The organism is Nocardia sp. NPDC050406 (assembly GCF_044459025.1).
In the GTDB taxonomy this organism is placed as follows: Bacteria; Actinomycetota; Actinomycetes; order Mycobacteriales; family Mycobacteriaceae; genus Nocardia.
In genome coordinates this window covers 2,240,395-2,354,143 of sequence record NZ_JBITIM010000001.1, presented here as the reverse complement: position 1 = coordinate 2,354,143, position 113,749 = coordinate 2,240,395, and the positions used below count along the sequence as shown (strand labels likewise).

The 113,749-nt window shown below is 68.0% G+C and carries 111 protein-coding genes and 1 tRNA gene (2 of these 112 running past the window's edge); 74 read left to right on the top strand and 38 right to left on the bottom strand.

Translation table 11 applies throughout. The annotated features are described in order from the left end of the window. Positions 1–716, bottom strand: the start of a protein-coding gene (locus ACIBH2_RS11230; protein WP_397115878.1) for a LuxR C-terminal-related transcriptional regulator. It extends 1,591 nt beyond the left edge of the window; the window shows 716 of its 2,307 coding nt (coding positions 1–716); the start codon lies at positions 714–716; the stop codon falls past the left edge of the window. A gap of 209 nt (positions 717–925) precedes the next feature. On the opposite strand from ACIBH2_RS11230, the gene ACIBH2_RS11225 reads away from it, so the two are divergent. Continuing rightward, positions 926–1,201 (top strand): TetR family transcriptional regulator, encoded by a 276-nt coding sequence (locus ACIBH2_RS11225; protein WP_397115876.1) that lies wholly within the window; start codon positions 926–928, stop codon positions 1,199–1,201. Between the two features lie 67 nt (positions 1,202–1,268). Next, positions 1,269–1,634, top strand: a complete 366-nt coding sequence (locus ACIBH2_RS11220; protein WP_397116975.1) for a hypothetical protein — start codon at positions 1,269–1,271, stop codon at positions 1,632–1,634. Here the strand turns inward: ACIBH2_RS11220 and ACIBH2_RS11215 are convergent. Beyond that, complete coding sequence (locus tag ACIBH2_RS11215; RefSeq protein WP_397115874.1) at positions 1,612–2,454, bottom strand: alpha/beta fold hydrolase; 843 nt, start codon at positions 2,452–2,454, stop codon at positions 1,612–1,614. The two genes, ACIBH2_RS11220 and ACIBH2_RS11215, sit on opposite strands and share 23 nt — an antisense overlap. Positions 2,455–2,507: 53 nt before the next feature. On the opposite strand from ACIBH2_RS11215, the gene ACIBH2_RS11210 reads away from it, so the two are divergent. Further along, complete coding sequence (locus ACIBH2_RS11210) at positions 2,508–3,104, top strand: TetR/AcrR family transcriptional regulator (protein ID WP_397115872.1); 597 nt, start codon at positions 2,508–2,510, stop codon at positions 3,102–3,104. Here ACIBH2_RS11210 and ACIBH2_RS11205 read toward each other — a convergent pair. The 4 genes from ACIBH2_RS11205 to ACIBH2_RS11190 form a co-directional block, all read right to left on the bottom strand. Further along, positions 3,095–4,324 carry a bifunctional 3,4-dihydroxy-2-butanone-4-phosphate synthase/GTP cyclohydrolase II gene (locus tag ACIBH2_RS11205; protein WP_397115870.1) on the bottom strand — a complete coding sequence of 410 codons (1,230 nt, stop codon included), beginning with the start codon at positions 4,322–4,324 and terminating at the stop codon, positions 3,095–3,097. The genes ACIBH2_RS11210 and ACIBH2_RS11205 overlap by 10 nt on opposite strands. A gap of 159 nt (positions 4,325–4,483) precedes the next feature. Beyond that, positions 4,484–6,202, bottom strand: a complete 1,719-nt coding sequence (locus ACIBH2_RS11200; RefSeq protein WP_397115868.1) for an MFS transporter — start codon at positions 6,200–6,202, stop codon at positions 4,484–4,486. Between the two features lie 80 nt (positions 6,203–6,282). Next, positions 6,283–6,945 (bottom strand): PadR family transcriptional regulator, encoded by a 663-nt coding sequence (locus tag ACIBH2_RS11195; protein ID WP_397115866.1) that lies wholly within the window; start codon positions 6,943–6,945, stop codon positions 6,283–6,285. A 24-nt stretch (positions 6,946–6,969) separates the two neighbouring features. Further along, the gene (locus ACIBH2_RS11190; protein ID WP_397115864.1) at positions 6,970–7,797 is read right to left on the bottom strand and encodes an IclR family transcriptional regulator; all 828 of its coding nucleotides are present in this window, start codon (positions 7,795–7,797) and stop codon (positions 6,970–6,972) included. 232 nt (positions 7,798–8,029) lie between these two features. On the opposite strand from ACIBH2_RS11190, the gene ACIBH2_RS11185 reads away from it, so the two are divergent. From ACIBH2_RS11185 to ACIBH2_RS11155, 7 genes are all read left to right on the top strand, one after another. Beyond that, on the top strand, positions 8,030–8,533 hold the full coding sequence (locus ACIBH2_RS11185) for a flavin reductase family protein (RefSeq protein ID WP_397115862.1): 504 nt from the start codon (positions 8,030–8,032) through the stop codon (positions 8,531–8,533). Between the two features lie 111 nt (positions 8,534–8,644). Beyond that, positions 8,645–9,784, top strand: coding sequence for a Rieske 2Fe-2S domain-containing protein (locus ACIBH2_RS11180; RefSeq protein ID WP_397115860.1), 1,140 nt, complete (start codon positions 8,645–8,647; stop codon positions 9,782–9,784). Between the two features lie 11 nt (positions 9,785–9,795). Beyond that, entirely contained in the window at positions 9,796–10,041 is a 246-nt protein-coding gene (locus ACIBH2_RS11175; RefSeq protein ID WP_397115858.1) for a hypothetical protein, read from the top strand. Between the two features lie 94 nt (positions 10,042–10,135). Continuing rightward, positions 10,136–11,218 (top strand): 2Fe-2S iron-sulfur cluster-binding protein, encoded by a 1,083-nt coding sequence (locus tag ACIBH2_RS11170; RefSeq protein WP_397115856.1) that lies wholly within the window; start codon positions 10,136–10,138, stop codon positions 11,216–11,218. An 18-nt stretch (positions 11,219–11,236) separates the two neighbouring features. Next, positions 11,237–12,115, top strand: coding sequence for a VOC family protein (locus ACIBH2_RS11165; RefSeq protein ID WP_397115854.1), 879 nt, complete (start codon positions 11,237–11,239; stop codon positions 12,113–12,115). Positions 12,116–12,164: 49 nt separating this feature from the next. After that, the gene (locus ACIBH2_RS11160; RefSeq protein WP_397115852.1) at positions 12,165–13,376 is read left to right on the top strand and encodes an LLM class flavin-dependent oxidoreductase; all 1,212 of its coding nucleotides are present in this window, start codon (positions 12,165–12,167) and stop codon (positions 13,374–13,376) included. 2 nt (positions 13,377–13,378) lie between these two features. Next, a complete protein-coding gene (locus ACIBH2_RS11155) occupies positions 13,379–14,410 on the top strand; it encodes a zinc-binding dehydrogenase (protein ID WP_397115850.1) in 1,032 nt (343 codons plus the stop codon). 54 nt (positions 14,411–14,464) lie between these two features. On the opposite strand, the gene ACIBH2_RS11150 is transcribed toward ACIBH2_RS11155, so the two are convergent. Further along, positions 14,465–16,192, bottom strand: coding sequence for a nitroreductase family deazaflavin-dependent oxidoreductase (locus ACIBH2_RS11150; protein ID WP_397115848.1), 1,728 nt, complete (start codon positions 16,190–16,192; stop codon positions 14,465–14,467). Between the two features lie 138 nt (positions 16,193–16,330). On the opposite strand from ACIBH2_RS11150, the gene ACIBH2_RS11145 reads away from it, so the two are divergent. From ACIBH2_RS11145 to ACIBH2_RS11125, 5 genes are all read left to right on the top strand, one after another. Further along, on the top strand, positions 16,331–16,909 hold the full coding sequence (locus tag ACIBH2_RS11145; protein WP_397115846.1) for a TetR/AcrR family transcriptional regulator: 579 nt from the start codon (positions 16,331–16,333) through the stop codon (positions 16,907–16,909). Between the two features lie 172 nt (positions 16,910–17,081). Beyond that, positions 17,082–18,305, top strand: coding sequence for a sensor histidine kinase (locus tag ACIBH2_RS11140; RefSeq protein WP_397115844.1), 1,224 nt, complete (start codon positions 17,082–17,084; stop codon positions 18,303–18,305). Positions 18,306–18,360: 55 nt separating this feature from the next. Continuing rightward, a complete protein-coding gene (locus ACIBH2_RS11135; protein WP_397115842.1) occupies positions 18,361–18,786 on the top strand; it encodes a roadblock/LC7 domain-containing protein in 426 nt (141 codons plus the stop codon). Then, complete coding sequence (locus ACIBH2_RS11130; protein ID WP_397115840.1) at positions 18,783–19,130, top strand: DUF742 domain-containing protein; 348 nt, start codon at positions 18,783–18,785, stop codon at positions 19,128–19,130. The genes ACIBH2_RS11135 and ACIBH2_RS11130 overlap by 4 nt, the downstream gene beginning before the upstream one ends. Then, a complete protein-coding gene (locus ACIBH2_RS11125) occupies positions 19,105–19,707 on the top strand; it encodes a GTP-binding protein (protein WP_397115838.1) in 603 nt (200 codons plus the stop codon). The genes ACIBH2_RS11130 and ACIBH2_RS11125 overlap by 26 nt, the downstream gene beginning before the upstream one ends. 3 nt (positions 19,708–19,710) lie before the next feature. On the opposite strand, the gene ACIBH2_RS11120 is transcribed toward ACIBH2_RS11125, so the two are convergent. The 4 genes from ACIBH2_RS11120 to ACIBH2_RS11105 all read right to left on the bottom strand — a co-directional run bounded on the left by ACIBH2_RS11120 (position 19,711) and on the right by ACIBH2_RS11105 (position 23,945). Further along, positions 19,711–20,568 carry a ribokinase gene (locus ACIBH2_RS11120; RefSeq protein WP_397115835.1) on the bottom strand — a complete coding sequence of 286 codons (858 nt, stop codon included), beginning with the start codon at positions 20,566–20,568 and terminating at the stop codon, positions 19,711–19,713. Between the two features lie 73 nt (positions 20,569–20,641). After that, positions 20,642–21,187: a YceI family protein gene (locus tag ACIBH2_RS11115; protein ID WP_397115833.1), complete on the bottom strand. Its 546-nt coding sequence runs from the start codon at positions 21,185–21,187 to the stop codon at positions 20,642–20,644. A 42-nt stretch (positions 21,188–21,229) separates the two neighbouring features. Continuing rightward, complete coding sequence (locus ACIBH2_RS11110; protein ID WP_397115831.1) at positions 21,230–22,303, bottom strand: LLM class flavin-dependent oxidoreductase; 1,074 nt, start codon at positions 22,301–22,303, stop codon at positions 21,230–21,232. Between the two features lie 118 nt (positions 22,304–22,421). Further along, a complete protein-coding gene (locus tag ACIBH2_RS11105) occupies positions 22,422–23,945 on the bottom strand; it encodes an MFS transporter (protein WP_397115828.1) in 1,524 nt (507 codons plus the stop codon). A 269-nt stretch (positions 23,946–24,214) separates the two neighbouring features. Between ACIBH2_RS11105 and ACIBH2_RS11100 the strand changes: the two genes are divergently transcribed. From ACIBH2_RS11100 to ACIBH2_RS11075, 6 genes are all read left to right on the top strand, one after another. Then, a complete protein-coding gene (locus ACIBH2_RS11100; protein WP_397115826.1) occupies positions 24,215–25,483 on the top strand; it encodes a glutamate-5-semialdehyde dehydrogenase in 1,269 nt (422 codons plus the stop codon). 62 nt (positions 25,484–25,545) lie between these two features. After that, a complete protein-coding gene (locus ACIBH2_RS11095) occupies positions 25,546–26,430 on the top strand; it encodes an AAA family ATPase (RefSeq protein ID WP_397115823.1) in 885 nt (294 codons plus the stop codon). Positions 26,431–26,485: 55 nt separating this feature from the next. Further along, the gene (locus tag ACIBH2_RS11090; RefSeq protein ID WP_397116973.1) at positions 26,486–27,928 is read left to right on the top strand and encodes a VWA domain-containing protein; all 1,443 of its coding nucleotides are present in this window, start codon (positions 26,486–26,488) and stop codon (positions 27,926–27,928) included. 10 nt (positions 27,929–27,938) lie between these two features. Beyond that, positions 27,939–28,274, top strand: coding sequence for an MmcQ/YjbR family DNA-binding protein (locus ACIBH2_RS11085; protein ID WP_397115821.1), 336 nt, complete (start codon positions 27,939–27,941; stop codon positions 28,272–28,274). 64 nt (positions 28,275–28,338) lie between these two features. Beyond that, on the top strand, positions 28,339–29,022 hold the full coding sequence (locus ACIBH2_RS11080; protein WP_397115819.1) for an RsiV family protein: 684 nt from the start codon (positions 28,339–28,341) through the stop codon (positions 29,020–29,022). Positions 29,023–29,042: 20 nt separating this feature from the next. Further along, positions 29,043–29,687 (top strand): hypothetical protein, encoded by a 645-nt coding sequence (locus ACIBH2_RS11075; protein WP_397115817.1) that lies wholly within the window; start codon positions 29,043–29,045, stop codon positions 29,685–29,687. Positions 29,688–29,894: 207 nt separating this feature from the next. Here the strand turns inward: ACIBH2_RS11075 and ACIBH2_RS11070 are convergent, their stop codons facing one another. The 4 genes from ACIBH2_RS11070 to ACIBH2_RS11055 all read right to left on the bottom strand — a co-directional run bounded on the left by ACIBH2_RS11070 (position 29,895) and on the right by ACIBH2_RS11055 (position 35,674). After that, the gene (locus ACIBH2_RS11070; protein ID WP_397115814.1) at positions 29,895–30,242 is read right to left on the bottom strand and encodes a hypothetical protein; all 348 of its coding nucleotides are present in this window, start codon (positions 30,240–30,242) and stop codon (positions 29,895–29,897) included. A gap of 71 nt (positions 30,243–30,313) precedes the next feature. Continuing rightward, positions 30,314–31,276 (bottom strand): alpha/beta hydrolase, encoded by a 963-nt coding sequence (locus tag ACIBH2_RS11065; protein ID WP_397115811.1) that lies wholly within the window; start codon positions 31,274–31,276, stop codon positions 30,314–30,316. 76 nt (positions 31,277–31,352) lie between these two features. Beyond that, the gene (locus ACIBH2_RS11060; protein ID WP_397115808.1) at positions 31,353–32,174 is read right to left on the bottom strand and encodes a helix-turn-helix domain-containing protein; all 822 of its coding nucleotides are present in this window, start codon (positions 32,172–32,174) and stop codon (positions 31,353–31,355) included. A 38-nt stretch (positions 32,175–32,212) separates the two neighbouring features. After that, positions 32,213–35,674, bottom strand: a complete 3,462-nt coding sequence (locus ACIBH2_RS11055; protein ID WP_397115806.1) for a DNA-directed RNA polymerase subunit beta — start codon at positions 35,672–35,674, stop codon at positions 32,213–32,215. 360 nt (positions 35,675–36,034) lie between these two features. Between ACIBH2_RS11055 and nadD the strand changes: the two genes are divergently transcribed. The 8 genes from nadD to holA all read left to right on the top strand — a co-directional run bounded on the left by nadD (position 36,035) and on the right by holA (position 43,502). Continuing rightward, the gene (gene nadD, locus ACIBH2_RS11050; protein ID WP_397116971.1) at positions 36,035–36,646 is read left to right on the top strand and encodes a nicotinate-nucleotide adenylyltransferase; all 612 of its coding nucleotides are present in this window, start codon (positions 36,035–36,037) and stop codon (positions 36,644–36,646) included. Continuing rightward, positions 36,643–37,065 (top strand): ribosome silencing factor, encoded by a 423-nt coding sequence (gene rsfS / locus ACIBH2_RS11045; RefSeq protein WP_397115804.1) that lies wholly within the window; start codon positions 36,643–36,645, stop codon positions 37,063–37,065. The genes nadD and rsfS overlap by 4 nt, the downstream gene beginning before the upstream one ends. After that, positions 37,062–37,721, top strand: coding sequence for a histidine phosphatase family protein (locus tag ACIBH2_RS11040; RefSeq protein ID WP_397115801.1), 660 nt, complete (start codon positions 37,062–37,064; stop codon positions 37,719–37,721). The genes rsfS and ACIBH2_RS11040 overlap by 4 nt, the downstream gene beginning before the upstream one ends. After that, the gene (gene octT, locus ACIBH2_RS11035; protein WP_397115799.1) at positions 37,711–38,586 is read left to right on the top strand and encodes a diglucosylglycerate octanoyltransferase; all 876 of its coding nucleotides are present in this window, start codon (positions 37,711–37,713) and stop codon (positions 38,584–38,586) included. Before ACIBH2_RS11040 ends, octT begins: the two co-directional genes overlap by 11 nt. Continuing rightward, on the top strand, positions 38,583–39,434 hold the full coding sequence (locus tag ACIBH2_RS11030; protein ID WP_397115797.1) for a DegV family protein: 852 nt from the start codon (positions 38,583–38,585) through the stop codon (positions 39,432–39,434). Before octT ends, ACIBH2_RS11030 begins: the two co-directional genes overlap by 4 nt. 97 nt (positions 39,435–39,531) lie before the next feature. Beyond that, the gene (locus ACIBH2_RS11025) at positions 39,532–40,734 is read left to right on the top strand and encodes a helix-hairpin-helix domain-containing protein (RefSeq protein WP_397115795.1); all 1,203 of its coding nucleotides are present in this window, start codon (positions 39,532–39,534) and stop codon (positions 40,732–40,734) included. Positions 40,735–41,360: 626 nt separating this feature from the next. Continuing rightward, entirely contained in the window at positions 41,361–42,467 is a 1,107-nt protein-coding gene (locus tag ACIBH2_RS11020; RefSeq protein ID WP_397115793.1) for a ComEC/Rec2 family competence protein, read from the top strand. 69 nt (positions 42,468–42,536) lie between these two features. Continuing rightward, positions 42,537–43,502, top strand: a complete 966-nt coding sequence (gene holA, locus ACIBH2_RS11015) for a DNA polymerase III subunit delta (RefSeq protein ID WP_397115791.1) — start codon at positions 42,537–42,539, stop codon at positions 43,500–43,502. Between the two features lie 38 nt (positions 43,503–43,540). Here the strand turns inward: holA and ACIBH2_RS11010 are convergent. The 3 genes from ACIBH2_RS11010 to rpsT all read right to left on the bottom strand — a co-directional run bounded on the left by ACIBH2_RS11010 (position 43,541) and on the right by rpsT (position 44,547). After that, a tRNA-Ala gene (locus ACIBH2_RS11010) sits at positions 43,541–43,613 on the bottom strand. A 16-nt stretch (positions 43,614–43,629) separates the two neighbouring features. Beyond that, the gene (locus ACIBH2_RS11005; protein WP_397115789.1) at positions 43,630–44,082 is read right to left on the bottom strand and encodes an acyl-CoA thioesterase; all 453 of its coding nucleotides are present in this window, start codon (positions 44,080–44,082) and stop codon (positions 43,630–43,632) included. Positions 44,083–44,283: 201 nt separating this feature from the next. After that, positions 44,284–44,547: a 30S ribosomal protein S20 gene (rpsT, locus tag ACIBH2_RS11000; protein WP_397115787.1), complete on the bottom strand. Its 264-nt coding sequence runs from the start codon at positions 44,545–44,547 to the stop codon at positions 44,284–44,286. A 380-nt stretch (positions 44,548–44,927) separates the two neighbouring features. On the opposite strand from rpsT, the gene ACIBH2_RS10995 reads away from it, so the two are divergent. Next, positions 44,928–45,707: an aquaporin gene (locus ACIBH2_RS10995; RefSeq protein WP_397115785.1), complete on the top strand. Its 780-nt coding sequence runs from the start codon at positions 44,928–44,930 to the stop codon at positions 45,705–45,707. Positions 45,708–45,804: 97 nt separating this feature from the next. On the opposite strand, the gene ACIBH2_RS10990 is transcribed toward ACIBH2_RS10995, so the two are convergent. Beyond that, the gene (locus ACIBH2_RS10990) at positions 45,805–46,386 is read right to left on the bottom strand and encodes a type II toxin-antitoxin system PemK/MazF family toxin (RefSeq protein WP_397115783.1); all 582 of its coding nucleotides are present in this window, start codon (positions 46,384–46,386) and stop codon (positions 45,805–45,807) included. Between the two features lie 262 nt (positions 46,387–46,648). On the opposite strand from ACIBH2_RS10990, the gene lepA reads away from it, so the two are divergent. From lepA to ACIBH2_RS10975, 3 genes are all read left to right on the top strand, one after another. Continuing rightward, positions 46,649–48,508 carry a translation elongation factor 4 gene (gene lepA / locus ACIBH2_RS10985; protein WP_397115781.1) on the top strand — a complete coding sequence of 620 codons (1,860 nt, stop codon included), beginning with the start codon at positions 46,649–46,651 and terminating at the stop codon, positions 48,506–48,508. Positions 48,509–49,170: 662 nt separating this feature from the next. Next, the gene (locus ACIBH2_RS10980; protein WP_397115779.1) at positions 49,171–51,519 is read left to right on the top strand and encodes a hypothetical protein; all 2,349 of its coding nucleotides are present in this window, start codon (positions 49,171–49,173) and stop codon (positions 51,517–51,519) included. Between the two features lie 23 nt (positions 51,520–51,542). After that, positions 51,543–53,315, top strand: a complete 1,773-nt coding sequence (locus ACIBH2_RS10975; RefSeq protein WP_397115777.1) for a hypothetical protein — start codon at positions 51,543–51,545, stop codon at positions 53,313–53,315. Positions 53,316–53,410: 95 nt separating this feature from the next. Here ACIBH2_RS10975 and ACIBH2_RS10970 read toward each other — a convergent pair whose 3' ends face one another. After that, on the bottom strand, positions 53,411–55,498 hold the full coding sequence (locus ACIBH2_RS10970; protein ID WP_397115775.1) for a glycoside hydrolase family 15 protein: 2,088 nt from the start codon (positions 55,496–55,498) through the stop codon (positions 53,411–53,413). Positions 55,499–55,563: 65 nt separating this feature from the next. Between ACIBH2_RS10970 and ACIBH2_RS10965 the strand changes: the two genes are divergently transcribed. Both ACIBH2_RS10965 and ACIBH2_RS10960 read left to right on the top strand, forming a co-directional pair. After that, positions 55,564–55,800: a hypothetical protein gene (locus ACIBH2_RS10965; RefSeq protein WP_397115773.1), complete on the top strand. Its 237-nt coding sequence runs from the start codon at positions 55,564–55,566 to the stop codon at positions 55,798–55,800. A 146-nt stretch (positions 55,801–55,946) separates the two neighbouring features. Then, positions 55,947–56,198 (top strand): hypothetical protein, encoded by a 252-nt coding sequence (locus ACIBH2_RS10960; RefSeq protein ID WP_397115771.1) that lies wholly within the window; start codon positions 55,947–55,949, stop codon positions 56,196–56,198. Positions 56,199–56,304: 106 nt separating this feature from the next. On the opposite strand, the gene ACIBH2_RS10955 is transcribed toward ACIBH2_RS10960, so the two are convergent. Together ACIBH2_RS10955 and ACIBH2_RS10950 are read right to left on the bottom strand one after the other, a co-directional pair. Continuing rightward, complete coding sequence (locus ACIBH2_RS10955) at positions 56,305–57,828, bottom strand: protein kinase (protein ID WP_397115769.1); 1,524 nt, start codon at positions 57,826–57,828, stop codon at positions 56,305–56,307. Positions 57,829–57,897: 69 nt separating this feature from the next. Further along, on the bottom strand, positions 57,898–58,950 hold the full coding sequence (locus tag ACIBH2_RS10950; protein WP_397115767.1) for a M48 family metallopeptidase: 1,053 nt from the start codon (positions 58,948–58,950) through the stop codon (positions 57,898–57,900). A 67-nt stretch (positions 58,951–59,017) separates the two neighbouring features. On the opposite strand from ACIBH2_RS10950, the gene ACIBH2_RS10945 reads away from it, so the two are divergent. The 5 genes from ACIBH2_RS10945 (at position 59,018) to ACIBH2_RS10925 (ending at position 63,064) form a co-directional block, all read left to right on the top strand. After that, a complete protein-coding gene (locus ACIBH2_RS10945; RefSeq protein ID WP_379356934.1) occupies positions 59,018–59,107 on the top strand; it encodes an Ms4533A family Cys-rich leader peptide in 90 nt (29 codons plus the stop codon). A 171-nt stretch (positions 59,108–59,278) separates the two neighbouring features. Beyond that, on the top strand, positions 59,279–60,319 hold the full coding sequence (locus ACIBH2_RS10940) for a sulfate ABC transporter substrate-binding protein (protein WP_397115764.1): 1,041 nt from the start codon (positions 59,279–59,281) through the stop codon (positions 60,317–60,319). 116 nt (positions 60,320–60,435) lie between these two features. Further along, positions 60,436–61,248: a sulfate ABC transporter permease subunit CysT gene (gene cysT, locus ACIBH2_RS10935; RefSeq protein ID WP_397116969.1), complete on the top strand. Its 813-nt coding sequence runs from the start codon at positions 60,436–60,438 to the stop codon at positions 61,246–61,248. Then, the gene (cysW, locus tag ACIBH2_RS10930) at positions 61,245–62,051 is read left to right on the top strand and encodes a sulfate ABC transporter permease subunit CysW (protein WP_397115762.1); all 807 of its coding nucleotides are present in this window, start codon (positions 61,245–61,247) and stop codon (positions 62,049–62,051) included. Before cysT ends, cysW begins: the two co-directional genes overlap by 4 nt. Beyond that, the gene (locus ACIBH2_RS10925; protein ID WP_397115760.1) at positions 62,048–63,064 is read left to right on the top strand and encodes a sulfate/molybdate ABC transporter ATP-binding protein; all 1,017 of its coding nucleotides are present in this window, start codon (positions 62,048–62,050) and stop codon (positions 63,062–63,064) included. The genes cysW and ACIBH2_RS10925 overlap by 4 nt, the downstream gene beginning before the upstream one ends. Here ACIBH2_RS10925 and ACIBH2_RS10920 read toward each other — a convergent pair. Beyond that, positions 63,061–64,143, bottom strand: a complete 1,083-nt coding sequence (locus ACIBH2_RS10920; protein WP_397115758.1) for a CobW family GTP-binding protein — start codon at positions 64,141–64,143, stop codon at positions 63,061–63,063. The two genes, ACIBH2_RS10925 and ACIBH2_RS10920, sit on opposite strands and share 4 nt — an antisense overlap. 220 nt (positions 64,144–64,363) lie before the next feature. Here ACIBH2_RS10920 and ACIBH2_RS10915 point away from each other — a divergent pair, with 220 nt between their 5' ends. After that, positions 64,364–65,842, top strand: coding sequence for a PucR family transcriptional regulator (locus tag ACIBH2_RS10915; RefSeq protein ID WP_397115756.1), 1,479 nt, complete (start codon positions 64,364–64,366; stop codon positions 65,840–65,842). On the opposite strand, the gene pucL is transcribed toward ACIBH2_RS10915, so the two are convergent. Then, on the bottom strand, positions 65,824–66,744 hold the full coding sequence (gene pucL / locus ACIBH2_RS10910) for a factor-independent urate hydroxylase (protein WP_397115754.1): 921 nt from the start codon (positions 66,742–66,744) through the stop codon (positions 65,824–65,826). The two genes, ACIBH2_RS10915 and pucL, sit on opposite strands and share 19 nt — an antisense overlap. 179 nt (positions 66,745–66,923) lie before the next feature. Here pucL and ACIBH2_RS10905 point away from each other — a divergent pair, with 179 nt between their 5' ends. Next, complete coding sequence (locus tag ACIBH2_RS10905) at positions 66,924–68,288, top strand: uracil-xanthine permease family protein (protein WP_397115752.1); 1,365 nt, start codon at positions 66,924–66,926, stop codon at positions 68,286–68,288. 36 nt (positions 68,289–68,324) lie between these two features. Here the strand turns inward: ACIBH2_RS10905 and ACIBH2_RS10900 are convergent, their stop codons facing one another. Both ACIBH2_RS10900 and moaA read right to left on the bottom strand, forming a co-directional pair. After that, complete coding sequence (locus ACIBH2_RS10900; protein ID WP_397115750.1) at positions 68,325–68,567, bottom strand: MoaD/ThiS family protein; 243 nt, start codon at positions 68,565–68,567, stop codon at positions 68,325–68,327. Next, on the bottom strand, positions 68,560–69,618 hold the full coding sequence (gene moaA, locus ACIBH2_RS10895; protein WP_397115748.1) for a GTP 3',8-cyclase MoaA: 1,059 nt from the start codon (positions 69,616–69,618) through the stop codon (positions 68,560–68,562). Before moaA ends, ACIBH2_RS10900 begins: the two co-directional genes overlap by 8 nt. An 86-nt stretch (positions 69,619–69,704) precedes the next feature. On the opposite strand from moaA, the gene glp reads away from it, so the two are divergent. Genes glp through ACIBH2_RS10875 form a run of 4 tightly spaced genes read left to right on the top strand, consistent with a single transcriptional unit; the run spans position 69,705 to position 72,848 of the window. After that, a complete protein-coding gene (glp, locus tag ACIBH2_RS10890) occupies positions 69,705–70,910 on the top strand; it encodes a gephyrin-like molybdotransferase Glp (RefSeq protein WP_397115746.1) in 1,206 nt (401 codons plus the stop codon). A 13-nt stretch (positions 70,911–70,923) separates the two neighbouring features. Next, the gene (locus ACIBH2_RS10885) at positions 70,924–71,295 is read left to right on the top strand and encodes a hypothetical protein (RefSeq protein ID WP_397115744.1); all 372 of its coding nucleotides are present in this window, start codon (positions 70,924–70,926) and stop codon (positions 71,293–71,295) included. A 34-nt stretch (positions 71,296–71,329) separates the two neighbouring features. Further along, positions 71,330–72,436 carry a bifunctional molybdenum cofactor biosynthesis protein MoaC/MoaB gene (gene moaCB, locus ACIBH2_RS10880; RefSeq protein ID WP_397115742.1) on the top strand — a complete coding sequence of 369 codons (1,107 nt, stop codon included), beginning with the start codon at positions 71,330–71,332 and terminating at the stop codon, positions 72,434–72,436. Then, complete coding sequence (locus tag ACIBH2_RS10875; protein WP_397115740.1) at positions 72,429–72,848, top strand: molybdenum cofactor biosynthesis protein MoaE; 420 nt, start codon at positions 72,429–72,431, stop codon at positions 72,846–72,848. The genes moaCB and ACIBH2_RS10875 overlap by 8 nt, the downstream gene beginning before the upstream one ends. A gap of 15 nt (positions 72,849–72,863) precedes the next feature. On the opposite strand, the gene nadE is transcribed toward ACIBH2_RS10875, so the two are convergent. Continuing rightward, the gene (nadE, locus tag ACIBH2_RS10870; RefSeq protein WP_397115738.1) at positions 72,864–73,706 is read right to left on the bottom strand and encodes an ammonia-dependent NAD(+) synthetase; all 843 of its coding nucleotides are present in this window, start codon (positions 73,704–73,706) and stop codon (positions 72,864–72,866) included. 9 nt (positions 73,707–73,715) lie between these two features. Then, entirely contained in the window at positions 73,716–74,336 is a 621-nt protein-coding gene (locus ACIBH2_RS10865) for a TetR/AcrR family transcriptional regulator (protein WP_397116966.1), read from the bottom strand. A 177-nt stretch (positions 74,337–74,513) separates the two neighbouring features. Between ACIBH2_RS10865 and ACIBH2_RS10860 the strand changes: the two genes are divergently transcribed. The 7 genes from ACIBH2_RS10860 (at position 74,514) to ACIBH2_RS10830 (ending at position 80,785) form a co-directional block, all read left to right on the top strand. After that, the gene (locus ACIBH2_RS10860; protein WP_397115736.1) at positions 74,514–75,083 is read left to right on the top strand and encodes an NAD(P)H-dependent oxidoreductase; all 570 of its coding nucleotides are present in this window, start codon (positions 74,514–74,516) and stop codon (positions 75,081–75,083) included. A gap of 135 nt (positions 75,084–75,218) precedes the next feature. Next, positions 75,219–76,100 (top strand): G1 family glutamic endopeptidase, encoded by an 882-nt coding sequence (locus ACIBH2_RS10855; RefSeq protein WP_397115734.1) that lies wholly within the window; start codon positions 75,219–75,221, stop codon positions 76,098–76,100. A gap of 501 nt (positions 76,101–76,601) precedes the next feature. Further along, positions 76,602–76,835 carry a redoxin NrdH gene (locus ACIBH2_RS10850; protein ID WP_397115732.1) on the top strand — a complete coding sequence of 78 codons (234 nt, stop codon included), beginning with the start codon at positions 76,602–76,604 and terminating at the stop codon, positions 76,833–76,835. Between the two features lie 75 nt (positions 76,836–76,910). Continuing rightward, entirely contained in the window at positions 76,911–77,372 is a 462-nt protein-coding gene (nrdI, locus tag ACIBH2_RS10845; RefSeq protein ID WP_397115730.1) for a class Ib ribonucleoside-diphosphate reductase assembly flavoprotein NrdI, read from the top strand. A gap of 38 nt (positions 77,373–77,410) precedes the next feature. Beyond that, positions 77,411–79,516: a class 1b ribonucleoside-diphosphate reductase subunit alpha gene (nrdE, locus tag ACIBH2_RS10840; RefSeq protein WP_397115728.1), complete on the top strand. Its 2,106-nt coding sequence runs from the start codon at positions 77,411–77,413 to the stop codon at positions 79,514–79,516. Between the two features lie 141 nt (positions 79,517–79,657). Continuing rightward, a complete protein-coding gene (locus ACIBH2_RS10835; protein ID WP_397115726.1) occupies positions 79,658–80,314 on the top strand; it encodes a DJ-1/PfpI family protein in 657 nt (218 codons plus the stop codon). 18 nt (positions 80,315–80,332) lie between these two features. Further along, a complete protein-coding gene (locus ACIBH2_RS10830; RefSeq protein WP_397115724.1) occupies positions 80,333–80,785 on the top strand; it encodes a MarR family winged helix-turn-helix transcriptional regulator in 453 nt (150 codons plus the stop codon). Position 80,786: 1 nt separating this feature from the next. Here ACIBH2_RS10830 and ACIBH2_RS10825 read toward each other — a convergent pair whose 3' ends face one another. Genes ACIBH2_RS10825 through ACIBH2_RS10815 form a run of 3 tightly spaced genes read right to left on the bottom strand, consistent with a single transcriptional unit; the run spans position 80,787 to position 83,409 of the window. After that, complete coding sequence (locus tag ACIBH2_RS10825; protein ID WP_397115722.1) at positions 80,787–81,434, bottom strand: histidine phosphatase family protein; 648 nt, start codon at positions 81,432–81,434, stop codon at positions 80,787–80,789. Between the two features lie 35 nt (positions 81,435–81,469). Beyond that, the gene (locus ACIBH2_RS10820) at positions 81,470–82,756 is read right to left on the bottom strand and encodes a sensor histidine kinase (protein WP_397115720.1); all 1,287 of its coding nucleotides are present in this window, start codon (positions 82,754–82,756) and stop codon (positions 81,470–81,472) included. After that, positions 82,753–83,409: a response regulator transcription factor gene (locus ACIBH2_RS10815; RefSeq protein WP_397115718.1), complete on the bottom strand. Its 657-nt coding sequence runs from the start codon at positions 83,407–83,409 to the stop codon at positions 82,753–82,755. Before ACIBH2_RS10815 ends, ACIBH2_RS10820 begins: the two co-directional genes overlap by 4 nt. A gap of 571 nt (positions 83,410–83,980) precedes the next feature. Between ACIBH2_RS10815 and mgtE the strand changes: the two genes are divergently transcribed. From mgtE to ACIBH2_RS10800, 3 genes are all read left to right on the top strand, one after another. Next, complete coding sequence (gene mgtE, locus ACIBH2_RS10810; protein ID WP_397115716.1) at positions 83,981–85,459, top strand: magnesium transporter; 1,479 nt, start codon at positions 83,981–83,983, stop codon at positions 85,457–85,459. Positions 85,460–85,725: 266 nt separating this feature from the next. Continuing rightward, a complete protein-coding gene (gene nrdF, locus ACIBH2_RS10805; protein ID WP_397115714.1) occupies positions 85,726–86,697 on the top strand; it encodes a class 1b ribonucleoside-diphosphate reductase subunit beta in 972 nt (323 codons plus the stop codon). Positions 86,698–86,776: 79 nt separating this feature from the next. After that, the gene (locus tag ACIBH2_RS10800) at positions 86,777–86,998 is read left to right on the top strand and encodes a hypothetical protein (RefSeq protein ID WP_397115712.1); all 222 of its coding nucleotides are present in this window, start codon (positions 86,777–86,779) and stop codon (positions 86,996–86,998) included. A gap of 73 nt (positions 86,999–87,071) precedes the next feature. Here ACIBH2_RS10800 and ACIBH2_RS10795 read toward each other — a convergent pair whose 3' ends face one another. After that, positions 87,072–88,181, bottom strand: coding sequence for an iron-siderophore ABC transporter substrate-binding protein (locus tag ACIBH2_RS10795; protein WP_397115710.1), 1,110 nt, complete (start codon positions 88,179–88,181; stop codon positions 87,072–87,074). A gap of 210 nt (positions 88,182–88,391) precedes the next feature. On the opposite strand from ACIBH2_RS10795, the gene ctaD reads away from it, so the two are divergent. From ctaD to ACIBH2_RS10730, 13 genes are all read left to right on the top strand, one after another. Then, complete coding sequence (gene ctaD / locus ACIBH2_RS10790) at positions 88,392–90,128, top strand: cytochrome c oxidase subunit I (protein WP_397115708.1); 1,737 nt, start codon at positions 88,392–88,394, stop codon at positions 90,126–90,128. A 175-nt stretch (positions 90,129–90,303) separates the two neighbouring features. After that, positions 90,304–91,599, top strand: a complete 1,296-nt coding sequence (gene serB / locus ACIBH2_RS10785) for a phosphoserine phosphatase SerB (RefSeq protein ID WP_397115706.1) — start codon at positions 90,304–90,306, stop codon at positions 91,597–91,599. A 133-nt stretch (positions 91,600–91,732) separates the two neighbouring features. Further along, positions 91,733–92,215, top strand: a complete 483-nt coding sequence (locus ACIBH2_RS10780; protein ID WP_397115704.1) for a protease inhibitor I42 family protein — start codon at positions 91,733–91,735, stop codon at positions 92,213–92,215. 40 nt (positions 92,216–92,255) lie between these two features. Continuing rightward, complete coding sequence (locus tag ACIBH2_RS10775; protein WP_397115702.1) at positions 92,256–93,017, top strand: peptidyl-tRNA hydrolase; 762 nt, start codon at positions 92,256–92,258, stop codon at positions 93,015–93,017. Positions 93,018–93,188: 171 nt separating this feature from the next. Continuing rightward, on the top strand, positions 93,189–93,383 hold the full coding sequence (locus ACIBH2_RS10770; protein ID WP_397115700.1) for a hypothetical protein: 195 nt from the start codon (positions 93,189–93,191) through the stop codon (positions 93,381–93,383). Between the two features lie 54 nt (positions 93,384–93,437). After that, entirely contained in the window at positions 93,438–94,271 is an 834-nt protein-coding gene (locus tag ACIBH2_RS10765) for an ABC transporter ATP-binding protein (protein WP_397115698.1), read from the top strand. 420 nt (positions 94,272–94,691) lie between these two features. Continuing rightward, entirely contained in the window at positions 94,692–95,126 is a 435-nt protein-coding gene (locus ACIBH2_RS10760; protein WP_397115696.1) for a MoaF-related domain-containing protein, read from the top strand. A 267-nt stretch (positions 95,127–95,393) separates the two neighbouring features. Beyond that, on the top strand, positions 95,394–96,575 hold the full coding sequence (locus tag ACIBH2_RS10755; protein ID WP_397115694.1) for a Cmx/CmrA family chloramphenicol efflux MFS transporter: 1,182 nt from the start codon (positions 95,394–95,396) through the stop codon (positions 96,573–96,575). A gap of 110 nt (positions 96,576–96,685) precedes the next feature. Continuing rightward, positions 96,686–97,456 carry an NUDIX hydrolase gene (locus tag ACIBH2_RS10750; protein ID WP_397116964.1) on the top strand — a complete coding sequence of 257 codons (771 nt, stop codon included), beginning with the start codon at positions 96,686–96,688 and terminating at the stop codon, positions 97,454–97,456. A 69-nt stretch (positions 97,457–97,525) separates the two neighbouring features. Beyond that, the gene (locus ACIBH2_RS10745; RefSeq protein ID WP_397115692.1) at positions 97,526–98,497 is read left to right on the top strand and encodes a DUF5996 family protein; all 972 of its coding nucleotides are present in this window, start codon (positions 97,526–97,528) and stop codon (positions 98,495–98,497) included. Between the two features lie 45 nt (positions 98,498–98,542). Continuing rightward, on the top strand, positions 98,543–99,310 hold the full coding sequence (locus ACIBH2_RS10740; protein WP_397115690.1) for an enoyl-CoA hydratase-related protein: 768 nt from the start codon (positions 98,543–98,545) through the stop codon (positions 99,308–99,310). Positions 99,311–99,357: 47 nt separating this feature from the next. Beyond that, positions 99,358–100,335: a class I SAM-dependent methyltransferase gene (locus ACIBH2_RS10735; protein WP_397115688.1), complete on the top strand. Its 978-nt coding sequence runs from the start codon at positions 99,358–99,360 to the stop codon at positions 100,333–100,335. Between the two features lie 3 nt (positions 100,336–100,338). Continuing rightward, on the top strand, positions 100,339–101,508 hold the full coding sequence (locus ACIBH2_RS10730) for a class I SAM-dependent methyltransferase (RefSeq protein WP_397115686.1): 1,170 nt from the start codon (positions 100,339–100,341) through the stop codon (positions 101,506–101,508). Here the strand turns inward: ACIBH2_RS10730 and ACIBH2_RS10725 are convergent. Beyond that, positions 101,437–102,888 (bottom strand): MFS transporter, encoded by a 1,452-nt coding sequence (locus ACIBH2_RS10725; RefSeq protein ID WP_397115684.1) that lies wholly within the window; start codon positions 102,886–102,888, stop codon positions 101,437–101,439. The genes ACIBH2_RS10730 and ACIBH2_RS10725 overlap by 72 nt on opposite strands. A gap of 50 nt (positions 102,889–102,938) precedes the next feature. On the opposite strand from ACIBH2_RS10725, the gene ACIBH2_RS10720 reads away from it, so the two are divergent. Beyond that, positions 102,939–103,589, top strand: coding sequence for a TetR/AcrR family transcriptional regulator (locus ACIBH2_RS10720; protein ID WP_397115682.1), 651 nt, complete (start codon positions 102,939–102,941; stop codon positions 103,587–103,589). A gap of 45 nt (positions 103,590–103,634) precedes the next feature. Here the strand turns inward: ACIBH2_RS10720 and ACIBH2_RS10715 are convergent, their stop codons facing one another. Beyond that, entirely contained in the window at positions 103,635–104,186 is a 552-nt protein-coding gene (locus tag ACIBH2_RS10715) for an RBBP9/YdeN family alpha/beta hydrolase (RefSeq protein ID WP_397115680.1), read from the bottom strand. Between the two features lie 61 nt (positions 104,187–104,247). Here ACIBH2_RS10715 and ACIBH2_RS10710 point away from each other — a divergent pair, with 61 nt between their 5' ends. After that, positions 104,248–104,871: a TetR/AcrR family transcriptional regulator gene (locus ACIBH2_RS10710; RefSeq protein WP_397115678.1), complete on the top strand. Its 624-nt coding sequence runs from the start codon at positions 104,248–104,250 to the stop codon at positions 104,869–104,871. Here ACIBH2_RS10710 and ACIBH2_RS10705 read toward each other — a convergent pair. After that, a complete protein-coding gene (locus ACIBH2_RS10705) occupies positions 104,855–106,153 on the bottom strand; it encodes a PQQ-binding-like beta-propeller repeat protein (RefSeq protein ID WP_397115676.1) in 1,299 nt (432 codons plus the stop codon). The genes ACIBH2_RS10710 and ACIBH2_RS10705 overlap by 17 nt on opposite strands. Positions 106,154–106,416: 263 nt before the next feature. Here ACIBH2_RS10705 and ACIBH2_RS10700 point away from each other — a divergent pair, with 263 nt between their 5' ends. The 3 genes from ACIBH2_RS10700 to ACIBH2_RS10690 all read left to right on the top strand — a co-directional run bounded on the left by ACIBH2_RS10700 (position 106,417) and on the right by ACIBH2_RS10690 (position 110,017). Then, a complete protein-coding gene (locus tag ACIBH2_RS10700) occupies positions 106,417–107,154 on the top strand; it encodes an acyltransferase (RefSeq protein ID WP_397116961.1) in 738 nt (245 codons plus the stop codon). Positions 107,155–107,194: 40 nt separating this feature from the next. Further along, on the top strand, positions 107,195–107,731 hold the full coding sequence (locus tag ACIBH2_RS10695) for a DUF1697 domain-containing protein (RefSeq protein WP_397115674.1): 537 nt from the start codon (positions 107,195–107,197) through the stop codon (positions 107,729–107,731). A gap of 117 nt (positions 107,732–107,848) precedes the next feature. Then, positions 107,849–110,017 carry a hypothetical protein gene (locus ACIBH2_RS10690; RefSeq protein WP_397115672.1) on the top strand — a complete coding sequence of 723 codons (2,169 nt, stop codon included), beginning with the start codon at positions 107,849–107,851 and terminating at the stop codon, positions 110,015–110,017. A gap of 227 nt (positions 110,018–110,244) precedes the next feature. Here ACIBH2_RS10690 and ACIBH2_RS10685 read toward each other — a convergent pair whose 3' ends face one another. The 3 genes in view from ACIBH2_RS10685 to ACIBH2_RS10675 are tightly spaced (each overlapping or abutting the next) and all read right to left on the bottom strand, a layout consistent with a single transcriptional unit that may run on beyond the window. After that, entirely contained in the window at positions 110,245–111,507 is a 1,263-nt protein-coding gene (locus ACIBH2_RS10685; protein WP_397115670.1) for a glycosyltransferase family 4 protein, read from the bottom strand. Next, on the bottom strand, positions 111,507–113,033 hold the full coding sequence (locus ACIBH2_RS10680; protein WP_397115668.1) for a 1,4-alpha-glucan branching protein domain-containing protein: 1,527 nt from the start codon (positions 113,031–113,033) through the stop codon (positions 111,507–111,509). Before ACIBH2_RS10680 ends, ACIBH2_RS10685 begins: the two co-directional genes overlap by 1 nt. Further along, positions 113,030–113,749 carry the 3' portion of a class I SAM-dependent methyltransferase gene (locus ACIBH2_RS10675; protein ID WP_397115666.1) on the bottom strand. Its footprint extends 57 nt past the window's final position, so only the last 720 of its 777 coding nucleotides appear in the window; its start codon lies beyond the right edge, outside the window; its stop codon occupies positions 113,030–113,032. Before ACIBH2_RS10675 ends, ACIBH2_RS10680 begins: the two co-directional genes overlap by 4 nt.

Genomic DNA, 113,749 nt, shown 5'->3' with positions numbered 1-113,749 from the left:
CTCAACAGCTCCATGGTGTCGTCCAGGCGCGCCAGGATCTGTTCCGGAGTGAACATGCGCAACCGCAGCGCGGCCAACTCCAGCGCCAGCGGCATCCCCTCGAGTCGACGGCAGATCTCGGCGAGGGTGGCGCGATTGCCCGGGGTCGGGCTGAATCCGGGATTGGCGGCGGTGGCGCGTTCGATGAACAGCCGCATGGCATCGCTGTCCTCGCCCGCGGCGGCCTGCTGCACCGGCAGCGGCGGCACCGGCATCACCTGCTCGCCCGGAATGCCCAGCACCTCCCGGCTGGTCGCCAGCACCCGCACATCGGGGGTGGTCGCGATGATCCGCCCCACCAGCGTGGCGCACGCGTCGATCAGGTGCTCGCAATTGTCGAGAATGATCAAAAGCCGCTTGTCGGCGAGGAATTCGGTCAACCGGGGCAGCGGCGCGGTGGTCTCGTCGCGCAGATCCAGCGCCTCGGCCACACTCAACGTCACCAGATTCGGATCCTGCACATCGGCCAGCTCCACCAGCCACACGCCGTCCGGAAACGCCCGCGCCACCACCTGCCCGACCTGCCGAGACAGCCGGGTCTTACCCATGCCGCCCGGGCCGAGCAGGGTCAACACCCGAGTCGAGGGCAGCAGCCGCTTCGCGGTAGCCAGCTCATCGCGGCGGCCGATGAAACTGGTGACCTCGGCGGGAAGGTTTCCGGTGACACGCCGCGCCATGGCCCCAACCTAAGCGATCGCCTGCCCTCGAGCCAGCGCCCCGGCCATAAAACCAGCTCGTGGCCGTATGGTAAGCGCGCTGTGCCGCCGCTTACACATCGTCGGCCCCTGAACAGCGGGCGCACCGCACGATTGCCCGAAATCGGCGTTTCGGTGATGCGTCGTGTGCATTACCGGGGCCTCGGGGCGACCCGGCGTAGTCTCGGGTGGTGGCCGCAGGACGAGCACGCCCCGGGATCTCCGCGCGACAGCGTCGGGTCGAGCGGCGCACGGCGCTGTTGGCCGCCGCCCGTGAACTCATCGATTCCCAGGGGCGCGCTGGGCTCACGGTCGCGGAGTTGTGTCGGCGGGCCGGGGTGACCGAAACGCAGTTCCACGCGGAGTTCGCTGATCTGGACGCCCTGGTGGCGGCGGTCGCCGAGGCCGCGGCCTTCCCTGAGGGATTCGCCGCCGAGCTGCGGCGCGGTGATCGCGGGCTCACCTAGACTCGGTCGCGTGCCGAGCAGAAAGCGCCGTGCCCGCCTCGACGACGTGCACGAACTCGCCCAGGCGATGCCGCATGTCACGCGGCTGCACGGGCCGAAGGGCAATCCGATCTATCAGGTCGGGGGCAAGTCCTTCATCTACTTTCGAACGCCCAGCAAGGACGCCGTCGATCCGGTGACCGGTGAACGCTACGACGACGTGATCATCTTCTGGGTACCGTCGGCCTCGGACAAACTCGCCCTGACCCAGGACGAGGATTCGCCGTTCTTCACCACCCCACACTTCGACGGCCATCTCTCGGTCCTGTTGCGCGGCAGCCGCATCGGCGAGCTGTCGGTGCAGGAACTGACGGAGGTGGTGCAGGACGCCTGGCTCGCGCGCGCCAGCGCCACCCGGGGCCGCAAGTGGCTCAGTGAGCAGCGGCTCCCGTGAGGAACAACGTCATGGCCTCGGCCACGGCGTCGGGCCGGTCGAGCATGGACAGCACGTAGGCATCGTCGATTTCGATGAGCCGTCCGCCCGGTAGCAGTTCGGCCAGCCGCCGCCCGTGCTCGCGGGGCATCACCTTGTCCGCCGAGGACCACAGGATCAGCGCGTCGCCGGAGAAGCGCCGCAGCGCTTCGGTATTGGCGATGAGTTCGGCCTTGGGGCGTGGAGATCGGCTGTAGGACAGGACATCCCGGCGAATGCGCCGATCGCGCAGCCCGGGTTCGGTCCAGCCGCGCACCATTTCGTCGGAGAGCGGCCGCTTGGCCATCCAGCCGAACATGGGCGGCGAACTGCGCAGCCACGACACCCGCATCTGCTTCAGCGCCAACCAGATTCCGCCCGGCAGCGCCGACGCCAGAATGGCCGTCTTCCCCGGCAGTCCCGGCGGGAAGTTGTCGAACGCCTCGCAGGGCGTGACGATGAGCCTGCCGACGCGCTCGTCCAGCCCGTACGCGGTGAGGAAAAGCCCACCGCCCCAATCGTTGTGCACCAGCGTCACATCGCGCAGGTCCAGCGCGGCCAGGAAATCGGCGATGAGTTGGTTCAACCCGCGCAGGCTCAGATCGGCACCGGGCCGCATGGGCTCCGAATGCGCGCCCAGCGGCAGATCCGGCAGCACGTACCGAAACCCCTCGGGCAACCGGTCGAGCACCGGATCCCAGATCGTGTGATTCATCAACAATCCGTGCAACAGCACCACCGCAGGGCCCGCACCGCGCTCGACATAGTGGATCCGACCTGCGGGAATATCGACCGAGGGCATAACACTCCTCCCATAGAGCAAACGCTCTAGCGCGTTTTCTCTAGTCTGGTGGGGTGAGTGAGAAGATGTCAACCACCACCCGCGAACGCCTTGTCACGGCGGTGGCGGAGCTCATGCGCACCCAGGGCTACAGCGCGATCACCGTCAAACAGATCACCGCCGCCTCGGGTGCGCCCATGGGGTCGCTGTACCACCATTTCCCGGGCGGCAAGCCGCAGATCGCGGCGGAGGCGCTGCGCACATCGGGTGCGGCATATATCCAGCTGCTGCCGCTGCTCATGGACCCCCACGAGGACCTGCGCGTGGCGGTGCCCGCCGCGTTCGAGGCGGCCGCGGAGACCATCGAGCAGAGCGGCTGGATGAATATGTGCCCGGTCGGCACGGTGGCGGGGGAGATCTCCGACAGCGAACCGGATCTGCGCGCGGTCGCCGCCGAGGTCATCGGCTCCTGGATCGACGAGGGCACAAGCTATTTCACGCGCCGAGGGCTGGGTGCGGCGGCTGCCCGCGAGCTGATTCTCGCGGTACTGTCCGCCCTGGAGGGCGCGTTCGTCCTGAGCCGCACACTCCGGTCGGCGGAACCGCTGCACGCCGCCGGACGCGCCATGGCCGCGCGGATCGAGGCGGTGCTGGCCACCGCTCAGCGGTAGCCGACGGCGGTATCGACCTCGGTGAGCTGATGGCGCATACGGTCACGCTTGGTGCGCAGGTAGTGCACATTGTGTTCGGTCGGCTTGGTCTGCAAGGGGATTCGGCCCACGACCGCGATGCCGTACGCCTCCAAGCCGGATTGTTTGGCGGGGTTGTTGCTGAGCAGCCGCACCGAGCGCACCCCGAGATCGGCGAGCATGCGCGCCGCCGCACCGTAGTCGCGGGCGTCGATGGGCAGGCCGAGCTGGAGGTTGGCGTCCACGGTATCGGCACCGTCGTCCTGTAATTCGTAGGCGCGCAACTTGTTCAGCAGTCCGATCCCGCGTCCCTCCTGCCCGCGCAGATAGACCACCACGCCGCGCCCCGCCTCGGCCACCGCCTCCAGCGCGGACTCGAGCTGCTCGCCGCAATCGCAGCGCAGCGACCCGAAGGCATCGCCGGTCAGGCACTCCGAGTGCACCCGAACGAGGACGTCGTCGCCGGACGGCTCGCCGTAGACGAGCGCGAGATGCTCGGCCCCGGAGTGCTCGTCGGCGTATCCGATCACCTGGAAGTTCCCGGCGGGCGTCGGCAACCGCGTCTCGACCACGCGAGAAATACCGTGCTCCAGGCCTTTTCGATACTCGATGAGATCGGCGATCGAAATGATCGGCAGGTCGAACTCGCGCGCCAGCGCCAGCAGTTCCGGCAGCCGGGCCATGGACCCGTCGTCGTTGACCACCTCGGCGATGACCCCGGCGGGGCGCAGCCCGGCCAACCGCACCAGGTCCACCGCGGCCTCGGTGTGGCCCGGACGGCCCAGTACCCCACGGGGATTCGCGCGCAGCGGGAAGACGTGCCCCGGCCGCGACAGCTCCTCGGCGGTGGTGCGCGGATCGGCCAGCAGCCGCATGGTGTGCGCCCGGTCGGCGGCCGAGATCCCGGTGCTCACACCGGATACCGCGTCCACCGACACCGTGTACGCCGTGCCCTTGGGGTCCTGGTTCACCGCCGTCATGGGCGGCAGCAGCAGTCGGTCCAGATCCTCGCCCGCCATCGGCACGCACACCACGCCGCTGGTGTGGCGCACCAGGAAGCCGATATTCGCCGGGGTCGCCTTCTCGGCGGCGAGCACGAGATCGCCCTCGTTCTCGCGGTTCTCGTCGTCCACCACGAGCACCATGCCGCCGCGCGCGATCGCGGCCACCGCGTCCGCGATCGAGTCGAGTTCACCGGTCATCGTCGACCACCTCCTTATTTCAAATAGAAATATGTTCGTCGGAGAACAGCGAGGTCAGGTCCCGCTCACCGGACGCGCCACGACCCGGAGGAGAGGGTGCCTCCGGGCCGTCGACTATTCGGTTGTTGTTCAGTTGTGGGTCTGTCGGTTGCGGGCCTTTCAGTAGGCCGTGCCGCCGGTGGCGGGGGTGCGGCCGTGCTTCATCCAGATCGCGCCGAGCAGTGCGATGAGCGAAGTGCCCGCGATGAACCAGAAGGTGATCTCGTACCCGCGGTCGGCGAACAGCAGCGGAATGTCCTGGGTGACCGTGGGCGTGCCGGTCACCGTCACATCCGCCCGCACCGGATTGGCGTGCAGGAAGGCGGTCGCCACCGCCAAACCGATGGCCACACCCATGGCCTGCATGACGCCCAGCATGCCCGCGCTGACACCCTGCTGTTCGGCGGGCACCGCCTCGACGATGAGATTCGGTGTGGCCGCGTAGTAGATGCCGAACGCGACACCGAAGACCGCGCTGATCAGGGTGAGCGTCACCCAGCCGTGCCCGAGCGCCGCATAGGCCACGGCCGCGCCGACGAAGATGACCAGCGCCAGAATGAGCGGGGCTCGCGCGCCGGAGCGGCGAATCCACAATCCGGCGACGAGGCCGAAGATCATGGCGATGACCGCCTGGGCGAGCGCGATATGGGTCGCAAACTTCAGCAGGCTGAAGCCGTCACCGTAGCTGTAGCCCGGATTCATCTGCACGCCGACCATATTCGGCGGCAGCTGCGACAACACCGCCTCCTCGGGCACCACGACCGACCCGGGCGGCAGTTCGACACCCGGCGGCAGCTGCGCCTTGGCGGCGGCCTCCGCCTGGGCCTGGGCTTGCTGCATGGCTCCGGCCTTCACCTGATCCCAGGTGGCCGTTTCGATTTCGCTCACCACCGTCGCCTCCGGCGGCGACTGCGTCATGTACCCGACGGCGTAGGACTGGTAGCCGATCATGAACGAGGCCAACAGCGCGATGAACAGCACCACGCTCACCCGAGGGGTGAACAGCAGCTTCATATCCATGATCGGCTGCTTGACCCGCAGCTCCACCACGGGGAACAGCGCCAGCAGGGCCAGACCGCCGATGAGGTAGGCCAGCGAGGTCGGTTCGGTCCACCCCCAGTTCTGGCCGTTGTCCAGGTACACCAGGGTCAGCACCGCGCCCGCGCCCAGCAGTACTGCCCCGATCACGTCGAGGCGTTGCGGCACACGCAGTTTCGACTCCGGCACCACGACGATCACCAGCGGAATCATGACCACGGTGAAGACGAACAGGAACCAGAAGATGGCCCGCCAGCTGTTGTGCTCCACGATCCAGCCGCCGAGCAGCGGACCGGCCAGCGCCGAGACGCCCAGGCCGGTGGCGGCCACGCCGATGCCGACCGGAACCAGATGGCGCGGCATGAGATCGCGAATGAGACCGTAGGAGATCACCGCGGTCGCGATGGCGGTGGCCTGTAGGCCGCGACCGACCAGGAACAGCAGCCAATCGCTGGTGACCGCGCAGATGACGCAGCCGATCATGAACAGCACGCCGCAGACCAGGAACATCCGCTTCTTGCCGTAGATATCGCTGAGTTTGCCGATGAGCGGCGAACTGGCGGCGCCGATGACGCCGAAGATGATGATGGCCCAGTTGAGGTTCGCGCCCTGGGTCGGGAAGGTGGGCGCGATCTGCCGCAGCGCCGCCGACACCATGACGTACTGCATGGGCGCGACCTCGGTGAACAAGACGATCACCGCGAGGACGGAGAAAATGCGGAACTTCGATGCGCCGTCGAGACGGCCGGTGTCCTCATCGCCGACGTCGGGAGACGCCGTGGGTTCGACGGAGGTGGACATAACGCGTCCTCCAAAGGGGTAGTTACACGATGGCGTGAACCGTGTCATATCCCGAGACCGCCGAGAATAACCGAGTCCGGTCAGTGGGAATTGCTGGAATTCTGCTTCCCGGCACCTTTTCGGCGGCTACGCTTTCGCGCCAATTTGTCGAGGTCCGCGAGCAGATCCTGAGCGAATTCCCGCTCCGCCTCGTAATGGCGTACGCACCAGCGCAATACGGCGCTGGGATAGGCCCAATCCGGATTGACTTCCGCGCCGTCGGCGTCGGCCTGGGCGCGCCGCCGCATGGTCTCCGCGTAATCGATGTGCTGGGTGAGGATTTCGCGCATCCGGTCGGGCTCCGCCAGGTGGCCGAGCCAGGCCCGCAGCATCACACTGTGTTTCAGCACGGGCGGTTCCACCGGTGAATTGTTCACCCAGTGGGATGCGGCCTTGCGACCGGATTCGGTAATGGCGTACATGCGCTTTCCGCGCATACCGTCCTCGGAGACAACGGTGCGCGAGACCGCGTAGCCGTGTTTCTCGAGGCGTTTGAGTTCGGCGTAGATCTGACTGAAAGACGGGCTCCAATAGAAGAACTGGAGACTCCAGTCCGCCCATTTCTTCAGGTCGTAGCCGGACAATTCATCGGCGTGCGACAGCATTCCGAGGACGGCCCAGGCGGTGGTCGGCAGTTCGGGGCGGTCCCCGTCGGCGGGCGCGGCCTCCGGTTGCCCGGCCCGCGCGGAAGCGCCATCGGTCATCACTGAAATCTACCCCGGCTCGCGTCAGCGCCAGTGGGCGCGGCGCGGGAACAGGGTGCGACCGGCCTCGTGCGCCACCTCGAGCACCACCCGCGCGAGGCGGTCGAAGCTCATGGCATCGGCGCGGCCCGACAGCGAGATGGCGGCCGGAGCGGTGCCGCGTCCGCGCAATGGCGCTGCCACGCAGGCGATTCCGACGACGGCCTCCTCGCGGTCGATGGCGACGCCCTGGCGCAGCCGAATCTGCTGGAGTTCGCGGCTGAGCGCCTCCGCGTCGCAAATGGTGCGCGGGGTCAGCCGCGGCAGCCGCGCCCGCACCGCCGCCTCGGCGATATTGGGCTCCAGACAGGCGAGCATGGCCTTGCCGACACCCGTTGCGTGCGCGGGCATTCGGCCGCCCAGGCGGGTGGGCAGGCTGGCGGCGAACCGGCCACCGGCCTTGTCCAGGTACACCACATCGCGGCCGTCGAGCACCGCGAGGTGGCCGACCATGCCGGTGCGCTGGCTCAGTTCGTGCAGCAGCGGGCTGACGGCATCGCGAATCTCGTTGTGGTCGGCGGTGAGTCCGCCCAGTTCCAGGGCGCGCATACCGAGTCGGTAGCCGCCGGAGGTGTGCGCCAGCCAGCGCAGTTTGATCATCTGGTCGAGAATGCGGTGGACCGTCGAGCGCGGCAGTCCGGTGCGCTCCACCAGGCCGAGCAGGGTGAGGGTCGGGGTGGAGGCGTCGAAGGCGTCCAGGATGAGCGTCATGCGCTCGATCATCGAAACCGGGACGTCGCCGGTGGTGTTGCGGGAATCCTTGGCGCGCATGGGGTTTCGAGACTCCGCCGGGGAGAGCAGGGCGACGGACATGGGTACCTCCGTTGGTTCGGGTCCAGTCTAGGACTATGCCGATTAGGCATGTGCCTGTTTCGGACCGTGTGCTACCCATCACAGTGCCCTGGCGCACATACGGAGAAATCGGGAGAACTACGTATGTTCCACGGATTCGTGTCTCGCTGACCGAACCCGGATCTTGACGCTTCCCGCGCCCCACCTGCTGTTATGACTAGCAGCGATATTTCGGATCGAAATAGGAGGTGCCGTGGAACCGGCTCTCGACGAGGCTCGTGCGATCGACGCGGCGGCCTTCAAAGCCGTACTGGGACGCTTCTGCTCCGGGGTGACGGTGATTACCGCTCTTGACGACGGGGAGCCCGTCGGCTTCGCGTGCCAGTCCTTCGCGTCCCTGTCGCTCGAGCCGCCGCTGGTGAGCTTCTTCCCCGCGCGCACGTCCACGACCTGGCCGCGCATTCGGCGGGCGGGGCGCTTCTGCGTGAACATCCTGGCCGACCATCAGGACGAGCTCTGCCGCCAGCTCGGCCGACCCGGCGCGGACAAGTTCGCGGGGGTCGACTGGACGCCGTCGGACAATGGCTCACCGCTGCTCACCGGCGCGCTCGCCACCATCGACTGCGAGCTGCACGACGAGGTCGACGGCGGCGACCACACCATTGTCATCGCCCGGGTGACCGGCCTGAACGAACACTCCGAGGCGACGCCGCTGCTGTTCTACCGCGCGGGCTTCGGGCGGCTGGCCGAGCGGTAGCGCCGCCGTCTCGCACACCAGTAGCTACCTCCCGGCCAGTGGGACTCGGCTGTCGCCGCCCTCACACCGGCCGCAACCATCGACAACAACGCTTCTCCGAGAGGAATTCACATGACCACCATGGACAGTGAGGTGCGAGTGATCGACGCGGGCGCGCCGCCCACGCGGTTCGCGCGCGGCTGGCACTGCCTCGGTCTCGCCGACTCCTTCCGCGATGGAAAGCCGCACACCGTCACGGCTTTCGGCACCGAACTGGTGGTGTTCGCCGCCGCCGACGGCACGCTCAATGTGCTCAACGCCTACTGCCCGCACATGGGCGGCAATCTCGCCGACGGCACCGTCAAGGGTGACTCCCTGGCCTGCCCGTTCCACGACTGGCGCTGGAACGGCAAGGGCAAGTGCACCGGCATTCCCTACGCGCGGCGGGTGCCGCCGCTGGCGCGCACCAAGGCGTGGCCGACCATGGAGGAGAACCGGCAGCTGTTCGTCTGGAACGACCCGGAGAACAAGCGGCCGCCCGCAGAACTGGCGATTCCGCGTATCGAGGGCGCGTTCAGCGACGAGTGGACCGACTGGACCTGGAACTCCATGATCGTGGATGCCAACTGCCGCGAGGTCATCGACAATGTCGTCGACATGGCGCACTTCTTCTACGTGCACTACGGCTTCCCGACCTTCTTCAAGAACGTCTTCGAGGGCCACACAGCCAGCCAGTACATGACCTCCATCTCGCGCGAGGACATGATGGGCGAGACCGCGAAAGCCTTGGGCGGCAAGAACGTTCTGCACTCGGAGGCGTCCTACTACGGACCGTCCTACATGATCGACTACCTGCGCAGCGAGAGCGCCGGGCTGACGGTCGAGGGCTACCTCATCAACTGCCACTACCCGATCTCCGAGAACCGCTTCATGCTCATGTACGGCGCGATCGTCAAGAAGCCCACCGGGGTGCCCGCGGAGCAGGCGGTCGACATCGCCAACAAGTTCGCCAATGGCCTGGGCAAGGGCTTCGAACAGGACGCGAACATCTGGAAGCGCAAGTCGCGCATCAACAATCCGCTGCTGTGCGAGGAGGACGGGCCGGTCTACCAGCTGCGCCGGTGGTACGAGCAGTTCTACACCGACGCCGCGGACGTGACCGAGGAGATGACCGCCCGCTTCGAATTCGAGGTGGACACCACCCGCGCGGTCACCGCCTGGGAGGCCGAGGTCGCCGAGAATCTGGCCAAGGGCGCGACCGCGCCATTCTGAGAGCGATTGCCATGGAACAGGTTTCGTGCCGGTCCTGCGGGACGTGCGTGCTGGCGGAGAAGTTCAGCCCGCAGCACACCAGCGTGCAGTGGAATATCGCGGCCATGGCCGCCTGCCACGAACTGGCGGGGCGGGGGTCGCGCTCGCACACCTGCCACGCCCTGCGGGCCAGTATCGACGCCGCGGTCGAGGCGGGCGAACTGGATGTGAGCACGCGCGAGGTGGATGTCCGCACGCGCGGTCGCACGCTGGCCTAGCCGGGCGCGCCCGCGCCGCCGCGGCGCGCCAGCGACCAATTCCGCGTTTACGCGACTCGAAATAGACAGCACGGGAACGGAACTGAGGAAACGGATGGCAACGGTGACGGAGCTCGAGCCGCGGACGGCGGCGCGAGCGAGTGAGATCGCCAGCGTGCGCGTGGTGCGTGTGGTGCGCGAGACGCACGACGCGGTATCGCTCGAGCTCGCGCCCGACGCCGCGCACGCCGAACGATTCGGCTACCAGCCCGGGCAGTTCCTGACCCTGCGCATTCCCAGCGACCTGACCGGTTCGGTGAGTCGCTGCTATTCGCTGTCCAGCGCACCGCACGAGGGCGGGCCGCTCAAGGTGACCGTGAAGCGCACCCCCGAGGGCTACGGCTCGAACTGGTTGTGCGACAACGCCGCCGAGGGCATGGCCCTGGAGGTGCTGCCGCCCGCCGGGCTGTTCACCCCGAGCTCGCTCGACACCGACCTGTTGCTGTTCGGCGCGGGCAGCGGCATCACTCCCGTGCTGTCCATCCTGAAAGCCGTGCTGGCCGAGGGCACCGGCCGGATCACGCTGTTCTACGCCAATCGCGACGCCGAATCGGTGATCTTCGCCAGCGAACTCGCCGAACTCGCCGCCGCGCATCCGGATCGGCTGGTTGTATGGCACTGGCTCGAATCCGTGCAGGGCCTGCCGACCGTGGAACAGCTTGCCGCGGTGGCACATCCGTGGGCGGGCCGGGAGGTCTTCGTCTGCGGTCCCGGCCCGTTCATGGACGCGGTGGGCGCGGCCATGTCCGCGCTCGGCGCGGAGCGCGGCCGGGTGCACATGGAGAAATTCGTCTCCCTGGCCGGGAATCCGTTCGAGGACACCGAACAGCCCCTCGACCTCGAGGCCGCCGCAGCGGCCGGTGACAATGCCACCGCGCACGTCGAACTCGACGGCACCGAGCACGACATCACCTGGCCGCGCCAGCAGACCCTCCTCGATGTGCTGCTGGCCAAGGGACTCGACGCGCCGTACTCGTGCAAGGAGGGCGCGTGCAGCGCCTGCGTGTGCCGCGTGGTCTCCGGCGAAGTGTCCATGCGGCGCAACGAAGTTCTTGAGGACGAGGATCTGGCCGACGGCTATGTCCTCGCCTGCCAGGCCGTTCCGGTCACCGACGACGTCTCCGTCACCTATTCCTGATATCCGCGAGGAGTAACCATGCCCGCCTTCAGCTCACTCGGCTACGTCCGAGCCCAGATCGCCGATGCGAACGCCTGGCGCGAATTCGCCTTCGACACCATCGGTTTCGCCGAGGGCTCCGGACCGAACCCGGAATCGATCTACCTGCGCACCGACGAGCACACCTACCGCTTCGAACTGGTACCCGGTGACCGGGACGCGGTGCTCGCGGTCGGCTGGCAGGTCGCCGACGGCAGGTCGCTGGGGCTGGTGCGCGAAACCCTGGAGAAGGCCGGTGTCGCGGTGACGGCGCTGTCGCTCGCCGAGGCCGCCAACCGGCACGTCGAGGAGGCGATCAGCTTCACCGACCCGGCCGGTTTCACCATCGAGGTGTTCCACGGCCCGCTGCTCGACCACAGCCCCGTGCTCACCAAGTACGGTGCGCGGTTCGTCAACGGCGATCTCGGCCTCGGACACGTGGTGCTGCCGGTGCCCGATATCGAGGCGGCGCGCCGGTTCTACACGGAGGTCCTGGATTTCGCCTCCCGCGGCTCGTTCCGGGTGGGCCCGCCGGAGCATCCCATCTGGATCCGCTTCATGGGCGTGAACGCCCGCCACCACAGCCTCGCCCTCATTCCGGGCAGCCGCCCCGACGGCCCGGGCATCGTGCACGTCATGGTCGAGGTCGAGGCCCTCGACGATGTCGGCCGCGCGCTGGACCGCGTCACCAAGGCCGGATACCACCTGTCCTCCACCCTCGGCCGCCACACCAACGACAAGATGATCAGCTTCTACGTCCGTACGCCGGGCGGCTGGGATCTCGAATTCGGTTGCGAGGGCATGCTCGTCGGCCCCGACTACGTCGCGGAAGAGATGACCGCCGACAGCTACTGGGGCCACGAATGGGCCCGCGGCTGAGCCGCTGAGCCGCACCCACAACTGCATACGCGCAAAGGAGCGTCGAAAATTGAATCAGCCCACCGCGTCCGGACCCACCCGGTTCGGCTTCTTCATAGCGCCGTATCACCCGTTGAACGGCAACCCGACCCTGCAGATCCAGCGTGACCTGGAACTGGTGGAACTGGCCGACCGACTCGGCTACGCCGAAGCCTGGGTGGGAGAACATCATTCGGCCGGTATGGAGATCATCGCCGCCCCCGAGGTGTTCCTGGCCGCCGCCGCCCAGCGCACCACCCACATTCGGCTCGGCACCGGCGTGAACTCGCTGCCCTACCACCAGCCCATGATGCTGGCCGATCGGCTGTGCCTGGTCGACCATCTCACCAAGGGCCGCCTGATGATGGGCATCGGCCCGGGGCAATTGGCCTCCGACGCATCGATGATGGGTGTACCGCAGCCTCGCCAGCGCGACATGATGCACGAGTCCATGGACGTACTCGTGCAGTTGTTCCGCGGTGACGTGGTGACCGCCAAATCGGATTGGTTCGAACTCGACGAAGCGCGTCTGCAACTGCTGCCGTACCAGCAGAACGGCCTGGAAATGGCTGTGGCGTCCACGATCTCGCCCTCCGGCGCGGTGCTCGCCGGACGCCACGGCGCGGGCCTGCTCTCCCTGGCCGCCTCCGATCCCAGCGGCTACGAGGCGCTGCTGCCCAACTGGAAGGTCTACGAGCAGACCATGGCCGACAACGGCCACCGGGTGGACCGCGCCACCTGGCGGCTGGTCGCGCCCATGCACATCGCGGAGACCCGTGAGCAGGCGCGGCGCGAAGCCGAATGGGGCGTAGGGCATCTCGTGGACTACATCAAACGGCTCAGCGGCATGTCGGTACCGTGGGGCGATACCGCCGCCGAGGCCGTCGAACAGTGGACCGGCCCGGGCTTTCCCGCCTTCGGCCGCGCCACCATCGGCACCCCCGACGACGCCATCGCCGCCATCGAGGCGCTCACCGAACAGTCCGGCGGCTTCGGGACCTTCCTCGTGCTCGGACTCAATGTCGCCGACTGGGACGCCACCCAGCGCTCGGCGCGGCTCTTCGCCGAACACGTCATTCCGCACTTCACCCGGGCCAATCGCAATCGGGTGGCCTCGCTGGACTGGGCCAATGCCAACAGCGAACGGCTCATGTCCGGTATGCGCGCCGGGGTGGAGGCGGCCTTCGAACGGCACGGGCAGGCCCTGGCCGCCGCCATGCAGCCCGGTACGGAAGGGAGCTGATCATGCGCGCGGTAGTCATGCGCAATCGGAAGCTCGTCGTCGACGAGGTGCCCGAGCCCGTACCCGGGCCGGGGCAGGTGCTGGTGGAGACCATCGCCTGCGGCGTGTGCGGTTCGGACAAGCAGGCCCTCGACTACACCGACGAGTTCCTTCAGGCCTCACGCGACAGTGGGGTGCCGACCTTCCTGTTCGATCCGCACCGCGACCTGGTGATGGGCCACGAACTCGCGGCCCGCGTGATCGGCGCGGGGCCCGACACCCCGTTCGTCGAGGGGCAGAACGTGGTCGCGCTGCCCTGGGCCCTCGACACCGCCGGTGGCATCCACGGTGTCGGCTACTCCAACGACTTCCCGGGCGGCTACGGCGAGCGCATGGTGTTGCAGGCCATGGCCCTGGAACCCATTCCCGATCATGTGCCGCCGCATGTCGCCGCCATGACCGAACCGCTCGCGGTGGGCTTCGGCAATGTGGCCCGCACCGGCATCGGCCCGGAGGGTACGGGTGTCGTGATCGGTTGCGGCCCCGTCGGTTTGGGCGCGGTGGCGGCGCTGGTCGAACGCGGAGTCGCGCCGATCGTCGCCTCGGACCCGTCCAAGCTGCGCCGGGAGGCCGCGCTGCGGCTGGGCGCGCACCGGGTGGTGGACCCCTCGGCCGAGGAGCCGCTCGAGGTGTGGCGGGAGATGTCCTCGCCCGGCCAGCAATTGCACATGTGGGTGTGCGCCTCGGTGCCCGGACTGCTCAACGACCTCATGTACAAATGCCCGCGCGAAACCAAGATCCTGCAGATCGGCGCGGTCATGACCGATGACGTCATTCGGCCCATAGTCGGTATCTACAAGGACATCTCGTTGCAGATGTGCATGGTCTACCCGCACGAGGAGTACGCCAAGACGCTGCACCGCATTGCCGACGGCACGGTCGACGCGGCCTCGCTCATCACCGACGAGGTCGGCCTGGACGGGGTGGCGGGAGCCATCGAATCGCTGCGCGATCCGGACGATCACATCCAGATTCTGGTGCGCCCCGACCTGTGAGACACGACGGCGGTCGTTCGATGCACTGGTATCGAACGACCGCCGTCGCGGTGTTCACCGGGATGTGGTTCGGACAGCTACATCCTGATCGGTGAAGGTGACGCGCACGGTAACGGGAGTGGTCTCCAGTGCGGCGAACATGGTGCGGGCCAGTGGCGCCAGCGCCGGATGCGGGGCGAAGGTGCGCGCGCGGGCCACCACATCGTCGTCGGGCAGCAGTTCGGCGACGCCGGTGCGCCACCGGTCGCCCTGGCGCACGCGGATATTCGGATTGGCGCTGATATTGCGACCCCAGCCCGAGCGCAGCCCGTGCTGGCAGATCATCCACGCGCCCTCGTCGTCGAAGAGCACCGACACCGGAACCCGGCGCGGCGCACCGGATTTGCGGCCGATGGTCTCGATCTCGGCGGCGAGCGCGGTGCGCACGCCGATCCGATCCAGGGCACGGACCGTGGGATTCATGACATAGCGGCCCACCGCGCGCTCACGACGGAACTTGCGCGCCAACTTGTCGGCCTCGCTACGGGACGCGGGGGATCGCTTGGGGCGAAACGACTCCACCCCGTGGTGACGGATCATGTTCACGGCGGTACGCCACGGCGAGCGCCGCGGATCCGGGTCCGCGCCCGCCCCGATCAAATGCAATTGATCGGTGTGCCACTGCAAATCGAGTGCGCCGTCGAAAGCTTTGAGGTTCCCATTGGCGGCCAAACGCGGCGGCAGTCCCAGGGTGATGTGCGGCGGGCGCAGCGCCTCGGTGCGGCCGGTGAGCAGATCCCCGGCGGCCGTGGGGAATACGGCCGCGGGACGGCCCAGGCCCACCACATCGCAGGTGCCGGAGTCGACGGCCTCGGACATGGCCGCCCGCGATCGGAAACCACCCGTCACCGCGATCGGCGTGGTACCGGCGATACGGCGCACGGTCTCCGCGTAATCCAGGAAGTACGCCTCGCGCGCCTTCGTGCTCGCGCCGACCGTGCGCGGGCGGCCCATCATGGCGGGGGATTCGTAACTGCCGCCGCTGATCTCGATGAGGTCCACGGCCTCGGCGGCGAGCCGGGCGACCACCGCCTGCGACTCCTCTTCGGTGAACCCGCCGCGCTGGAAATCGGCGGAGTTCAACTTGATGCCCAGGGCGAAGCCGGGACTCACCTGCGCCCGAATGGATCTCACGACCTCGATGACGAATCGCGAGCGGCGCTCGGCGTCGCCACCCCAGGCGTCGGTGCGCTGGTTCGACAGCGGCGAGAGGAACTGCGAGACCAGGTAACCGTGCGCGCCGTGGATCTGCACGCCGTCGAATCCGGCGGCCTCGGCCACCCGCGCGGTCGTGCCGAAGCGCGCGATGATGTCGAGGATCTCCTCCTCGGTCAGCGCGCGCGGCGCGGGCAGGCCGGGGATGGTCAGCGCAATGGCCGAGGGCGCGACCGGCCGGTTCCGCGTCGCGAGCGGATTGGCCTGACGGCCGGGATGGTTGATCTGCACCCAGACCGGCGTGCCGCCGTCCTTGGCCGCCTTCGCCCACTTCGTCAGCGCGTCGAGGTGCCGCTCGTCCTCGATGGCCACATTGCCCGGCTCGCCGAGGTGGCGGCTGTCGACCATCACATTGCCGGTGACCACGAGCCCGAACCCGCCCGCGCCCCAGCGGCGGTAGAGCCGCTCCAGGCGCTCGTCCGGTGCGCGTTCGGGGGTGCCGAGGCCCTCACTCAGGGCGGATTTCATGATTCGATTGGGCAGTGCCTGGCCGCAGGCCAACGGCAGGGGATCGTGCAGGGTCGTCATCGCTGGGGCCCCCGTTTCCTCGGTCGGTGTTCGCGGTCCGGAGTAGACCGATCGGTGTAGTGTGACGGTAGTACACCGATTGGTATAGGACAACCCGTAGACTGGCCCGGCCGACGCCGAGAACAAGGGGGTGCGCTCATGGGAGCCAAGGACAAGCTCATCGACAGCGCCATCGACCTCATGCGTCGCTATGGCATCGCGGGCACGGGTATCGCGCAATTGCTCGACCACAGCGGCATCTCGCGCCGCTCGGTCTACCTGAACTTCCCGGGCGGCAAATCCGAACTCGTCGCCGAGGCCACCCGCGCGGCGGGGGAGGCCTCCAGCGCCCTCATTCGCACGCTCACCGCCGGTGCCGATCTGGCCTCCTGCATCGCCGCCTACCCGGCCATGTGGCGCGAGGCCATGGTCGCCAGCGACTACTCCGCGGGCTGCCCGATCGTCGCGGCCGCGCTCGGCCGCGCCGAATCCCCGGAGGCCGCCGATGTGGCGGGGGAGACCTTCACCGAGTGGGAGGACATTCTCGCCACCCGCCTGCTGGCCGAGGACGTCGCGCCCGAAACCGCCCGTTCGCTGGCCACCACGATCGTCGCCGCCGTCGAGGGCGCGGTCGTCATGTCGCTGGCCACCCGGTCCACCGGGCCGTTGGAGCGCACCGGAGAACAGCTGGCCGAATTGGTGTCCCAGTACACCGGAAAGTCCGCCGTCACCAGCTGATATCGGCGGAACACCGTGCGGTGCACGGAAATTGCGAATTCGGCGGGACGGTCGAGGATTCGCTGCGGTGCTGCTACTCTCTTCGAATTGTCGGATTCGGCATGAAATACCCTGCCGCGAGCGGGATCTCCGGGTGCGACACAAGCTGCGAGGAAGGGCGAGACCGAACGCTGTGAATCTATCCGTGGTCCTGCTGGTGCTGTCCTGGGTTCTCGCGCTCGCTCTCATAGGGGCGCTCGCGACCTACGCGATCCGGCAGCGCACCCGCGCCCGGATGCTCGACGAGGAGATCCACGCCCGAACCCAGGCCTGGGAACAGGCCCGGCTCGACGCCGAAGAGCAAGCGCGCCAAGACATCGCGCGCGCCGAGGCGGCGGTGCGGGCGGAACTGGAATCGGGTGCGCGCACCGCCACCGGCGCGGCCGTGCGCTCCTTCGGCACCTCGGTGGTGAGCCTCGGCGCGGATATCAGCCAGGTGGTCAGCACCGCGCTGCGCGAGCACCGCGGCGACGAGGTGTACGAGACCCTCACCCGCATCGACCATTCCGTGCAGCAGATGCTGCGCCAGGCGCAGTCCTACGTCATCGTCTCCGGCGGCCTGCCGGGTCGGCGCTGGCCGCAGCAGTCGCTCACCGACGTGGTCGGCGGCGCGGTCGGCCGTGTGCGTGACTTCACCCGGGTGCGCTACAACCAGCTCGACCGGGTGGTCATCAGCCGGGCCGTGGAGCCGCTGGTGCACACCGTCGCAACGCTTCTCGACAACGCCCTGCGCTATTCGCCGCCCAACTCGTATGTGGATGTCGGCTTCCAGGAAGGCCATCACGGCGTCACCGTCATCATCGACGACGCCGGTGTGCGGATGAACTCCGAGCAGATGGACGATGCGCGCGCGGTGCTCGCCGGTGAGAAGGCCATCGACATCCATCAGCTCGGACCGACACCGCGCGTGGGCTTTCCGAGTATCGCGGCCCTGGCCCGGCGCTACGGTTTCACCGTCTACGTGGACGGACCCAATGCCTACGGTGGTATGCGGGCCATGGTGTTCGTCCCGGAGTCGCTGTTCGTACCGCGCCATGTCGGATTCGACGGTCCGGCAACCGAAGTCGTCCCGCAGGTCGCGACCGCGCCGCAGCCGAAGCGGGAACCCGAACCCGAGCCCGTGCCCGCCACGACCGGCGAGAGCACCGAGGGCGGTCTGCCCAAACGCCGCCGCCGGGCCCCGGCGCTGGCGGCCGTAAGCTCCACGGGTGGGACCACCGGCGGCGCGAACACCGGCGGTAGCGCCGCCATCCGGCGCGTCCCGCGAAACGAGCAGCCCGACACCGGTTTCGCTCGCCCCGAGCTCGCGGCGGCCTGGCACAGCGGCTCGCAGAGCGGCCGCGCCGCCACGCGCTGACAGCACACCCTGGACACCGATAGCGCATGTTGACACCGAAGGGATGACGTCCTCGATGGGTACACCCGGCACCGCCGTGACCGAACGCGCCAACAAACTGGCTTGGATGCTCAATGAACTGGAGATGCCGGGTGTGCGCTTCGCCATCCTGCTCTCCGAAGACGGCCTACGGATCGCGCACACCGGGGGGATCGGCGTGGACGACGCCGAGCGCTTCGCCGCCGCGGCGTCGGGCCTGCGTTCCCTGGGCAAGGCGCTCGGCGAATTCTGCGGCAACTCGAATACGGTGCGGCAGAACATGACCGAGTACGACGGCGGCATGATCTTCATCACCGCCGCCGGACCGGGCGCGCTGCTCGGGGTGGCCACCACCGCCGAGGTGGATGTCAGCCTGGTCGCGCACCGCATGAACGCGCTCGCCGTCCGCGTCGGGCACGAACTGGGCTCCATGTCGCAGCGGAGGGCTGGCGACTTGCAATGAGCGGGCAGCGGCGGGATCCGGATCTGGTGCGCGCGTACGTACGCACCGGCGGCCGCAGTCGCGCGTCCCGGCAGCTGGACCTGGTCACCCTGGTGGTCGCGGCCCGCGAGCCCACCCCCGGGTCGGCTCCGGACGCGGTGCGGGTGCTGGGCGTCTGCCGTCGCGGTGCCCTGTCGCTGGCCGAAATCGCGGCCTATCTCGACCTACCGCCGTCCGTCGTCAAGATCGTCGCGGCCGACCTGCTCGACAGCGGTCATCTGGTATCCCCCACTCCGGTAGAAGTCGTACCGGATGCGGCCCTGTTGGAGGAGGTACTCAATGGGCTCCGCGCTCTCTCGGCCTGAGGTCGACATCGACCACGTTCCCGCGACCGTCACCCGTTCGGTGAAACTGTTGGTGGCGGGCAACTTCGGCGTGGGCAAGACCACCTTCGTGGGCAGCGTCTCGGAGATCAAACCGCTGCACACCGAGGAGACCATCACCGAAGCCAGTGTGGGCGTGGACGATATGGCCGGGCTGCCCGGCAAGTCGACCACGACGGTGGCCATGGACTTCGGTCGTGTGACGCTCAATCCCCGTCTGGCGCTGTATCTTTTCGGCACGCCCGGACAGCACCGGTTCGTCCCGCTGTGGGAGGAGCTGGCGCGTGGTGCGCTGGGCGCGCTGGTGTTGGTGGACACCCGGCGGCTCGAGCAGTCCGACGAGGTGTTGGCCGTGCTCGAGGAGCGCGGGGTGCCGTACGCGGTGGCGGTCAACGAATTCGAAGGGGCCACCAAGTATCCGCTCGGTGAGATTCGCGATGCCCTCGACCTCACGCCGGAGACGCCGCTGACCGCCTGCGACGCCCGCGACCGAGGCACCTGTGTGCGCTCGCTCATCACCCTGGTCGAATACCTGCGACGGGTGCAGCCGCCGCAGTGAGCGTCAGCGGGTGAGGGCGCGCTCGATGTGTTCGTAGGTCGGGATCGAGGCGCTCGCGCCGAGGGTGGTGGTGGCGAGGGCTCCGGCGGTGCACGCCCAGGCGAGGGCGGTCTCGGGACCCTCGTGCCAGTGCGCGGCCAGTGCGCCGGTGAAGGTGTCGCCCGCGCCCGTGGTGTCCACGACCTGCACCGGTACGCCCGGGTGGGAATGGGTTTCGCCGTGCGGGCCACGGTACTTCGCGCCGTCCCCGCCGAGGGTGGTGATCACGTGCGGTACCGCGGCCAACGCGCTGCCGAGCTGTTCGGCCTCACCCTCGTTGACCACGGCGATATCCACCTGCGCCCACAGCGCGGGCGGAACCTCGCGCACCGGTGAGGGATTCAGCAGCACGGTGGTGCCGTGGTCGTGGGCGTGGCGGGCGGCGGCCGCGACGGTGTCGACGGGAATCTCCAACTGGCACAGGAGGATGTCGGCGTGCGCGATGGCGTCGATATCGGCGGCGGTGAGCTCGGTCATGCGCGCGTTCGCGCCGCCCACCACGATGATGGTGTTCTCGCCGCCGCCGTCCACGACGATGGCGGCGATCCCGCTCGGGCCGGGCAGGCAGCGCAGTCGGGCGGTATCGACCTGCGCGTCGCCCAGATTCCGGGCCAGGTCGTCGGCGAACAGGTCGGTGCCGACCGCGCCGACGAACTCGACCTCGGCTCCGGCTCGCTGCGCCGCGATCGCCTGATTCGCGCCCTTGCCGCCGGGGACCAGCGCGAAGCTCTCCCCGGCCACGGTCTCGCCGGGCTCCGGCCGCCGACCCACGGTCGTCACCAGATCCATATTGATGCTGCCCACCACCACGATCCGCGCCATGTGGGCAACGCTAGTCCGCCGCCGGGGTCCGATCGTCGATTTCCCCGGCCTGTCGACCGGCGTCGACCGGATGTCAGCTCTGCTGCTGGACGACCTCGATGCCGAGGGTCAGGGCGATCTTGTCGCCGATGACCGCGCCGCCGTCGGCGAGGGGCATGTCGATGGTGATGCCGAAGTCGCGGCGGTTGATCACCGTGGTGGCCTCGAAACCGGCGACGGGGCCCTGGCCCATGCCCGGGTTCACGCCCAGGAATTCGACCTGGAGGGTGACCGGCTTGGTCACACCGGCGATGGTGAATTCACCGTCGACCTCGAAATCCTCACCCTTGACCCGGAATTCGGTGGACTTGAAGGTGGCGGTGGGGAAGCTCTCGGCATTGAAGAAGTCCGCGGTGCGCAGGTGGGCGTCGCGCTGCGGATTGTCGGTGGCCACCGAGTCCACGCGAATCTCGGCCTCGGCGCTGGCGGAGCCGTCCTCGCCGATGACGAGCCGACCGGAGAAATCGGTGAAGCGGCCGCGGATCTTGGACACCATCAGGTGGCGGACCGCGAAGCCGAGCGTGGAGTGCGCGGTGTCGATGGTCCAGGTGCCGGGGGTCAGGGTGGTGGCGGTGGTCATGAGTTCTCTCCTTGGGATATCGGTGTTTTCGGTATCGAGTGGTCAGTGCCGAGTGGATGTCACGGCGGGATGCAGGGGTGCGTCCGGGACGTGCGCGGGCCGGTCGACGGCGAACTCCTTGCGCAGCACCGGAACCACCTCTTCGCCGAGGAGATCCAGCTGTTCCAGGACGGTCTTCAGCGGCAGTCCGGCGTGGTCCACGAGGAACAGCTGCCGCTGGTAGTCGCCGAAGCTCTCGCGGAAGGTCAGCGTCTTGTCGATGACCTGCTGTGGACTGCCGACGGTCAGCGGCGTCTGTTCCATGAAGTCCTCCAGCGAGGGGCCATGGCCGTAGACGGGCGCGTTGTCGAAGTACGGGCGGAATTCGCGGATGGCCGCTTGGCTGTTCCTGCGCATGAACACCTGACCGCCCAGGCCGACGATCGCCTGATCGGCGCGGCCGTGCCCGTAGTGCTCGTAGCGCTGACGGTACAGCCCGATCAGGCGCTGGAAGTGCTCCTTGGGCCAGAAGATGTTGTTGGCGAAGACGCCGTCGCCGTAATACGCGGCCTGCTCGGCGATTTCGGGGCTGCGGATGGAGCCGTGCCAGACGAACGGCGCTACGCCGTCGAGGGGGCGGGGCGTTGAGGTGAACGACTGCAAGGGGGTGCGGAACCTGCCCTCCCAGTCGACCACGTCCTCGCGCCAGAGTCGGTGCAGCAGTTGATAGTTCTCGATGGCGAGCGCAATGCCGTCGCGAATGTCCTTGCCGAACCAGGGATATACCGGCCCGGTGTTGCCGCGACCCAGCATGAGGTCGACGCGCCCGTCGGCCAGATGCTGGAGCATGGCGAAGTCCTCGGCGATCTTGACCGGATCATTGGTGGTGATCAGCGTGGTCGCCGTGGACAGAACGATCTTCTCGGTGCGGGCCGCGATATAGCCCAGCATGGTGGTGGGGGAGGACGGCACGAAGGGCGGATTGTGGTGCTCGCCGGTGGCGAAGACATCCAGGCCCACCTCTTCGGCCTTCTGCGCGATGGCGACCATCGCCTTGATGCGCTCGGCCTCACTGGGGGTGCGGCCGGTCGTCGGGTCGGTGGTGACATCCCCGACCGTGAAGATTCCGAACTGCACGCGTCCTCCTGACAACTGGCGTCCACCGGTGGTGGATGTGGCAACCATATCGACATTTTGTGGACATGGCAACCAAGTGAACGGCAGCGGCGTGCGCGCTATTCCAGGCGGCGCTGAATCAGGCGTGTTCGTCGAGCGTCGGCGAGCCGCCCTTGCCGCTCGGCTCCAGCGGCGGCCCGGCCACGGCGCAGTGCATCTTGCACTCCGGTTCGGCCGCCGGGGCCGCCGTGCGCAGAGCGTCGTCGCGGACGGTGAGGAAGGTGAGTACGGCGGCGGCCACCATCAGGACGACGCAGATGAACAAGGCCGTGCGGAAGCCGTTGTCGAAGGTCGACAGGTTGTTGTAGGCATCGCCGGTGAGCCCTGCCAGTGGCGGGATCGCGGCCACGGAGAGTAGTCCGGCGGCGCGGGCGACGGCATTGTTCACCCCGCTGGCCACGCCCGCGTGCCGTTCGGAGGCCGAGGCGAGCACGGTGGCGGTGAGCGGTGCGACGGCCAGGGACAGGCCAGCGCCGAAGACCAGTGCGGCGGGCAGGACATCGCGCAGGTAGGAGGTGTCGGGGCCGATGCGGGTCATGAGCAGCATGCCCGCGGCGGTCAGCAGGACGCCGCCGGTGATGGGCAGGCGCGGTCCGATGCGCTGGGCGAGGGCTCCCGCGCGGGCGGAGAACAGGAGCATGAGGACGGTGATGGGCAGCATGGCCGTGCCCGCCGCGATCGGATCGAAGCCCGCGACGACCTGAAGCGTGAGGACCAGGAGGAAGAACACCACGCCCATCGCCCCGTACATGACGAAGGTGACCAGGTTGATGGAGGTGAACTGCTTGGAGGCGAAGACATCGACGGGCAGCATGGCGTGCGGCTCGCGTTGGCGCGCGGAGCGGCGGCGCTCCACCACCACGAAGGCGACGGCCGCCGCGACACCCGCCACCGCGCTGCTCACCACGAGCGGCATATTCGCGTGTTCTTCCGGAGCCTCGGTGAGCGCGTAGGTGATTCCGGCGAGGCTCAGCGCCGCCAATACCGCCCCGAGCACATCGAATTTCCCGGTGGCCTCCTCGTCGAAGGTTTCGGGCACGTGCCGGATCGTCACCGCGATGACCAGTGCGGCCAAGGGCAGATTCAACAGGAACACCCAGCGCCACCCCGCCACGTCCACCAGCCAGCCGCCCAGAAACGGTCCGATGGCCCCCGCGACCCCGCCGAGCCCCGACCACGCCCCCACGGCCTTGGCCCGATCCTCCGGCGCGAACGAGGCCTGAATGATCGCCAGCGACCCGGGCGTGAGCAGCGCGCCACCCACCCCCTGTAGCGCGCGGGCCGCGATCAGCATCGAAATATCCTGCGCCGCACCGCACAACGCCGACGCGACAGCGAACCACACCACCCCCACCAGAAAGATCTTCCGCCGCCCGAACCGATCCCCCAACGACCCCCCGAGCAGAATCAACCCCGCCAACGTCAACGTGTACGCATTGACCGTCCACTGCAACCCCGCCATGGACGCCCCGAACTCCGCCGCGATCTTCGGCAACGCCACATTCACCACCGTGGCATCCAACATCGCCATCCCCGACCCCAACACCGTCGCGAGCAATACCCAGCGCCCAGTCCCGGAAGACATCTGAATGCTCGCAGCCATGCCCACACCGTAAACCGGACACCCGCCGACTTCCCGGCAATCCGAATACGGCGACGCCACCGAATTCCAGCCTCGGCCAACCCGCACCCATCGAGCCACTCCGAAGTCGACGCCCCTACCAATCGAGCCCTGCGAGCTCGCGACCTCCTTCTCGAGGGTCTGGGTCCGAAGCCCTCGAGAGTTCCGAGCGTCGGCCACCGCTTTTGGGGGGTTCGGGGGCGAAGCCCCTGAGAATCTCCCAAAGAGTTGGGCGGCCTAGGCTGTAACCCATGACAGCAGGAACAGCCACCGATCAGGACGTTGTCCGCACGGTGGTGCACGAGGCGGCGCGCCGGGCTCGGCTTGCGTCGCGCACGCTCGCCCAACTCACCACCGCCGAGAAGAACGCCGCACTGCACGCCGCCGCGGACGCACTGCTCGCCGCCAAGGACCGCCTCCTCGCCGCCAATGCCGAGGACATCGAGATCGCCAAAACCGCTGGCACCGCCGAGGCGCAGCTCGACCGTCTCCGCCTCACCGAGGCCCGCATCGACGGCATCGCCTCGGGCCTGCGCCAGGTCGCGGGTCTCCCGGACCCGGTCGGCGATGTGGTCCGCGGCTCCACCCTGCCCAACGGTCTCGAGCTCCGCCAGGTCCGCGTCCCGCTCGGCGTGGTCGGCATGGTCTACGAGGCCCGCCCGAATGTCACCGTCGACGCCTTCGGCCTCACCCTGAAGTCCGGCAATGCCGCCCTGCTGCGCGGCTCCTCCTCGGCCGTGCGCTCCAATACGGCTCTGGTCGAGGTGCTGCGGGAATCGCTTGCCGCACAGGGCCTCCCGGAGGACTCCGTCCAACTGCTCCCCGCCGAGGACCGCTCCAGTGTCACCCACCTCATCCAGGCCCGCGGCCTCGTCGACGTGGTGATCCCGCGCGGCGGAGCCGGTCTCATCAACGCGGTGGTGCGCGACGCCCAGGTGCCGACCATCGAGACCGGCACCGGCAACTGCCACGTCTACGTCCACCAGGACGCGGATCTCGATATGGCGCAGGCGATTCTGCTCAATGCCAAGACCCGCCGCCCCAGCGTGTGCAATACCGCCGAGACCGTCCTCATCGACGCCGCCATCGCGGAAACCGCTGTGCCCCGGCTGATCACGGCCCTCGAACAGGCGGGCGTCACCATTCACGGTGACCTGCCGGGCCTGGTGCCCGCCACCGACACCGACTGGGCCGACGAATACCTCTCCCTCGATATCGCGTTGAAAGTCGTCGACGGTCTGGACGCCGCCGTCGACCACATCAACCAGTGGGGCACCGGCCACACCGAGGCCATCGTCACCGGCGACCTCAAGGCCGCCCGCGAATTCACCAACCGGGTGGACGCGGCGGCCGTCATGGTCAACGCCTCCACCGCCTTCACCGACGGCGAGCAGTTCGGCTTCGGCGCGGAGATCGGCATCTCCACCCAGAAGCTGCACGCCCGCGGCCCGATGGGCCTGCCCGAACTCACCTCGACCAAGTGGATCGTATGGGGTGACGGGCAGATTCGGCCCGTGTAGTACAACGGTGTGGGTGGGTTTTACGCCGTACGACCCACCCGCCTCCAGGAAGGACAGCACCCTTGGCTCCGATATCCCCTCCCGTCCAGGAGCCGATCTTCTCGTCGGTCGACGATGTGATCGAGCGTCTGGCCACGACCGGATACCTGGCCGACAAGGCCACCGCCACCTCGGTTTTCCTCGCCGACCGCCTCGGCAAGCCGCTGCTCATCGAGGGTCCGGCCGGTGTCGGCAAGACCGAGCTGTCCAAGGCCGTCGCCCAGGTCGCGGGCGCGGAACTGGTGCGCCTGCAGTGCTACGAGGGCGTGGACGAGTCCCGGGCCCTGTACGAGTGGAATCATGCCAAGCAGATTCTGCGCATTCAGGCGTCCTCGGAGAACGATTGGGCCGAAACCAAGGCCGACGTCTTCACCGAGGAATTCCTGCTGTCGCGCCCGCTGCTCACGGCCATCCGCCGCGACGACCCCACGGTGCTGCTCATCGACGAGACCGACAAGGCCGATGTCGAGATCGAAGGCCTGCTGCTCGAGGTGCTGAGCGACTTCTCGGTCACGGTCCCGGAATTGGGCACCATCAGCGCCTCGCGCAAGCCGTTCGTGGTGCTGACCTCCAATGCCACCCGCGAGCTGTCGGAGGCGTTGAAACGCCGCTGCCTCTACCTGCACATCGATTTCCCGGACGAGGATCTGGAGCGCCGCATCCTGGCCAGCCGAGTGCCCGAACTGAAGCCCGCGGTCGCCGCGCAGCTGGTGCGCATCGTGCACGTACTGCGCGGTATGCAGCTCAAGAAGCTGCCGTCGGTGGCCGAATCCATCGACTGGGCGCGGACGCTGTTGGCTTTGGGCGCAAAGGATCTCGACGACAAGACCGTGCGCGCCACGCTCGGCGTGGTGCTCAAGCACCAGGCCGACCATCTGCGCGCGCAGTCCGAGCTGAAGCTGGCCTGAGATGCGCGGCGGCGGCACCGATCCTCGCGCCCTCGTCTCGGCCGCCAAGCGCGCCGTGAGTGGCGGCAGGACAACGTCTTCCACCCGCGAGGTGCCCGGACCGACCGCGCCGCACGGGTTCTCGGGTCATCTGGTCGGCTTCGTGGAAGCCTTGCGCGCCAGGGGGATTCCGGTCGGCCCCTCCGAAACCGTGGATGCGGCACAGGTGGTCACCGTCCTGGATCTCATGGATCGCGAGGTACTGCGCGAGGGTCTGGCCTGCGCGCTGCTGCGCCGCACCAGCCAGCGCACCACTTTCGACGGCCTGTTCGACCTGTGGTTCCCGGCCGCGCTGGGTGAGCGCCTCGGGGCCGAGGAGGTCGAGATCCCGCGCAAACCCGACGGCGAAGTCGACATTATCGAGCTGCGAAAGATGCTGGCGGAGTTGCTGGTTCAGGATCCGACGGGGGAGCGGGCGCAGCAATTGCAGATGCTGGCCGCGCAGATGGTCGAGGAGATGGGCCAGTACCAGTCGGCCAGCGGCCCGTCCTTCTCGGCCTACCAGGCCATGAAGGATCTGCAACCGGAGTTGCTGGTCAGCAAGCTGCTCGCGGGCTTGGCCGCCGGAATGGACAACTCCGACTTCCACACCGAGGTCGCCCGTCGCACCGCCCGCCAGCGCATCAAGGATTTCCGCGGTACGGTCGAGGCGGAGACCCGCCGCCGCGTCGCCGAACGTCTCGGCCGCGAACGTGTCGCCACCTACGGTGTAGCGCGCCAAGCCGAGGACGCCGACTTCCTGCGCATCTCCGAGAACGAGCTCGCTGAACTGCGCCGCAGTTCCCAGCGCCTGGCGCGAGTTCTGGCCTCCCGCTTGGCCTCTCGGCGTCGCCGCGCCCGTCGCGGTGAGATCGACCTGCGCAAGACCTTGCGCAAATCCATGTCCACCGGCGGCGTCCCCATCAAGCTGGAGACCCGCAAGCCGCGCCCCGGCCGCCCCGATCTCATTCTGCTGTGCGATATCTCGGGTTCGGTCGCCGGTTTCTCCAGCTTCACCATGCTCATGGTGAACGCACTGCGCGAACAGTTCTCCCGCGTGCGCATCTTCGCCTTCGTGGACCGCGTGGACGAGGTCACCCACCTGTTCGACCAGGTGACGCCGCTCGACCAGGTCACCCGCCGTATCTTCACCGAGTCCAAAGTCGTTGGCATAGAAGGCCATTCGGACTACGGCTCGGCGCTCAAGGGTTTCGCCGAGAACTATCCCGACGCCGTCACCAGCCGCACCTCCCTGCTCATTCTCGGTGACGCCCGCACCAACTACCGCGACCCCGAACTGAATGTCCTGCGCACCCTGGCCGACACCGCCAAACACTCGTACTGGCTCAACCCGGAAGCCGAGAAGATGTGGGGCACAGGCGATTCCGCCGCCAACCGCTACGCGGAGATCGTCGAGATGCACGAGTGCCGCAATGCCCGCCAACTCACCACGGTCGTAGGCCGCCTGCTACCGATCTGAGGATTCGATCATGGACACCTGGCTCGCCTATTGCCTCACCAAACCCGGTGCGTGGCAGGACGAACCGTGGGAAGGCGATGTCGTGGCCAAGGTCGGCGACAAGATCTTCGCCTTCCTGGGTGACGACTCCCTCGGCCTCAAATGCGGCCGCGACCGCGAGGAAGCCGACGAATTGATCCGCATCCACCCCGACGACGTCGAATCCTCGCCCTACATAGGCCGTTACGGCTGGAACTCGGTGAAGTTCGGCGGCACGATCCCCGACGACGAGATCCGCGAACTCATCGACCAGTCCTACGACGCCATCGTGGCCAAGCTGCCCAAATCCAAACGCCCCATGCGCTGACCACCGTCGCTACTGATTAGTCGACGCCAAGCGCCCCATTGGTCCCTGCCCCGACAGTGGCCCCATGAACCGTCGCCCCGCCCGCCTCCTCGCCCTGGCCGCGGTCTTCACCGCGCTCACCGCGGGCTCCGCCACCGTCATAGCTCGCGCCGACGACGACCGCTGCCACGGCACCAGCTACACCCTCGAAGGCCACAACTACAAGGTCGAGGTCCCCCAACTGAGCGGCTGCACCACCCAATCCCGCCAGGAATTCAACGATTCCCTCCGCCTGGCCGCCGACGATTTCATCGCCCGAGTGGACAACACCACCTCGGTCCACACCTACAACGCGAACTCCATGTACATCGGAGCCCACATAGTCAGCGCCAAACTAGCCGTAGAAATCTACCTCGAAGGCGCACCCCACCCCTCCACCGACTTCATCACCCACAACACAGTCATAGCCTCCGGCAAACCCCTAACCCTCCCCGACCTCTTCACCAACCTCCCCGAAGGCCTCGCCCTCCTCTCCCAACAATCCAAACTCCTCCTCGACCAAACCCCCCGAGCCACCGGCTACACCCCCTCCGCCATCACCCCCACCCCCGAAAACTTCCGCCACTGGACAGCCACCAAACCAGGCCTCCGCCTCCACTTCGGCGAAATAGCCTCCCACGCAGCAGGAAACATAGAAATTACCATCCCCTGGCAAACCCTCAAGCCAGCCCTCGAGCCCAACATCCACACCATCCTCAGCGCCCCCTGACACCCCCGCAGAATGGAACGGTGACCCCACCAAGCCTGCTCGACACCTCCGTACTGCACCAGTTGAAAGAGTCCCGCCGAGTCCTGATCGCCGGTGCGGGCGGAGGATTCGACGTGCTGAGCGGTCTGCCTCTCGCCTTGGCCCTGTGGCAGGAGGGCAAGGAAGTATTCCTCGCGAACCTGACTTTCACCGCTGTCGGCCGAAGCGACGCTCCCCGACTGGCGCCAGGACTGTTCGAGGTCACCGCCGATGTCGTTGGCCCAGAGCCCTATTTCCCGGAGAAGCACCTCGCCACCTGGCTGCGCACCCGCGGCCACCCGGACCGAATCTTCTTGATCCAGAAGGGCGGAGCGCTCGACGCCGTCGCCTGGGTACAGAACCGCACCCCCGGCCGAGAAAGCATCGTCTGCGCGTCCATCAGCGACGCGACCCGAGGCGAGTTCGGCAACCACCATTCGCTACCCCGCACCAGAGCCGACGCAGCCGAACTCTTCATCAACCCCCTGATGTCCATGGCCTGGGGCTTCGACCTGACCGCTGTCGCCGACCGAGTCCTGTACCGCACCGAGATCGAGCACACCACCACGCCATTCGAGGTCGCCGCCATCATCGAGGCCTTCCGCGACCGAACCACATTGCGCCCACGACGAACCATCCCGGTGTGACAGAGCGAAGCGAGCTGCCTGGGTAGTGCTGGGCCAGTACGGCGAATTGTTGTGGGTAGTAGTTTGGCCTGAGCGGTCAGAATTCGACCTCAGGTGCCGAAAACTGGCTTCTCGTGGTGGTTTTCGACCGCTCAGGCCAGTCATGTTCGTGCAGCAGCCGAAGCTCAGTTCTTTGTGGGCTTCCAGAGCAGCAGGTCTGAGTACAGGTCAACCCCACGTTGCCTGGTTGGGCACGGTGGAAGTGAAGATGACGTAGAAGAACTGGCCGGGGGTTAGTTCGTTCATGTCGTGCCAGCCGCCCCAGGGGTCGCGTTGGTAGTAGCGCTCGGTGGCTGTGCCGTCGTCGTAGCAGGCGATGTTGGCGGTGCCGAAGGGGCTCCAGTAGACGTCGGTGTTGGGGCGTGGGGGGTCGAGGGGGGTGCGGAAGAGGTGGGTGCAGGGGGTGAGGATTGGGTTGTAGTAGGTCGGTTGGGCGGTGGCGGTGGGGGCTAGGGCGGTTAGGGCGGCGGCGGTGATTGCTGCGATGGTGGAGCCTCGGCGGGTGGCGGAACGCATGGATTCTGCTCCTCACTGGGCGGGATCGGGGTCCGGTCTCTGTGTCGGCCTACGGTTGCTGGGCGTTACCTTCACGCTAAGGGGTCGGGGGTGAGGTGGCCTCGTAGGAAGGTGAGGATCTCTCGGCGTGCCGGTCGTGCGGCTGGCACCAGGCCGGGGGTGCTGAGGAAAGTGTGGGTTGCTTTGGGGTAGCAGGTTGATCGGGCGTCGGTGCCGTCGGCGCGCAAGCGGTCGGCGTAGAGGTGGCCGTGGTCGGCGAGCGGGTCCAAGTCTGCGGTGATAACCAGCGTGGGCGGTAGGTCGGCGAGGTTGTCGAATTTCAGCGGGGAGATGGTGCGGGCGTCGAGGGTCGAAGGGAGGCTCAGCCTGCGGGAGGCGCGTAGGCGGGACAGGGACAGGGTGGGGTTGTCGGCGTTCTTCGCCATGGAGGGGTAGTCGGTGAGGGTGTCGGTCCAGTCTGTGCTGGGGTAGTTCAGGACTTGGGCGTGTAGTGCGGGACCGTCTTTGCGGGCGCGTAGCGCGAGGAGGGCGGCGATCATGCCGCCCGCGCTCTCGCCCATGACCGCTACCGCGGAGGGGTCGATGCCCCAGGTGGGGGCGTCGTCGGTGAGGTGGACAAGGGTGTCGTAGCCGTCTTCGATGGGGGCGGGGAGGGGGTGTTCGGGGGATAGGCGGTAATCGACGGCGACGACAATCGCGGGGCAGCGGGCAGCGAGGTGGCTGTTCAGCCAATCGTTTTGCGCGGCGGTGCCTGCGATGAAGCCGCCGCCGTGGAACGAGAGGATCAGGGGGAGAGGGCCGTTCGCGTTTTTCGGTCGGTGGACGCGCAGGGGCAGGCGGTGGCCGGGGAGGTCGATGGCGGTCTGCTCGATATGAGCGTGACGGTCCGGCGCGCCGGTGATGAGACGCGCGATGCGAGATGAGGCGGCGCGGTTTCCCCTGTCGCGCATGGCTTTCAACGCGTCGTCGGTAACAGCGTCCCAGTCCTGTGTGTCTTTGAGCAGTCGAGTGCGTAGCGGCGCTGTGCCTCGCATGGTGGCCTCCGGGGTCCTGCGGTTGGTTTCGCGAGTCAGCATGGACGGGCCGGTGGCGGGTCGTCTTGGAAAAATGTCACACCCTGGCGGGCCACGCCGCGTCGTCGACCGTGAGCCATATGGCGGCGGCCACATCCGTCGGCGTCATCGCGGCCAAGGCCATGGCGTCCCGGCAGAGGTGGGATTGGTCGACGAACCCGCACTCGCTCGCCACGGCCGCCGCGCTGTGCCCGGCCGCGAGACGATGCGCCGCGTGGTCGAAGCGCACCAAGGTCGCGGCGCGTTTGGGGGTGAGGCCGGTCTGGCCGCGAAACCGCGACCACAATCGTTGACGGCTCCAACCGACCGCCTCCGCCAAGCGCTCGACTCGCGCCTGCCCCCGACTGGCCACGATTCGCTCCCAGGCGAAGGCGACCTCCGGATCCACCGCGCGGCCCGCCGCACACCGCCGCGCGATGACGCGCTCCGCGACCGCGAACCGTTCGTCCCAGGACGCGGCAGCCCGGACCCGTTCTCGGATCCGCTCGGCATCGCGCCCCCAGACCTCCTCGAAACCCGCTACCTCCCCGCCCAATTCGCGACCGAGCACCGCGTGCGCGACGACCGGCGAGAGCCGTATCTGCAAACAGTCGACCTCTGCCCCGCCCCGCATACGCCCGCCGCCAGGCGCGACCCCGGCGACGAAACTGCCCTGTCGCCGCGCCCCATCGACCTCGTGCACCAGCCCACCACGGAAGTCGAGGAATATGGTCACCGCCGGATACGGGATGACCCGCAACTCCTCGACCCCGTCCGCGCGCCCACGGAACCCGGCCATCTCGACCCCCGGAATCCGCCCAGCCCACGACGGGGTCGCGATCTCCACCGCCGCGCCACGAACCGATTCATCCGGCCACATGCCGCCATTCTACGAACCGGCCCGCGGCGGCGAACCGATCAGCTCGGCAGATCGGTCACCGAGGGTGATTCATTGCGGGACAGCGTGATCCCGAGATTGGCGGCGGTCCGATCGAGATCATCGTCATCGGCCTGCCGCAATTGGATCGCCGAACCCGCCGACAGCACCTCGACATTGAGGCACAGCGACTGCAGCTCCTTGAGCAGCACCTTGAACGACTCCGGCACCCCGGGCTCGGGAATGTTGTCGCCCTTGACGATCGCCTCGTACACCTTGACCCGGCCGACGATGTCATCGGATTTGATGGTGAGCAGCTCCTGCAGCGTGTACGCCGCGCCGTAGGCCTGCATGGCCCAGCACTCCATCTCACCGAAGCGCTGACCACCGAACTGCGCCTTACCGCCCAACGGCTGCTGCGTGATCATCGAGTACGGACCGGTCGAGCGCGCGTGGATCTTGTCGTCGACCAGGTGGTGCAGCTTCAGGATGTACATGTACCCGACGGCGATCGGGTAGGGGAACGGTTCGCCGGTGCGCCCGTCGAAAAGCGTTGCCTTCCCGTCCTTTCCGACCATGACCTCGCCGTCGCGATTGGGCAGCGTCGACCCCAGCAGCCCCGCGAGCTCCTCCTCGCGGGCACCGTCGAATACCGGTGTCGCGAGATTCGTCTCGGGGCCCGCGGAGAGCAATTCCTCCGGCAGCCGCTGAGCCCAGTCCGGACGGGTGCCGTCAGCGAGCTGAATGTTCCAGCCCGCCTTGCCGATCCAGCCCAAATGGGTCTCCAGGATCTGGCCGATGTTCATACGACGCGGCACGCCATGGGTATTGAGAATGATGTCGATCGGCGTCCCGTCGGGCAGGAACGGCATGTCCTCCTGCGGCAGGATCTTGCCGATGACGCCCTTGTTGCCGTGGCGACCGGCGAGCTTGTCGCCGTCCTGAATCTTGCGCTTCTGCGCGACGTACACGCGCACCAACTCGTTCACACCGGGCGGCAGATCGTCGTCGTCCTCGCGCGAGAACACGCGCACGCCAATGACTTTGCCGGACTCCCCATGCTTCATCTTCAACGAGGTATCGCGCACTTCCCGCGCCTTCTCACCGAAGATGGCGCGCAGCAGACGCTCCTCCGGAGTCAGCTCGGTCTCACCCTTGGGCGTCACCTTGCCGACCAGGATGTCCCCATCGCGCACCTCCGCGCCGATCCGCACAATGCCCCGCTCATCGAGGTCGGCGAGAATATCGTCGGCCACATTCGGAATGTCCCGGGTGATCTCCTCCGCCCCGAGTTTGGTGTCGCGCGCGTCGATCTCGTGCTCCTCGATATGGATCGACGTGAGCACATCCTCCTCGACGAGACGCTGCGACAGAATGATCGCGTCCTCGTAGTTGTGCCCCTCCCACGGCATGATCGCCACGAGCAGGTTCTTGCCCAGCGCCATCTCACCGTTCTCGGTGCAGGGACCGTCGGCGAGCACATGGCCCGCCTCGACGCGCTCACCCTCGTCCACGATCGGCCGCTGATTGATGCAGGTGCCCTGATTCGACCGAGCGAACTTGCGCAGCCGATACGACTTGCGCGTGCCGTCATCGGCCATGACGGTGACGAAATCGGCGGAAACCTCCTCCACCACACCGGATTTCTCGTTCACCACCACATCACCGGCGTCGATGGCGGCCCGCGCCTCCATCCCGGTACCCACCAGCGGAGCCTCCGACCGCACCAAAGGCACCGCCTGCTTCTGCATATTCGCGCCCATGAGAGCTCGGTTGGCGTCGTCGTGTTCGAGGAACGGGATCATGGCGGTAGCGACCGAAACCATCTGCCGCGGCGACACATCCATGTAGTCGACCCGGGAGGTCTCCATGATCTCGACTTCGGAGTTCTTGCGCCGCACCGGAATCCGGTCGGCGACGAAGCGCCCCTCGGCGTCGAGCGGCTCATTCGCCTGCGCCACCACGTGCAGGTCTTCCTGATCGGCGGACAGGTACTCGACCTCGTCGGTCACCCTGCCGTCCACCACTTTTCGATACGGCGTCTCGATGAAGCCGAACGGATTGACCCGCGCGTACACCGACAGATAGCCCATCAGCCCGATACTCGGCCCCTCCGGCGTCTCGATCGGGCACATGCGGCCGTAATGGCTGTAGTGCACGTCGCGGACCTCGAGGCTGGCCCGGTCGCGGCTCAAACCGCCCGGCCCGAGCGCCGAGAGCCGACGCTTGTGGGTCAGGCTCGCGAGCGGATTGCGCTGATCCATGAACTGCGACAGCTGCGAGGTACCGAAGAACTCCCGAATCCCCGCCACGACGGGCCGGATGTTCATCAGCGTCTGCGGCGTGATGGCCTCGACATCCTGGGTCGTCATTCGCTCGCGGACAACGCGTTCCATGCGCGAGAGCCCCACTCGGATCTGATTCTGGATCAACTCGCCCACCGTGCGCAGACGGCGATTGCCGAAGTGGTCGATATCGTCGACCTCGACCGGCACCTCGATACCGCCGGGCGCGGTCATCACCTTGTCGCCCGCGTGCAGCCGCAGCAGGTACTCGATGATGGTGACGATGTCGTCCTCGGTCAGCACCCGCGTACCGCCGTCGGTGCGCAGGCCCAGCTTCTTGTCGACCTTGTAGCGCCCCACGCGCGACAGGTCGTAGCGCTTCTCCTTGAAGAACAGATTCTCCAGCAGATTCTGCGCGGACTCCTTGGTCGGCGGCTCGCCCGGCCGCAGCTTGCGATGGATATCGAGCAGCGCGTCGTCGGTTCCGGGCGTGTTGTCCTTCTCCAGCGACGTCATCATGATCCCGGAGAATCCGAATCGCTCGGTGATCCGCTCGGAGGTCCAGCCGAGCGCCTTGAGCAGCACCGTCACCGGCTGGCGACGCTTGCGGTCGATGCGGACGCCGACCGTATCGCGCTTGTCGACATCGAATTCCAGCCACGCCCCGCGCGAGGGGATGACCCGCACGCTGTGCAGATCCTTCTCCGAGGCCTTGTCGACGGTGTGATCGAAGTACACGCCCGGCGAGCGCACCAGCTGCGAGATCACGACGCGCTCGGTGCCATTGATGACGAACGTGCCCTTGTCGGTCATCATCGGGAAATCGCCCATGAAGACCGTCTGCGACTTGATCTCACCGGTGTTGTTGTTCATGAACTCGGCGGTCACGAACATCGGCGCCGCATAGGTCATATCTTTGTCTTTGCATTCCTCGACCGAGGCTTTGACCTCCTCGAATCGAGGTTCGGAGAGCGAGAGCGACATTGTCGCCGCGAAGTCCTCGATCGGACTGATCTCCTCGAGCACCTCGGCCAACCCGCCCGTGAGCGAGTCCCCGCGTGCCGCCGCCCGCTCCTGCCAGGCAGGCGCGCCGATCAGCCATTCGAACGAATCGAGCTGGACATCCAACAGCCGTGGAACATCCAGGGGTTCACGGAGTTTGGCGAACGATACTCGCTTGGTCTGACTCGAGACTGTCAAGATGCGTCCTTCCAGCACCTCGTAACGCCCACGCGTTTTCGCGCGGCCGCTACGACAGTTTATTTTTCACAGTCATTTCAAATTTCGAGAGTTGGACAGCGCCCACCCCGGCGCGAGAACTCAAATTACACCCGAAATCGACCAATGTCGAGGGCGCATAAAAAATAGACACCCGATTTCCGGTGTCTTCCCATATTGATAATGACATCTCGAATTGCCATTCGTCAAGTAGTTTCGCGGTAATCCGCCGCGCCGGATCCGGCGCGCGCCTGGCGGTCGCGGACCCACCGCGTGCGAGCCCGGCCAGGCGAGATCCCGGCAACACTCCCGGTAAGCTACGAATTCGTGCATACGACAGGTCGCCGCAAGCTGGGCGTGATGGGCGGCACCTTCGACCCCATCCATCACGGGCATCTGGTCGCCGCGAGTGAGGTGGCGCATCGATTCGACCTGGACGAGGTCATCTTCGTGCCGACCGGGGAGCCGTGGCAGAAGTCGAAGGCGGGCAAGGTCGTCAGCGCCGCCGAGGACCGGTATCTGATGACGGTCATCGCCACCGCGTCAAATCCGCGTTTCTCCGTGAGTCGAGCCGATATCGATCGCGGAAAGATGACATATACCGTGGATACCCTGCGTGACCTGCGGGAACACTATCCGGACGCGGATTTGTACTTCATAACCGGTGCTGACGCGCTGGCCAATATCCTCACGTGGCAGGATTGGTCGGAGTTGTTCGAGCTGGCGAGATTCGTGGGCGTGAGCCGTCCGGGGTACGAGTTGAATGTCGACCATCTGGCCGAGCATCTTCGGGACTACCCTGCCGACGCTGTCACCATGATCGAGATTCCGGCGCTTGCCATCTCGTCGAGCGAGTGTCGGCGGCGGGCGAGCGAGGGGCGGCCGGTGTGGTATCTCGTGCCGGACGGGGTCGTGCAGTACATATCCAAGCGGCACCTCTACGTGCCGGTGAATGGGAAGGTAGCAGGTTGAGCGCATCGGTCGAGGCACTGGAGATGGCGCAGGTGGCCGCACGGGCGGCCGACGAGAAGCTGGCGTCCGATGTGTTGGTGTTGGACGTGTCCGAACAGTTGGTCATCACCGACTGCTTCGTGATCGCCTCCGCGCCGAACGAGCGGCAGGTCAACGCGATCGTCGACAATGTGGAGGAGAAGCTGCGCGAAGCCGGGCGCAAGCCCGTGCGGCGCGAGGGCACTCGCGAAGGACGTTGGGCGCTGCTCGATTACGCCGACATCGTGGTGCACATCCAGCACAATGACGAGCGTGACTTCTACGGCCTGGACCGGCTGTGGAAGGACTGCCCGACGGTTCCGGTGGATGGTCTCGGCCATCCCGACCGCGCGGTATCCGATTCCAACGATGGCGTGGTGAAGGTCGGGGACGACGAGTGAGCAAGCTTGCCGGTGTACGCCGGTTGGTGCTGTTGCGGCACGGGCAGACCGAATGGAATGCCACCGATCGCATGCAGGGGCAGATCGATACCGAGCTCAGTGAACTCGGTCGTCGTCAGGCCAAGGACATCGCACAGCGGATGGCGGGCTGCGGGGCCATCCACATCGTGTCGTCGGATCTCAAGCGCGCGCACGACACCGCGCTCGCCGTGAGCGATACCGTCGGCATCGAGGTGGTGACCGATCCTCGGCTGCGAGAGACCAATCTCGGCGAATGGGAGGGGCTCACCCACCACGAGGTCGACGCCCTCGCACCGGGTGCGCGCGTCGAATGGCGGATGGATGCCAATTGGGCTCCGCCGGGCGGTGAATCCAAGCTCGCGGTCGGGGCCCGCGCGCTGCCCGTGGTGAACGAACTGTTCACCGAGCGGGCGGACTGGCCGGGACATACCATCATCCTGGTTGCGCACGGCGGGCTGATCGCGGCGTTGACCGCGGCCGTACTCGATCTGCCGCCCCAGAACTGGCCTGCCCTCGGCGGGCTGGCCAATACCAGTTGGGTGCAGCTGAGCAGCCACGGTCCCAACCTCGATCGGCCCGGGTGGCGACTCGATGTGTGGAACGCGGCGGCGAAGGTAGCTCCTGATGTCCTCTGACTCGGTTCAGAACTCCGGCGAACGACAGGTCTCCGACGAACTGCTGCGGCAGGCGTCGGAGGTGAAACAGGTGCGGCACCTGCCGGATACGTTGTTCGGCGGGCCCGCGCCGGAGCCCGAGCCCGAGCCGGTCGTGCGGGAGCGGCCGGTGCTGCTGGTGATCGCCGATTCGCTGTCGTACTTCGGGCCCAAGGGTGGGCTGTCGGCGGACCATCCGCGTATCTGGCCCAACCTGGTTGCGGCCGAGCTGGATTGGGATGTCGAGTTGGTGGCGCGGATCGGCTGGACCTGCCGCGACGCGTACTGGGCGCTGATCGGTGATCCACGCGTGTGGGCCGCGGTGCCGCGCGCCGGTGCGGTGGTGTTCGCGACCGGCGGCATGGATTCGCTGCCCTCGCCGCTGCCGACCGCGCTGCGCGAATTGATTCGCTATGTTCGACCGCCGTTCGTGCGGCGGCAGGTGCGGACCGGATACAACTGGTTGCAGCCCAAGCTTTCCCACCTCGGATATCCGGTGGCGTTGCCGCCGTCGGTGAGCGTGGACTACCTGGAGCAGTCGCGAAACGCGTTGGCGCAGTTGCGGCCCGAGCTGCCGGTGATCGGCACGCTGCCGTCGGTGCACAATTGCGAGGCGTACGGGCGCGTGCACCGCGGGCGTGATCCGCAGGTGCGGGCCACCGAGGCGTGGGCTGCGAAACATGATGTGCCGCTGGTGGATCTGGCCGAGGCGGTGCGGGACAACATCTTCTCCGGCGAGGCCAATCCCGATGGGATCCACTGGGGTTGGGAAGGGCACAGCGCGGTGGCGCGGGCCATGGTCAAGGTGCTCTCCGATGTGACGACCCGCGAGGTCCGCACTGCATGACCGTGGTCGTTGTCACCGACTCGTCGGCGAGTCTGCCCGCTGACCTCGTCGCCGACCTCGGTGTGCTCACGGTACCGCTGCACGTGCTGGTGGACGATCACGAATTTCGGGACGGGGTGGACGAATTCGAGATCGACTACTCGTCTTCGTCGGTGACCACCTCGGCGTCGTCGCCGGGGGAGTTGCGGGCCGCCTACGAGCGGGCCTGGGAACTGTCCGAAGGTGACGGCGTTGTGGCCGTGCATCTTTCGCGGCAGCTGTCCGGGACGTGGGAGGCCGGGCGGCAGGCGGTGCGGGATATGGACGCCGCCAATCGGGTTCGGCTGGTCGATTCGCTCAGCGCCGGATTGGGGACCGGGTTGACGGTGTTGGCCGCGGCGCGGCGGGCGCGGGCCGGGGCGGAGCTCGATGTCGTGTACGACACGGCGGTGGCGGCGTCGGTGCGCGGGCGGGCGTTCATCGTGGTCAATCGAACTGAGCAACTGCGCCGGGGCGGGCGATTGTCCAGTGCCGCCGCGTTTTTCGGGACCGAGCTGGTGACCAAGCCGATCCTGCAGATCGTGGACGGGCGGATCGAGCTGCGGGAGAAGGCTCGTACGCGCTCCAAGGCGTTCACCAAACTCGTTGCGGCGGTGGTGGATGCGGCCGGGGAGGACGGGGCCGCGGTGGCGGTGCAGCATCTCGGCGCGGAGGAGGCGGCGAACACCATTGCCGGGCAGCTGCGGGATCTCATTCCCGGGATTCGCGAGTTGATCGTCGCGGAGTTCGGGCCGACGCTCGGGGTGCATCTGGGGATGGGGGCCGTCGGGGCGTTGGTGGTGCCCGGCGGGTGCGGCGCCGAAGCCTGAAAGCTGGTTGTTCACAACCACTCGCGCTATCCACAGACTTTCTGAATGCCCAGGTCGCGGCCGCTGAGCGGGGTGCCGATCGTCCTACGGTGGCCGCATGTCACGCAACGACGAACACACCCAGGTCCGCCAACGGCTCGGCGCACTCGGCGGCCCCGAACCACCCGACCCCGACGCATTCGCTCCCGGCCGCCCTCGTTCCGGGCGATGGGACGAGGACAGTCTCGACGATCTCGACGACGCCGCGGATTTCGACGACGGCCGCCCCAATCCACCCTCGCGAGCCTGGTCCGCCGAACCGAACGGCGTATGGCATGAGCGGCTGGTGCCCGAGAGGCTGCGCGGCACCCGGTGGGATCCCGGACATCGCGGTGTCCTGATGCTCGCCGGGGTGGGAGTGACCGCGGTGCTGGTGGCCGGGGTGGTGTCCTTGCGGGACAAGCCGATTGCGCAGCCGGTCCCGCCGGTCGCAGCGGTGCGGACGGAGGTGGTGACCACCACGGAAGCTGGGCAGGTTGGTGCGGGAGATCCCCGTTCCGGTGTAGCGCCCGGGCAGGTGGGTGCGGGTGCTGGACATCCCGGTGCAGCGCCTGGGCAGGTGGATGCGGGTGCTGGCCATCCCGGCGCAGCGCCCGGGCAAGCGGGTGCAGGTGCTGGCCAACCCGGCGCGGGTGCGGGCGCTGGTCGGGCGGCACCGAGCGGGAGCTCCGGTCCGGCTGGTGCCGCGCCCTCGGGCAGTCCGTCGGCGGGTGGAGGTATGGGGTCCGTCCCCACCGGGATCAACGGGCATGCGGCGAGCGGTGAACTCGTGGTGAGCGTGGTCGGCATGGTCGATCACGGTGGCCTGCTTCGGTTCCCGACCGGCGCGCGGGTCGCCGACGCTCTCACCGCGGCCTCCCCACAAGCCGAAGCGGACTTGTCCGGTTTGAACCTCGCCCAACACCTGTCCGACGGCGACCAAATCGTCATCGGCAAGAGCGGAGGCCGCCCAGGCACACCACAGGTCGGCAGCACAATCGTCGGCGCGGCACCACAATCCCCCAACACCCCCGCCCCCACCGGCAGCGCGCCCCCCAGCGGAACCCCCGCAGGACCACCCGGCCCAGCCAAAAAGGTCGACCTGAACGCCGCCACCGAGGCCGAACTCGACGCCCTCCCCGGCGTAGGACCCGTCACCGCCAAAGCAATCGTCGCCTGGCGCACCCAACACGGCCGCTTCACCTCCATAGACCAACTCGCCGACATAGACGGCATCGGCCCCTCCCGCCTCGCCAAACTCCGCGGCCTGGTGACGATATGAGCATCGAGGCGCGACAAGTACCTGTCCCAGATCGAGCTGCCGCCGAAGCGGCCGCCGTCGTGGACGCGCGGCTGGTCACTCCAGCGCTCGCTTGTTGGGGCGCGACGATTGTGGCGATTGTTGGAGGTTCGCGTGCCGGGGCCATCCTCGCCGGTGGGCTGCTGTTTGGGGCGATAACACTGTGGGGCTTGGCGTTTCGGGGTTGTTCCCGCGCTTCTGCACGGTCAGGCTGTGCGATTCATGCGGGTGGTGTGGCTCGGTCGGGCGGAGTGTCTGGGGCGGGTGGTGCGGTCTGGTCTGGCGATGGTGTTCGGTTTGGGGGCGGGGGTCGGTTGGGTGGTGGGGGATGGGCGCGCGGTGAGGGGTGGTGGCGCGGTGTGGGTAGGTGGCGGGGCGTTGGGGTGGCGGCGATGGTGGTGGGGGCGGGGTTTGCTGCTGCGGGGGCTTGGCAGCAGGAGGGGGTGGAGGGGCATCCGGTGCGGGGATTGGAGCGGGGGACGCATGTGTGGGTGACCGTGCGGGCGGTGGATGATCCGAAGGCGTTGCCTGCCAGGTCGGTTCGGGGGAAGCACTGGTTGGTTCGGGGGGAGATGGTTCGGTATCGGTATGGGGCGGAGGAGACCCGTGTGGGTGGGCGGGTTGTGGTGTTGGCGCATGGGGGTGGGTGGGGTGAGTTGTTGCCGGGGCAGGAGGTGGGGTTTCGGGCGACGGTGGATCGGCCGCGGCGGGCTGATCTGACGGTGGTCGTGTTGCGGGCGCAGGGGCCGCCGGGGGTTGTCGGACCGGCGCCGTGGTGGCAGCGGGTGGCGGGTGCGGTGCGGTCGGATTTCGCCGAATCCGCGTCGCGCGCACTGTCGTCGGATGCGGCGGGACTGTTGCCGGGGCTGGTTATCGGTGATACGTCGCGGCTGGCGGAGCATGTGCGCGCGGACTTTCGGGAAACCGGGCTCGCTCACCTGACGGCGGTGAGTGGCGCGAATATCACGATTCTCCTTGGCGCGGTGCTGCTTTCGATGCGTGCGTTGACGATCGACCCACGCATTGGCGCGGTCGTCGCGGGGGTGGTGCTGTTCATGTTCGTCATCCTGGCGCGCCCGAGCCCGAGTGTGCTGCGGGCGGCGGTGATGGGTGCGGTCGCGCTGCTGGCACTGTGCGTCGGCCGTCGAAAATCGGCGCTACCCGCGCTGTGCGCCGCGATCATCGGGCTGCTCGCGTGGTCGCCCGCGCTGGCGGTGGATGCGGGTTTCGCGCTGTCCGTCCTCGCCACCGGGGGACTGATACTGCTCGCGCCGGGCTGGTCGAATCGGCTTCAAGCGCACGGTTGTTGGCGCGCGCCCGCCGACGCCCTCGCGGTCTCGGCGGCGGCCTTCGTCGTCACCACACCGGTCGTCATCGGCCTCACCGGACACCTGAGCCTGATCGCCGTACTCGTCAACGTTCTCGTGGCTCCGGTGATCGCACCCATCACGGTCCTCGGCGCACTGGGCGCAGTGCTCTCCTGCACCTGGGCCCCGCTCGCCCACCTGGTCCTCCACCTCACCGCCCCACCTCTGTGGTGGCTGCTCACCATCTCCCACCACGCCGCCGCCCTCGACGCCTCCCTGACCTTCCCCTCCGGCCTCGGCCCGGCGCTGATCGCCGCCACCGTCTGCGCCGCGGTGATCCTCGGCGTCCGGAGACGCGGCCGATCGAACCGCGACGAGCCACTACGCCATACCGGTTCCCGGCGGTAGGAGGCGGCATTCCGTGGGAAGGCGTGACGGGTGGCGGGGCTGTCGGGGGTGGCTCGTAGGATCGGGGGCGTGACCGAACGCCCCGCGCCTCTGCATCTCGTGCTCGGTGAAGAAGAACTGTTGATCGAGCGGGCTGTCGCCGCGGTGACGGCGCAGGCCAGAGCATGTACGGACGATCCGGATTCCATGCCGGTGGATCGGATGCGGGCGGGGGATGCGAGCACCGCGGAACTGGCGGAGATGCTGAGCCCCTCGCTGTTCGCGGAGGATCGGGTGATCATCCTGGAGTCCGCCGCCGAGGCGGGGAAGGATGCGGTGGCGGTGGTGCAGGATGCCGCCAAATCGCCGCCCGATGGCATGGTGCTGATGGTGCTGCACTCCGGCGGGGGCCGCGCCAAGGCACTCGCCCCGGCCCTGCAGAAGCTCGGCGCGGTGGTGCACAACTGCGCCAAGCTCAAGGGCAATGAGCGGGCCGAGTTCGTGCGCAACGAATTCCGGGCCGCGGGGGTGCGGCCGTCGGCCGATGTGGTGCAGACCCTGCTGGAGGCGGTCGGGTCGGAGCTGCGCGAATTGGCCGCCGCCTGTTCGCAATTGGCGGCCGATACCGGCGGCAAGGTCGATATCGCCGCCGTGCGCCGCTACTACTCCGGCAAGGCCGAGGTCTCCGGTTTCGACGTGGCCGAACTGGCCGTCGCTGGTGACCGCCCCGCCGCCATGGAGGCCCTGCGCTGGGCCACCGACCGCGGCGTTCCGGCGGTGCTGCTCGCCGACGCCCTCGCCGATTCGGTGCACACCATCGCCCGCGTCGGTTCGGCCGGACGCGGCGACCCCTTCAAACTCGCCCCCGAACTCGGTATGCCGCCCTGGAAGGTGAAGAAGGCTCAAGCCCAAGCACGCGGCTGGAACCCCACCTCCATCGGCACGGCCCTCCAGGTCGTCGCCTCCCTCAACGCCGACGTCAAAGGCGGTGCGGCCGACACGAACTACGCCCTCGAACACGCCCTCTCCCGCATCCTGGACCTGCACGGGAACTGAGAATTCGGACTGGCACGTGAATGGAAGCGAGGCGGCGGCCATGAAGGCGGGGATCGAACCCGCGACTCCCGGAGTGCTACCACGGTGATCTACCAGCTGATCTACTCCATGGCCGCCGCGAGCAAGACTACGCCCGCGCCGGGACGCATTCCAAGCCAATTACGGTCGGATCCGTTGCGCGCGAAGCCCATTCGGCCGCTGGATTCGGAATCAACTTGCGCTGCTTCAAATCCAGGAGCCCGCACACGTAACTAATTGTCGCGACCACCACGCCATCGGCGCGGGTCAGCGTGTTCTCCACGCGATAGGTCTTGCCCTCACCCCACACCCATTCACAGGTGACATCCACGCAGTCGCCGACGCGCAACTCCCGGTGGAATTTGATGACGGCCTCGAGATTGACCGGGCCGAACCCGTCACGCAGCAACTCGTCGACGGAAATGCCCGCCGCCTGGACACATTCGAATCGGGCGTGATCGGCGTACTGCTGATACGCGGCGCTGGTGACGTGCAGCTGAGGATCGATATCGGAGATTCGGACATCGAGCCGAATCCGGAACGGTTCTGCCAAATTTGCCACCGGCCCACCATGCCAGACCCCTCTGACACATTCCGGCGGCGAAGATGCGCGGCCCTTGCCGCAGACGTGGCCGATGCCCTCGAAACCGCTTCCCGCGAAACCAGCGGGAGCGAACTGGAAGCAATCGGATACAGCGAAAACCGCCGTGGTCGTCGTGGCCACGGCGGCTATGCGTAAGCGTTCCGGCTAAGCCGGGGAAAATCAGCCGAGCTTGTTGTAAGCCAGCGACAGCGCCGACTTCTTGTTGGCGGCCTGGTTGGCGTGGATGACGCCCTTCGAGGCAGCCTTGTCGAGGCTCTTGCTGGCGGACTGCAGCAGCTCGAGCGCCTGGTCCTTCTCGCCCGCCGCAGCGGCCTCGCGGAACTTGCGGATCGAGGTGCGCAGCGCGGACTTGACCGACTGGTTGCGCTGCCGCGCCGCCTCATTGGTGCGGATCCGCTTCATCTGGGACTTGATGTTGGCCACGCCTGTTTCCTCGTGTTCCTTCGCTTGGTGGTTTACGCGGGATGCAAAGTCTGCGGGCGCGCACTACGTGCTGTAGCGCAGCACCGACGATCGAGGTTACCAGGCGGCGCACCCGACAATGAAATCGGGCCGTCCACGCACCGTCGCGAGCGGGGGCCGACCGGGGTCCGCCCGATCGAGGATATCTGGTTACGAGCGCAACACGTACTTTCCGGCGCGGGCCGCGGTTACCCGGATGTGCGGCCGGTCAGCGGTATGTTCACCGGGAGTGGTTCGACGATCTCGAGGTCGTGGTGAACTCGCCCGCCTCGGGTTGTGCGTAATGCAGCAGGACACAGGTGTTCTCCGCACTTCGCGGGGACGATCCGGGAAGGTGGCTGATGTCTCCCACGGCGCAGGAAGTAGTCGAGGACCTAACCGAGCTCGAGGATGTATCGCTCGGGCGCAAACTCTTCGCCGAGGCCTTCGGCACATTCGTGCTGGTGCTGGGCGGTGTCGGCACCGCGGTGCTCGCGGGTGACCGGGTGCAGGCGCTGGGTGTCGCGCTGGCGTTCGGATTCACGCTGCTCTTCCTGGTCTACGCCATCGGACCCATCTCCGGCTGCCATGTGAATCCGGCGGTGACCCTCGGACAGTTCCTGCTCGGCCGCGTCTCGGCGGGTGTGGCCGGGGCCTATATGTTGGCGCAGGTCGTGGGCGGTCTCATCGGCGGCGCGGTGATCTACGCGATCGCGCAGAATCTGCCGGTGTACGACCGCGCGAAAGATGGTCTCGGCGCGAACGGCTGGGGCGCGCACAGCCCGTCGGCGACGGAGATCGCGGGCATCACCATCAACGGATACGGCTTGGCGGCGTCGATCACCGTCGAGATTCTGCTGACCGCGCTGCTGGTGTTCGTGGTGCTGGCCTCCACCGATCAGATCTCGGATGTGCCGCTGGCGGGTCTGTCGATCGGCATCACCCTGGCCGTCATCCACCTGATCTCGATTCCGGTCGACAACACCTCGGTGAATCCGGCGCGCAGTCTGGCGGTGGCGTTCTATCAGGACGGGGCGCTCGCGCAGCTGTGGGTCTACATCGTCTTCCCGCTGGTGGGCGGTGTGCTCGGAGCGCTGGTGTACGGCGTGCTCTTCGGTCGGTCGCGCAATCTCGTGAGCTGAGAACTCCCGAAAAGAACTGTGCCCCGTTCCCTTTCGGAGCGGGGCACAGTCGTGCGACGCCATCCGGGCCAGCTGGGCTCGGGGTGCGCGAAGTCCGTCAGTGCCAGTGGTACTCCGCGCACAGTCGGTGCGCGACCAGGTCGAAGGTCTTACGGGCGAGGATCGCGCCCTCGCGGCGAATGCCCGCCTCGGGTACGTCCAGCACCCGATCGAGCCGCACCCAGCTGTCGCGTCCCGCGTGATCCCATGGGCCCGAACCGATGCCGACCCAGTTCGGGTGGAAGGCGTGTTCGGCGTTGGACGACAGCATCAGTCCCAGCAGCGTGCCCTTGTCGCGGCCGACCACCAGCACGGGACGGTCCTTGCCGTTGTCGGGGTCCTCCTCGTAGGGCACCCACGTCCAGACCACTTCACCCGGATCGGCGCGCCCGTCCAATTGCGGGCTGTAGACGACCTGCCGTGCCCGTTCCCGGGTCGGCACCCCCGCCGATGCCGTCGGCCGCACCGCGACGCCCGGTGCCTTACGGGTTCCGCCGAGCGCCTGGATGGTGCGCCCCAACATCGACGACTGCTGAACCCGCCCGATCAGTTTCGGCCCCTGCTGCTTGACCAGCTGCGCGCCCTGCTGTTTGGCAATGAGCCCCAACTGTTTTCCGAGAGCGTTCCACGTGCCCGCCATGCCCGCAGCTTAGCTGTGTTGAATTGCCTCCGCTTCGCTCCGGCGGGGGTTGCGGCGCTGGAGGTCTCGGTTCTTCCCTCCCTCCGCTCCTCCGCTTCGCTCCCCCGCTCCACTCAGTCCAGAACCGAGACGCGCCGCAACCCATGGGGAGTGGCTGTCTCGGATCCGTGTTGGTGGGCCGGGTGTGTGGTCGAGGACGAGTGGTGGCGAAGGGGCGCTCGGGGTCCCCGTAGACTTCCTACCGACATGCCGCTGTTTCGCCATGCCGAGGAGTCCTCCGATTAGCAGCTTCGCCGATACGACGTTCACCGATCCCGCGCGGATCCGGAACTTCTGCATCATCGCGCATATCGACCACGGGAAATCGACCCTGGCCGACCGCATGCTGCAACTCACCGGTGTGGTGGAGGAGCGCGCGATGCGCGCGCAGTACCTCGACCGCATGGATATCGAGCGCGAGCGCGGTATCACCATCAAGGCGCAGAACGTGCGGCTGCCGTGGCAGGTCGACGGGGAGGACTACGTCCTGCACCTCATCGACACGCCGGGGCACGTGGACTTCACCTACGAGGTGTCGCGTGCGCTCGAGGCGTGTGAGGGCGCGATCCTGCTGGTCGACGCCGCGCAGGGCATCGAGGCGCAGACCCTCGCCAATCTGTACCTGGCGATGGACAAGGACCTGACCATCATCCCGGTGCTCAACAAGATCGACCTGCCCGCCGCCGATCCGGACCGCTACGCCGCCGAACTCGCCCACATCGTGGGGTGCGAGCCCGAGGACGTGCTGCGCGTCTCCGGTAAGACCGGCGTCGGCGTGGCCGAACTGCTGAACGAGGCGGTGCGCGTGGTGCCGCCGCCGGTCGGCGAGGCCGACGCGCCCGCGCGCGCCATGATCTTCGACTCGGTCTACGACACCTACCGCGGCGTCGTCACCTATGTGCGTGTGGTGGACGGCAAGCTGACCCCGCGTCAGAAGATCAAGATGATGTCCACCGGCGCGACGCACGATCTGCTGGAGATCGGCATCGTCTCACCGGAACCCAAGCCCACCCAGGGGCTCGGCGTGGGCGAGGTCGGCTACCTCATCACCGGCGTGAAGGACGTGCGGCAGTCCAAGGTCGGTGACACCATCACCAGCGCCCGCGACGGCGCGAGCGAGGCGCTCACCGGCTACCGGGAACCGCGGCCCATGGTGTACTCCGGCCTGTACCCGGTCGATGGCTCGGACTACCCGAACCTGCGCGACGCCCTGGACAAATTGCAGCTCAACGACGCCGCGCTCACCTATGTGCCGGAAACCTCCGTCGCCCTGGGCTTCGGTTTCCGCTGCGGCTTCCTCGGACTGCTGCACATGGAGATCACTCGCGAGCGCCTGGAGCGCGAATTCGGGCTCGACCTGATCTCCACCGCGCCCAACGTGATCTACCGCGTGGTCATGGAGGACGGCACCGAACACGTCGTCACCAACCCGTCGTACTGGCCCGAGGGCAAGGTGCGCGAGATCTACGAGCCGGTCACCAAGTGCACCGTCATCGCGCCCAGTGAATTCATCGGCACCATCATGGAGCTGTGCCAGTCGCGCCGCGGTGAACTGCTCGGCATGGACTACCTGTCCGAGACCCGCGTGGAGATGCGCTACACGCTGCCCATGGCGGAGATCATCTTCGACTTCTTCGATTCGCTGAAGTCGCGGACCCGCGGCTACGCCTCGCTCGATTACGAGGAGGCCGGTGAGCAGCAGGCCGCGCTGGTGAAGGTCGACATCCTGCTCCAGGGCGAGGCCGTCGACGCCTTCTCCGCCATCGTGCACAAGGACGCCGCCCAGGCCTACGGCCACAAGATGACCACCAAACTGCGCGAACTCATCCCGCGCCAGCAGTTCGAGGTGCCCATCCAGGCCGCCATCGGCTCCAAAGTCATTGCCCGCGAGAACATCCGCGCCATCCGCAAGGACGTGCTCGCCAAGTGCTACGGCGGCGACATCAGCCGTAAGCGCAAACTGCTCGAGAAGCAGAAGGAAGGCAAGAAGCGCATGAAGACCATCGGCCGCGTCGACGTGCCGCAGGAAGCCTTCGTAGCGGCCCTGTCGACGGAGTCGACGGCGGACAAGCCCAAGAAGTAAGGGCACGTCGCTCTCTGGTGTCTCGTGCCCCGCTGCCTACGGCAGCGGGGCACAGTGCGGAAATAAGGGGTTGGACCTCGTGCCCCGGCGGATCCCCCAGTCCGCCCGGCGGTGACCAACAGGTACTTCGCGGCCCCGCACGGGATTCCCACAGTCCACCCGGCGGAGCCGGATCGAGCGACCGCACGTAGTACTGCGCCCTAGTGCGGGGGGATGCTTTGGGCGGCGGGCCGCGGTCCGGTGCGCGCCCTCAGCCTGGCACCCTCCGGCGACAGCGTTGAAGGCTGGTGGCCACCGCCGTCGTACGCGCTACTCGGTGCGGCAGCGCGCGTGCCGGGTGGTCGGCATGGAACGGGGCGGTGGTGGGTAATTGGCGTGTGGGTTGTGGGTGTTGTGAATCCGACTGGTTGGGATGTCGCGGGAGGGTAGCGTGCGTCACGTATCTTGCGGGGAATGTGAACGTGCGTTCGGTTCGGTTGCAGGCGGAATCTGGGGCTTGGCGTCTGGTTAGGCTGGGTGACAAGCTGTTCGGTGCACCGCTGTGCACGCCACACATGACCTGGAGGATGTGACAGCCCGGTTTTCGGGAAATAAGGTGTGAAACGATCCGAATTTCGACTGCGCCGCGGGAGCCGTCGAACACCCCAGAGCGGAGCTTGTGCATGACGCGTGATCTGCCCTTCGACGACGAGTCAGGTGCGGGCGAGGGCGCGGACACCGCGTATCGCGTAGCCACCGGTGTCTCGCGGGTAGCCCGGGCGGGTGCGTATGTGACCGGCGGTGCGCTGATCGCCGCCAACGGCACCCCTGGCGAGTCGGACAAGGTGATGCACGACAGCCGCAATGTCGGCTGGGCCGAAGTGAACGACCCGGAGCCCGACGCGCCGAGTCCGGTGATCACCTTCCCGGAGCTCGACCCGCTGTCGGTGCCGCCCGTCCTCGGCGGCCCGGAGATCTCGCCGGTCGCCAATCAGTACGGCACCGACGCGGGACTGTTCCCCACCGACTTCACGGCCACCGGCGCGCAGGGCTACAACCCGAGCAACCCGTCGACCGGATGGGACCCCTCCGCGGGACTCCAGCACCCAGGCGGCTTCGACCCGTCGGCGGGCCTGAGCGAGCCCGGCTACAACCCCGCCACCCCGACCTACGATCCGTCGGCTGGCGTGAACACCCCGCCCGCTCCCGCCTACGACCCGTCCACGGGTATCGGCCACGGGTACAACCCCGGCGCGGGAATGGGGCAGCCCTTCGATCCGTCGGCGGGTCTCGCCCAACCCGGTGGCTTCGACCCCTCGGCCGGACTCGGCCACCCCGGACTCTTCGACCCCGCCGCGGGCCTGCCGCATCCCGGTGGGTTCGACCCGTCGTTCGGCCTCGTGAAACCCGCCGCTGACAGCGCGCGTGGCTCCGAACGGGTCGGTATCGATGAGCCGCAACAGGATTCGAGCCTGGGCTTCGGACAGTTCCTCAAGCTCCCCGGCGCGGATGGCGTGCACCTGCCGGGCATGCCCGGCCCCGCGTTCGGGCTGCCGTCCGACGCGACCACCGGAAACCCTTCCGACTCCGGCATTTTCGACGGCATCGGCGACAACTTCGGCGTATTCGTCAGCACCGATACGGCTTTCGCGATGCACGTCGGCCTCGACGGCGTGTGGATCGATTCGCATATGAAGGTCGATATCGCCGTCGGCGATGTGGGCGATCAGCTCGACAACTTCAACCAGTCGGTCGAGAACGCGCTGTCGAATCCGGCGAATATCCAGGGCTCCGGCGCGGACCAGACCGCCGGAATGTTCGGCCTGCGCGGCCCCGGCAACGGTTCGGCCGCGAATTCGCCTGCGGCGGCCGGGACTTCGGCCCCGACCGGCACCACCGCACCGGCGGGCACCGCGCCCGCCGTGGCCCCGGCCGCGCCGATCGCCCCCGCGCCGATCGCACCGGCCGCCTTCGCTCCGGCTCCGGTCGCTCCCGCCGCGGTGGCCCCGGCCCCGGTCGCCCCCGCCGCGGTGGTCCCGGTCCCCGTCGCCCCCGCCCCCGTCGCCCCGGTGGCCGTCGCCCAACCGGTGATCGCCACCCCGCTGCAAACCACCATCCAGCCCGACGCCGCGACCTCCCCGATCGCGAATGTCTGGACCGCCGCGCACGGCCCGTCCCCGCTGACGGCCCCCGCCGTGGCCGCCCCGGCCCTGTTCGACACCAAGCCGGTCACGGAAACCACTGGGGCGCAGGAACCTTCGGTGACCGCCATCGCCAAGCCGCAACCGCTCACCTCCACCCCGGGCGCGCACACCACCGCCCCGCACGTGAGCGCCCCGGCCCACCCCGACGCCAGCACCACGCTCGCCCCGCCGACCAAGATCCCGGGCAGCAGCACCGACGCCGCGACCACCAAACTCCCGGGCGTCACCGACACCACCAAGATTCCGGCGACCGGCGACCGCCCCACCACCACGGGACCGGATTCCGACGCGACCACCAAGACGCCGTCCACCGCGGTGACCACCCCGGACACGGACATTCCGTCGACGCACGACCAGCCCGCCACCACGCGCCCGGCCCCGTCCACCGTCGACGACGATCACGGCGTCACCCCGACCATCCCGGACGACATCGACACGGGCACAACGCCATTGCCCACGGTGAGCAAACCCGCCCCGACGGTCACCCTCCCCGACAACGACACCCCGGATGTCACCGTCCCGACGGTCGCGCCCACCCAGCCGCACACGAATACGCCGATCGAGCCGGATATCCCCACCATCACCCAGGCCCCGATCAAACCGTCGCTCGCCCCGAACCCGAAGCCCATCGCCGATACCCGGGACACCGGCGGCGATGCGCATCCGGCGTTCTACACCGGCGACAGCGCGCACCTCTACGACAGCACCCACGACAGCGGTCTGCTGGCCTACGACGGCGGCTCGCTGTCCACGCATCTGGTCTCCGAAGCCACCTTCGCCGAAACCCATCACCCGGTGCACGGCCCGAGCGACCTGACGCTGCTGTGAGCGACGGCGATAGTCTCGCCGTCGTGAAACATCCGGACGCGATGGCCCCGTTGATCGAGCTGCTCGACGAGCTGCTCGAGATGACCCGGGCCGCCGCTCGCGCCGATCTCTCCGGTCGCCTGGGCCTGGCCCGCGCGCGAGTCGCCGACCCTCGGGTTCGGCTGGTCGTGGTGGGCGATCCCGGGGCCGGAACGAGCACCCTGGTCAACGGCCTGGTCGGCGCGGAGGTCAGCGCCGCCGAGAGCCGGGTCCCGATTGTCGTCGAATACGGTCCGCTCGCCCGGGTGACCGTGGTTCGCCAGGCCGCCGGTGGTCGCGCCGAACGCGCCGTCATCGACCCGGCCGAGCGGGTGGCCGCGCTGGCGGGCGCGGGCGTCATCCGCGCCGAAATGGCCGAGCCCAGCCCGCTGCTCGCCGAGGGTTTCGTGGTCCTCGAAGCGCCCGGTTCGCTCGCCGACACCCCCGCCGCCTGGTCGCTGCTGGCCGCCGCCGACGCGGTGCTCTACGTGACCGACGCGGGCGCGCCGTTCACCGAGGAGCAGATCGCCCTGCTGGGCCGCATCCAGCAGGTGTGCCCGATGGTCATCTGCGTCCTCAACAAGATCGACCGCCACGCGCACTGGCCGCAGGTGCAGCAGCAGGACCGCAAGCTCCTCGACGCCGCCGGACTCGGTTTCGCGGTCGCGCCCGCCTCCGCGCAGCTGCACGCGCGCGCCGCCATGACCGGCGATCAGCAGCGCGATCTGGAATCCGGTGTGCCGCAACTGCTCGACCATCTGCGCGGCTACGTACTCGGGCGCGCCGACGCGGTGGCCCAGGACGCCGCCGTGCGCGATATCCGGCTCATCACCGACCATTTGGCGCTGGCCCTGCGCAGCGAGGCCGAAACCCTGCGCGACCCACGGCGTTTCGGCGAGATCACCGAACAGCTGCGCCGCGTCCGCGAGGAGGCCGACCAGCTGCGCCAGCGCACCGCCAACTGGCAGGTGGCCCTGGCCGACGGCGCGGGCGAGCTGATGGCCGATATCGAACACGATCTGCGCCACCGCCTGCGCAGCCTCATTCGCGATGCCGAGGCCGACATCATGAAGGGCGATCCGGTCGGCCGCTGGAAGGAATTCGGGGCCGATCTCGACGCCAAGATCTGCGAGGCGGTGGAGGAGAACTTCGTCATCGCCCACTACCGCTCGGTGGAATTGGCCGAGCAGGTGGCGGAGAAGTTCCCGGACGGCACGGTGCCCACCGCGGATCTGCGACTGGAGAGCCCCGGCGAGGTGCTCGAACCGGTGGCCGCTCTGGAACCCCTGGACAGCCGCAAAGCCGGTGTGACACAACAGGCTTTGAGCGCGTTGCGCGGCTCCTACGGCGGCATCCTCATGGTCGGCCTGGCCACCAGCCTGCTCGGCATGTCGCTGGTGAACTGGTATTCGGCGGGCGCGGGCGTACTGCTCGGCATCAACGCGCTGTGGGACGACCGCCGCACCCGCACGCAGCGCCGCCAGGCCGAGGCCAAGGTCGCCGTGGCCCGGCTCATGGACGATGTGATCTTCCAGGTGAGCAAGGAATCGCGCTACCGGCTGCGCGGCGTGCAGCGCACCCTGCGCGACCATTTCACCGAGATCGCCAGCGCCACACTGCGTTCGGCCGACGAATCGCTGCGCGCCGCCGAGGAGGCCGTCGCGGTGCACTCGGGGGAGCGGCGCGAACGCCGCCTCACCGAGATCGAGGGCACCCTGGTGCGCCTGCGCGAACTGCGCGAGTACGCCGATTCGCTCGGCGAGGAACAGCAGCGCTGACTACTCGGCGCGGAACAACCGCGCTGAACCCGGTCGCGGTGTGCGCGACCGGGTTTCGTGCTCAGCGCCATTTCGTGCTCAGCGTCGTTTCGTGCTCAGCGCCCCGGATGCGCCGGGTTGAAGGTGCCCGCCCGGTGCGATTCCTCCGCTCGGATCACATGCATCACCGCGTTGATGAGCGCCAGATGCGTGAACGCCTGCGGGAAATTGCCCAGATGCCGTCCGGTGCGGGTGTCGATCTCCTCCGCGTAGAGCTTGAGCGGGCTGGCGTAGCCGAGCAGCCGCTCACACAGGTGCCGGGCCCGTTGCAGCTCACCGATCTCCACCAGCGCCGACACCAGCCAGAACGAGCAGATGGTGAAAGCGCCTTCCGCGCCGGACAATCCGTCGTCGGTGGTCTCGGTGCGGTAGCGCGGCACAAGCCCGTTCTCGGTGAGTTCGTCGGCGATGGCCAGCACCGTGGCCCGCACCCGGTGGTCGGTGGGCGGCAGGAACCTGGTCAGCACCACCAGAAGCAGTGAGGCGTCGAGGGTTTCGCTGCCGTAGCTCTGCGTGAACACACCCCGCTTGTCGACGCCGTTCTCGAGGATGTCGGCGCGGATCTCGTCGGCGATGTCGTGCCATTTCCTGGCGTAGTCGAGCTCCCCGTGCAGCTCGGCCAGTTTCGCGCCGCGATCCAGGGCCACCCAGCACATCACCTTCGAGGAGGTGAAGTGCTGCGGCTCCCCGCGCACCTCCCAGATACCGCGATCGGGTTTGCGCCAGTTCTCGATCGCGGCCTGCACCTGCCGTTCGAGCATGGGCCACAACGTTTCCGGCACCTGCCGCCGCGACTTCACGTGCAGGTACACCGAATCCAGTAGCGTGCCCCAGATATCGTGCTGGTCCTGGTGATAGGCGGCATTGCCGATGCGCACCGGCCGCGCGCCGTCGTAGCCGGAGAGGTTCGGCAGTTCGTACTCGGTGATCTCGCGTTCGCCGCCGATGCCGTAGAGCACCTGGAGCGGCAGGGTGCCGCCGTTGTCGTCGCGGCACACGTCGTGCAGGAAGGCGAAGAAGTCGTCGGCCTCCCGGTCCAGACCGAGCGTGTACAGACCCCACAGCGCGAACGTCGAATCCCGCACCCAGGTGTAGCGGTAGTCCCAATTGCGTTCCCCGCCGGGCGTTTCCGGCAGCGAGGTGGTGGCCGCCGCCAACAGCGCACCGGTGGGCGCGTAGGTGAGCCCCTTGAGCGTGAGCGCGCTGCGCTGCAGGTATCCGCGCCACGGATGGTCCGGGAACCGTCCGGTGGTGATCCACTGCCGCCAGCACTCGGTGGTGGCCCACATCTTCTCGGCCGCCTCGGCGAAGGTCTTGGGCGGCGGCAACTCCGACCACGACAGGGCCACGAAGACCTCGTCGCCCTCCGTCATGCGGGTGCGGGCGCGCGCCTCGCGACCCTCCAGGCCCAAGCGCAGATCGGTGGTGAGCACCAGGGTGGGTGTGTTCTCGTCGCCGCGCGCGGTGGCCTGCTCGTACACCTCGCCGGTGTACTCCCAGCGCGCCGCCACGCTGTGGTGGTCGAAGGCAGGCTCACAGCTCATCTCCAGCTCCACCACGCCGTTCACGCATTTCACGGTGCGCAGCAGCATGTGCTCGGCATCCCAGTCCATGGGCGTGCGGCGGTGCGTCTTGGAGCGCTGCGAGTTGTTGTGCCAGCGCCCCAGCACCAGCGCGTCGCGCACGATGAGCCACCCGGTCTCGGTCTGCCAGGTGGTCTCCACGATCAACCCGCCGGGCAGATAGCGCCGCGCGGCGGGCACATTGCGGCCGTAGGGGCCGATGCGGAAATGTCCGGCGCTGCGGTCCAGCATGGCCCCGAACACGCTGGGGGAATCGGGTCGGGGCAGGCACAGCCACTCCACCGCGCCATTGCGGGCGATGAGGCAGTTGTTCTCGCAGTCGGAGAGGAAGGCGTAGTCGTCGATGGGTGGGAATGCCGAGTGATGGCTGAGCCCGCTCGCGGTGGGCAGATATTCGGCGGGGACGTCCGGCGGATCGCCGATCCCGTCGCGGGGCGGCATCGGCGTCGGGCCGTCCACCTGGTTGTCGAATTCGCTCAGGGTGTCGGGCAGGGCGGCGAGCGCGTCGTCGTAGCCGCCGCGGGGGCGGTCGGTGGGCTCCGGTTCGTCGTAGGACGCCATACCTCATCATGGTTGCCGACGGCCCGGATCGTCCACTGCCGCCGGTTCGGCCTAGGCTGGACGGCGTGCATCAGATCGCAGATTGGTGGGACGGCGTCGAACTCTGGGTTGCCGGATTGCCATTCGTACCCCAGTTCGCCGTGGTGCTGGCCGCCATGGTGCCGGTGTGTTTCGCCATCGCCTACCTCTTGGACCGCGCGCTGCGGGTCGCCCTGCGGCTGCTGGGCCGTGACCGGGTCGCCGCCCGCGAGGCCGCGCCGTCCGCTCCCGCCCCGCGCAGTATTCGGAAGGAAGCCGCCTGATGCCGCGCTCGCGCGTCCAGCTCGCCCTGATCGCCTTGATCGTCCTGGTAGTGGTGGCCTGGCTGCTCACTCGTTGAGCGGAATTCATCCGGCCGTCGTCGGGTTCCCGCACGTGTCGTCGTAGGGTGCCGCTACGCTCCTGCCCCATGACAACCGATGAGGGTGTGGAACTGGAACAGCTCCTCGACATCGAGGAATACGAAGACGAGCCCCGGCTCATCGCGACCCATCTGTGCGGGCCCGAGGAGGCCCTGGAGATGGTGAAGGCCGCTCAGCTGCTCGGCCTGGGCGTGCGCCTGAACAACCGCATCCGTCCCGACGAGGACGATGCCGAATCCGCTACGGAGGAGTGGATTCTCGACATTCTGGAGACCCCGCCGGTCGTCGAGGACGAGTGAGCCGAAGCCCGTTGCCCACGGCCCTGGCGCGCCACCGGCGCGCTGGGGCCGTGCCGTATTCCCAGGCCGTATTCCCACGCCGTATCCCGGGCCAGCGACGGCCGCCTCAGCGCCGCGCGACCGCCGCGCAGATCAACGCGGCGACGGCCATCACCATGACGATCGCGCTCAGGCCGATCGCCGACGACGCCAACAGCGGATCGAGCAGTGGAATCAGCCACCGCGTGTACCGGCCGTTGTGCACCGAGGCGTACTGGGCCGCCACATGGCTCGCCGGAAGACCCACCAGCAACCCGAGGCTGCCCAGCACGGTGAGGCGGCGGCCCCCGCGCCTGCCGAGCAGCAGCCGTATCGCCCCGCCGAGCAGCAGCAGCGCGACGAGCAGGGCGTAGCCCGTGAGCCCGGCGAAGGCCACCAGTGCGGGCATTTCGAGGTACCGGAGGTTGCGGGGCGCTTCGGCCACGCCACCGTAGGGTTCGCAGAGTTTCAGCACGCAGCCGAACGCGAAGAGGGCGCACCCCAGCGCCAGCAGCCCGGCCGCCACCGCCGCCCCGCGCCCCCGGCTGCGCGGGGAATCGTCGGTCGCCCGCCTGGCGGGCGAATTCGCCGCGGCGGGTTGTGGATGCGGAGTGCGCGGTGTCGACGGGCGATGCGGATTCCGCGGCGCGTGCCGAGTCGGCGCGACCGGTTCCGGGAAGGCCCGGGTCGGCGGCAGGTGGGTAGCGCTGGTCGCCCGGCCCGCCGCGTGGGCCGTCGGCGCTACTCGACCCGCCGCCACGCCGCCGGTCAAGGCCGCGCGCGCCGCCGCCGCGAACTCCGCGCAGCTGGCGAACCGGGCGTTGCGATCCTTCGCCGCCGCCCGCGCCACCACCTCGTCCAGCGCCGCGGGCACATCGTGGCGGACCTGGCTCAGGCGCGGCACCGGTTTGCTGAGGTGTCCGGCGACGATCTGGCCCGGATTGGTCGCCGGGAACGGCCCCTGCCCGGTGAGCAGCGCGAACAGCGTGCAGGCCAGGGAGTACTGGTCGGCGCGATGGTCCACCCGCTCTCCGGACAGCTGTTCCGGCGAGGCGAAAGCCAATGTCGCCGAGACGATTCCGGTCGCCGTCAGCTGAGTGTTGTTGTCCGCCAAGGCTGCGATGCCGAAATCGGTGAGTACGGCGCGCTCCTCGCGGCCCGTCTCCGGCGCGGACAGCAGGATATTGGCGGGCTTCACATCACGATGCAGAATGCCGCGGCTGTGCGCGTAGTCGAGGGCGGCGGCGGTATCGGCGATGATCCGCAGCGCCCGCTCGACCGGCACCGCGCGCGGGTCGAGACGGGCGGCGTCGGTGCCGTGCACGTACTGCATGGCGATCCACAGATGGCCGTCGTCCACGCCGCGATCGTGGATACCGACGATATTCGGATGATCCAGCTGCGCAATGACATTGGCCTCGCGGTCGAAGCGGCGGCGCATCTCCTCGTCGGCGGAGACCTCGCGATTGAGCAGTTTGAGCGCGATCCGGCGCGGCAGGCGGGGATGTGCTGCGAGGTAGACGGTGCCCATACCGCCTCGGCCGAGCACACGTTCGAGCCGGTAACCGGCGAACGTGTCGTTCACCCCGAGTTGCACCACAGGTCCCCTCATCCGGTCGAACATGACGTCCGAAGTTTAATCGCCGGGGAGGGGGCGCTGTGTTTCGCGCGGATACCGGACCTAGTTGTCCCGGTTCTGCCAGTCGCTGAGCCGTTTGCCGAGTTTCGACACCGTGTCGGCGACCTCCGCGCCCACCGTGCCGACCGCCGAGGCGGCGTCCTTGCCGAGATTGCGCACCACCTTGACCAGCGGATCCTCGGACTGATCGAAGGATTCGCGATACGACCGCGCGGCGTGTTTGAACTCCTCGCCGATGCGCGCGCTCCGGTCCTGATGGCGGCGCGGGTACTGCCCGTCCAGTACGCGGTTGTATTCGCCGCTGGAGATCCATCGGCGCAGCTCGGCGGCGCGCAGCACCGAGAACGGGTGGGTCTGCAATTCGAGATTGAGCAGTTTCAGCACACCGTCACGCAGATCACCCGATTTGTCGTAGTCATCGGCCTGTTGCAGGAAGGCCGCATGGCTCATCTCGTCCACCCGCGAACCGCCCGCGAGCTTCATGTGCACCCGCACCGACGCCTCCACGTCCTGGCAGCACAGCAGCCCGGCGCGATCTCCGGAGAGTTCGGATTTGCGACTCCATTCCATGAGCGCCGCGACGATCGCGCGCAGCGCCCACCCGCCGATCGGCATCCAGCCGATACCCCCGGCCAGCCGCATGAGATGCATGAGCATGGTGCGGTACACGGCATGTCCGGACAGCGCGTGCCCGAGCTCGTGCCCCACGGTGAACCGCAGTTCCTCCTGATCGAGCAGATCCAACAGCCCGGTGGTGAGCACGATGAACGGCTGCTCCATACCGATGGTGAAGGCGTTGGCCTTCGGGTCCTGCAGCACGAACATCTCGGGAATGGTTGGCGCGTCCAGGATTTCGACGCAATCCTGGCGCAGCTGATGCACCGCCTTGAACTGCCGCTCGTCCACGCGCACCGCCGTCGCCAGATAGAGCAGTCGATGCTGGCGCTCGGCGAGCAGTCCCGACAGCGCCCGCAGTACGGCGTCGAAGCCGTAGAGCGAGCGCAGTGTCACCAGCGCCGTGCGGTCGGCGGGATGCTCCCAGGCGCGGGTGCTGATCTCCGGGAACCGGGTGCGGAGTCGGTCTGGACTTGTCATGAAATTCCCCCGTATGGGTGTTCACAGTGATTCGCGACGTCGCGCGCCGCTCTGCTACAGTCTGCCCGTGTCGTCGAGTGTTCTGCCCCAGGTCCGCCATGAATTGGCGTTGATCGCGGTGGGCTGCCTCGCCGTGGCGGATATTCACTGTCGTTGATTGCCGACCGGGCACCGCTGCACGTCTGATCAGTAGACTGGCGCGCGCTTTCGCAGCTGTGTTCGTTCCCGACGGCCCTCGGGCCGTTGCGCCACCGCCCCGGGCTGCCGCGGCGGGTCTACGGCAATCCGGTTTTCCGCCTGACGGCGGGCGGTAGGAAGGTCCATCCGAATGTCACGCACTCCCCGGCGCTCTCGCCGTCTCCTCGCCACCGCGCTGCTCGCGGCCGCCGCCACCGCCCTCACCGCGTGCAGCGGCGGCTCCAGCGACGAGGTCGACGGCGGCAAGGGTGACAACAGTGGCGGCACCATCAACCTGTACGGCTACGCGGTGCCCAAACCCGGCTTCGACAAGGTGATTCCGAAGTTCAACGAGACCGAGGCCGGGAAGAACGTGGAGGTCGTGCCGTCCTACGGCGCCTCCGGCGATCAGTCCCGCAAGGTGGCCAAGGGCGCCGAGGCCGATGTCGTGAACTTCTCCGTGGAGCCCGACATCACCCGCCTGGTCGAGGCCGGTCTGGTCGATTCGAGCTGGAATGCCGACGCCAACAAGGGAATTCCGTTCGGCTCCGTGGTGGCGTTGGTGGTGCGCAAGGGCAATCCCAAAGGCATCAAGGACTGGGACGATCTGCTGAAGCCGGGTATCGAGGTGGTGACGCCCAACCCGTTCAGCTCCGGATCGGCCAAGTGGAATCTGTTGGCCCCCTACGCCGCCAAGAGCGAGGGCGGTAAGAATCCGCAGGCGGGTCTGGACTATCTGAACAAGCTCATCTCGCCCGAACACGTGAAGGTGCAGCCGGGGTCGGGGCGCGAGGCCACCGACACCTTCCTGCAGGGCGTGGGCGATGTACTCATCAGCTACGAGAACGAGGCCATCTTCTCCGAGCGGCAGGGCGATCCTGTCGAACATGTGATTCCCCCGATCACCTTCAAGATCGAGAACCCGGTCGCGGTGCTGAAGAACTCCCGCAATCCGCAGCAGGCGGTGGCGTTCCGGGACTTCCTGTTCACCCCCACCGCGCAGCTGGCCTGGGCCGAGGCGGGTTTCCGGCCGGTGGATCCGAAGGTGGTGGCCGCGTTCTCCGCGGAGTTCCCGCAGCCGCAGACCCTCTGGACCATCGACGACCTGGGCGGCTGGAAGACCGTGGACGCCGAGCTGTTCAAACAGGGCAGCGGGGCGATCGCCACGATCTACGAGAAGGCCACCAAGTAGTCGGGTGACGTGAACCACACAGGATACTGGCAACCGTGATAGACAGCAGCGGAAGCGCGGAGCTCGGGCAGGACTCGCGCGCATCCACCGACACACCCGGGCGCGCCCGCAAGGACCTGCGGTCCTGGCTGCGGGTCACCGGGTCGGTCGGCCCCCTCGGTATCGCGACCGCGGTGCTGTGGCTCAGCATCATCGTGCTGCTGCCACTGGCGGCGTTGACGTTCAACTCCTTCGACAACGGCTGGTCCGGTTTCTGGGAGGCGGTCACCGCGCCCGCCGCCCTGGACGCGCTGCGCGTGACGGTCACCGTCTCGATCGTGGTGGCGGTGCTCAATGTGGTCATGGGCACGCTCATCGCCTGGGTGCTGGTGCGTGACGAATTCCCGGGCAAGGGCATCGTCAACGCGCTCATCGACCTGCCGTTCGCACTGCCGACGATTGTGGCCAGCATCGTGCTGCTGTCGCTCTACGGTCCGCAGAGCCCGTTCGACATTCACCTCAACGCCACCCAGCCCGGTCTGGTGGTGGCGCTGGCCTTCGTGACCCTGCCCTTCGTGGTGCGGTCGGTGCAGCCGGTGCTCATCGAGGCCGATCAGGAGGTCGAGCAGGCCGCGGCGTCGCTCGGCGCGGACAACTGGACCACCTTCCGGCGCATCGTCCTGCCGACGCTGGTGCCCGCCGTGCTCAGCGGCGGCGGGCTCGCCTTCGCCCGGGCCATCGGCGAATTCGGGTCGGTGGTGTTGATCGGCGGCAATATCCCGGGTGAGACGCAGATGGCGTCGCAGTACATCCAGCAGCAGATCGAGGTCGACCGGCCGGTCAGCGCGGCCGCGGTGTCGGTGGCGCTGCTGGTGATCTCGTTCGCGTCGCTGTTGGTGCTGCGCCTGTTCGGTCAGCGGGCGGCCCGGAAGGAGCAGGACGCGCAATGAGACTGTCGGCCTTCACGCGTATTTCGCTGCGGACGGTGGCGCTGGCGTATCTGCTGATACTGCTGGTGCTGCCGCTGGGCATCATTCTGTACCGCAGCTTCGAGAACGGCATCGGCCAGTTCATCGACTGGATCTCCACCCCCGCCGCCATCTCGGCGTTCAACCTGTCGATCATCATCGTCGCCATCGTGGTGCCGGTGAACGTGGTGTTCGGCGTGATCACCGCCATCGCCCTGGTGCGCGGGCGGTTTCCGGGGCGCAATCTGGTGCAGAGCGTGGTGGATCTGCCGATCGCGGTATCGCCTGTGGTGGTGGGTGTTTCGCTCATCCTGCTGTGGGGTGCGGGCGGCTGGTTCGGTGGGTTGGAGAGCCACGGTCTGAAGATCATCTTCAGTCTGCCGGGCATGGTGTTGGCCACCATCTTCGTGACGCTGCCGCTGGTGGTGCGCGAGGTGGAGCCGGTGCTGCACGAGATCGGCGACGACCAAGAGCTGGCCGCCCACACCCTCGGGGCGAACCGGTGGCAGACCTTCTGGCGCATCACCCTGCCCGCCATCCGGTGGGGTCTGACCTACGGCGTGGTGCTCACCGTGGCGCGCTCGCTCGGCGAATTCGGCGCGGTGATCATGGTTTCCACGGCGCTGCCCGGTAAATCGCAGACGCTGACCCTGCTGGTGCACGGCCGCTACACCGATCACAACACCTTCGGCGCGTACTGCGCGGCGACCCTGCTCATGGGTATCGCCCTCGTCGTTCTTCTCCTGATGACTCTCCTCGAACGTAAGCGGGACTCTGCCACATGATTACCGTGACCGGTGCGAACAAACGCTATGGCTCGTTCGCCGCACTCGACAATGTCAGCATCGACATTCCCTCCGGTGAGCTGACCGCCCTGCTGGGGCCGTCCGGCTCGGGCAAGTCCACCCTGCTGCGCTCCATCGCCGGACTGGAGTCGCTCGATACCGGCGTGGTCACCATCGCCGGGCGCGATGTCACCCGGGTGCCGCCGCAGAAGCGCGATATCGGCTTCGTCTTCCAGCACTACGCGGCGTTCAAGCACATGACCGTGCGCGACAACGTGGCCTTCGGGCTGCAGATTCGCAAGCGGCCCAAGGACGAGATCAAGCGGCGCGTCGACGAACTGCTCGAGATCGTCGGCCTGGACGGGTTCCAGCACCGCTACCCGGCGCAGCTGTCCGGCGGCCAGCGCCAGCGCATGGCCCTGGCCCGGGCGCTCGCGGTGGAGCCGCAGGTGCTGCTGCTCGACGAGCCGTTCGGCGCGCTCGACGCGAAAGTCCGTACCGACCTTCGCAAATGGCTGCGCCGCCTGCACGACGAGGTGCATGTCACCACCGTCCTGGTCACCCACGACCAGGAGGAGGCCCTCGATGTGGCCGACAAGATCGCCGTCATGAACCGCGGCCGCATCGAGCAGATCGGCACGCCCGAGGACGTCTACGACCGCCCCTCCAACGAATTCGTCATGTCGTTCCTCGGCGATGTGGCCAAGCTCAACGGACATCTGGTGCGGCCGCACGATATTCGCGTCGGCCGCGATCCGGGGATGGCCCTGGCCGCGCACGAGGGCACGGCGGTGTCGGCGGGCGTCACCCGCGCCACCGTCCACCGCGTCGTGCACCTCGGCTTCGAGGTGCGCGTCGAACTCGAGAACGCCGCCACCGGAGACCTTTTCACCGCGCAGGTGACCCGAGGTGACGCCGAGGCGCTGCAACTGGCCTCCGGGGAATCGGTGTACGTGCGGGCCACCCGCATCCCGGATCTGCCGACCACCACCCTGGACGGCGCGGACGCCTAAGGCTGCTCCGCCCCCGCGAATTCCGTTGGCACATAGCGCCATACGGGTAGCAGTTCCTGCTCGTCGAGTGGATCCGCGCCGGTGTGGACGGTGGTCTTCAGGCGGTCGAGGGCCGCGCTGGTGTCCAGACCCGCGCCGATGAGCACCAGATTCGTGGTGCGGGGCTCATGGCGCGGCCAGGGCGTCGGCTCCACGACGATGTGACGGCCGACCATGTGCAGCACGAACTTTCGGCGGTCCTCGGGCACCGCGAAGGCGATGGTGCCCTTGGCCCGGAACAGCCCCGTCGGCGGATTCTCGAAGAAGTCGATGAGCGCGCGCGGATCGAGTTCGGTGGTGCTGGTGAAGGAGACGGTGTCGTAGCCGTCGTGCAGATGGCGATGGTCGTGGCAGCCGTGGCCGTCGCAGTCGTGGTGCTCCTCGTGGTCGGCGAAGAGTTCGTCGAAGCTGAGCTGTTCGCCGACGCGGGGGCGGCGGGCATCGCGGTCGGGGAGGTCGAACAGCAGGCCGGGGTCGATGCGGCCTTGGGCGGTGGCGTAGACCGGGGACGGATCGGCGAGGGCGCGCACCTCGGTGAGCAGGGCGTCGAGCGACTCGGGGGTGACGCGGTCGCTCTTGTTCACCACCACCAGGTCGGCCATGCGCAGGTGGGTGGCGAGTTCGGGGTGCTGGGCGCGGGATTCGGGGAAGTGCTCGGCATCGACGAGTTCCAGCAGGCCGCCGTAGGTGATGCGCGGATTCTCGCTGTTGACGATCATGCGAATCAGATTGCGCGGTTCGGCGAGCCCGCTGGCCTCCACCACGATGACGTCGATCCGGGCCTTCGGCTGGGCGAGGCGGTCGAAGAGGTCGTCGAGTTCGCTCACATCCACCGCGCAGCAGACACAGCCGTTGCCCACCGAGACCATGGCGTCGACCTGGCCCGCCACCAACATGGCGTCGATGTTCACCGCGCCGAAGTCATTGACCACCACCCCGATTCGAATACCGCGATTGTCGCGCAACAGGTGGTTGAGCAGGGTCGTCTTACCCGCGCCGAGAAATCCGGCCACCACGAGAACAGGAATCCGCCGAACCATTCCGCTCACCCTACCGATGCGCCCCCGCCACTCCGCGCGCCCACCTTCACCGTCCACACGAGGGGGAACTGGTGGCGGCAAATCCCGAGAGGCGAACGCCACCAGTTCCCCCTCGTCGCTACCGCGGGACGTGTGAAGCGCGCGCAGCATTGCGGAAACGTTGCCGCAACACCCGCCTCCTACGTTGTCGGTCAGTAGACCGAAGGACGGGAGGTGTGCCGTGCGGGTGCGGGACATTCTCGATGCGCCGCCATTGCGGATGGGGTTGCTGCATGGGGACGCGGCGGCATTGGAGCGGGCGGTGGCGCGGATTTGTGTGACCGATATGCCGGATCCGCGGCCGTTTGTGACGGCCGGAGCGCTGGTGTGTACCGGCCTCGTCTGGCGAAAATCCGCTGCGGATTCGGAGCGCTATGTGGGCCTGCTCGCTCGGTCCGGTGCGGCCGGGGTCGTCGCTGGGCAGGCGCTGCATGGATTCGTGCCGGAGGATGTCGTGGCCGCGTGCGCGCGCCACGATCTGCCGCTGCTGTCCGCCCCACAGAGCGTTCCCTTCAGCCGGATCATCGAGTACCGCGCGGATCAGGCCGCCGAAAGTCGCTGGCAGCGGGTGCGATCCGGCCTGCTGCGGCAGCGGCGGCTGCTGGCCGCCGTGGCGGAGGGCTCCGATATCGCCGATCTGCTGGGCGAGGTCGCGGCCGAGAGCGGATTCTCGGCATGGCTGCTCACCGCCACCGGCGCGATGGTTGCGGGTACCGACCCGCTGTCGGAGGAGGAGATCGACCGGGTCCTGGGCACCGCGCTCACCGCGCCGAGGCTTCCGGCCGTGGCGGCGGGCGGTATCACGGTCCTCCCGGTGTGCGATCGCGTCGGTGATCGAATGACCGCGTGGTACCTGGTAATCCGCACCGACGCCGAGGACCGGAAGGGGGCCCGGACGGCCGCCTCGGACCTGGCCGCCGTGGCCGAACTGTACCGAGCCCGCCACCTCGAGCGCCTGCGCTTCGGTTGGGAGCTGGCCGATCGTTCCCCGGAACTGGTCACCGAGCCCGCGACGGAACCGGCGGTCGCGCTCGTCTGCGAAGTACTCGAATCACACGGCATCACTGTCGAATCCGTGCGCATCGCGCTGCACGACGCGCTGCCCGGGATCGTGACGGGGATGGGCGGGGAGGGGCGGTTGGTCGGCGCTGTGCCGGGCACGGAAAGCGCGGTGGCGCAGGTGCTTCGTCGTGGGCTCGGGCGCTCGAGCCCGCTGTTGGGTGGCGCGGGGATCGGTGTCGGGCTGAGTGCTCGACGCGACGGTGAGGCCCTGTCGGGGGCGTTCGCCTCGGCGGCCGCTGTGGCGCAGGCGAATCCAGCGGAAGTCCGGGTTCGAATCGCCGATATCGACAGTGCCGCCGGGCTTTTCACCGCCATTCCGGACCAGCTGCAACGGCGCTTCGCCGAACGCGTTCTCGGCCCCGTCGTCGAGTACGACCGGCGCACCAATGCCGGGCTCGTGCACACCCTGGAGGTTTTTCTCGGATGCGAGGGTTCCTGGCGGCAGGCCGCGGAGCGAATGCATGTGCACCTCAATACCGTTCGCTATCGCATCGGCCGGGTCGAGGAGTTGACCGGGCGGGATCTGGGCCGCCTCGACGACCGCCTCGACCTGTACCTCGCGGTCCGCACCCTCGCCGGTCACACCGTGCCGGTGTAAGGGTCCCAGGCGATTCCGGCCTCGGGTGCGCCCTCGCGCAGGACACTGGCCTGGATGAGGCCGTAGGGGCGATCGGCGGCGTAGAACACCTCGCCGTTGTTGCGCACGCCGAAACGGTCCAGATCGTAGGCGAAATGGTGTTTGTTCGGCGCGGACAGCCGAATCTCCGCCAGGCACGCGTAGGCCTCCAGCGCCGCCACGCCCATCTCGTACAGGGTCTGCTGCAACGCCTTCGAGTGCAGGGTGGCGAAGGTCGCGATCATGGTCGCGCGGATACCCACGTAGGCGGCGTCCCAGTCCTCGGGCGGGGTCGAGAAGCGCCAGCGCGCAATGAGACTCGTCGCCAGAATGCGGTCGTGGGCGGGTTCGAGCACCGTGTACTCGTCGGTCAGGAAGTCCGCGAATTCGGAGCCGGTGGATTTGAGGATCATCAGATCCTTGACGCCCCCGATCACCCACTCGCGCCGCTCGGAACCGCTGCCGCGCACCGTGATCGCCGCCGTGCGCACCTCCGGGCCCACCCGCGTCCAGCTGTGGTCGTGCCCGACGCCGTTCACCGGAACCCGTTGCCACGCATACTCTTCGATCTCGATGCGGGCCGACTCCACCGGCGCGATATCGTCCACGAAATGCCTGGCCAGCGCCAGTCCGTACTCCTCGATACTCCCGTCGCCGTGCTCCTTGGCGTAGGAGAAGATGGTCTGCTTCTGGGTATCGGTCGGCAGCACCGCGCTCTGGTCGCCGTCGGTGTGCGCCGCGTCGAACGCGCCGCGCAGACAGGACGAGACATTCAGGTCGCGGATCTCGTGGCGCGCGGTGTCGCGGTAGATGCGCACCACGCGGTTCTCCGCCTTGCCGTACTGGTGCGGGCCGAGCACGATCTTGCCGGGCGATTCGGTCACAGACAGCTCCCTCGGTCGTTGAACGTGCTCCCACTCTCGCGCATGACACCGCACCGGGCGGTTGGTTCCCAAGACAAATCGCGTCGTGTCGGGTGCGATGTATCCGTCGATTCGGACAAACCCCCGGACCGGGCGCCGTGCCTAGCCTGACCAGAGAATCGCCACCGCAAGGAGCTCCCATGACCTCGCCCCACCCCGTCGATACCAGGCCGCCGTGGACGCGGCTGCTGGCCTTCGGCATTCAGCACGTGCTCATCATGTACACCGGATGTGTCACGGTCCCCTTGGTTTTCGGTGCGGCGGTGGGGCTGGACCGGGCCACCATCGGGCTGCTCATCAGCGCCGACCTGTTGGTCGCCGGAATCATCACGGTGATCCAGAGCCTCGGCGCGGGCCGGTTCGTGGGCGCGCGGCTGCCGATCATCTGCGGTGCGACCTTCGTGGCGCTCGCGCCGATGATCCTCATCGCCAAGGAGTACGGCCTGCCCGCCGTCTACGGCTCCATGCTGTTGGGCGGCCTGTTCGGCCTGGCGCTGGCCTGGCCGTTCGCCATGGTCGTACGGTTCTTTCCGGCGCTGGTGACCGGCACCGTGCTCACCGTCGTGGGCATTTCGCTCATCGGCGTGGCGGGCGGTCTGATCGTCGGCACCGACCCGAAGGACTCGGCCTACGCCGATCCGGCGCGCATCGGATTGGCCGCCGTAGTCCTGCTGGTGGCCCTGGCCTTCACGGTCCTCGGCCGCGGCGTGTGGTCGCAGCTGGGCGTACTCATCGCGCTGGTGATCGGCGTACTGATCGCCCTCCCCATGGGCCTGATCACCCTCGACGGCGTCTCCGGAGCCGATTGGCTGGGCGTGCCGAGACCGTTCTATTTCGGTGCGCCGGAATTCCCGATCACCGCCGTGGTGGCCATGAGCATCGCCATGGCCGTGGTGTTCGCGGAGTCGACCGCGAGCATGTTGGCCATCGGCCAGATCACCGGAAAGCCGGTCGGCCGTGGCGAACTCGGCCGCGGCCTCGCCGGTGACGGCCTCTCCGCGGTGCTCGCGGGCGTCTTCAGCTCCTTCGTGGACACCGTCTTCAACCAGAACGTCGGCGCGGTGGCCACCACCCGCGTCTTCAGCCGCTACGTGACCGCCGTCAGCGGCGCGATCCTCATCGTCCTGGGCGTGGTCCCGCGCTTCGGAGCCGTCGTCGCGGCAATCCCCAAACCGGTGGTCGGCGGCGTCGGCCTGGTCCTGTTCGCCACGGTAGCCGTCATCGGCATCGACACCCTCCGCAAGGCGGACCTGCACGACCGCGTCAACCTCACCATCGTCGCGGTCTCGGTCGGCGTAGGCCTGGTGCCGGTGCTCTCGGACGACATGTTCACCAGATTCCCGTCCTCGGCCCAGATCCTCCTCAACAGCGGAATCACCCTCGCCGCGGCCACAGCCTTCACCCTGAACCTGCTCTTCAACCACACCCGCCTGGGCGAAATCGCCCGAGGCACAACCGAAGCCAAGCCGCCGACGCCCGAACCGCAGGACCCGATCGCCGCGTGATCCCGCCGCGGGCGGCCGACCCCGGCTCCGGGTAGCTCAGCCGCCCGCGAACGGGGGCAGTACGTCCACTCGCGGGGTGAGGGGAGTGGTGGCGTCGCGGGTGAGTTCGTCGCCGATGAGGTAGGCGCAGACCTGGAGCATTGTGTTCAGGTCTGGGCCGTAGGTGGTGGCGAGGGCGGTGCGGAGGTCGGCGATGGTGGAACCCGGGGGGAGGTCGAGGGTTTCCTTGTCCTTGCCCACCGCGTCGGCGATGGCGGCGAAGTAGCGGACCTCAACCACCGATGGCTCCCATCGTTCGCTCGGGGGGCTTGAAGTCGGCGGCGTCTATGCCGTGACCTGCCCATTTCTGCCACATCGCGCCGCGCCAGAGGGTGGCGATCTCCTCGTCGGAGGCGCCGGAGCGCAGGGCCGCGCGAATATCGTATTCCTGATCGCTGAACAGGCAGGAGCGGATACGGCCGTCGGCGGTGAGTCGGGTGCGGTCGCAGTCGCCGCAGAATTTGCGGGTCACCGAGGCGATGATGCCGACGCTGGCCGGACCGCCGTCGACGAGCCAGTTCTCGGCGGGCGCGGCCGGATCGGTGCGACCCACCTCGGTGAGGGTGAAGCGCTCGCCGAGGACCTCGAGGAGTTCGGCGGCGGTGACCATCTGGGCGCGCGCCCACTCGTGGTCGGCGTCGAGGGGCATCTCCTCGATGAAGCGCAGCTCCGCGCCCTCGCCGATACACCATTCGAGCAGATCGGCCGCGCCCGTGAGGGTTTGGCGCATGAGCACGGCATTCACCTTCACCGGCGCGAGGCCCGCCTTGGTCGCGGCGCGGATTCCGGCGAGCACCGAATCGAGACGGTCGCGGCGGGTGAGCTTGGCGAATCCGGCGGGGTCGACGGTATCGAGCGAGATATTGACCCGATCGAGACCGGCGGCCACGAGTTTGCGTGCGCGATGCTCGAGGCCGATGCCATTGCTGGTCATGGCCAGCGGAGTATCCGGCAGCGCGGCGCGGCAGCCCGCGATGATCTTCTCCAGATCGCGGCGCATGAGCGGCTCGCCACCGGTGAAGCGCACCTCGGTGATCCCGAGCTCGCGCACCGAGAGACTGACCAGTCGGACGATCTCGTCGGGGGTCAGCAACTCGTCGGCCGGAATGGGCGGCAGCCCCTCCTCCGGCATGCAATACGTGCAGCGCAGCGAGCATTTCTCGGTGATCGACACCCGCAGATCCCGCGCCGTACGACCGAAACGATCGACGAGGTAGGGGGTATCGGGGCGTCCGTCGAGTGAGGGACGCCCGGCTCGTACGGCGGGAATTCCCATCACGACCACGGTCACCCGACCATTATTACGGGATTGTCGGGTTGTCGGGCACCCCTGCGGAGGAAGTTATTTCCCACAGTCGCGCGTATAGGCTGACCGCCATGACTTCCCGGCCCGCCCTGGCTCCGGCCCGATCCGTCGACGACCACCGGCAACGCATCGAGGATTTGCTGCGACCGCTCGCGAGTCGCGATACCGAGCGGGTACCGATGGCGCAGGCGCTGGGTCGGCGGTTGGCCGAGGATGTGTACGCACCCCTGGATCTCCCGGTTTTCCGCAACTCCTCCATGGACGGCTACGCGGTGCGGGCGGAATCGGTGGCGTCGGTGCCGGTGACCCTGCCGCTGGCGGGGGTGGTCGCCGCCGGAAATCCGGGCGAGAACCCGCTGCCCGAGGGCGCGGCCATGAAGGTCATGACCGGTGCGCCCATCCCGCCCGGCGCGGACTGCGTGGTGCCGGTCGAGGACACCGACGGTGACGGGGCCACGGTCACCATCGGAAAGAGCCGCGCCGCAGGGGATTTCGTACGCGAGCCGGGCACCGACGTGCGGGCCGGTGACCTGTTGGTCGCGGCGGGCACCGTGGTGGCCCCGCGCCATGTCGCCGCCCTGGCCGCCGTCGGGCTCGGCGAGCTGACGGTGACGCGACGGGTCCGCGCCGCCGTCCTCACCACCGGCGACGAACTCATGCCCGCCGGTACCGCCTTGCAGCCGGGGCAGATCTACAACTCCAATGGCCTCGCGCTGGCGGCGGCCTTGACCGACAACGGCGTCGAGGTGGTGTCGGTCGGACACAGCACCGACGATCCGGCGCGCTTCCGGCAGGTGCTGGCCGAGGCGGTGGCCGCCGCCGATGTCGTGTTCACCTCCGGCGGGGTGTCCAAGGGCGATTTCGAGGTCGTCAAGGATGTGCTGGCCGACGCGGGTGGCGAATTCGGTTCCGTGGCAGTGCAACCCGGCGGACCGCAGGGCCTGACGGTCGTCGACGGCGTGCCGGTGCTGAGCTTCCCGGGCAATCCGGTGTCGACCGTGGTGTCGTTCGAGGTGTTCGCGCGGCCGGTGCTGCGCTGGCTGGCCGGACTGCCGGAGATCCGGACCGCCGAGCTCGAGCTGCGCGAGGCGGTGCGCTCACCCGCCGGGCGGCGGCAGTTCCTGCGCGGTCGCGTGCGCGGCGACGGCGTGGAACTGGTCGCCGGGCCCGGTTCGCATCTCATCGCCACCATGGCGAATGCCGATGTGCTGATCGACATTCCGGCCGAGGTCACCGAGCTGCCCGCCGGGGCTCGGGTGTGGGTGCGGTGGCTCTAGGGGACCGATGAGCATGCGCCGCACATCCTATTGCGGGTCGATCGGCACGGGCTGTCACGACACCGTCGAGCCGATCATCCGGTCCTGGCTGGCCAGTTGGCCGAGCGCCGCGACCCCGCACGTCAAGATCAGAATCTTCGGCTCCGAGATCACCTACGAGGATGCCGTGCTCTCCCTGTACTGCTACGAGAACTCGGTACAGGGCGCCGGTGACTTCCTGCTCGAGGGCCATGTCAACGCGCCACCGGACGCCGCCGTGCTGTTGCTCGGCGAATTGGTGCAACGCTGCGCCAAACAGGGGTTCGCCGCCGATATCGACTATGTGGAGGTCGACGAGGACGACACCTGGATCGGCGAGGAACTGACCATCCGGACCGCCCTCTGACGCGCGCGAGCGCCGGTTGTGGAACGCTGTGGGCATGAGTGAGTTGTCCCATGTCGACCGGGAGGGACGCGCTCGCATGGTGGATGTGAGCGCCAAGGCCGATACCACGCGGGTGGCGGTCGCCGCCGGTGAGTTGCACACGACGCCCGAGGTGGTGCGCCTCGTCCGCGCCGACGACATGCCCAAGGCCGATGTGCTCTCCACCGCCCGCATCGCCGGAATCAATGGGGCGAAGAAGACCTCGGAGCTGATCCCGCTCTGCCATCAGCTGGCGCTGTCGTCGGTGGACGTGCGCTTCGGGTTCACCGACACCACCATCACCATCGAGGCGAGCGCGAAGACCAAGGGGCCCACCGGCGTCGAGATGGAGGCGCTCACCGCCGTCGCCGTCGCGGGGCTGACGCTGCACGACATGGTGAAGGCCGTGGACCCGGGCGCGGTGCTGAACGGAGTGCGGCTGCTCACCAAAGAGGGTGGGAAGCACGGACATTGGGTGCGCGAGGAGCAGGTGGGCCAAGACGCCGGGCAGACCCGGGCTGGCGCGGCGCACGCCCCCGTCGCCGTCGATTCCTCCGGATCCTCGGCCCACAACGCTGACACCTCTGGTCGTTCGGCCCACGCCGCCGACCTGTCGGCTCGCCCGGCTGACGGCGCGGCCTACGGTGCCGGGCGTGCCGCGGCCGTGCTGGTCGCCTCCACCGGCGTAGCCGCGGGCACTCGCGTCGACACCACCGGCCCCACACTCGCCGAATGGCTTGGCGGGCTGGGCTTCTCGGTACGCGGGCCGCTGGTCTACGCGGACGCCGATATCGCCTACGGCCTGGCCGACGCCCTGAAAGGTGAACCCGCGCTGGTGATCACCACCGGCGGGACGGGGGCCTCACCGACCGACGCCACGCCCGAAGCGACGCTGGCCGTGCTGGATCGCGAACTCCCCGGCGTCGCGGAGGCGATTCGGCAGCGCGGCGCGGCCAAGTTCCCGCTCGCCTCGCTGAGTCGCGGCGTGACCGGACTCGTCGGACGCACCGTGGTCGTCAATCTGCCCGGTTCGCCGGGTGGGGTGAAGGACGGGATCGCCGTACTGGAACCCCTGCTCGAACATTTGCTGGCCCAGGTGGCCGGAGGAGGCAGCCATGAGTGAACCGCTGGCCCGCATCAGCGATCAGCCGCTCGACCCGACCGAGGTGGAGCGGGCGGTGACCGGACCCGAGCACGGCGCGGTGGTGGTGTTCACCGGCAAGGTGCGCGATCACGATGAGGGGCAATCGGTTTCGGCGCTGGAGTACTCGGCGCACCCGGAGGCGGAACGCTTCCTGCGCAAGGTGTGCGCCGAGGTCGGCGCGGCCAGCGGACTGCCCGTGGCCGCCGTGCACCGCATCGGCCCGCTGACCATCGGAGACCTCGCCATCACCGTCGCGGTGGCGGCCCCGCACCGCGCCGAGGCGTTCACCGTCTGCGCCGAGCTGGTGGACCGCATCAAGCACGAGGTGCCCATCTGGAAGCGGCAGCTCTTCGCCGACGGCCTGTCGGAGTGGGTCAACGCCTGCGGGTGAGCCGAGGCCCCGAGCTCAGTCCTTCCACCAGGAATCGAGCGGCGTCACCGGAACCGTGCGCTTGTGCCGCGTGTTCCGGAAGATGCTCTCCACCCGCTCGGACACCTCCGGAGCCACGTCCTTGCCCTCGAGGTAGTCGTCGATCTGGGCGTACTTCAGCCCCAGGGCCTCCTCGTCCGGCAGGGCCGGGCGGTCGTCCTCGAGGTCGGCGGTCGGGACCTTCTGCCAGACGCTGGGCGGTGCGCCCAGCTCCTGGAGCAGCGCCGCGCCCTGGCGCTTGGTCAGGCCGGTGAGCGGGGTGATGTCCACGCCGCCGTCACCGAATTTGGTGAAGAACCCGGTGACCGCCTCGGCCGCGTGATCGGTGCCGACCACGAGCAGGTTCAGCTGTCCGGCGATGGCGTACTGCACCACCATGCGCTCGCGGGCCTTGATATTGCCGCGCACGAAGTCGCGCAGCCGCGGCTGTTCGCCGAGCAGATCCCTGATGCCCTGCGCGACCTCGTCGCCCACGGCGTCCGCACCCGGCTTGATATTCACCGCGATGGAACGATCCGGTCGAATGAACTCCAGCGCGATCTGCGCATCCGCCTCGTCGGCCTGGACGCCGTAGGGCAGGCGCACCGCCACGAAGGTCGCCTCGACGCCTTCGGCGCGCAGCTCCTCCGCCGCGAGCTGGCACAGCCGTCCGGCGAGCGTCGAATCCTGGCCGCCGCTGATACCGAGCACGAATCCCTTGGTGGGCGTGGCGCGCAGATACTCCTTGAGGAAGTCGATGCGTCGGCGCACTTCGTCTTTGGGTTCGATGGTCGGCAGCACGCCCAGTTCGGCGATGATCTCTTCGCGCAGGTTCCCCATGGGCACACTCTACTGCGGGGGCGGGGCGGTGACCTTGCGGACGAGGCTCTCCCAGTGGTCGCCGATCTGCCGCAGCGAGTACCCGAGCACCTGCGTCTGGTGCATGACGAGCCCGGCGTCCAGCGCGGCCATCAGGGTATCGGCGAGCAACCAGGTGTTGCCGGTCGCGTCGGCCTGTCGAAGCAGCAGCGCCACATGGGTTTTCGTCACATTGAACGGCGCGCTGGAGTAGCGCTCCGTGCCGGTCTCGGCCTCTCGGTGCACATCGCCCTCCACCTCGATCCCGGCGAGCCGCGCCCGGCCGAAGGCGATGAGCCGCTCCACCGGCGGCGCGCCCGGGCCCAGTGGCGGCGGGCCGAACATATAGGCCGCCTGCAACTTCTTCTCGGACTGGTCCAGCAGCGCGTGCATGAGCCCGGAGCGATTCCCGAAGCGCCGGAACACCGTTCCCTTGCCGACGCCCGCGCGCTTGGCGACGGCGTCCATGGTGACGGCCTCCGCGCCGTGTTCGCGCACCAGCGCCTCGGCGGCGTCGAGCAGCAGCTGCCGGTTGCGCGCGGCGTCGCTGCGCTCGCCCTGGCCGATGGGGAAGAGGGGTCCGGCGGGCACCCGGGTCGCGACCGGTTCGATGGCCAGCAATTCGGGTGCGGGCGTAGGTTCCGAGTCGGGCTCGGGACGGTCTCCGTTATCGGGTGTATCGCGGCTCACAGCGTTGTACTCCAACCCCGGGAATGGAAGCGGACCATGGTCCGGTTAGTGTGGTGTGAAAGTACCACCCGCCGGATCATCGCCTCAGGAGTGACCATCATGTCCCAGACCCGTCTGCTCGCTCTCGTCGGAAGCCTGCGCGCCGCCTCCATCAACCGCCGCCTCGCCGAGGCCGCCGCCAAGACCGCGCCCGAGGGCGTCGAGATCTCCCTCTACGAGGGCTTGGCCGATATTCCTTTCTACAACGAGGACATCGACGTCGAGGGCAAAGTACCCGCCGCCGCGCAGGCGCTGCGTGACGCGGTCGCCGCCGCCGACGGCCTGCTGCTGGTCACCCCCGAGTACAACGGCACCCTCCCGGCCGTACTCAAGAACGCCATCGACTGGGTCTCGCGCCCGTACGGCGTCGGCGCGGTGAAGGACAAGCCGGTCGCCGTGGTGAGCGCCTCCATCAGCGCGAATGCCGCCAAGTGGGCGCACGGCGATGCCGTGAAGGCCCTCGGTGTGGCCGGTGCCTCGGTGGTCGAGGACGCGCACCTGCACTTCGGCACCATCGGCCAGCGCTTCGTCGAGGTGCACCCGGCCGAGGATGCCGAGGCGCTGACCCAGATCGCCGCCACCGTGGGCACCCTGGTCGAGGCCGCGCGCGGCAACCTGGTGACCGCCTGATCTGCGGGTGATCACTCGGCAATCCGAGTGGCCGGTGCTCGCATCGGATGATGACCTTCTGAATATGGCTCGAGGCCACGGCTTTTCAGCCGTGGCCTAGTCCGTTTCCGGTGGCTTCTCGGCTAGGTTCGAACCATGAAGCTACCGACTGGCAAATCCGCGCTGGCCCGCTGCTGCGCGACCGCCGTACTGGCGCTGTCGGCCGCCTCGGCGCTGACCGTCGCCGAGGCCGCGGCCGACGATCGGGTGCGCGCGGGCAACTGGGCCGGTTATGTGGTGCAGGGCGATTTCCATCGGGTCAGCGCCACCTGGGTGCATCCCACCATCACCTGCACCAATCCCGGTGTGGTGCAGCGGCTGGTGCCGTGGGTGGGGCTCAACGGCACCCAGGACGCCTCCGGCGCGATGGCGCTGCCGCTCATGCAGACCGGCGTCGAATCGCTGTGCGTCAGCGAGGCTGCGATCTACGCGGCCCAGCCCGGACTGCGGCTCGGGGCCGCGGCGGCCGACCTGACCTTCACCAATCCGGTGCTCTCCGATGTGCTCATGGGCGCGAGCTCGCGGGTGAACAACGCGCTCGGCGGGGCCGCCGACGGCCTGTGCGCCACCGGTGCGCTCCCGGCCCTCTGTGCCACCGAGTGGGGGACCGATGCCTGGTGGGAGGCGTACCCGCAGCCGCCCTACTTCTACGACGACGTCACCACCGACCCCGGTGACACCATGCGCTCCACCGTCGAATTCGACGGCGCGCGCTACACCATGACCCTGGAGAACCGCACCAAGAACTGGACCCGCGCCACCACCGTCGAGTCGACCGCACCGGCGCGCACCGCGGAGATCGTCGTCGAGGGTCAACTCGACAGTGCCCTCCCGGGCTTCAGTCCGATCACCTTCACCGATATCGAGATCGACGGAAAGTCCTTGTCGGCCTACGAGACCGAGGCCATCGGCATTCCGGCGACGAATCGGGTGTTGATCCCCGGGCCGGTGCGGGGTGCGAGTTTCACCATCGGTTGAGCGACGCGCGCCCGCACCGCCCGACACGCGACACGCCGACGCCCGGATTTCGCCGCCGCGGGCGCCGACCCGACACGCCGGACGATCGATCTCCCCGCGGCGCGCGGGGCGGTCCGTCCCTCCTGCGGCGACAGTCCACTCCCGATGCGCATGTGACCCGCGTGATGCCTGTTATGCCTGATAAACCTGGGTTTGCTGAGAGTGTGCCAATTGCCGAAATTGTGATCTCTGCCTCAGTCGTGTCGAGTTGCGAATCGAGCGTCCAGGTACTTCCGGCACCAGAATTTCATCTTTGTGAGTCGCAACATGTCGTGTCGTACCAACATGTCGGCCACTAGGTGTAGTGTCTTGGGTGCTGGAGAGCCACCCGAGATGAACAACGGATCGGACCGGGTGACCAGGGATTACGATCCCGCTTCCAGGGGTTTGCGCAGCTAATACGTGGATCTTGCTCGTTCGTGCACTGCATACGGATTCAAGGCAAGGGAGAAGGGGACAACCATGACCATCACCGTGTACACGAAGCCCGCTTGTGTTCAGTGCAATGCCACCTACAAAGCGCTCGACAAGGTCGGTGTCGAGTACGACGTCATCGACATCTCGGAGAACCCCGAAGCCCGCGACTACGTGATGGCCCTGGGCTACCTGCAGGCCCCCGTCGTCGTCGCCGGTGACGAGCACTGGTCCGGCTTCCGCCCGGACCGCATCAAGGCCCTCGCCACCGTCGCGGCCTGACGACCGGCGGTCGCGGCTGACGGGGAAGTCAGCCGCGGGGCAGGTTCGCCCGATCGATCTGGGAAGGTGGCCGTAATGTCCACGGACACAGCCAATCTGGTCTACTTCTCGAGCGCCTCGGAGAACACGCACCGCTTCGTGGAGAAGTTGGGTATCCCAGCGCTCCGCATACCACTGCATACCGCCGACTCGCTTCGCGTCGACGAGCCCTACGTGCTGATCGTCCCCACCTACGGGGGTGGTCGGCACGTACTCGGTGGAGACCGTTCCGACAAGGAGTTCGTGCCGCGTCAGGTGGCCAAATTCCTCAACGATCCCCACAATCGGGCCCTGCTGCGCGGCGTCATCGCGGCCGGAAATACGAACTTCGGCGATACGTACTGCTTTGCGGGAGAAGTCATCTCGCGCAAGGCCGGGGTGCCCTACCTGTATCGCTTCGAACTCATGGGAACTGCCGAGGACGTCGAGCGCGTCCGAGAGGGATTGGGATTGTTTTGGCAACGACAACAGCACCGGTCGGAAAGACTGCCCGCGTAGAGCGTCCGGTCAGCGGGGACTCCAGCACCACCGAGGGCATGGACTACCACGCCCTCAACGCCATGCTGAACCTGTACGGCCCCAATGGCGAGATCCAGTTCGACAAGGATCGCGAGGCCGCGCACCAGTACTTCCTGCAGCACGTCAACCAGAACACCGTCTTCTTCCACAATCTCGACGAGAAGCTCGACTACCTCGTCAAGGAGAACTACTACGAGGAAGAGGTGCTGGACCAGTACAGCCGCGCCTTCGTCAAGCAGCTGTTCCAGCAGGCCTACGGCAAGAAGTTCCGGTTCCCCACCTTCCTCGGCGCGTTCAAGTACTACACGAGCTACACGCTCAAGACCTTCGACGGCAAGCGCTACCTGGAGCGCTTCGAGGATCGCGTGTGCATGGTGGCGCTGACCCTGGCCGCCGGTGACGAGAAGCTGGCCTCGGAGCTGGTCGAGGAGATCATGGACGGGCGCTTCCAGCCCGCCACCCCGACCTTCCTCAATTCGGGCAAGAAGCAGCGAGGCGAACCGGTCTCCTGCTTCCTGCTGCGCATCGAGGACAATATGGAGTCCATCGGGCGCTCCATCAACTCGGCGCTGCAGCTGTCCAAGCGCGGCGGCGGTGTGGCCTTGCTGCTCAGCAATATTCGCGAGGCCGGTGCGCCGATCAAGAAGATCGAGAACCAGTCCTCGGGCGTCATTCCGATCATGAAGCTGCTGGAGGACTCGTTCTCCTACGCCAACCAGCTGGGTGCGCGCCAGGGCGCGGGTGCGGTGTACCTGCACGCCCACCACCCGGACATCTACCGCTTCCTCGACACCAAGCGGGAGAACGCGGACGAGAAGATCCGCATCAAGACGCTCTCCCTGGGTGTGGTGATTCCGGACATCACCTTCGAGCTGGCGAAGAAGAACGAGGACATGTACCTGTTCTCGCCCTACGACGTGGAGCGCATCTACGGCGTGCCGTTCGCGGATATCAATGTCACCGAGAAGTACTACGAGATGGTCGACGACAAGCGGATTCGCAAGTCCAAGATCAAGGCTCGCGAGTTCTTCCAGACCATCGCCGAGCTGCAGTTCGAGTCCGGTTACCCGTACATCATGTACGAGGACACCGTGAACCGGTCCAACCCCATCAAGGGCAAGATCACCCACTCCAACCTGTGCTCGGAGATCCTCCAGGTCTCCACGCCCTCGGAGTTCAACGACGATCTGTCCTACTCCAAGGTGGGCAAGGACATCTCGTGCAATCTGGGTTCGCTCAATATCGCCAAGACCATGGACTCGCCGGATCTCGGCAAGACCGTGGAGACCGCGATCCGCGCGCTGACCGCGGTGTCGGACCAGACCCACATCTATTCGGTGCCCTCGATCGAGCAGGGCAACAACGAATCCCACGCCATCGGCCTGGGCCAGATGAACCTGCACGGCTACCTGGCGCGTGAGCACGTCTTCTACGGTTCCGAAGAGGGCGTCGACTTCACCAACATCTACTTCTACACCATCGCCTACCACGCGGTGCGGGCCTCGAATCTCATTGCCAAGGAACGCGGTTCGTACTTCGGCGGCTTCCCCGAGTCGAAGTACGCCTCCGGCGAGTACTTCGACAAGTACACCGAACAGCCCTGGGAGCCCAAGACCGAGCGCGTCCGCCAGATCTTCGCCGACGCGGGCGTGCACATTCCCACCCAGGACGATTGGCGCGAGCTGAAGGCGTCCGTCATGGAACACGGCATCTACAACCAGAACCTGCAAGCCGTTCCGCCGACGGGCTCCATCTCCTACATCAACCACTCGACCAGCTCGATCCACCCCATCGCCTCGAAGATCGAGATCCGCAAGGAAGGCAAGATCGGCCGCGTCTACTACCCGGCCCCCTACCTGACCAACGAGAACCTCGAGTACTTCGAAGACGCCTACGACATCGGCTACGAGAAGGTCATCGACACCTACGCCGCCGCCACCCAGCACGTCGACCAGGGCCTGTCGCTCACGCTGTTCTTCAAGGACAGCGCCACCACCCGCGACGTCAACAAGGCCCAGATCTACGCCTGGCGCAAGGGCATCAAGACCCTCTACTACATCCGCATCCGCCAAATGGCTCTGGAGGGCACCGAAGTGGAGGGCTGCGTGAGCTGCATGCTCTGACGGTCCGACTCGACGAAGGCGCTTCCGGTGCACACCGGGAGCGCCTTCGTCCTTGTCCGGGCACGCCGACCTGCGGAATCCAATGAGGCCGCTCGGCGTGGCAGCCTGACCCGAGCCGGTCGTGCTGACACCATCTCTGGCGTGACGGATGGGACGCGCCGAATTGGGATGCTGCTGTTCGACGGGGTGGAGGAGCTCGATTTCGCGGGGCCCTGGGAGGTGCTCGCCTTCTGGACCAAGAGCTGTCCGGAGGACGGGTGGGAGGTGTTCACCGTGTCGCGGTACGGGGAGACCGTCGAATGCGCCAAGGGGCTGAAGGTGGTTCCCGAGTACTCCCTCGAGGCCGCCCCCGATATGGATGTGCTGGTCTTCCCGGGCGGCAAGGGAACCCGGTGGATGCTGCGGGACGACGCGGTGCTGGCCTGTGTGCGACGGCTGCGCAAGAAGATCCCACTGATGACCAGCGTGTGCACGGGGTCGCTGGTGTACGCGGCGGCGGGGCTGTTGCACGGTCGGCCCGCCACGACGCACTGGCTGTCGCTGGATGTACTCGCGCAATTGGATTCGACCATCGACGTCCGTCCCGACGACCGGTTCGTCGACGACGGGGACATCATCACGTCCTCCGGCGTCTCGGCGGGGACCGATATGGCGCTGCATCTGGTGCAGCGGCTCGCGGGCAAGGAGCGGGCGCAGTGGGTGCGGCGGGGTATCCAGTACGACCCGGAGCCGCCGCCGGGCACCGAGTGGCCGGAGGGCGCGCAGTGGGAGATCGGCACGGTCGACCCGCGCAAATGAGGGCTAGGCTGATTTCTCGTGGACCCCCGCACCGCACCGCGTCGATTGCGCTCGCTACCGACCTGGTTGCTCAATACCTGTGCCGCCCAGGGTAATCGCATGGTCGGTGACCGCCTCGGCCATGCCGAGACCGCGCACCGCTACCACTTCTACCTCCTCGCCGCACTGGACGAATCCGGCCCCACGAGCCAGGCCGACCTGGGGCGGCGGATCGGGCTGGACCGCAGCGACGTCACCGCCGCCATGACCGAACTGGAACGCGGCGGCTTCGTGGAGCGGACGCCGGATCCGCGGGATCGACGCCGAAATCTGGTGCATCTCACCGCATTCGGCCGCCGTCACCTCGACACCTTGGACACGTTGGTGCGCACCGCGCAGGCGGAACTGCTGGCGCCGCTGTCGGGGGAGGAGCAGCGGCAGTTGATCAGGTTGCTGCGCACCGTGGTGGACCACCACGTCGGGCAGCCCTGAATCAGCTCAGATGGTCGGTCTCGTTGTAGCCGACCAGGCGCAGCGCCGACCCGTCGCGCTCCCAGCGGCTGATCGAACCATTGGCCAGCGGATCGCTCTCGATCTCCAGAATCTCGGCCTCGCTCGCATTGTCGAGGATGTAGCGGGTCATGAGGATCACCATGTCGTGGGTGAAAACCACGACGTGGCCCCGCAATTCGGGCAGCAGACCGCGCATGCGCAGCGCGACATCCGGCATGGACTCGCCGCCGGGCGGCCGGTAATAGAAGCGTCCCAGCCGCTTTCGCTCCCGATGCTCCACCGGGAAGCGATTGCGGACCCCGATGGCGGTGAGCCCCTGGAGCAATCCCTTCTCCCGGTCGCGCACGCGCTCATCGAAACGCGGTGCGGGCCAATCCAATTCGCTCAACGCCAGCTCGGCGGTGACGCGGGCGCGCAGATACGGCGAACACAGCACGCTGTCGGGCCGCGGCCGATCCGTCAGCCAACCGCCCACCGCCGCCGCCTGCGCCCGCCCCACGGGCGAGAGCGGAATATCGGCGTCTCTCGTACCCGCGGCGAACTCCTCGGCCCCCGAGCGCAGCGCCTGCGCCAGCGCCGCGTTCCCGGTGCTCTCGCCGTGGCGCACCATGGTCAGCGATTCCAACACCGGCCCACCCCACCACATTCGCGCGCCGAATGCGATCAAACACGCGCACCCGCGGTCATATCGGCGGGCGGCAGCCACAGCGTGGCAATGGTCCCGCCGCCCACCGCCGGTTCGATGGAGGCATTGCCGCCGTGCACCTGCGCCACCCACGCCACCAGCGCCAATCCGATGCCATTGCGCCCGCCCCGCCCCGCCGTGCCGCGATGGAACGGATTGGCGGACATGACCGGATCCACGCCCGGCCCGTGATCGCGAATGCTGACCCGCCCCTCGGCGATGTGCACCTCCACCGGCGCAGCCCGGTTCACCGCGCCGTGGGTCAGCGCGTTCTCCAACATGTTTCGCACCGCCAGGCTCAGCAGCTGCGGATCGCCGACCACCACCGACGGGTGCGCGCTCACCGTGATGCGCGCGTCCCCGGCCTCCTCGGCCACCGCCTCCACCAGCTGATCCAGCCGCAGCATGGTGCGCTCGGGTTCGGCGATGCCCGACTGCGCGCGCGCCCGCGCGAGCAGTCCGGTGACCAGTCGCGCCATCCGGTCGGCGAGCCGCCGCGCCTCGGTGAGTGTGTGCGCGACGTCCGTGGGTTCGGGCCGCGATTCGGTGAGCAGCTTCAGCGTGGTCAACGGGGTGCGCAGTTCGTGGGCGGCATCGCTGAGGAACTGTTCGTGCTCGTCGAGCAGGCGCAGCGCCTCGCGCAGACTGCGGCCCGAGAGCAGATACGCGGCAGCGGTCGCCAGCAGTACCAGGACCGTGCCGCCGATTGCCAACTGCCACACCAGCACTCGATGCGCGTCGGAGTACGGCGTGGGGGAGGCCCCGGCGATCATCACCAGCGCCAGGTCGGTGCCGTCCCAGTGCACCGCCGTCGCCGACACCCGCACCGGACGGCCGTTGACATCGACCCCGCCGCCCACATACGAGGCGTAGAGATCGTTCTCCGCCTCCACCCGCGACGCCAGTGCGGCGAGCTCGTCGTCGGCGGGCATGTACGAGCGCAGATGGGTATGGGACTGCTTCCACGCCTCACCCGGACGGCGGGTCATGATGACCACCGATTCGGCCCCGTTGAGCAGCGCGTCCTCGGTGACCGAGGACAGATCGAGCACATAGTCCTCGGTGAGCATCACCGCCCGCGCCAGGCCATTGGAGACATAGTCGACGCGCCGGTCCACATCATCGGCGCGGCCACGTGAATCCACCTGCGCCGCAACGAATCCCAGCACCAGCACCGCCGTCGCGGTAATCGCGGTGACCAGCGCCGTCATCAGCCACCGCGCCCGCCGCAGGCGCGCGACGGCGGGGGAGCGATGCGAATTCACGAGATCACGAACCCGGTGCCGCGCACGGTCTCGATGACCTGCGGATCACCCAGTTTGCGCCGCAACTTGGCCACCACCGCGTCCACCACATTCGAGGCGGGCTCGGCCATTTCGTCCCAACAGCATTCGATGAGATCGGTGCGCGTCACCACGCTGCCGCGCTTGGTGGCCATGAGTTCGAGCACCGCGAACTCCTTGGGCGTCAGCGACAGCATCACCCCGCCGCGCGCCACCCGCCGCCGCATGAGGTCGATCTCGATGTCGTACACCGTGATTCGCGAGGCGGTGGGCTGTTCGCGGCGGCGGCACAGCGCCCGCACCCGCATCACCAGCTCCGGCAGCGCGAACGGCTTGGTCAGATAATCGTCGGCGCCGTGCTCGAATCCGGCGATCCGATCGCGCAGCCCGTCGCGCGCGGTGAGCATGAGGGCGGGCACCAGCTGGCCCCGTCCGCGCGCCCCCGCCACCAGATCCAGTCCGTCCCCGTCGGGCAGTCCGCGATCCACCACCAGGCAGTCGTACCGATTGATCGCGATCTTGAAGTCGGCGTCGGCGATATCGTGCGCGAGGTCGACCGCGAACCCCGCCGACCGCAATCCGCCGGTGATCTCACGGCTGAGATGGTGGTCGTCCTCCAGAACCAATACACGCACGAAGGCAGAGCGTAAGTCATCTCGGACACCCGACCAATGGCGCGGAACCCCCGCTGACCGGGAATTGATCGGAAAATGATGTCCCCGTCGCGGCGTCGAACCGGTGGCCTACACCCTGTCACGAAAGCCTGCGGACGTCGAGGCCCGAAATGCCGCGCGCGCCCGTGCCGAAGCGCTGCCCAACCCGTGGCCCCGGCACCGCCCCGCCGCCCCCGCCGCTGCCCCTGGCCCGGCGTGCCGTCGCCCACACTCCGCGGTGAGTTAGGCGGACCTTCACCCCGACCTGTATCTTGGACAAAGATGCTTATCGTCATCTGCGTTCGCGAAATTGCTCGCCGTGGATGACGCCGCCCGCTGCTCGCGGGTGTCCACGACGGTGCATGGTGACGACGGAGGAGGTGGGTTGCATGCGCAGCGAACCCCCCAGTCGAAGGCCGCGCGGTGCCGTCCCCTCGTTCCGCCGATAGCGCAGTAGCGGTACTGCCACGGCCGGGGTCGGTGCCTCGCGGTGTGAAACCTGGTGTTTTCCTCCGTACATCCCTTGACTCGCCTGTCCGGCCGAGGTTCCGTCATGACGCAGACCGATCTGCACGTCGCCCCGTCGACGCTGCTGTCCGAAATCCCGACGATCACCGAGCGCGACGTCGTGCGCGCCGATAAGCGCGATATCGCGCCGTCCGACAAGCACACTCCGGCACCGCCGGAGAGCACCGGTGCGCCCCGTGATGTGTCGCTGCGCGATATCGTCGACTGCCACCACGTCGGCCCGACGCTGGAGTGGCTCGACGACCACGCCCCGCACGTCATCGCCGACGAACTCGCGCGGATGGACGCCGTCACCGCCGGAATGGCCTTCCGTCTGCTCGACAAGGACCGTGCCCTCGATGTCTTCGAGGAGCTGGAACCCGTTGACCAGCAACAGATTCTGTCCGGGCTGCGCGACGAGCGCTTCCGCGAGCTGGTCGAGGAGATGGATCCCGACGACCGCGCCCGCATGCTGCGCGAGGCCCCCGCCAAGGTCGCCAAGAAGGTGCTCGCCGGACTCAGCCCGCGCGAACGGCGCATGACCGCCGCGCTGCTGGGCTACCCGGAGGGGTCCGTCGGCTACTACATGACCCCGGAAGTCGTTGCGCTGCCGCGCAATCTGCCGGTCGCGCAGGCGCTGCAGTGGGTGCGCGCCAAGGGCGGCAATGCCGAGACCGTGTACACGCTGCCCGTGGTGGACGGTGGCCGTCGCCTCATCGGCATCGTGGAGCTGCGCGAGTTGGTGCTCAGCTCGCCCGAGGCCATGATCGCCGATCTGGTCGAGTCCGAGCCGGTGTCGGTGCGCGCCACCGATTCCGCGGAGAAGGCCGCGCGGCTCATGCAGGGCACCAACCTCATCAACCTGCCCGTGGTGGATAGCGAGGACCGACTGGTCGGCCTGCTCACCATCGACGACGCGGTGGAGGTCATCGAGGCCGCCGACTCCGAGGACATGGCCCGCCAGGCCGGTGCCACCCCCTGGGAAGGCCACTACATGGCGGCGGGCGTCTTCCAGCTCGCGCGCTACCGCGCCATGTGGCTGACCCTGCTGCTGGTGGCCGCCACCTTGACCGTGTCGGTGACCGACATGTTCGAGGCCACGCTGCAGCAGGCCGCGCATCTGGCGCTGTTCATTCCGCTGATCATCGGCGCGGGCGGCAATGCGGGGGCGCAGGCCGCCACCTCGTGTGTGCGCGCCCTGGCGGTCGGTGAGGTGCGGGTGTCGGACCTGTTCAAGGTGGTCTGGCGCGAATGTCGCGTCGGATTGCTGCTGGGCACCATGCTCGCCTTGGTGGGCGTGGTGATCGGCGGACTGTTCGTCGGCACGGAAATCGCTGTGGTGGTGGGGATTACGCTGGTGATCATCTGCGGCTGGGCGGCCACCATCGGCGGCACCATGCCGCTGCTGGCCAAGAAGCTGCGCATCGACCCGGCGGTCATCTCGGCCCCGATGGTGACCACGCTGGTCGACGCGACCGGGCTGATCATCTACTTCACCACCGCCAAGCTGGTGCTGGGCATCTGAGCGTCAGCACCCGATCGGCAAACCCGCGGTCGCCGATAGCCGCCCGAAGGGGTTGTGACAGAGTGCACCGCGGCGCGTCGGCGCTGCGCGGGGGTGTCTCCGCACACCTTTTCGCTGGCCGCTCGGGCTATCCCCAGGACACTGAACGACACAACACCTTGTGCTGTAAAACTTTGTCCGCCACAAGTAGTAGTGTCCAGGGCAAGTGAATCCGGTGAGCTGGGAAGGGTGAGTGAACGGGCGTGACCTCTGAGACGCATACGACGATGCGTGTAACCAAGGTGATCGATCGAGTGTCGGCGATCAACTGGAACCGCGTGCCCGACGAAAAGGATGCGGAGGTCTGGGACCGGCTGACGGGCAACTTCTGGTTGCCCGAGAAGGTACCCGTCTCCAATGACATTCCGTCGTGGAACACGCTGACCCCCAACGAGAAGCAGTTGACCATGCGGGTCTTCACCGGTCTGACGCTGCTCGACACGATTCAGGGCACGGTCGGCGCGGTGAGCCTCATTCCGGACGCGCTCACCCCGCACGAGGAGGCGGTGCTCACCAATATCGCCTTCATGGAGTCGGTGCACGCCAAGAGCTACAGCTCGATCTTCTCCACGCTGTGCTCCACCCGCGAGATCGACGACGCCTTCCGCTGGTCGGAGGAGAACCCCAATCTGCAGCGCAAGGCGCAGATCGTCATGGACTACTACCAGGGCGACGATCCGCTCAAGCGCAAGGTGGCCTCCACCCTGCTGGAGAGCTTCCTGTTCTACTCCGGGTTCTACCTGCCCATGTACTGGTCGTCGCGGGCCAAGCTCACCAACACCGCCGACCTGATCCGCCTCATCATTCGCGACGAGGCCGTGCACGGGTACTACATCGGCTACAAGTACCAGAAGGGTCTGGAGCTGGTCTCCGAGGCCGAGCGCGAGGAGCTCAAGTCCTACACCTTCGAGCTGCTGTTCGAGCTCTACGAGAACGAGGTCGAGTACACCCAGGACCTCTACGACGAGGTCGGCCTGACCGAGGACGTCAAGAAGTTCCTGCGCTACAACGCCAACAAGGCGCTCATGAACCTCGGCTACGAGGGTCTGTTCCCCAAGGACGAGTGCGATGTGAACCCGGCGATCCTGTCGGCGCTCTCGCCCAATGCCGATGAGAACCACGACTTCTTCTCGGGTTCGGGCTCCAGCTACGTCATCGGCAAGGCCGTGAACACCGAGGACGAGGACTGGGAGTTCTGATCACGAAATCTTCATGGTCGCTTTGGTGAAGTAGTCCCCGCAAGGCCGAAAAGGCTTTGGTACGAAAGGATTACGAACCATGAAGATCAAGTCTGTACTCGTGGGCGCGGCCCTGGCCGCCGGTGTCGTCGCCGGTTCCGGAGTGGCCAGCGCCTACGACCAGGTCTACGTCGGCAACTACGGCACGCTGGCGGGCTGCCAGGCCGAGGGCTCGAATATCGCCGCCCACCCGGACTGGACCGAGTACCGCTGCGACGAGATCGGCCCGGAGTCGTTCGATCTGTGGCTGGTCGCGCCGTAGTCGTCGGACTCACCAGACACGTTGGCCGGTAACCGTTTTCGGTTACCGGCCACAGTCGTTTCGGGGGCGGTTGTCAGTCGGTGACGTAGCCGTTCAGGGTATTGCGCAGATCGTCGAGCAGGGCGCGCGCCGCGATGACGCCGTCGCCGTGCCAGATGACATCGTCCACGGCGAACATGCGCTTGTCGCCGACCGCCTGGAGCTTCTTCCAATCATCGCCGCGCAGCACGGATTCCCCATGTTCGCGACCGTCGGGGCCGTCGAACATGACGTAGATGAGATCGCCCTCGACCTTGTCGCGATCGGCCTGGCTGGCCACATTCGCCAGATCGAAGGACGCGCCGCGCTGCGCGGCGGGGCGCTGCACGCCCGCGTCGCCGAGCACCTGCCCGGCGAAGCTGTTGCCGCCCTGCACCTGGATGTCGTCGGCCCCGAAGCGCACCACCGAGGCCTGAGTCAGGTTGGCCGCCACCGCGTTTCCGGCGTCGCGGGCGGCGGTGCGGTAGTCGGCCAGCACCTGGTCGGCGGCGCGCTCGCGGCCCAGCGCCTCGGCGATGCCGACGAACTGCGCCTGCCATCCGGCGTCGGCGGCGACGAGCACGGTGGGGGCGATACCCTTCAGCGCCTCGTAGCTCGCGCCGTCTCCCGCTCCGCCGATGATCACATCGGGATCCAACGCGGCGATCTTCGCCGGATCGGGTGCGCCGACCACGCCGATGCCGGGAATCTCCGAGATGCCGTAGCCCAGATAGGACGGCTGCGGCGTGGTCCCGCCGACGGTCGCCGCGCCGACCACGCGCTCCCACAGACCCAGGGCGCACACGGCGTCCAGCGCCGGAGTGGAGAGCACCACAATGCGTTTCGGATCGGCGGGCACCGTCACGTCCCCGGTGGTGCTCCGCACCGAACGGTCCGCGCCCGCACTCGAATCCGGTGCGCTGGGCAGCGCGCACGCCTTGTTCGTATCGCGTTCCAGCCCGACCACGCCCGCACCCGCGATATTGGTCGTGGTGCGCACGATCGCGCTCTCGGCATCGTCGACCGGCTTGCCGCAGCCTGCCAACAGACCGACCGGTAGCACCGCCGACGCGGCCAGCAGCGCGCCCCAGGTGCGCAAACGCCGCGCGGAACCAGGGGTGGCAGCGAAGTGGTTTCGGGTGGAAGCGGACTCGCGCACCGACATGCGGAGGAGAGTACATGCGTGTGACGGCCCACCCAATCTTCGACACCGCCGCTGGGGAAATACGACAGAGAGTAGGACCGGCCGCGACCGCTGCGGCAGCACGGTTTACGATTCTCGAAGCGCAAGCCACCCGTCGTTCCCGTGTGCGTGAAAACCGGACGCCGGAAGCAACCGCGACGAACGACCAGAAGGCACCTGTCAGGAGGTTCAGTGACTGCCGTAGAGCCACGCCCAGTCCGTGAAGTGGAAGCGGCTCGGCCATACCCACCCCGCGTGGGTCCGAAGGGTTCGTTCATCTACAAGATGGTCACCACGACGGACCCGAAGGTACTTGGCGTCATGTACCTGACGACCGCCATGTCCTTCTTCATGATCGGCGGCCTGATGGCCCTGCTCATGCGCACCGAGCTCGCTCAGCCGGGTATGCAGTTCCTGTCGCCGGAACAGTTCAACCAGCTGTTCACCATGCACGGCACCATCATGCTGCTGTTCTACGCGACCGCGATCGTGTTCGGCTTCGCCAACATCATCCTGCCGCTGCAGATCGGCGCGCCCGATGTCGCCTTCCCCCGTCTGAACGCCTTCAGCTACTGGCTGTACCTGTTCGGCGGCACCATGGCGACCGCGGGCTTCATCACCCCCGGCGGCGCGGCCGACTTCGGCTGGACCGCCTACACCCCGCTCTCGGACATCGTGCACTCGCCCGGCGTCGGCGCGGACCTGTGGATCCTGGGCCTCGCGGTCTCGGGTCTGGGTACCATCCTCGGCGGCGTCAACATGATCACCACGGTGGTCTGCCTGCGCTGCCCGGGTATGACCCTGTTCCGCATGCCGATCTTCACCTGGAACATCCTGGTGACCTCGGTGCTCGTACTGCTGGCCTTCCCGCTGCTCACCGCGGCGCTGTTCGGTCTGGCCTACGACCGCCACCTGGGCGGCCACATCTACGATCCGGCCTCCGGCGGTGTGCTGCTCTACCAGCACCTGTTCTGGTTCTTCGGCCACCCCGAGGTGTACATCATCGCGCTGCCGTTCTTCGGCATCGTGTCGGAGATCTACCCGGTCTTCAGCCGTAAGCCGATCTTCGGCTACACCACGCTGGTCTACGCGACGCTCGGTATCGCGGCCCTGTCCATCGCCGTGTGGGCGCACCACATGTACGCGACGGGCGCGGTGCTGCTGCCGTTCTTCTCGTTCATGACCTTCCTGATCGCGGTGCCCACCGGCGTGAAGTTCTTCAACTGGATCGGCACCATGTGGCGCGGCCAGCTGACCTTCGAATCGCCCATGCTGTGGTCGGTCGGCTTCCTGGTGACCTTCCTCTTCGGTGGTCTGTCCGGTGTCCTGCTGGCCTCGCCGCCGATGGACTTCCACGTGTCGGACACCTACTTCGTGGTCGCGCACTTCCACTACGTGCTCTTCGGCACCATCGTGTTCGCCACCTTCGCGGGTATCTACTTCTGGTTCCCCAAGATGACCGGCCGCATGATGGACGAGCGTCTGGGCAAGTGGCACTTCTGGGCGACGTTCGTGGGCTTCCACACCACGTTCCTGGTGCAGCACTGGCTGGGCAACGAAGGTATGCCGCGTCGCTACGCGGACTACCTGCCCAGTGACGGGTTCACCACGCTGAACACCATCTCCACCATCGGCGCCTTCATTCTGGGCGCGTCGATGCTGCCGTTCATCTGGAACGTCTTCAAGTCCTACCGCTACGGCGAGGTCGTGACGGTGGACGATCCGTGGGGCTACGGCAACTCGCTGGAGTGGGCGACCTCCTGCCCGCCGCCGCGGCACAACTTCTACGAGCTGCCGCGCGTGCGGTCGGAGCGTCCGGCCTTCGAGCTGCACTACCCGCACATGGTGGAGCGCATGCGCGCCGAGGCCCATGTGGGTTGGAGCGGCAAGCCGCAGGTGCACCACGTGAAGGAATCGGCGAAGGTCTAGTCGACCTCGCCACCAGTTCGGCCGGAATGCGGCGATCGTCCTCGGACGGTCGCCGCATTTCAGTTCGGCCGCGGAACGGTCGGTGGTCGGCGCGGCTGCCCCGCCGCGCACCTGACAGAATTAGCGAGCCTGCCCGCGTATGGGCGACGAGTGTCCCGAGGAACGGAGTTTTCGATTGAGCGCGTCTGACACGACGGTTCTGGTCACGGTCACCGGACCCGACAAGCCGGGCGTGACGTCGGTTCTGCTCGCCGCGCTGTCCAACAACTCCGTGAGCCTGCTGGATGTGGAGCAGGTCGTGATCCGCGGGCGGCTGACCCTGGGCGTGCTGGTGTCGTGTCCCAGCGATCCGGAGGCGCTGCAGGATCAGCTCGAGGACGCCATGGCCACCGTCGGCATGAATGTCGACGTGGAGATCGGCGTCAACGGACAGAACAGCTTCTCGGGCGCGAAGCTCTCCACCCACGCCGTGGTGGTGCTGGGCAGCCCGGTCACCGCGCGGGCGGTCAGTGCCATTTCGCGCAAGCTCGCCGAGCAGGGCGTCAATATCGACTCCATTCGCGGACTCGCCGACTACCCGGTGACGGGTCTGGAACTGCTCGTCACCGCGCCGTCCACCGAGGCCGTCACCGTGCCCATGGACGACACCCGTGCGCCGTCCGCGATCTCCGAAACCGATGTGAGCGTGGCGGAGACCCGCCTGCGCACCGGCCTGGCCGAGGTCGCGGTCAAGGAGGGCGTCGACGTCGCGGTGGAGCGCGCCGGTCTGGCGCGGCGTGCCAAGCGGCTCATCGTCTTCGACGTGGACTCCACCCTCATCCAGGGTGAGGTCATCGAGATGTTGGCCGCGCACGCCGGGGTCGAGGAGGAGGTCCGCAAGGTCACCGAGGCGGCCATGCGCGGCGAGATCGACTTCGCCGAATCGTTGCGGCAACGCGTGGCAACCCTGGCCGGATTGGACGCCTCCGTCATCGACGAGGTGGCCGAGCGCATCGAACTCACCCCGGGCGCGCGCACCACCATTCGGACTTTGCGCCGCATCGGTTTCCGCTGCGGCGTGGTCTCCGGCGGCTTCCGTCAGGTGATCGAGCCCCTGGCACGGGAATTGGAGCTCGATTTCGTCCAGGCCAACACCCTCGAGGTGGTCGACGGCAAACTCACCGGCCACGTGGTGGGGGAGATCGTGGACCGTCCCGCGAAGGCCGTCGCGCTGCGTCGGTTCGCGAGTGAGATGGGCGTGGCCATGGAGCAGACCGTCGCGGTCGGCGACGGTGCCAATGACATCGACATGTTGAACGCGGCGGGGCTGGGGATCGCCTTCCAGGCCAAGCCCGCCCTGCGCGAGGTGGCCGATACGGCGCTGTCGCACCCGTACCTGGACGCGGTGCTGTTCATCCTCGGCGTCACCCGCGAAGAGGTCGAGGCCGCCGACGCCCGCGACGGCATTCGCCGCCGCGTCCCGCTGGGCTGAGCCGAAGCCCGCGTCGCCCGGCGGGCATGTCCGTCCCGCCGAAACGTCCGCAGGGTGTGGTTCGCCGGTCTGCCGAGTATTCGCCGCTAGGCTCGACCGCACGGATCTCGACCTTTGTCGACAGGAGACTGCGGTGCGAAAACTCTGGCCTGTAGTGGTGCTCGGACTGGCCCTGACCGCCTGCGGCAACGACGACTCCGGGCACGAGGGGCATTCGACCACCGCCGCCGCGTCCAGCTCGACCGCGCCGACCTCCGGGTCCGCGACCACCGAGCCCGCGCCCGCGCCGTCGCCGGTGACGGTCGACGAATCCGCCAATGGCACGGAGCTGCAATTGGTTCCGGGACAGCGGCTGCTGGTGAAGCTGCCGTCCAACCCGTCGACCGGGTATTCCTGGGGGATTCAGCGGCTCGACGAGAGCATGCTGCTCCAGGACGGCGAGCCGAGCTACCAGCAGGACGACGGCCCGGCCATGCCCGGCAAGGGCGGTACGGACACCTGGGCATTCCGTGCCGTGCAGTCCGGCATCTCGACGCTCGAACTGGTCTACGCCCGGTCGTGGGAGGCCCCGTCGGAGGCCAACAAGACCTTCACCCTCACTGTCCGAGTGCGGTAGCCGCGAAAACCGTTAGCCGCGCGTCCATTACTGTCGAGTAGTGGTCGAATCGCTCGAATGTGACTCCGCTACCGGATTCGCCGGATTCCAGGCCCGGCACGCCGAACTCGCCCAGGGCTACGGCGGTGCCGGGGATCCGGACGATCCCGCACAGGTGCAGGCCATGCAGATGGTCCTGCACATTCCCAAGGCCGAGCCGCCGCGCCGCAGCGCGCTGCTCGCCGCGGCCGCCGCCTCCGCCGTCGCCCTGTGCCTCGACGAGCGGGTCGGTCCGGACGGCGAATGGTCCGAGCGATACCTGGCGTGGAAGCGCTCCCGCATTCGCAAGGTCGCCCGGCGGGCGCGCGGCGCGCACTGGCTGGCCGCGCAGGAGGTCGACGGCGTCACCGTCGAGATCGACGGCGCGCAGGCTCGCGCGCTGGTGCCCGGACCGGTCGGGTCGATCGATCCGCGCATCAAACGGCTGCAGATCGGCGGCACCGAATTGCCCCTCGACGAACCCATTGATTTCGTCCCCGAGTATCCGGTGTTATGGGTGAACTCCGAATTGGGTATGACAGTGGGTAAGGCTGCCGCTCAGGTCGGGCACGCGAGCATGCTGCTGGCCGGTGCGCTACCGGTCGAACGGGCATACGCCTGGGCCGAGAGTGGTTTCCGCTGCGGTGTCGCAGAGGCCGATTCCGGTCGCTGGGCGCGGTTGCGGCGACAGGTGGCCGAGGGCAGCGCGGTCGCGGTCCGCGATGCCGGGTTCACCGAGGTGGCCCCGGGATCGATGACGGTGATCGCGGTGCCGGGACGGTGACGGAAGGCGTTCGGGGGCTGGGACTTTGCGGAAGGGTCGCGACACGCGTGGCAATGTCCCAGCGATGAACCGAACGGTCTCCACACTGGCCCATGTGTGCTGTGGGTATCGACTTCCCCGGATACCTGGGCAAGGATCGGTGCACGAGTTTCCCCGGGAGGAAACACGGAGATGACGACTCTGCTGGTAATTCTTGTCGTATGGGTGCTGCTGTCGATTCCGGCGGCGCTGATTCTGGCACGCATGTTTCGCTCCGCGCGCGTCGATCCGCGCCGCCGAACGACCGATTCCGATCGCCCCGAGCTATGGGAATTCGACCTTCCCGCCGAGGAATTCGGCCGCGACCGTCGCCCCTCCGGACTGTGACACGGCTTCGTGATCGCACACCACGTTGACGCGCCTCGCGGGGTGTGAGACAAGATGGACCCCGTGCCGCAACCGGATCCCGATCTGCTCATCGACTTCAACGACGTCACCGTCCGACGTTCCGGTCACACCCTCGTCGGGCCGGTCACCTGGCAGGTGGAACTCGACGAACGCTGGGTGGTGCTCGGCCCCAACGGGGCCGGGAAGACCTCACTGCTTCGAATGGCCGCCGCCGAAATCCATCCCACCTCGGGCACGGCGAACCTGCTCGGCGAGACGCTGGGCCGGATCGACGTGAACGAGCTACGCCCGCGCATCGGACTCTCCTCCGCCGCGGTCGCCAGCCGCATACCGCGCGACGAGAAGGTGTCGGACCTGGTGGTCTCCGCCGGATACGCGGTCATGGGCCGCTGGCGGGAACGCTACGACGACATGGACACCGAGCGCGCCGTGGACGTGCTGGAAAGCCTCGGCGCGGAACACCTTTCCGACCGCGCGTACGGAACGCTCTCGGAGGGTGAGCGCAAACGCGTCCTCATCGCCCGCGCCCTCATGACCGACCCCGAACTCCTGCTGCTCGACGAACCCGCCGCCGGACTCGATCTGGGCGGCCGCGAGGAGCTCGTGGAACGCCTGGGCGATCTCGCCGCCGATCCCGACGCCCCCGCCACCGTGCTCGTCACCCACCACGTGGAGGAGATCCCGCCCGGCTTCACCCACGCCATGCTCCTCAACGAGGGCAGCGTGGTGTCCCAGGGTCTGCTCGAGGACGTGCTCACCGCCGAGAACCTGAGCAAGGCCTTCCACCAGGCGATCGCGCTCGATCGGGTGGACGACCGCTACTTCGCCCGTCGCGCACAGCGTTTCGGTCGGCACCGCAGCCGCTGAGCGTTCGCGCACAGCGTCGGTCGGCACCCAGCCGCTGAGCTGACGCTCGCCGCACCCCCTCGCCTGGCCGAGTAGCCGTGCCGCGTCGGACGGTCGCACCCGCCGTGACAGCCGTGCGCGGGTAGCCGCGCCCGAGATGTCGGATTCCATGAGATTCGACAAGCGCCGGTTTCGCTTGCGCGGATTCGGTTACGCCGCTGATGGATCGGTGCCATGCTCACCGGGTTCAGGGCGTTCGCCGTCTGCGTGCGGCGTGCTCCCGTTGCACCAGTAGCAGTGGACGGGCAAACTGTCCGCAACATAGCCGACATCGGACGAACCGGCTGATATCGGCGACCGCTGTGGTGCGGCCGCTCTGCGGCGAACACTCAGCGCGAAGCGGCGGCCAGGGTGGCGTCGCCGCGGACGGAGGGAGCAGCGATGCGTCGGACTCTCGTTTCGGTGGCGCTCGTCGCCATGGTGTTGGCCAGGGCCGCATGTGTGGCGGATCCACCACCGCCGCAGCAGGTTTCACCCTCCGGCGTGGGAATCGCCACCGCCACCCCGCCCTCCACCCTCAACGGCCGCACGGTACGTATCGCCTACGACGGCGGGAATGTCGAAACGCTCACCGTCGGCCCCGACGGCAAATCGGTGACCTACATCGTCGCCGATGTTCCCAGCACCGCACCGGCCGCGATCGAACCCCTGGAAACCGGCGTCTTCCTGGTGACCTGGACCCGCGACGGCACCGTGATCAGCCAGGTGCAGGACTTCCGCACCGGCGAGATGCGCGGCACCTGGTCACACCGGCCCGACCCGAACGCACCCCAAATCGTCGAAACCCGCTCGGGCTCCGTGCGTTTGACGCAGTGACCCGAGGGTCGTGGCCGTTATCCCGTTGGCACGTCCGTGGCGGGTTGCTACGGTGTCGGCGTGAATTCTCCCGAGGCATCCAGACGGTAGCCGCCCGGCCGGTGTGCTGGGCGGCGTTGTGAGCATGGCCGAGACGGTCGCCGGGCGACCGCCGATCGTGTTGTCTCGCAATGCCGGACGATGTCGATTCACGCGGTCGGGTCGCGCTGCGCCCGAGACCGCGCTCGTTCGGGTGCCGTCGTGGCGCCCTGTCTTCGGGAGTTCTTCATGCCCATTGTGGTATTCGTGCTGGCTGTCGCGGTCTTCGCGCAGGGCACCTCCGAGTTCATGGTGTCGGGGTTGTTGGAGCCGATAGCCGCCGACATCGGGATTTCGCTGGGTGCCGCCGGTTTGCTGACCTCGTTGTTCGCGGCGGGCATGGTGGTCGGGGCCCCGGTCATGGCCGTGGCGGCGGGCCGTCTGCCGCTGCGGTATTCGGCCGCGGGATTCTTGGCGCTGTTCGGCGTCGCGCATGTCGTCGGTGCCGTCGCCACCGGGTTTCCGCTCCTGCTCGCCACCCGCATTGTCGCGGCGGTCGCCAATGCCGGATTCCTGGCCATCGCCTTGGCCGCACTGCCGCGTCTGGTCGGTCCGTCGGCCGTCGGGCGAGCCACCTCCGTGGTGGTCTCCGGGGTGACGGTGGCCTGTATCGCGGGCGTACCCGCGGGCACGCTGCTGGGCCAGCTGTGGGGGTGGCGCTGCGCGTTCTGGGCGGTCGCGGTCGTGAGCGCCGCGCTGCTCGTCCCGGTCTTTGTGCTCGTCGGTCGGGCTGCCGACAACGCTGAACACGCTGGCGGACAGGCACTTTCGATGCGTGGCGAATGGGCCGTGGTGCGCCAGCGCCCGGTGCTCGTCGCGGTCGTCGCCGGAGTCCTCGTCAATGCCGCGACCTTCGCCGGTTTCACCTACCTGGGCACCATCACCGCCGCCGTCTCCAGTGACCGGTGGGCTCCGATCGCGCTGGCCCTGTTCGGCATCGGCTCCTTCGCCGGTGTGACCCTGACCGGACGCTACTGCGACCGTTACCGCGAGCGGATCATCACCGGCGGCACGATCGGACTCGTCGGCGTGTGGCTCCTGGCCGCGCTCACCGCGCACACCCTCATCGGCGTATTGGCCCTGGCGGCGGTGGTCGGCGCGGTCGCCTTCGGCGTCGGGTCGACGCTCATCGCGACCATCGTCCAGGCCGCCGCGCCGACGGCTCCCCGCATCGCCGGTGCCCTGGCCACCACCGCGTTCAATATCGGTGCCGTACTCGGTCCGGTCGCGGCCGGGCTCGTCGTCGACCGCGCCGGGCACGCCACCGCGGCGCTGTGGTGCGGTGTCGCGTTCACGGCCGCCGCGGTGGGTGCGGCGCTGGTGGGTCGCGCCGCCAGCCCGGCCGAGCCGGACATGGTCGAGGCCCGCTGACCGGACCGCCCTGTCGCCGTGACCGAGCAAACGTTAGGGTGCGAAATGTGAGCGAGACAGTTGCCGATTCCCAGTCCGCCGTGGTTCCGGTGAAGGATGCCTCCACGGTCATGCTGGTGCGCGATGGGGCGAACGGGCCGGAGATCTTCCTACAGCGCCGGGTGAACGCCATGGCGTTCGCGGCGGGGATGACCGTGTTCCCGGGCGGCGGCGTGGATCGCACCGACGCCGAGGTCGCGCTGGACTGGGCTGGCCCCGAACCCGCTTGGTGGGCCGGGCGTTTCGGCACCGACGCGCCCCGGGCGCAGGCGCTGGTGTGCGCGGCGGTGCGCGAGACCTTCGAGGAGTGCGGCGTGCTGCTCGCCGGGCCGACCGCCGAGACGGTCGTCTCCGACACCACCGTCTACGCCGAGGCGCGCGGGCAGTTGGAGCGCCGGGAACTGTCCTTCGCCGAATTCCTGACCCGCGAGCGGCTGGTGCTGCGCGCGGATCTGTTGCGGCCGTGGGCGAATTGGATCACCCCCGAGGTGGAGTCGCGCCGCTACGACACCCGCTTCTTCGTCGCGGTGCTCCCCGAGGGCCAGGTCGCCGACGACGCCACCTCCGAGGCCGAGGTCGTCACCTGGTCCACCCCCGCCGAGGCCGTCGAGCGCTGGAAATCCGGGCTCGACGTCCTGCTCCCGCCCACCTGGTCGCAATTGGTGGTGCTCGGCGAATTCGCCTCCACCGCCGAGATTCTCGCCGCCACCCCGACCATCGAGCCCATCATGCCGGTCTACGACCCCTCCGGCGGCGGCCCGACCCTGGCCTTCCCGAACGCCGACCGCTACTTCGCGGACCTGCCGGACGGTGCGCGGCTGCGCGGCTCCCAGCGGCCCTGAGCGTCGGGGTTACCCTGGGTTCGCTGACTGCATGGCGGACCCGGAGACACCCCCGACGGAAGGTGACCGATGACGCAGGTGAACGAGCCACTGCCCGCCATCCCGCTGGAGTCGTGGCGACCCACCAAGGAGACGCTGCACCGATTCGTGCAGATCGTCGGCAAGGTGGCGCTGGCCAAGGGGATTCGGCGCAACCACTGGTGGCATATGACCTACCGGACCACCGCGCGGGGGTGGACCACCGTGCCGCTCGGGACCGCGCGCACCGGGCCGGTCTTCACCTGCGCCTTCGACTTCTTCGACCACGATCTGCGCATCGAGACCGACAGCGGTGAGCGCGGGGTCGTTCCCCTCGTCGGCCAATCGGTGGCGAGTTTCTACACCGACACCATGGCGGCGCTGAAACAACTCGGCATCGACGTCACCCTCGCCCACCCGACGCCCTACGACCTGCCCGATCACGGCCGCCCCTTCGACGAGGACACCGAACACGCCGACTACGACCCGGCCAAGGCGCGGCACGCCTTCCACGTCTACAGCCAGGTCGGGCGAATCCTGGAGGAGTTCAGCGCGACCTTCTCCGGCAAAATCAGCCCGGTCCAGGTGTTCTGGCACACCTTCGATATCGCCGTGCAGCGGTTCTCCCCGCGCCATATCGATATGCCCGCGAGCGTGGATCCGGTGACGCGCGAGGCGTACTCGCGCGAGGACATCAGCGCCGGATTCTGGTTCGGCGACGACAAGGTGCCCGAGCCGACCTTCTACTCCTATATCGCGCCGGAGCCGGACGGATTGACCGATGTCGCGCCGAAACCGGACAAGGCGCGTTGGGTGCCCTCCGGCTCGGCGCACGCCGCGTACTACGCCTACGACGACGCCCGCGACACGCCCGACCCGGTGGGCTCCGCGCTCGAATTCTTCCAATTCGTCTACGGTCGTGGCTCCGAGCTCGCAGGTTGGGACACGCCGAAACTGGCGTGCTGGGGCGGCATCACCGATCCGGTCCTGCGCGAGCCCGGCCCGCCGCGCTGGACCGATTGATGGCGAGTCGGGCCGGTCGTCGGCCCGGCAGTACGCTTCACGGCTGTGGCCGAATTCGTAACCGTGGACCGGGATATGGCGGAGGGTATCGCCGTCCTCCGTATCGCACGCCCGCCGATGAATCTGATCGACCTCCAGGTGGCCCTGGAAGTAGCCGCGGCGGCCGAGGCGATCGCGGCGGACGCGTCGGTGCGGGCCGTGCTGGTCTACGGCGACGAGCGGGTCTTCTCGGCCGGTGACGACATGGCCGAACTGGCGCGCCTGACCGGCGAGCAGGCCGCGGCCATGGCCAAGGATCTCCAGTCGGCGCTGGGCTGCCTCGCCCGGATCCCACAGCCCACCGTGGCCGCCATCAGCGGCTACGCCCTGGGCGCGGGCCTCGAACTCGCCCTGGGCGCGGACCGCCGCATCATCGGCGACAACGTGAAACTCGGCCTGCCGCAGATCAAGGCGGGCCTGATCCCGCTGTCGGGCATTCGCCGCCTCAGCCTGCTCATCGGCCCGTCGCACGCCAAGGATCTCGTCTACAGCGGCCGCTTCGTGGACGCCGACGAAGCCGCGGCCCTCGGCCTGGTCGACGAGGTCGTCGCTCCCGACGATGTCTTCGACTCCGCACTGCGCTGGGCCCGGCGCTACACCGACGGCCCGGCGCGCGCATTCGCCGCCGCCAAGCGCGTTTTCGAGGCCGGTACGCACGGCCACGATCGGGCCCGCACCGAGTGGTCCGAACTGTTCGGCACCGAAGATCAGCAGGTTGGAACACGTTCCTATTTGGCGGACGGTCCGGGAACGGCGCGATTCACCGGTCGTTGACCGGGCCGATCTGCGGGCGTATCCGGTGATTCATTAGGCTGCCCTCCATGACTGCTCGTCCTGACGACCCAGCGCCGAACCCGCACGCCACCGAGGCCCAGGTCCAGGCCGCGCTGACCGACAACAAGCTCGCGCAGGTCCTCTACCACGACTGGGAAGCCGAGACCTACGACGACAAGTGGTCCATCTCCTACGACGAGCGCTGCATCGAGTACGCGCGCGGCCGTTTCGACGCCGTGGTCCCGGATGCGCCGCTGCCGTACGACCGCGCGCTCGAACTCGGTTGCGGCACCGGCTTCTTCCTGCTGAACCTCATGCAGTCCGGTATCGCCAAGTCCGGTTCGGTGACCGACCTGTCCCCGGGCATGGTCAAGGTCGCCACCCGCAACGGCAAGAACCTGGGCCTGGACGTGGACGGCCGGGTCGCCGACGCCGAGACCATTCCCTACGAGGACGACACCTTCGATCTGGTGGTGGGACACGCTGTGCTGCACCACATTCCGGATGTGGAGCTGGCGCTGAAGGAGTGCCTGCGGGTGCTCAAGCCGGGCGGGCGCTTCGTCTTCGCGGGTGAGCCGACCACGGTGGGCAATTTCTACGCCCGCAAGCTGGGGCAGATCACCTGGAAGGTCACCACGGAGATCACCAAGCTGCCGTTCCTGAAGGATTGGCGTCGCCCGCAGGAGGAGCTGGACGAGTCCTCCCGCGCCGCCGCCCTCGAGGCCGTCGTCGACCTGCACACCTTCGACCCCTCCGATCTCGAGGACACCGCCCGCCGTGCGGGCGCGGTCGACGTGCTGGCCAAGACCGAGGAGTTCGCCGCCGCCCTGTGGGGTTGGCCGGTGCGCACCTTCGAGGCCGCGGTGCCCGATGCCAAGCTGACCGTCGGCTACCGCATGGCGCAGTACCGCGCCTGGCTGGGCCTGAGCAAGCTGGACGAGAAGGTGCTGCGCCACGTGGTGCCCAGGCAGTTCTTCTACAACGTCATGATCACCGGCGTGAAGCCCGACGCTGCCGCCAAGTAGCCGGTGGGCTACGGCTTTTCGCGCGAGGACATCGCGTATCTCGGGAGTGCGGCCGGTGCGGCCGCACTCGCCGAGACCGACGAGCTGGCCTTGACCCCGGCGTCGTTGCTGCGTGATCTGGAGCGGTCGCGACGCGCCTTCGGGGATCGCGCGAGCGCGCTGGTGGAGACCGTGCGCCTGCGCCGCCGCGCCGATGCGAAACTGGCCGACGCGGGGGAGTGGCTGTTCACCGACGACGCGTTGCAGCAGGCGACGCCCTCGTTGGTGGCGCGACAGCGCGCCCAGCGTCTGGCCGGGCGCACCGTCCACGACGTGACCTGCTCCATCGGCGCGGAACTCGTGGAGCTGTCCCGGGTCTGCCCGGCGGTCATCGGCAGTGATCTCGATCAGGTGCGGCTGGATATCGCCGCCCACAACCTGCGCCGCGCCGCATCTCGAAATGTCTTGCTCGCCAAGGCCGATGCGCTCGTCCCATGCAGTACGGCCGAGGTCGTGATCGCCGATCCGGCGCGCCGGGCGGACGGCCGCCGCACCCACGATCCCGCCAAACTGCAACCGCCGCTGCCCGATCTGCTGGCCGCCTACGCGGGTCGCGATCTGGCCGTGAAGTGCGCTCCCGGACTGGATTTCGACCGCCTCGACTGGGCGGGCGAGGTCGAGGTGGTCTCCTTGGACGGCGCTGTCCGCGAAGCCTGCCTCTGGTCCCCGGGCCTCACCGCGCCCGATGTCACCCGCCGCGCCACCGTCCTGTCCTCCTCGGGCCCCGCCTGGGCCATCACCGACGCCGATCCCGACGACATCCCTGAGCGGGCCCCCGGCGAGTGGATCATCGACCCCGACGGAGCCGTCGTCCGCGCCGGTCTCGTTCGCCACTACGCCGCGAAACATGGTCTGTGGCAACTGGATCCGCGCATCGCCTACCTCACCGGCGACACCGTCCCCCCGGGCACCCGAGGCTTCCGCATCCTGCACCAGATGCCGTTCAAGGAGAAACCCCTCCGCGCCGAACTGCACCGCCGCGACTGCGGCCCCCTCGAAATCCTCACCCGCGGAGTGGATATCGACCCCGACACGCTGCGCGCCCGGCTCAAACCCAAAGGCTCACAACCCCACACGCTGGTCATCACCCGCATCGGCCGTACTCCGACCGTCTTCGTCTGCGCGACCCCCTGAGCGATCGCGGGGAAGTACGAAGGTCGCTACGAGCGCTGCGGTGAACAGCAGCCCCGCCGCGATGGCGAAACCGAAGGCGTAACCGCCCGTCAGCGCTTCCGGGGTGGTGGCCGTGCCGATTCGTCCGGCCGCCAGGGTGGCGAGCGCGGCGAGTCCGATGGCGCCGCCGAGTTGTCTTGCGCTGTTGAGCAATCCGGAGGCCATACCGGCATCGCGCACCGGTACGCCGATGGTGGCGGCCGAGGCCACCGGTGCCAGGCACAGTCCCAGTCCGATACTGGTGACCAGTGACGGGCCGAGCACATCGGCGACGAAACCGCCGTCCGGGCTGATGAGCGCGAACCAGCCCAAACCGGCCGCCGCCACCACTGCGCCCGGAATCAACAGTGTGCGCGGCGAATACGTGGTGCCGAACCGGGTCGCGACCACGGTGCCGCCGATGACGCCGAGGGTGAAGGGAATGAACGCGAGCCCGGTGGCCGCCGCGCTCATGCCGAGTGCCTGCTGCATGTACAGCGAGGCGAAGTAGAAGGCCGCGAATTGCCCTGCGGCGGCGAACAACACGAACAGATCCGCGCCCGCGATCCAACGGCTGCGCAGCAATGTGAGCCGCACCAGCGGCGCATCCGCGTACCTGGCCTCCACCGCCACGAACGCACTAAGCAGCAGTGCCGCCACCGCGAGGGTGCTCCAGGTGACCCCCGATCCCCAGCCCTGTCGGTCGGTGTTCACCACGCCGAAGGTCAGCAGCCCCAGCCCGCCGGTCGCCAGCGTCGCGCCCACGACATCGAGCCGATCCCGCACCGCGCCACGGGTATCCGCCGGAATCCCCAGCGCCGCACAGCCGAGCACCACCGCGATGGTCGGCAGATTCACCAGCATCACCCACCGCCAGTCGGCGTACTCGGTGAGCACGCCACCGGCGAGCACCCCCAGCGCCCCGCCCGCCGCGTTGGCCGCACTCCATACCCCGAAGGCCCGCACCCTCGGTCGCCCTGCCGGAAAGAGCACGCTCAACATGGCCAGCGTCGCCGGGGCCACCGCCGCCGCGGCCACGCCCTGCGCCGCGCGCGCCGCCACCAATTGCCAAGACTCCTGCGCCACTCCGCCCGCCAGCGAGGCGAGACCGAAGGCGAGCAATCCGCCGACGAACACCCGCCGTCGCCCGAACAGGTCGCCGACACGACCACCCAGGAGCAGGAACCCGCCGAACGTCAGCGCGTAGATGTGCACGACCCAGGCCAGATCCACCGCCGCGAATCCGAGCGCCGTCCGAATTTCGGGCAGCGCCACATTCACCACGGCGGTATCCAGCGCGATCATGAACTGCGCCATGGCAATCGCCCCCAGCGCGGGGGCGCGCGAATTGTTTGTATACATGTACACAAAGTAAGGCACGACTCTTCGCCTGTCGAGACCCCCGTGCGAAGATGGGCCGGGTGAGCACCCGTACCGGCCGTCCGCCCCGTCTGTCGCGCGACCAGATCGTGGCCGCTGCGCGCGAGCTCGTCGCCGCCCATGGCGTCGAAGCGCTCACCATGCGCCGCCTGGCGACCGAATTGGGCGCGACCCCGATGGCGCTCTATCGCCATGTCCGCGACCGGGAGGAGCTGTTGCTCCTGCTGCTCGACGACGTCGCCGCCACCATGCTCCGCCCCGACCTGCCCGACGATCCGCGCGAACGCATGGTGGTCACCGCCGTCGCCATGCACGACACGCTCGCGCGGGTGCCGTGGATCGTGGAGGTCCTCACCGGCGACGAGTTCCTGGCCCGCTCCGCGCTCTGGTACGCCGAGACGATCGTCGACGCCGCCATGGCCTGCGGCGGCACCGAGGCCGACGCCGTGTACGCCTACCGCTCCATCTGGTACTACACCGCCGGTGAGCTGATCATCCGTGCCACCGCCCGCCGCCCCGCCGACGGGCGAACCACGTTCCGCGAGAAGGTGTTCGCGGACCTCGATGCCGAAGAGCTGCCCCGCCTCGCCGCCCTGGGCGAGCGCTATCCGGGCCTCGCCGCCCTGGACACCTATGAGTGCGGACTGCGCGCGCTGGTGGCGGGTCTGTTCCCCACGAGCTGAGCGCTCGTCGGCGCGGCCGCTATCGGCTCGCCCGTCGCGCCCCGATCAAGGCAACAGTTCCTCGACCAACGCGACGGCCTCGTGCAGCTCGCGCCGGTTCTGATAGCGGCTGAAATGGATTCCGTCCGCGGTGACCACGGATTTGGCTCCGAGGTGCGTGGCGAACAGGCGCACATGCTCGAGCGGGTCCGGTGTGAGCACCCCGTCGTCGAGGGCGACCAGAACTCGGAAACCCTTGGCGGCCTGTCGGATTCGCTCCCAGTCGAATCCGCCCTCGAAGAAGGGGGTCAAATCGTCGTAGCCGACCTCGTGGGCCATGGACGCCACCAGGACGACACCGGCGAAGGGCTCTCCTTCGTGGCGTTGCAGCAGCCGCAGCAGATTCACCCCGCCGAGGCTGTGGCCGACCAGCACGGTATCGGCCGGATCGCCGATCTGCTCCGCGACCGTGCGCAGCCACGGCTCCGGTTGCGGCGCTTCGGGATCGGGCATCTGCGGCACCCGTACCTCATGGTCGCGCAGTGCCGCGACGAGGTGGTCGTACCACGCCTGGTCGGGGCTGCTGCCGTACTCGTGCGAGACGACGACCGTGCTCATAGCTACTCCAAACGATTCGATACGTTGCGTTTCGATTGAAAAGTAGGCTACGGTCGTCGGCATGTCAACAGCGCGCAGAGGTGGCCGCACTCGCAGCACCGAGGCACACGACGCGGTGCTCACGGCCGCCGCCGACCTGTTGGAGGAGCAGGGCTACCGCGACCTCACCATCGAGAAGATCGCCGCCCGTTCGGGAGTCGCCAAGAGCACCATCTATCGCTGGTGGCGGTCGCGGCCGGAACTGGTGATGGAGGCGTATGCCCGCGTCGTCGCCGAGCGCATGCCCGACCCCGATACCGGCGATGTCGCCAGGGACCTCACGGAATTCGTGACCCGCCTGTACCGCGTGGTCGAGCATCCGCTGCGGGTGCGCTCGCTGCGCGGCATGATGGCCGACGCGCAACTCGACGAGGATTTCCGCGCCGCGTTCCAAGGCTGGATCGACACCCGCCGCACCGCGATGGCCACAATCCTGCGCCGCGGCGTCGAGCGCGGCGAACTCGATCCGGCCCTCGATCTCGACCATGCCGTGGACCTGGTCTTCGGCCCGTTCTGGTATCGGCTGCTCACCGATCACGCGCCCATCGACCCGACGCAGGCGGCCGCACATGTGCGCCGCCTGCTCGACGGATTCCGGACCTGCGACCCGCGATCCTCCGGAGAGTCGCCTACTCCTCCGGCTTGAAGACGAACAGTTCGCCGATCTTGGAGGCCACCACGACCTCGCCCTCCGCGCCGATGGAGGTGCTCTCCGTGGTGCCTTCCGCGCCCGGCAGCTCATCGGAGTCGACGGTCTTGCCGGTCGCGGTGTCGAAGGTGACCAGCGTGAGGGTGTCGCCGAGCGGGGAGACCGTGTATCCGGTGCCGCCCGCGGCTTGCACCGGGCGGCCGCGTAGCGCGAGATCCTTGCGCTCCCACGCGATCTCGGCGGTATCGCCATTGTCGCGGACCGCCATCAGATGGCCGTCGTCCCCGGCGGGGATGAGCAGCCCGTCCGCGACCGAGACCGCGCCGCGCGCCGAGAATCCGAGATCCAGCACCCATTTGGTGTGGCCGTCGGAGGTGTCCACGGCCAGCAGGCGATTGGCGTTGTCGCCGACGTAGACGGTGGAGCCGTCGGGGGACAGGCTCGGGCTGGTGGCGCTGCCGCCGGTCAGCATGGCCGCGCGCCACTCCTCGCGAATCTCCTTGTCGCCGTAGCGCAGTGCGACCAGTTCGGCGGTGCCCTCGCCGGGCCGCCACACCGTGGCGTAGAAGCGCCCGCTGTCGGAGTCCACCGCCGAGACATTGGCGACCGAGCACTGCGGGCCGCCGACCGCGCAGTCGTCGAGGCCCTGGCCGTCCGGCGGCCGACTCAGGTTGGCGTTCCGCAGCGGATCGGGCTCGCCGAGCAGCTGGAAGGTGGCGGCCATGCGGTCGCCGGTCTGGCGGCTGAGCACATCCACCTGTCCGAGCTGGGTCACCGACAGCACATTGCCGTCACCGGTGAACTGCGCCGAGATCGGCACCCCGGCAACCGGAGTGCGCCAGCGCGGCTGCCCGAGCGCGTTGTAGGAGTACATGCCCCCGTCGTCGCCCGCGTAGACATTGGTGGCGCTGTCCACCGCCGTGGCGGCGTGAACGGCGCTGGGGCCCATGTTGTTGCAGAAGCGTTTGCGGCCGGTGCGCATCTGGAAGGAGAAGATCGCACAGCCGGAATCGGTGCGGGTGGTGACGAACAGCTGCCCGTCCGGGCCGATGGTGACCGGCGCGGCGATGGGTCCGCCGATGGGCCGGGCCCAATTCAGCGCCAGCGCACGCGAACCCGTGACCGGGCTGGTGCCGCTGTTGCGGGCATCGTGGAAGGCCACCGGCCAGCCCGTGCCGGGGCCGGGGGTGATGTCGTCGACATCGGTGCCGCAGCCGGTCAGCGCCAGCAGGCCAGCGACGCCCAGCACCACCGTGCGCGCGAGTGGCGTGGATGGCATGAGACCAGACCGGTCCGGGGTACGGTCGCCGGATCGCATGCGCTGCCTGACACGTCCGGTCCGCCTGCCGCTTCGCACCTGCTGGTGTCCCTTCTGCCAGTACCGAGTCTTCGGTTTCTTAGTCGGGGCTGATGCAGCCGGAGCACAGCCTACTTTCGCGCCCCGCGAGGTGGACCGATACCCTCGTCTAAACGATCCAGCAGTCCGCGCCGGGCCGACTCCAAGGCGGCGCACTCGAGCATCAGGAGCAGTTCGTGACGAGCATGTGGGGCGCACCGTTGCGCTCGCGGTGGCGCGGGTCGCGGCGTCGGGATCCGGAGCAGGCGCGATTTCTGACCATGGCATCGCTCAAATGGGTGCTCGCCAATCGCGCGTACACCCCCTGGTACCTGGTGCGGTACTACCGGCTGTGGAAGTTCAAGCTCGCCAATCCGCACATCGTGTTGCGCGGCATGGTGTTCCTGGGTCGCAATGTCGAAATCCACGCCACGCCCGAGATGGGGCGAATGGAGATCGGCAAGTGGGTGCATATCGGCGACGGCAATGCCCTGCGCTGCCACGAGGGTTCGCTGCGCATCGGCGACAAGGTGGTATTCGGCAAGGACAATGTGGTGAACACCTACCTCGATATCGAGATCGGTGAATCCACCCTGGTCGCCGACTGGTGCTATATCTGCGACTTCGACCATCGCATGGACGATGTCACCATGCCGATCAAGGATCAGGGCATTGTGAAGAGCCCGGTGCGCATCGGCCCCGACACCTGGATCGCGGCCAAGGTCACCGTGCTGCGCGGCACCCGCGTGGGCCGGGGCTGTGTGCTCGGCGCGCATGCCGTGGTGAAGGGCGATTTCCCGGACTTCAGCATCGCGGTGGGCGCGCCCGCCAAGGCGGTCAAGAACCGCAAGGCGGCCTGGGACGCGGCCGCCGAGGCGCGCGCCGAACACCTTGCCGCGCTGGCGGATATCGAGCGCAAGAAGAACGGCGTCGCCGCCTCCTGATTACCCGGTGTTGTCGGCGCGGCCCGGTACGGTCGGCGGCATGAATCGCTATGCCGCCTTCCTGCGCGGGATCATGCCCAGCAATCCGAATATGAAGAACGATCGGCTGCGCGGCGTCTTCGAGGGGCTTGGATTCGAGGGTGTCGGGTCGGTGCTGTCCAGCGGCAATATCGTGTTCCGCAGTCCCGAGACCGATGTTCCCGCACTGGAATCGCGGATTCAGGAGGCATTGAATCGCGAGTTGGGCATCGGCGGCGGCACGCTGATTCGTGGCTACGGCGAGCTGAAGGCACTGGTCGACGCCGACCCCTTCGAGGGGCTCGAGCACTGCCGCGAGACCTATCTGACGGTCACCTTCCTCAAGCACGACGCGCCGCCCGAGGACGGGCTCGCCGAGATCGATCCGACCGTGCGCGTGATCGGCTACGACGAGGGGGTGCGCGCCGTGCTCTGGGTGGTGGACAACAGCCAGCCCACCCCCGACTTCATGACGTGGTTGGACAAGAAGTACGGCAAGGACATCACCACCCGGACATTCCTGACCGTGCAGCGCGTGCTCAAGAAATTGGAATCCTGACCAACTCGAAAAGGATTGTTTTACAACGCAACCCTGGTTCGGCCGCAGTGAAATCTATGGCATGCTGTCGCGCAGCAGTCAGGTGAGAGTCGGGGTGATTGTCCGAACCAAGGGGGTTTGTCCTTGTGGGTTCAGTGGGTCGATAGCCTGGCCCGAGCGGTTCAGCGGCGTGAACGGGAGAATCTGACCCGGCTGTGGATGTCGCGCGCCGAATTCGACCGAAGTGTCGAATATGACCGAATTCGTTTCGAAAGTTGGGCGCCCGAAGCCGAATACGAGGATCCCAAGACTCGGACGGTCCGGAAAATCGCCGAGTACTATCCGCGGCGCACCGGCGGGCGGATGGTGGTGTTGGGGGAGCCCGGCGCGGGCAAGGCCGTCACCCTGCTCGGGCTGTTGCTCGAGCTGCTCGCCGAACGCGAGCGGCAGCCGGTGGCCGAGCGCGGGCCGGTGCCGGTGCGGGTGGACGCGTCGACCTGGAACCCGTTGACCCGCAGCCTGACCGGATGGCTGGCCGACCGGATCGCCCGCGACTACGGGATGAGGGTCGGCGTGGTGCGGCGGCTCGTGGAGTCCGGGGCGATCCTGCCCGTGCTGGAACGCCTCGATGCGGTGGACCTGCCGGGGCGCGAGCCGCTGCGGCTGCGGCGGGCGGTGGAACAGCTCGAGAGCGAGGAGTGGCGCGAGCGCGCGCTGGTCATCGGCTGTGACGCCGACGCCTATCAGCGCCTGCGCACCGACGGCGGCGCGCTGAGCACCGCGACGGTGATCGAACTCCAGCCGATCGGCACCCAGACGGTGCTGGAGCGGCTCAACGAGATGCGCGGTGATCCGTCCTACGACAGCGACACCTGGAAGCCGGTGGTGTGGCGGCTGGTCGAATCGCCGGACGGTCCGCTGGCCCGATCCTTGCGCACCCCACTGCATTTCACGCTCGCGGTGAACTATCTGCGGCGCGGGCGGCCCGACGATATCGTGCGCCTCGCGTACGCCAGCAGCGAGGCCGAGGTGTCGTCGCTGCTGTACTCCGCGGTGCTCGCGGCGGCGATCGACAGCACGCCGCGCGGCGGCGCTCGGTATACCGAGCCGCAGGTGCACCGGTGGTTGCACAATCTCGCCGTATACCTCGGTGCGCGACCGCGTTTCGGGCGCATCGACACCGTGTTCGACCGCGACGACATCTGGGAGCTCATCTCCAAGCGCACCCGCATTCTGCACGCGGCGCTGGCGGCGGTGTTCGGCTTCCTGCTGCTCGGCTACTCCTACGGCATCCTGAACACGCACTACGCCTGTGTGCGCACGTCCTCCGGGGACGGTCTGTTCGGCGTGTTCGGATGGTCTTGCCCCGCACCGGCTTTCCATCTGGACCCGATCCTGGTGCCCCTGGCCCTGCTGTGCGGCATCGTCAGCGCCGCGCCGACCTGGACCCGCCAGCACTGGTCCCCGGTGGCGAGCATGACCGCCCGCCTCGGCGCGACCGCCCTCTTCTTCGGCCTGCTGGTGGCCTTGCTGGTCGACCTCGCCTGGTGGGATTACCGCCCCATGGAATCCGCCCGCACTCTCGCCATCGGCTTGGCCGTGGCCACCGTCGCCGCCGCGGCCGTCGCCGCCCGCGGCTGGTCCGGCAGCACCTCCCGCCTCGTGGAACGCGCGACCCGTTTGGCCGCAACGGGTTTCGTGGTCGGCCTGGCGGTCGCCGTAGCCCAGGCGGGCGCCATAGCCGGAGCCGATTCCCCCACCTGGCTGCACGACAGGGTGATCCTCCTGGTCGGCCACGGCCTCGCCGGAGCAGCAGGCGTCTGGCCCATCGCCGCCCTCCTCGCCGCGCTGCTCGCCTTCCTCGGCCCCGCCCTGGAATCCCGCTTCCTCGAACCCGACGGCGAACACCGCTGGCTCTTCCACTGGAGCCGCACCGGCTCCCCCGTAATCCTCACCGCCACAGTAGTTCTCGCCACGGCATACGGCCTCGTCACAATGATCACAGACCGCTCGTCCCTCCACTTCGCCTTCTTCACCGCGACCGTCGCCGCCGTCGCCACCGGCGGCGGCACCCACATAGTCCGCCACCTCCGCCACCTCTGCGCCCGCCTCCTACTCCTCCCCGCCACCCACTTCACCCCCCACCCCACAGCCTTCCTGCACTGGTCCCACCACGCCGGACTCCTCCGCACCACCGGCACCACCTACCAATTCACCGACGAATCCTTCCGCCGCTGGCTCATAACGAACCCAACCCCCACCACCGACCGCGACGACTCGACCGACTGGGAACTCGCGGGCGCATAGGAGGCCGCCAACGCGTCGGAAAGCCCTGCGGCCCTGTCCTTCTCGCTGGACAGCGTGCCCGCCGACATAGCCGCTGTGCGCACGGTGGTGACACCGGTACTCAGCGAATTCCCCACCTGGCTCACCGCCGCCCGAACAGCGGGCATCCTCCAGTAGCCGCTACGGGCGGTCGTTGGAGCGACACCTTCGTGGACTATTCGGCGCGGCGGCGGACCAGCCGGGTCTGATCACACCGGCTGGTTCGGATCCCGTTCCGGCAGTGGGCGTTCCGGGATGACCGGGCGGGCCAGGGGGGTGCGGACGCGGCGTTTGGCCTGTTGGTAGACGAGGGAGGTTTCGGCGGCTACTACGTCCCAGGCGAAGTCGGCGGTGAGGCGTTCGCGGGCGGCCCAGGCGCGGTCTTGGGCGGCGGGCTGGTTGTCGAGGACCGAGGTCACCGCGTCGACCAGGCCGTTGACGTCGGCCGGTTCGAAGGAGGCGCCGGTGACGCCGTCGGTGACCAGTTCGCCGAGGCCACCGGCCGTGGAGGTGACCAGGGGGGTGCCCGCGGCGGCGGCTTCCAGGGCGACGATGCCGAAAGGTTCGTAGCGGCTGGGCAAGACGATGGCGTCGGCGCTGTGTAGCCAGCCGAGCAGGTCGGTGTGGTCGAGGCGGCCGACGAAGTTCACGGCGCGGGCCACGCGGTGGGCGCGGGCGCGTTCGCGGAGCCAGTCGAACTGGGTGCCGACCCCGGCGATCGTCAAAGTCGTTCCGGGATGGGCCTTTCGGATGCGGGGGAGGGCGGCGATGGCGTCCTGCACACCCTTCTCGTACTCGAGCCGTCCCACATACAGCAGCCGCGGCGGACCCGAACGGGGCGCGCGTTCACGGAAAGTCCACGCCCCGACGTCGATTCCATTGCGTATCACCGTGATCGGCGTGCGATCGGGGCTGTAGAGCCGCTCGACCTCGTCCTGCATCGATGCCGAGCAGGTGATGAGCTGATCGGATTCGTGCGCCAGCCACCACTCGACCGAGTGCACCTGACGGTTCACCCGCCCGGACACCCACCCGCTGTGCCGCCCGGCCTCGGTGGCGTGAATCGTGGAAACCAGTGGCACGTCATAGAATTCGGCCAACGCGATGGCCGGATGCGCCACCAGCCAGTCGTGGGCGTGCACCACATCGGGGGTCCACCCCTCACCGATGCCCGGCTTCTCCAGCGCGGTCCCGGCCCGCACCATGGCATGCCCCATCGCGAGGGTCCACGCCAACATGTCCTCGCCGAAGTCGAAGCACGGCGCGTCCTCGGCGACCGCCACCACCAGTACGCCGTCCTCGACGAACGAATGGGTGGGATGGGTGCTGGCATCGGTGCCCATGGGCCGCCGCGCGAGCACCACCACTTCGTGCCCGGCCGCCGCCAATTCCGTGGCCAGGTGATGGACGTGGCGGCCCAGCCCGCCGACGACGACGGGCGGGTACTCCCACGACACCATCAATATCTTCATTAGGGTCCTTCTGAGGCGGGGCCGAGTCGGCGCGCGTCCAGCGCCGGGAAGAGTCCGTCGGCCGCACCCCATCCTGCCGCCAATCGCTGGGCTTTGGCGAGTTGCCCGCCGGAAATGGCGGCCGCGATCTCCCGCACGGCATGCGCGTGCTGATGGGCGCGGTCGCGGGCGTATCCGGCGGCGGAATCCTTCGACACCATGAACGCCCAGTCACTGGAAATGGTCAGAATGGCCTCGCGCAGCAGCTGATCGGCGACCGGATCGCGCAGCCCGTCCTGATCCGCGCGCATCTTGTCGAGGGTGTCGAGAGCCAGCCGCACGATCTCGCCATTGAGCTCGACCAGATCGGCCACCTGATCCCCGGCCCACACCCGCCAGTCCTTGCCCGACCCCCAGGACGAATCGGCCAATTCGACGCGTTCGCCCACGTAACCGCGGGCGCGGGCGTCGGCGAGCGTGCCCACGGTGACCCCCGCCTCGGGCAGCGCGCGCAGCACCTGTTCGAGCCACTGCGGCCCCTCGTGCCACCAGTGCCCGAACAGTTCGGTATCGAAGGCGGCCACCACCAGTGCGGGCCGACCGATGCGCTCGCTCTCGGAGATGAGCCGCTCCCGCACCGTCCGCACGAAGTCGGCGACATCCTTCTCGATGGCCGCGGCGGCGAGTTCGGGATCGTAGGGAGCCTTGTCCGGCCCGGCGACGGTCTTGCCCGTGACGCGTGCGGGCTTGAGCCCGGTGGCATGGTCGTAGTGATGGAAATCACGGTAATAGGGCTGGCCCGGATACCCGGATTTCGGCGACCACACACGGTAGGAGACCTGTAGATCGCGTCCGAACACCGTCACATCGGAGTCCCACACCGGCCGCCCGAGCGTGGTGTCGCCGCGCAGCGCCGGACCGTCACACATGAAGTGCGTGATCCCGGCGGCGTCGTAATCGCGTTCCATCCCGGGCGTGAACCCGCACTCGGGAGCCCAGATCCCGGCGGGCGTATGCCCCCAGCGATGCCGCGCATCGGCCAGACCCTCGCTGAGCTGATAGCTCCGCAACCGCTGGTCCAGCAAGGGCTGGAACGGATGCGCCAACGGCCCGCCCAGCAATTCGATGGCCTCGGCGTCGATGAGCTCCCGCCACACCGGCGACGCCCCATGCCGCCACCGCGTCTCGAAATCCGCCAAAGCCTCGGTGGCGAGCCGATGTTCGTGGCTGCCCAGCGCGGTATTGCCCGCCATGGACGCCTCGTCGGCGCGTAGCTTCCAATTGCCCAGCCAATGGTGCATCCCCGCCAGACAGTGCGGGTCGTCCAGCTGCGCCGCCAGCACCGGCGTGATGCCCAGGCTCAGCAGATGCGAACGCCCCTCGGCCGCAAGGTTTCTCAGCACCTTGGCCACGGGCAGATACGACGCCGCCCACGACTGGTACAGCCATTCCTCGCCGACCGGCCAGCGCCCGTGATGGGCCAGCCACGGCAGGTGCGAATGCAGGACCAGCGTGAACTGGCCTGGAACAGTGGAGTTCTCGCTCACCGCGGCTTCACCGCGATGGCGACCAGATCGAGGCTGGCGTCGATATCCTCGGGCTTCAGATCGAAGTCGTCGATGCGCACCGCGGCCACGTCGGCGGCCAGGTCGGCGGGCCACGGCTCACCGGCGAGGGCCCGCTCGATCTGCGCGTCGATGATCGATCCACCCCACTTGGCGTCCAGCGCAACCAGATTCGCGCCGTGGTGCACACCGGTCATGAGCTCCACCTGGAAACCCGCCTCGACAAGAAGTTCGTCGAGTTCGGCGGCATTGAGCTCCCGGGTATGGAAGGGATTGAGCGGCGTATCGCGCCCTGGCGAGAAGGTGATCCGGTTCGGCGTGCTGATCAACAGCTGCCCGCCCGGCTTCAGCACCCGCAGGCATTCGCGCAGGAACTGCGACTGATCCCAAAGGTGTTCGATCACTTGGAAGTTCACGACGATATCGACGGAGTCGTCGTCCAAGGACAGGTCCGCGAGATTCCCCTGGATCATCTCCACCCGGGGGTATCGCGCCCGCACGTGCGCCACGGCGGAATCGTCGTAGTCCAGGCCGATGACCCGCTCGGCGACCTCGGCGATCATATTGGCCCCGTAGCCTTCTCCGCTGCCCGCCTCCAGCACGACCTTGCCCGCGCAGCGGTCCAGCAGTCGCGCGTAGGCGATCTCGTGACGGCGGAACCAGTAGTTCTCCTCGGCGATGCCGGGCACCGTCCGCTC

Excerpts from the sequence above, each read along its gene's own strand:
- ACIBH2_RS11220 (WP_397116975.1), top strand. The coding sequence starts at position 1,269 with ATGCCGCATGTCACGCGGCTGCACGGGCCGAAGGGCAATCCGATCTAT.
- ACIBH2_RS11215 (WP_397115874.1), bottom strand. The coding sequence starts at position 2,454 with ATGCCCTCGGTCGATATTCCCGCAGGTCGGATCCACTATGTCGAGCGC.
- ACIBH2_RS11205 (WP_397115870.1), bottom strand. The coding sequence starts at position 4,324 with ATGACCGGTGAACTCGACTCGATCGCGGACGCGGTGGCCGCGATCGCG.
- ACIBH2_RS11200 (WP_397115868.1), bottom strand. The coding sequence starts at position 6,202 with ATGTCCACCTCCGTCGAACCCACGGCGTCTCCCGACGTCGGCGATGAG.
- ACIBH2_RS11195 (WP_397115866.1), bottom strand. The coding sequence starts at position 6,945 with ATGACCGATGGCGCTTCCGCGCGGGCCGGGCAACCGGAGGCCGCGCCC.
- ACIBH2_RS11190 (WP_397115864.1), bottom strand. The coding sequence starts at position 7,797 with ATGTCCGTCGCCCTGCTCTCCCCGGCGGAGTCTCGAAACCCCATGCGC.
- ACIBH2_RS11180 (WP_397115860.1), top strand. The coding sequence starts at position 8,645 with ATGACCACCATGGACAGTGAGGTGCGAGTGATCGACGCGGGCGCGCCG.
- ACIBH2_RS11175 (WP_397115858.1), top strand. The coding sequence starts at position 9,796 with ATGGAACAGGTTTCGTGCCGGTCCTGCGGGACGTGCGTGCTGGCGGAG.
- ACIBH2_RS11170 (WP_397115856.1), top strand. The coding sequence starts at position 10,136 with ATGGCAACGGTGACGGAGCTCGAGCCGCGGACGGCGGCGCGAGCGAGT.
- ACIBH2_RS11165 (WP_397115854.1), top strand. The coding sequence starts at position 11,237 with ATGCCCGCCTTCAGCTCACTCGGCTACGTCCGAGCCCAGATCGCCGAT.
- ACIBH2_RS11155 (WP_397115850.1), top strand. The coding sequence starts at position 13,379 with ATGCGCGCGGTAGTCATGCGCAATCGGAAGCTCGTCGTCGACGAGGTG.
- ACIBH2_RS11150 (WP_397115848.1), bottom strand. The coding sequence starts at position 16,192 with ATGACGACCCTGCACGATCCCCTGCCGTTGGCCTGCGGCCAGGCACTG.
- ACIBH2_RS11145 (WP_397115846.1), top strand. The coding sequence starts at position 16,331 with ATGGGAGCCAAGGACAAGCTCATCGACAGCGCCATCGACCTCATGCGT.
- ACIBH2_RS11135 (WP_397115842.1), top strand. The coding sequence starts at position 18,361 with ATGGGTACACCCGGCACCGCCGTGACCGAACGCGCCAACAAACTGGCT.
- ACIBH2_RS11130 (WP_397115840.1), top strand. The coding sequence starts at position 18,783 with ATGAGCGGGCAGCGGCGGGATCCGGATCTGGTGCGCGCGTACGTACGC.
- ACIBH2_RS11125 (WP_397115838.1), top strand. The coding sequence starts at position 19,105 with ATGGGCTCCGCGCTCTCTCGGCCTGAGGTCGACATCGACCACGTTCCC.
- ACIBH2_RS11120 (WP_397115835.1), bottom strand. The coding sequence starts at position 20,568 with ATGGCGCGGATCGTGGTGGTGGGCAGCATCAATATGGATCTGGTGACG.
- ACIBH2_RS11115 (WP_397115833.1), bottom strand. The coding sequence starts at position 21,187 with ATGACCACCGCCACCACCCTGACCCCCGGCACCTGGACCATCGACACC.
- ACIBH2_RS11105 (WP_397115828.1), bottom strand. The coding sequence starts at position 23,945 with ATGGCTGCGAGCATTCAGATGTCTTCCGGGACTGGGCGCTGGGTATTG.
- ACIBH2_RS11100 (WP_397115826.1), top strand. The coding sequence starts at position 24,215 with ATGACAGCAGGAACAGCCACCGATCAGGACGTTGTCCGCACGGTGGTG.
- ACIBH2_RS11085 (WP_397115821.1), top strand. The coding sequence starts at position 27,939 with ATGGACACCTGGCTCGCCTATTGCCTCACCAAACCCGGTGCGTGGCAG.
- ACIBH2_RS11080 (WP_397115819.1), top strand. The coding sequence starts at position 28,339 with ATGAACCGTCGCCCCGCCCGCCTCCTCGCCCTGGCCGCGGTCTTCACC.
- ACIBH2_RS11070 (WP_397115814.1), bottom strand. The coding sequence starts at position 30,242 with ATGCGTTCCGCCACCCGCCGAGGCTCCACCATCGCAGCAATCACCGCC.
- ACIBH2_RS11065 (WP_397115811.1), bottom strand. The coding sequence starts at position 31,276 with ATGCGAGGCACAGCGCCGCTACGCACTCGACTGCTCAAAGACACACAG.
- ACIBH2_RS11060 (WP_397115808.1), bottom strand. The coding sequence starts at position 32,174 with ATGTGGCCGGATGAATCGGTTCGTGGCGCGGCGGTGGAGATCGCGACC.
- nadD (WP_397116971.1), top strand. The coding sequence starts at position 36,035 with ATGGGCGGCACCTTCGACCCCATCCATCACGGGCATCTGGTCGCCGCG.
- octT (WP_397115799.1), top strand. The coding sequence starts at position 37,711 with ATGTCCTCTGACTCGGTTCAGAACTCCGGCGAACGACAGGTCTCCGAC.
- ACIBH2_RS11030 (WP_397115797.1), top strand. The coding sequence starts at position 38,583 with ATGACCGTGGTCGTTGTCACCGACTCGTCGGCGAGTCTGCCCGCTGAC.
- ACIBH2_RS11025 (WP_397115795.1), top strand. The coding sequence starts at position 39,532 with ATGTCACGCAACGACGAACACACCCAGGTCCGCCAACGGCTCGGCGCA.
- ACIBH2_RS10995 (WP_397115785.1), top strand. The coding sequence starts at position 44,928 with ATGTCTCCCACGGCGCAGGAAGTAGTCGAGGACCTAACCGAGCTCGAG.
- ACIBH2_RS10990 (WP_397115783.1), bottom strand. The coding sequence starts at position 46,386 with ATGGCGGGCACGTGGAACGCTCTCGGAAAACAGTTGGGGCTCATTGCC.
- lepA (WP_397115781.1), top strand. The coding sequence starts at position 46,649 with ATGCCGAGGAGTCCTCCGATTAGCAGCTTCGCCGATACGACGTTCACC.
- ACIBH2_RS10980 (WP_397115779.1), top strand. The coding sequence starts at position 49,171 with ATGACGCGTGATCTGCCCTTCGACGACGAGTCAGGTGCGGGCGAGGGC.
- ACIBH2_RS10970 (WP_397115775.1), bottom strand. The coding sequence starts at position 55,498 with ATGGCGTCCTACGACGAACCGGAGCCCACCGACCGCCCCCGCGGCGGC.
- ACIBH2_RS10960 (WP_397115771.1), top strand. The coding sequence starts at position 55,947 with ATGACAACCGATGAGGGTGTGGAACTGGAACAGCTCCTCGACATCGAG.
- ACIBH2_RS10955 (WP_397115769.1), bottom strand. The coding sequence starts at position 57,828 with ATGAGGGGACCTGTGGTGCAACTCGGGGTGAACGACACGTTCGCCGGT.
- ACIBH2_RS10950 (WP_397115767.1), bottom strand. The coding sequence starts at position 58,950 with ATGACAAGTCCAGACCGACTCCGCACCCGGTTCCCGGAGATCAGCACC.
- ACIBH2_RS10940 (WP_397115764.1), top strand. The coding sequence starts at position 59,279 with ATGTCACGCACTCCCCGGCGCTCTCGCCGTCTCCTCGCCACCGCGCTG.
- cysW (WP_397115762.1), top strand. The coding sequence starts at position 61,245 with ATGAGACTGTCGGCCTTCACGCGTATTTCGCTGCGGACGGTGGCGCTG.
- ACIBH2_RS10925 (WP_397115760.1), top strand. The coding sequence starts at position 62,048 with ATGATTACCGTGACCGGTGCGAACAAACGCTATGGCTCGTTCGCCGCA.
- ACIBH2_RS10920 (WP_397115758.1), bottom strand. The coding sequence starts at position 64,143 with ATGGTTCGGCGGATTCCTGTTCTCGTGGTGGCCGGATTTCTCGGCGCG.
- ACIBH2_RS10905 (WP_397115752.1), top strand. The coding sequence starts at position 66,924 with ATGACCTCGCCCCACCCCGTCGATACCAGGCCGCCGTGGACGCGGCTG.
- glp (WP_397115746.1), top strand. The coding sequence starts at position 69,705 with ATGACTTCCCGGCCCGCCCTGGCTCCGGCCCGATCCGTCGACGACCAC.
- ACIBH2_RS10885 (WP_397115744.1), top strand. The coding sequence starts at position 70,924 with ATGCGCCGCACATCCTATTGCGGGTCGATCGGCACGGGCTGTCACGAC.
- moaCB (WP_397115742.1), top strand. The coding sequence starts at position 71,330 with ATGAGTGAGTTGTCCCATGTCGACCGGGAGGGACGCGCTCGCATGGTG.
- ACIBH2_RS10875 (WP_397115740.1), top strand. The coding sequence starts at position 72,429 with ATGAGTGAACCGCTGGCCCGCATCAGCGATCAGCCGCTCGACCCGACC.
- nadE (WP_397115738.1), bottom strand. The coding sequence starts at position 73,706 with ATGGGGAACCTGCGCGAAGAGATCATCGCCGAACTGGGCGTGCTGCCG.
- ACIBH2_RS10860 (WP_397115736.1), top strand. The coding sequence starts at position 74,514 with ATGTCCCAGACCCGTCTGCTCGCTCTCGTCGGAAGCCTGCGCGCCGCC.
- ACIBH2_RS10855 (WP_397115734.1), top strand. The coding sequence starts at position 75,219 with ATGAAGCTACCGACTGGCAAATCCGCGCTGGCCCGCTGCTGCGCGACC.
- ACIBH2_RS10850 (WP_397115732.1), top strand. The coding sequence starts at position 76,602 with ATGACCATCACCGTGTACACGAAGCCCGCTTGTGTTCAGTGCAATGCC.
- nrdI (WP_397115730.1), top strand. The coding sequence starts at position 76,911 with ATGTCCACGGACACAGCCAATCTGGTCTACTTCTCGAGCGCCTCGGAG.
- nrdE (WP_397115728.1), top strand. The coding sequence starts at position 77,411 with ATGGACTACCACGCCCTCAACGCCATGCTGAACCTGTACGGCCCCAAT.
- mgtE (WP_397115716.1), top strand. The coding sequence starts at position 83,981 with ATGACGCAGACCGATCTGCACGTCGCCCCGTCGACGCTGCTGTCCGAA.
- nrdF (WP_397115714.1), top strand. The coding sequence starts at position 85,726 with ATGCGTGTAACCAAGGTGATCGATCGAGTGTCGGCGATCAACTGGAAC.
- ACIBH2_RS10800 (WP_397115712.1), top strand. The coding sequence starts at position 86,777 with ATGAAGATCAAGTCTGTACTCGTGGGCGCGGCCCTGGCCGCCGGTGTC.
- ACIBH2_RS10795 (WP_397115710.1), bottom strand. The coding sequence starts at position 88,181 with ATGTCGGTGCGCGAGTCCGCTTCCACCCGAAACCACTTCGCTGCCACC.
- ACIBH2_RS10770 (WP_397115700.1), top strand. The coding sequence starts at position 93,189 with ATGACGACTCTGCTGGTAATTCTTGTCGTATGGGTGCTGCTGTCGATT.
- ACIBH2_RS10765 (WP_397115698.1), top strand. The coding sequence starts at position 93,438 with ATGGACCCCGTGCCGCAACCGGATCCCGATCTGCTCATCGACTTCAAC.
- ACIBH2_RS10760 (WP_397115696.1), top strand. The coding sequence starts at position 94,692 with ATGCGTCGGACTCTCGTTTCGGTGGCGCTCGTCGCCATGGTGTTGGCC.
- ACIBH2_RS10755 (WP_397115694.1), top strand. The coding sequence starts at position 95,394 with ATGCCCATTGTGGTATTCGTGCTGGCTGTCGCGGTCTTCGCGCAGGGC.
- ACIBH2_RS10750 (WP_397116964.1), top strand. The coding sequence starts at position 96,686 with ATGCTGGTGCGCGATGGGGCGAACGGGCCGGAGATCTTCCTACAGCGC.
- ACIBH2_RS10745 (WP_397115692.1), top strand. The coding sequence starts at position 97,526 with ATGACGCAGGTGAACGAGCCACTGCCCGCCATCCCGCTGGAGTCGTGG.
- ACIBH2_RS10735 (WP_397115688.1), top strand. The coding sequence starts at position 99,358 with ATGACTGCTCGTCCTGACGACCCAGCGCCGAACCCGCACGCCACCGAG.
- ACIBH2_RS10725 (WP_397115684.1), bottom strand. The coding sequence starts at position 102,888 with ATGTATACAAACAATTCGCGCGCCCCCGCGCTGGGGGCGATTGCCATG.
- ACIBH2_RS10720 (WP_397115682.1), top strand. The coding sequence starts at position 102,939 with ATGGGCCGGGTGAGCACCCGTACCGGCCGTCCGCCCCGTCTGTCGCGC.
- ACIBH2_RS10715 (WP_397115680.1), bottom strand. The coding sequence starts at position 104,186 with ATGAGCACGGTCGTCGTCTCGCACGAGTACGGCAGCAGCCCCGACCAG.
- ACIBH2_RS10710 (WP_397115678.1), top strand. The coding sequence starts at position 104,248 with ATGTCAACAGCGCGCAGAGGTGGCCGCACTCGCAGCACCGAGGCACAC.
- ACIBH2_RS10705 (WP_397115676.1), bottom strand. The coding sequence starts at position 106,153 with ATGCCATCCACGCCACTCGCGCGCACGGTGGTGCTGGGCGTCGCTGGC.
- ACIBH2_RS10700 (WP_397116961.1), top strand. The coding sequence starts at position 106,417 with ATGTGGGGCGCACCGTTGCGCTCGCGGTGGCGCGGGTCGCGGCGTCGG.
- ACIBH2_RS10695 (WP_397115674.1), top strand. The coding sequence starts at position 107,195 with ATGAATCGCTATGCCGCCTTCCTGCGCGGGATCATGCCCAGCAATCCG.
- ACIBH2_RS10685 (WP_397115670.1), bottom strand. The coding sequence starts at position 111,507 with ATGAAGATATTGATGGTGTCGTGGGAGTACCCGCCCGTCGTCGTCGGC.